Genomic DNA, 115064 nt, shown 5'->3' with positions numbered 1-115064 from the left:
AGATCTGGCAGGCCTTTGTCGCGATCCTGCCGGTCCGCACGGTGGGTGTGATGGGCGACGGTCGCACCTATGACTTCGCCTGCGCGCTGCGCGCGGTGACGAGCGTTGATGGGATGACCGCCGATTATTATCCGTTCAGCCACGAGTTTCTGGGCGAGACCGCAACGCGGATCATCAATGAGGTGAAGGGGATCAACCGGGTCACCTACGACATCACCTCCAAGCCGCCCGGCACGATCGAGTGGGAGTGATCTAGCATCAGGCCAAGGGCTGACACCTGACGGGACATCGCCCGCCTCAGGTGCCAGCCTCGTTGCGCTCCAAAGCAAGAGGATCACTGTCGCTGCGTGAGTGATCTTGCGCAGAAGGCTCTGGGGCCGCGTCGATATAAGCGCGCACGCGGGTCGCGACCTCTGGGCTGGCGGGCGTGTAGACCATCATCGTCAGATCCGGGCGGCTGCGCACCGAGAAGGTCGCGAAGTCCAGCTCGATCAGGCCAAGCCGCGCGTGTTGCAGCCGCTTCACCCCGTCTTCGTGACCGCCAACCTCATTCGCCTGCCAGAGTGCCGCGAATTCGGCACTCGCCTGCGAGAGTTCCGTGACCAGCTGGGTGACTTCGGCGGTTGCACCCGCACGGGCGACATCGGCGCGAAAAGACCCGACCAGAGCGCGCGCGAGGTCACGCCATTCCGGCTGGCGGGCTCGTACCTCTGAATTGGTAAAGATCAGCCGCAACACGTTGCGCCGCTCCTCAGGCAATTGCGCGAAATCAGTCATCAGCAACGCCGCCGCGCGGTTCCACGCCAGAACGTCCCACGTCGCCGAGATGATCATCGCGGGGCTGTAGGGGATCGAGTCGAGCACCGCCTGAAGCCGCGTCGTGATCGCGGCATCCGCACGGTAATGGCTCTCCGGCGGGTGGCCGAAGGTGAGGATATGCAGGTGCTGGCGCTCCGCCTCGGTCAACATCAGCCCGCGCGCGATCCGGTCCAGAACATCGGCCGAGGGCGCGCCACCGCGCCCCTGCTCAAGCCATGTGTACCATGTCGGGCTGATATTGGCGCGCAGTGCCACCTCTTCACGGCGCAGTCCCGGCGTGCGCCGCCGCCCCCCGGCAAAGCCGAAACTCGCCGGATCGAGCTGCGTGCGCCGGTCGCGCAAAAAGGTGCCAAGCGGGTTCTCGGCAGGAACGGTGGTTTTCATGTTATCCATTATACCCCGATAAAGTCACTACTTTAACAGGATAGAAACTGCGCCATCTTCCGCCGCATCGCAACCAAGGAGATGAAAGATGCGTGTATTTCTGACAGGAGCGACCGGCTTCATCGGCGCGCGGATCGTGCCCGAATTGCAGGCGCGTGGGCATCAGGTGATCGGCATGACGCGCTCCGAGACGGGCGCTGCCGCTTTGCGCGCCGCAGGGGCCGAGGTGCATATGGCGACGCTTGAAGACCCGGCGAGCGTCGCGGCAGGCGCTGAGCGGGCCGATGCGGTGATCCACACGGCCTTTGACCATAATTTCGAGAATTTCGTGGCCAATTGCGAAAAGGACGGGCGCGTTTTGCAGGCGCTGGGGGACGCGCTCAAAGGGTCGGACCGACCGCTTCTGATCACCTCCGGAACCGGCATTGGCGATCCTGGCGACGGCACGCCTGCGCGCGAGGACGTCACCGACCTGCACTATCCGATCCCGCGGGTGATATCCGAGGTTGTGGCCAACCGTTTGCTGGACGCGGGCGTGAACGTCGCAGTGATGCGGTTGCCGCAAGTCCATGACACGCAGCGGCAGGGGCTGATCTCGCCCTATATCGAAATCGCGCGTCAGCAAGGCGCGGTGGCGATGCCGGGCGATGGGATGAACCGATGGGCAGCAGCCCATGTCGACGATGTCGCAGCGCTTTACGCGATGGCATTCGACCGTGGCGTCCCCGGCGCACGCTACCACGCCGTCGCTGAGGAAGGCGTGCGCATATGCGATATCGCCGAGGTCATAGCCGAGCGCCTGAACCTGCCGCTCATCAAGCTCGCCCCCGAGGACATCGACGCCCATTTCGGCTGGATGGCTGGCATTGTGGGGATCGACATGCCGGCAAGCTCTGCCCGCACCCGCGCCGAGCTGGGCTGGACCCCGCAGGGGCCGGACCTTTTAAGCGATCTGGCAGCGATGGACTACGGGACCCCTGCGGCACAATAGGAGCATCTCCCCCGTCGCGGCGGAGCGATCCGCTGCGGCTCGGGCGCCCTTATTGGGCGTCGGCCCGCAAAAGCGCTGCTCTCAGCTTAAACCGCCTGCCGTGCCGCCTTTGAGCCGATATTTCAGCCAGAATTTCGCAAGCCGCATCCGCCCCACCCTTTCGCGCGCCATGATCTGGGCCGCAAACGGCGTCATGCGCAGGTATTTCCAATACAGCCACGCCAAAGGGTGCCATTCGCCCGCCTGCCACGGCTTGGCGCTTTCGGTGAAATGCACGATCCGAGGGGCAGCCCCGGCCCCGCTGGCACCGGGCTCATAGGGAAAATCGTCATAGAGGAACTTGCGCTGATAATTCCAGATCGGCGAAAGCGCGGTCCAATTGCCCCAGAGCACAAGGTTCAACGCATCCTGATCGGCGAATTCAAAGTCATGTGCGCCTTCCAAAAGATGTTCGAGCGCGCACGTCAGAAATCCGGTGCGGCGGGCCGCTTCCAGATCGATCAACAGCATGCCCGCGTTGAGATAAGGATGCGCGCCGCTCAACCCAAAGCGCTGCGCGAAGACCGCCGGTTCCATGCCCGGATCGCACACCGCAGCACAGGGCCGCCCCTCAAGATCACTGAGCCACAAAGCGCGCAGGCTGCCCGTCACGATCATGTCGATATCGAGATAGATCACTCGTTTGAGCGCCGGATCAAGGATTTCCTCCATGATCAGGCGCAGATAGGTGGCCCGGCTGATCTGCAACAGCGGTGGTAGCGCAAGTGCGCGATGCTCGGTGATCAGATAGGTCTTGATCTCAAGCCCGGGCGCCGAGGCCACAAGCTGATCGGCCAACGTCTGCTCCACCGTGTCGAGAATGACATGCACCCGCACGCGCTCCGGGCCCTTGGTCTGCTCAATCGACTTGGCGAGTGCCGCAAAATGCGGGGCGTAATTGGCATCGGTGACGCAGATCACGTCGATACAATCGGGATCCGGTGGCGTGCCGCTGTCGGACGGCGTGATCTGCTCGGTCGTGCTCATCAAGCCCCCAGTCAGGCGTGCCCCGTAAGGGCCGCTCAGAAATATCGTGAATTGCGTGTGGGCTGACGGAAATTGGCCCAGAAGAGATCGCGCGCCACGCCGAAATGCAGCCGCGCCCGGTCGGGCCTGCGGCGCAGAGTGGCCAGAATCCCGCGCAAGAACCGCGCGGCGATCCGGTCGGGCATGATCAGGCGGCGATTGACGAAATGACCGATCGCCAGCTCCTCATTGAGCACTTTCGCCATGCTCCAGTTCATCCCATGATTGGGATTGAGGTAGAAAAACTTCGGGCTTTCCACCCGCAACATCGCTTTGCCGACATGCGAGAAATAGTAGCGGCTCCATTCCTGATCTTCGGCGGAGAACACTTCGGGGCGGAAGACGCGCGCGCGCAACAGCTGAGTGGGCACCATGGCCGCGCTGTTGGACAGACCGTTGCCTCCGTTAAAGCGCCGCGTGTCGATCTCGGTTAGGATGGCCTCGGGCTCTGAAAACGGGCGCGGGCCCCAATAGACGATTTCGAGCGCCCGCGCCCGCAGCGCCTCAAACCCGGCCGCGATCATTCCCGGATCATCCAACAGCACATGGCTGCTGATGATGAACGTATAGGGATGGGGATTGGCCGCGACGCCCACATTGATCGCCTTGGAATAGTTGAACGGCTCGTCGGGGTAAAGCACGACCCGCGCGCCGAGCGCTGCAAACTTCGCAGAAGTCTCGGGATTGTTCGAGGAATCCACAATCAGGATCTCGGCGGGCGGATGGGTCTGGCTTTGCAGCTTCTGGATCGCATAGCGCAGGACCGGCGCGCAGTCATAGGCCCGGATCAGCGCCGCATAGCGTGGGAGATCGGAGGTCGATGCCTCCGCGAGCGGCGCAGGCTCTGTGGCATTGGCGGGCGCGTCAGAGAGGGCCATGATGTCATCTCGCTACAGATCGCTACGTCAATGAGCGCCGCTCTCCCCCCAAAGAGCGCCCGGCTTACAGCTCAGGAATCGGGCAATGTGCCGCCTTCACATGCAACGTTACCTGCCCCACGCGATTGCGCAAGCCTGTGTGGGGCCCGTGACGCCGCAGTGCAGCAATTTCTCGCGCATAGGAGCGATTGCGTGCTTGAGTTTACAAATGCCTCTCTCTACGCTCCTCGATTGCGACGGGCCGCCGCCCTCCCCCTGCGGCCAGTTTGGAGACTGTGATGTGACCGATCCCGTCATTCGACTGCACCTTGGTGCCCATAAGACCGCGACGACCTATCTACAGCACCGGCTCAACAGCAATCGCAAACATTTGGCCGATGCCGGGATTGCCTATTGGCCGACAGAGGACGTGCGCCCGGTCTTCAAAGGCGCCTTCGAGCGTCACAAGACCCAACAGTCTCGCTCTGCGCTGCGCCGACTTTTGCGGCAGCGCGAGGGCCGCGATACATTCACCGCTCAGATGGAGGAGTGGTTTGAAATCGACGCGCCGGTGATCCTCTCGGAGGAGAATTTCATCGGCGAGTGCAATGCCTTCATCGAGGGCGGCTTCTACCCGGAGGCGCGCGACCGGCTCAGCGTGCTGGCGGCAACCCTGCCCGACCGACCCGTCGAGATCTTTTTATGCCTGCGCGCCTACCCCGAGTTTCTGGCCTCGATGTATGGCGAGGCTTTGCGGTTCTGGCCCATGCCCTCGCCCGAGGTCTTCATGGCCTGGCACAGCGACCCGGCGGGCAAATGGCCCGGTGTGATCGACGCGATCCGTGCGGTTTTTCCGGACGCCCGGATCACCGTTTGGAGCTATGAGAGCTTTCGCACGACCGAGCCCCAGATCCTCGCGGCACTTTGCGGGAATGCGGCAGAGACCCTCGCGCCGCTTGACGCCCCCGAGGTCCGCGCCAGCGCCTCGGACACCGCGATCCGCAAGATGGCCTCCAGCCCGGTCAATCTGAGCATCGCCGAGCGCGTCTTCCGGATGCAGGCGCTGGAACATGCCCACCCGATGCGCGATCGCGCTGACCGGTTCGCGCCATGGCCCGAGGACGAGCGCGCACGGCTGGCTGCGATCTACCGCGACGATCTCGCGCAGATCGCCGCCCGCGAGGACATCATATTTTTGGGCTGAGGGGCGCCCCCTGCCCAAAGCCACGACAGGACTGCGCGCAATTGAGCAAGGAACAGACCCGATGAGCGAGACCCGGTCGCGGCTTTTGAAAGGGGCGGCATGGATTGCCTTTGGCAGTATCATCGCCAATTCGCTCGGCTTTATCAGCACCATCATCATGGCCCGGCTGTTGATGCCGGAAGATTTCGGCCTCGTGGCAATCTGCGTGGCCTTCATGATGATCCTGACCTCGATTGCCGAAATGCCGCTCTCTGAGGCGCTGGTACAGCATGACGATCCGAGCGAGGCGCATTTCGACACGGTCTGGAGCATGTCTGTGCTGCGCTCGCTTATCCTGGGCGGCTTAATTGCAGCGCTGTCCTATCCGGTGGCGATGTTTTACGGCGATATCCGGCTACAGGATATCTTGCTGGTAATGGCCGCCTCGGTTGCCTTCAGCGGCTTTATCAACCCGAAACTGGCGATTTTCCAGCGTGAGTTGGTCTTCCATCAGGCCTTCCTTCTGAAGGTGGGTGAGAAGGCAGCCGGCTTCATCGTGGCGCTCGTTCTGGCCATCGTGTTTCGCTCCTATTGGGCGCTGGTATTCGGCGCGGTCGTCTCGGATATGGCGCGGGTGGTGATCTCGTTTCTGCTCTATCCCTACCGTCCGCGTGTAACCTTCAGCCGCTGTCGCGAGATCCTCTCATTCTCGATCTGGATCACCTTTGGCACATGGATTCAGGCGATCAACTGGCGCGCCAACCCGCTCGTCTTCGGCGCCGTGCTGCCGACGGGATTGCTGGGACAGTACAGCTTCGGCATTCGCGTGACGGGCGTGGTGATCGGCCAGCTCGCCCAACCGGTCCAAGACACGTTCTTCCCCGCCTTCTCGCGATTCAAAAACAACAAGGATCAGCTCAGATCGGCCTATATCCGCGCGCAGGGCGTGGCCTGTTCGTGGATTTTCCCCTTCGCCTTCGGGCTTGCGGTGGTGGCCCATGACCTTGTCTATCTGGTGCTTGGCGCGAAATGGGAGGCCGCGATCCCGGTTATTCAGCTGCAGGCAATCTCGGTCGCGATGCAGGCCACCGCCGCGATCCAGCCGATTGCCATGGCCACGGGCAACACCAAGGCGCTGTTTTATCGCGACATCCGCGCCTTCGTGATCCGCTGGCCGCTGATGCTGGCGGGGATCTATCTTGGCTCCCAAAGCGCCTATGGCATGCTGATCGGCGGCTTGATCGGCAATGCGCTGGCCACATTCGCCAATGTCGTGCTGAACATGTCGCTGGTCGGAAAGATCACCGATGTGGGGCTCAAGGGGCATCTGAGCTTTGTCATCCGGCCATTGGCAGGCGTGGTGGTGATGGCGCTCATGGTCTTTGGTCTGGGCTTGCTCGTCTCGGTTCAGCCAAATTGGATCGCCGAGACCGCCCGGCTTGTCGGTCTGATCCTGCTCGGCGCGCTTGCCTATATCGCCACGCTCTGGGTGATCTGGCGCCTGCGCGGTCGCAAGGAGGGCGCCGAGACCGAAATCGTCCAGCTTTCCCAGAAGCTTTTGGCCAAACGCCGCAAAGCAGCACCCCCGGCGTGACGCCGAGACAGCCTGAAAAATAAACGAAAAACCCTCAAATGCAAAACGGATGCGCGCACTACCGCGCATCTGCAGCATTTCTTGCCTGCGCAGTCTTGCGCCATTTTGCCCCCGGCCTCATAGTTTTGCAGGTGCCAGCGTCACGCATATCTCCTCGAGGGCCCCGGCAAGACGCTCGGCCCGGACATCGCTTTTGAAGAAAGGGCCGTCATGTCTGTCGTAGGAAAGATCGCCAAGCGGATACCCTTGTTGCGCGGCGCAGAGCCGCGCCCCACCGAGCCCGCGCGGCTTCCCGAGATCGAGTATAACGACGCGCCCGAAATTGATCGGTTGGTCTTTGTCTGCGGGCTGCATCGCAGCGGCACGACCCTGCTTGAGCGGTTGCTGGCGGCGCGCTACGCGCTGAGCTACCTGCGCGCCGATGTGCCCGAAAGCGAAGGCCAGCACATGCAGTCGGTCTTTGAGCCAGCTTGGAGTTTTGGTGGCCCGGGGCGTTTCGCCTTCAGCCAGCCGATGGAAGACGCGCTGAGCGCGCGCACGGATTTCGCCGCTTGCCGCGCGCAATTGCTCGACGAATGGAGCCGGTTCATCGTCGGCGACGCCCCCGTCCTTCTGGAAAAATCCCCGCCCAACCTGACCAAGATCTGGTGGCTGCGGAAGGTCTTTCCCGAGGCCCGTTTCGTGATCATGACCCGCGATCCGCGCGCCGTGTCGGCTGCTACGCAAAAATGGTCGGGCACCTCGCTGCCCGAGCTGATGATGCATTGGAACGTGGCCTATTCCAAAGCGGTAGACGATTTCAGCCCCGAGGATTGCATCCAGATCCGCTACGAGGATCTGACGCAGGACCCCGATGGGGAAATCTCCCGGCTGGGCAGTTTTCTCGATCTCACGCCGCGGGAAAACGGCGGAGAGCTCGAGGCACGCCATCAACAGATGCGCAACTCCAATGACCAGTATTTCGCCCATCACGAGGGCACCCGCTACGGCAGCGGCATCTGGAGCGCGTTTGGCTATGACTTGTGAGCGCGGCGCGGGCGCGGACGCATCTTAACGGAGGCTTAGATGGCCTTGACCCTGACCGGACGATTGATCTGCGCCAATGAGGCCGAGGCCGCAATCGTGCGCGATTACCTGCCCGAACATATCAGGCTCACGCGGCGAGAGCCGGGCTGTCTGCTGTTCGAGGTCACCCCGGCGGACAGCCCTCTCGTCTGGGAGGTGCGCGAGACATTCACCAACCGCCACGCGTTCGATTTGCATCAGGCACGTGTGAAAGGATCGGCTTGGGGCCATGCGACCGCCGGCATCGCGCGGGACTATTCGATCTTGCAAGATGAGGCGGGCTAGGCGCGCTTAGTCTTTTGCCAGAAGCGAGATCACCCGCCGCACCGCCAGCCCATAGCCCTCGATCCCGAACCCGGCAAGCACACCATCCGCGCGCCCCGAGATGAAGGAGTGGTGGCGGAACGCCTCGCGCTTGTAGACATTCGAGATATGCACCTCGAAAACCGGCCCCTCAAACGTGTTGAGCGCATCGAGAATGGCCACCGAAGTATGGGTATAGGCGCCCGCATTGATCACGATCGCGCAGGCCTTCTCACGGGCCTCATGGATCTGATCGACGATTGCGCCCTCGTAATTGGACTGGAACAGCTCGACCTTGAATTTCGCCTCATGCGCGATCTCGGCGCAAAGCGTGCGCACATCATCGAGCGTATCGGTGCCGTAGATCTCGGGCTGGCGCTTGCCCAACAGGTTCAGGTTCGGACCGTTGAGAATATGGATCGTCTTCGACATCAGTGCCTCCCGAGACGGGCGCGGCAGGAACTGCGCGCCGGAATTACCCTGCCTGCTTTACCTGCAAGGCGCGGAAGGACCAAGGAAAAACTAAATGGCGACGGGCGTGGATCGCCTTTAATGCGCGCCCTCCGCCGCCTCGCCCCGGGCCGAGGCAATCAGCGCGCGGATCGTGTCGAGTTTGCCCAGCACATCGGGGCTGAGCACGAAGGGATAAAAGCTCGCATGCCCCATCGCCGCATTCACTGCATTGAGCGCGATCGAGAGATGGATCCAAGGCCCCGACAGCCGCCTCATCGGCACGCCCACAAGGTTTGCCACATCGCCCGGAAGCCCGGAGGGCCCGAGAAGGCTATAGGCGCTTGCGGTTTCCAGACCGTCGAGCAGATGCAGCACATGCGCCCAGCTTTCGGCGAAATCCTCCCAAGGATGCGCGCTGGCATAGGCTGACACATAGCTTGCCGTCCAATTCTGCGGCGGCCCGTTTTTGTAATGGTTTTGCAAGGAGGCCGCGTAATCGGCCCGATCATCGCCAAACACCGCCCGGATCGTCTCAAGCCGCGCGGGATCGCTTTGCACGAGCACCTGCCAGAAGTGATGGGCTACCTCATGGCGCAGATGACCGGGCAGCGAGCGGTAGGGCTCGCCCATTTGCGTGCGAATCCGTTCGCGCTCAGCATCATCGGCCTCGGCGATATTGAGCGTGATCACCCCGTTGGCATGGCCCGTCAGCACACGCGGACGGCTAGGATCTGCGGGATCGGCGCGAAATTCGAACCGAGGGCTCGGCGCGCCATCGGCATCGACAAGCGGGAGGCCCAGATCCGACAGCAGCGCCAGAAGCGCGCGCTTATCGGTCTCGATCCGCGCCCATTTCACATCATTGCCGGGCACCGACAGATCGGGCACGACCGTGGTATGTCGGCACGCAGAGCACAGCGTCTCCCCCGGCGCCGCCTGCCAGTTGCAATGAATGACCGAGCGATTGGCGCAGGGCGGGGTGCTTGCGTCACGGCGCACAAAGGCGGCACGCTCCGACTTCCAGATCAGACCGGTGCCACAATGGAGGCAATTGGTGTTGTGAAACCAGATCTCGCTGGCGCAAGCGGGGCATTGAAAACGCTGCATTCGGGCCTTCCAGACTAGAGGGGCCCCCATCAACGCGACGGCATGCGTTTGGTTTCCTAAAGCCTCAAGCGCGCCCGAGTTTCTTTAGCCGGTTGTCCCGCATCCGCGCGAAATCATCGCCCGCATGGTAGCTCGAACGGGTGAGCGGCGTGGCCGACACCATCAAGAACCCCTTGCCATAGGCCGCTTTTTCGTAAGACGCGAATTCCTCGGGCGTGACAAAGCGCTCCACCGCATGGTGCTTGGGCGTCGGCTGAAGATATTGCCCGATGGTCAGGAAATCGACATCGGCCGAGCGCATGTCGTCCATCACCTGCCGCACTTGCGGCGCTTCTTCGCCCAGGCCCACCATAATGCCAGATTTGGTGAACATCGTGGGGTCGAGTTCCTTGACGCGCTGCAACAGGCGCAGGCTGTGGAAATAGCGCGCACCGGGGCGCACGCCGGGATAGAGCCCCGGCACGGTTTCAAGATTGTGGTTGAACACGTCGGGACGCGCCTCGACGACTTTCTCCAGCGCGGCGGGGGCGCATTTGAGGAAGTCGGGCGTCAGGATCTCGATCGTGGTATTGGGCGCGCGGTGGCGCACGGCGCGGATCGTCTGGGCGAAATGCTCTGCCCCACCATCGTCGAGATCGTCGCGGTCAACGGAGGTGATCACGACGTGGTTCAGCCCGAGCGTCTGCACCGCATGGGCAACCCGGCCCGGCTCGAACTGGTCGAGATCATCGGGACGGCCCGTAGCCACGTTGCAAAACGAACAGCCCCGCGTGCAGATCTCGCCCATGATCATCATGGTGGCGTGACCCTGACTCCAGCACTCGCCGACATTCGGACAGCCCGCCTCTTCGCAGACCGTGACCAGCTTGTTTTCCTTGAGAATATCGCGGGTCTTCTTATAGCCCTCCGAGGTCGGCGCCTTGACGCGAATCCAGTCGGGCTTCTTGGGCTGGGCATTGGTGGCGCGATGCGCCTTTTCAGGGTGGCGTTCGCCGGGCATCTTGAGATCGCGCATCGGAGATCCTTTCCGATTATGGGTTGCCTGTCACATAAGCCCATTGCGCCCGGGATGCAAATTTTTGCGTGCAGGGCAGCTATGCAGCGCGTGATGCGATACCCAAAGGTTAGCCGCCCGAGACGAATTCGTAAAATGCCATCACGATCGGCACCCCCACCCCGATGACGAAGGCCACCTTCAGGTAGCGCGGAGTCCCCTTGGGCGCGCTCAGATTGGTCTGGACCGTCGGACCCTCTTCATCGTTCATCCTTCGCGACACTTCATTGAGAATTCCGATAGCCTCGGCTTTGGTGGCCGCCACATGCATGAGACTAATAATAAGATCGCGCTTGGCAGGATCGCGCGCTTTGGCACGCAGCGTGTATCTTTCACCCAAACCTACGGAAACGAACCCGCCATCGGGGACGTTCAGCCACAAATTTTTATACGAGCGTAAGTCAAATAGCGGCTCCTTTCGAAAAATTCTTCGCGACAGGCGGCGTGTCAAAAGTCCGATATGCACGCGCAGCATATCTCGCTGCAACTGCCAAGTCAGGTATTGAGACCTATCCCCGATTTCGCTAGTTTGGAACCGATCTAAATCCACCCTCCCCAACCGATAGGAGATCCGATGCAACCCGGTTCGAAACTGCCCGAAGTCACCTTCCACACGCGTGTGCGCGACGAAAGCATCGGCGGCGACAATCCGTTCCGCTGGGAAGACAAAACCACCTCGGACTACTTCAAGGGCAAGCGGGTCGTGCTGTTCGCCCTGCCCGGCGCCTTCACGCCGACCTGCTCCACCTACCAGCTGCCCGGCTTCGAAAAGGGCTTTGGCGATTTCGCGGAGCAAGGCGTCGACTCGATCTACTGCCTCTCGGTCAACGATAGCTTCGTGATGAACCAGTGGTCGAAAGCGCAGGGCCTTGAGAACGTTCAGGTCATCCCCGATGGCTCGGGCGAGTTCACCCGCCGCGTGGGCATGCTGGTGCGCAAGGACAATCTGGGCTTTGGTCTGCGCTCGTGGCGCTATGCCGCCATCGTCAATGACGGCGTGATCGAGGCGTGGTTCGAAGAGCCCGGCCTGAGCGACAATCACGGCGAAGACCCCTATGGCGTTTCCTCGCCGGAAACAGTGCTCAACTGGCTGCGCGAGGCCAATCAGGAAGCCGCCGCGTAAATCGGCACAGGCACTTTATTTGAAAGCCGGGGCCGCCTGCGCGCGCGTCCCGGCTTTTTCATATTCTCCGATGGCAGGCCGCAGCCCAACCCGGCTCAGGCAAAGCCGCGCCGCGCCTCGGCCACCAGCGCCTCTCCCGCTTTGCGCAAAAGCCCTACCAGCGGGTCAAACCACATCGCCGCATCGTCGCAATCGCGCAGCCGCACCAGCCGGACATGGCGCGCGGGTTCCTCGGCAAAGCGCATCAGCGAAAGCATCGGCATCGCGCGGGTCTCGGGCGCCGCCGCGATCTCGGGCACCAGCGTCAAGCCCATCCCCTGCCCGGCCAGCGCACATAGGGTCGAGAGCGACGAGGCCCCCAGATCGACCCGCTGGCGCGCCCGCGTCAGGCCGCACAAAGCCAGCGCCTGATCGGCCAGACAATGCCCCTCATCGAGCAACAAAAGCGTGTCGGGATCGATGGCCTGCGGCGCAAGCCCCCGGTTGAGCGCCAGAAAATCGGGCGTCCCCGCCAGCAAGAAGCGATCCTCGAACAGGGGCTCTTCATGGAAGTCCGGCGCGGGTGTTGCGATCACCGCCGCATCGATCGTGCCCTGTGCGAGCGCCTCAAGCAGCTCCTCCGTCTGTGCCTCGCGCAGCCGCAGCGCGGTCTGAACGCGCAGATCGGGCAGGCTCGCGGGCAGCAGATAGGGCGCAATCGTCGGGATCATCCCCAGATTGACCTGCCCCAAGCCGCGCCGCGCCTCAGCCTCAAGCGCGCGTAGCTCTGCCGCCACCCTTTCCGCGGCGAGCAACACCCGCCGCCCGGCCCGCGTCAGACGCACATCGCGCGGACGGCGCTCGACCAGCGGCTGGCCCACTTGGCTCTCCAGTTCGCGGATCTGCACCGAAAGCGCAGGCTGGCTGACATGCACCGCTTGCGCCGCGCTCGAGAATGAGCGCGCCTCGGCCAGCGCACGCAGGTAAGTGAGTTGACGCACTGTAATATTCATAACCCAATCCTATCGTGACACGAAGGATATACAATTTCTCTTTATGGATCGAAAAGCCCATACTGTTCGTTGACACAGACAATGCCAATTGTGCGGAGGATCCCATGGCCAAGACGACGCTGACCACCTCGGGTGGTGCGCCCGTTCCCAGCAACAACACCTCAGAGACCGCGGGCCCGCGCGGTCCCGTCCTGATGCAGGACTACCAACTCCTTGAAAAACTTGCGCATCAGAACCGCGAGCGGATCCCGGAGCGCACGGTGCATGCCAAAGGCTGGGGCTTGCAAGGCAAGTTCACCGTGACCAAAGACATCACGAAATACACCTGCGCCAAGCTGTTCTCGAAGGTCGGCAATAGCTGCGAAGTGCTCTCGCGCTGGTCGACCGTCGCGGGCGAGCAAGGGGCCGCCGATGCCGAGCGCGACGTGCGGGGCTTCAGCCTCAAATTTTACACCGAGGACGGCAACTGGGACATGGTGGGCAACAACACGCCCGTCTTCTTCGTGCGCGATGCCTATAAATTCCCCGACTTCATCCACACCCAGAAGCGCCACCCGAAAACCAACCTGCGCTCCCCCGAGGCGATGTTTGATTTCTGGGCCGCCCAACCCGAGTGCGTCCATCAGGTCACCATTCTGATGTCGGACCGCGGCATCCCGGTGAACCCCGCCCATATGAACGGCTATGGCAGCCACACCTACTCGATGTGGAATGCGCAGGGCGAGCGGGTCTGGGTCAAGTTCCACTTCAAGACCCAGCAAGGCCACAAGCATTACACCAATGCCGAAGCCGAGACGCTGATCGGTAAGACCCGCGAGAGCTATCAGGAAGATCTCGTGAACATGATCGAGACCGGGAACCACCCGAAATGGACCTTCTACATTCAGGTCATGCCCGAGAAAGACGCTGAAACCGCGGGCTTCAACCCGTTCGATCTGACCAAGGTCTGGCCGCATGGCGACTACCCGTTGATCGAGGTGGGCGAGCTGGAAATGAACCAAGTGCCCGAGAATTACTGGAGCCATGTCGAGAACGCGGCCTATAGCCCGTCCAACAAGGTGCCAGGGATCGGCTACAGCCCTGACAAGATGCTGCAAGCCCGCGTCTTCTCCTATGCCGACGCGCATCGCTACCGTCTGGGCACGCATTACGAGGCCCTGCCCGCCAATGCGCCGAAATCGGACGTGCATCACTACCACAAAGACGGCTCGATGCGGTTCTTCCCGCCGCAAACCGGCCATGTCGATGCCTATTACGAGCCCAACCAATACGCTGAGGCCGCCGTGGCCGACCCGAGTGTCGCAGAGCCGCCGCTTGCGATCTCTGGCGATGCGGATCGGTATGTGCAAGAAGATGCGGATGCCGATTACGTCCAGCCCCGCGCGCTCTATGCCGAGGTGATGGATCAGGGCGAGCGCGACCGCCTGCACCATAACATGGCGGCGGCAATGGGCCCATGCTCGGAAAGCGTGACCGAACGCTGGCTGGCCGTGCTCAAGCGCGTCCATCCCGACTATGAGGCGGGCGTGCGCCGCGCACTCAAGGAAGCGGGCGATGTCAACGCGGTCCCCGTGACCGACGAGACGCCCCAGCATGCAAACGAGCCGGCCAAGTAATCCAAGGCCCACGCGTTTAGGCTCAAACACCGATCAGGCGCGAGGGAGCCCCCTCGCGCCTGTTTTCTTATCAGCTTCCTCTTGATCCAAATATCCTAGGCGAGACGCTCAATCCTCAACGGGGTTTGAGCGTTGGGGGCACAGCCCCCTCACCCGATCAGCGGGCTCGCACCGCCATAGGTCTCGTCGTAATGCTGCTTGAGGCGCTGCAACGCGATGCGCAGCACGATCTTGCCCGAGCGCGCAGACCAGCCAAGCCGCTTCTCCGCCGCCTCCAGCCCTTCGAGAAAACAGCAGCAACGCAGCGCCATATCGCCCAGACCCGGCCCCAGATCGCGCAGCGCGAGGGCCACGCGCTCACGGGCGCGCTCCGAGCCGCCGCCACCTTGCGTGAGATCGGGGCGGTATTGCCCGCGCCCCCCTCCGCCGGTGAGAAAGCGCTCCCAGTTTTGCCCGACGCGCGGCCCCATCTGCGCCAGCTCGAAATCCTCGCGCAACCGCTCGCCCGCAGCGACCAGCTCGGCGCTGAGAAACGGCGTGCCATCCCGGTCGCGCCGCCGCGCCAGCGCGCCAAGCGGGCTTTCCGACAGGTTCGCGCGCATCCGCCGCCGCGTGCCCTCGGGATCAGTGCCCGCGCGGGTGCCAAACTCCCGGTGTTGCGCAGCAAACGGTTGCGCCCCGTCCTCGCAGGGACCGCCCGCAGGCTCCTCTTGCTCCAGAATCCGGCGCAGCGCTGCGCGCCCGGCCTGCGTCACCCGGTAGCTTGTCACGCGTCCGGCATGGGCCACCTCGATCCAGTCCTTGAGCGCAAATGCCTGCGCCACCGCGCGATCCAACACTGCCGTGCGCACTGTGCCGCGCAGCACGACCGATTTCTCCATCTCGGTCGAGACGACCAAGAGCGCACCCGGCTCGGTCAGGCGGCGCAGGATCCGTTGGGCCTCGCGCATCAGTTGGGCTTCATCGGCGGGAATATCACAGGGGCGGAACGGGGCAGTCATGGCGGGTTGGTCCTTTTCAAGGACGGTTGCAGGCGGCGCTGAGGGCGCGTTGGCGGGCATTTCCGCCCCCGCACGCCCGAGCCGCTCGAGAGCTTCATCGACCAGCGGATCGTCCCGGCGCGCCTCGATCCGGCGCACGCGGTGCAGAATCGTCGAGGCCGCACAGCCCTCATCACGTGCCAACACACGCAATGGAATGCCCTGCTCGACATGGCGGATGTATAAACGGGCAGGATCAGGCAGCCAGGCGGGAAAGGCCGCCGGCTCAGGTGCAGTCGAATTCATATGCTCCCCCAGATGACACCGGGAGATCCCGGCAGCTCTGTTATCAACAACCGTGGGTTGCTTTTATTACCCCTTCGTTAAGATACGGGGCGTGGGTAAGGATTCCTTAAATTTCCTAAAGATTTCCTTGCCGAGCGCCCGGCGACCCGGGACCGAACGCAACACCCGGGTCAGGCATATCATTCTGGAGCCCCACAACCTGGAGGCTCACATGACCGCCCATTCGCATCCCGACCTGACGCAAATTCTCGCAGAGCTGCGCCGCCCGAAACTGCTGGTGCGCGCGGCGCGCTTTGGGCTGCGCGACTATAACCGGGCGCGTGATCTCAAGCGGCTGATGCGCCGCAATGAGGCGCCGCGCCCGGTCAGCGCTCTGATCGAGCTGATCGCGCAAGAGGCCGAGCTGGAAATGCTGCGCAAAAACGGTGAGGCCGGCTACAGCCTCACCCGCCATATCGAGATCCTGATCGCCGTGATGGCTGAGGCGCGGCTCGTGCGCATCATGGCCGCCACGCCCAAAAGTACCGATCTCAGCGCGACTTGAAAAGCGATCCCAGCACGCCGCGCACCAGTGCCTGTCCCGTCTTGGTGCCAAGCTGGCGTGCCAGCGATTTGCCAAAGGTGGTCATCACCGAATCCGAACGGCCGGAGCGGGCCTGCGTCTTGCGGGCGGTTTTGGTCGCGGGCTGATAGCGGCGCGCATTGTTGAAACCGTCGAAACTGTCTTCCAGCTCGGAACGCGCCGCCGGGGCCTGCGCCTTTGCTTGCGCGTCGGCCTCGGCCTTGGCGGCTTCCTGCGCTGCGGCCTCGGCGCGCTGCGCGAGAATCTCCTGCGCCGACTCGCGATCAATCGGCGTGTCGTATTTCGTGCCAAAGGCCGATTCTGCCATCACCTGCGCTCGCTCCTGCGCGCTCAGCGGACCCAGCCGCGATTGCGGCGGGCGCACCAAAGTGCGCTCAACGATTCCCGGCACGCCCTTGGCTTGCAAGAACGAAGTCACCGCCTCCCCCGTGCCAACCTCCTTGATCGCAAGTTCGGTGTCGAAAGCCGGGTTGGCGCGGTAATTCTCCGCAGCCCGGCGCAAATCGCGCTGATCGCGCGCAGTAAAGGCACGCAGCGCATGCTGCACCCGGTTGCCAAGCTGGCTGAGAATCCCGTCAGGCACATCGGCGGGGTTCTGGGTGATGAAATAGACCCCGACCCCTTTCGAGCGGATCAGCCGGGCCACCTGCTCGACCTTATCCACCAGCGCTTTGGGCGCGTCGTCAAACAACAGATGCGCCTCGTCGAAGAAGAAGACCAGCTTGGGCTTGTCGGGATTGCCGATCTCGGGCAGCTCCTCGAACAGCTCCGAGAGCAGCCAGAGCAGGAAGGTCGCGTAAAGCTGCGGGCTCGACATCAGCTTGTCGGCGGCCAGCAGGTTGATCTGGCCCATGCCGCTTGAATCGGTGCGGATCAGGTCGGAGAGCTCCAGCGCGGGCTCGCCAAAGAACTTGTCGCCGCCCTGATTTTCCAACACCAGAAGCTGACGCTGAATAGCCCCGATCGAGCGGGTATCGACATTGCCATATTCCAGTTCAATCTGATCGGCCTGCTCGCCCACATGGCGCAGCATCGCGCGCAGATCATTGAGATCCAGCAGCGCCAGCCCCTCCTTATCGGCCAGATGGAAAGCGATGTTGATGACCCCCTCCTGCGCCTCTGACAGTCCCATCAGACGGCTCAGAAGAAGCGGCCCCATTTCCGAGACCGTCGTGCGCACCGGATGGCCCTTTTCGCCAAACATGTCCCAAAACACGGTTGGAAAGCTGCGATAGCTCAGATCGAACCCGATTGTGTTTGAGCGCTCGGTGAAGGCGCCATGCAGCTTGCCCGCCTCGGAGCCCGCCGCCGCAATTCCCGACAGATCGCCCTTCACATCGGCCATGAAGACCGGAACGCCCGCGCTCGAGAACCCTTCGGCGAGGATTTGCAGCGTCACCGTCTTGCCCGTCCCTGTGGCCCCGGCAATCAAACCATGGCGATTGCCGTATTTCAGCGCCAGCTCCTGCGGCACGCCGTAATCCGCACCGCCACCGCCCACGAAGACACCGCCATCGGTCAGAACTCCGGTCATGATTGCCCCCAATGCAAAAAATCGTGCGCGCAGAATACTAATTTTACCCTTTTGTGCCAGAGTGTTCATGTCGCGCCTCTCTTCTTTCCTGGGCGCGCGACTTGTCCTCCCTGTCTGACTGGGCCGCGTAGCACTGCGCGGCCTTTTTTTTGGGCCCCACTCGGGAGATGCGGCCTCACAGCAGCTCAATTTTCCCTGTTGACCTGTGAATTCTTCCACAATACCTTTTGCAGCAATGACGAAGTCGGCCAGTCCGACAGGGGGAAATGGGAGGGGTCCGAAAGGGCCCCTTTCCTAATGGGGCCCGCGCAAATTCATCCGCCCCGCCCATTAAGCGGTCACGCGCTTATCCGTGAACTCAGCCCTCGAATTCACCACTGACATGCCCGCAACGGCATGTTAAGCCCATGCGCAATGAGGTTCAGGAGAAGAGTAACCATGTCTCAACTGACGAAACCGCTGGCGCTGGCACTTGTGCTTGGAATGGCTCACGGGGCCTATGCTCAAGACAGCACCGATTCCACCACTGCAACCAGCCCGGCCACCACGGCCGATCAAGGCAGCGCCCCTGTCGCGAGCGGCTCGGATGCGACCACCCCGGCAGCAGATGCCACCACCCCGGCGGCCCCTGCCGACGACAAGGCAGCCCCCGCCGCTCCGGCAGGCAACGCCCCGCAGCAGGCGCCGCAGGACGAAACCTATACCAAAGCGACCTATGGCGATTGGGCACTGCAGTGCATCAAGGCCAAAGACGGCAAGGATCCGTGCCAGATCTATCAGGTCATCAAAGGCCCGGGCGGCGGTAATATCGCTGATATCTCGCTCTTTGGTCTGCCCAAGGGCGGCAAAGCCGAGGCTGGGGCCACGATCATGGTGCCGCTCGACACGCTGTTGACGCAGAACCTGACCGTGCAAGTCGACAAGTCCGATCCGCGCGTCTACCCGTTCACCTTCTGTCAGCCGATGGGGTGCTTTGCCCGGATCGGCCTGACGAGCGCCGAGGTCAACGCCTATAAAAAAGGTGGCAAGGCGACGATTTCCATCGTCCCGCTGGCGGCCCCGGACAAGAAAGTCTCCGCCGATATTTCGCTCAACGGGTTCACCGATGCGTATAACGCGGTGGTGAAGGCCAATGAGGAAAGCGGCGCGCTGAAGTAATCGCGTGAAGATCGCCTCACAAGAGGCTGAAATCAAAGAAAAACGCCGCACATCTTCGTGCGGCGTTTTTTGATGTCTCTGGCCGTCCCACGCTAGATTGCGCGCAGAGCCAGCACCGCATTGGACCCGCCAAAGGCAAAGGCGTTGGAGAGCACCGCGCCCACCGAGACGCCCCGCCGAGCCGTGTTGGGCACATAGTCGAGGTCACATTCGGGATCGGGTGTGCCATAGCCGAGCGTGGGCGCAAGCACCCCCTCGCGCAGCGCCATCAGACAGGCCAAAAGCTCAACCGCGCCGGTCCCGCCAATGCAATGCCCATGCATCGATTTGGTTGCACTGACCGGCACCGCCTCGGCGCGCGCGCCAAAGACCTGCCGGATCGCGGCGGTCTCGATGCGGTCATTGGCCGCCGTCCCCGTGCCATGGGCGTTGATATAGCCCACCTCTTCGGGCGCCATCTCCGCATCGGCCAGCGCCCCCACAATCGCGCGCGCAGCACTGTCTCGATCCGGCATCACGATATCGCCCGCGTCGGAATTCATCGCGAATCCCGCAATCTCGGCCAGCGGCGCGGCACCTCGGGCCAGCGCGCCCTCGAGCGTCTCGATGACAAAGACCCCCGCGCCCTCGCCCTGCACCATCCCATTGCGATCAGCGGAGAACGGACGGCAGCCATCGGGAGACATCACCCGCAGCCCCTCCCAAGCCTTGAGGCCGCCGAAATTCAGCATCGCCTCAGACCCGCCGGTCAGCATGCCATCGGCGAGCCCCGCCCGGACCATCTGAAAGGCCAGCCCAATCGCATGGTTCGAACTGGCACAGGCCGTCGTCACCGAGAAACCCGGCCCCTGCAACCCGTAGCGGATCGACAGATGTGCGGGCGCTGCATTGGCCATCAGCTTGGGCACGGTGAAGGGATGGACGCGGTTCTTGCCATCGGCATAGACCGCGCGATAGGCATCATTGGCCGTCGTATGACCGCCGCCCGCCGTGCCAAGGATCACCCCCCAGCGCGCAGGATCCGGTGCGGCCTCAAGCCCGGCCTGCGCCATCGCCTCATCTGCCGAGACCAGCGCATATTGGGTGAACGCATCATAGAGCGCGAGCTTGGAGAGATCGAAACGGTCCTGCGGTGCAAAGCCGCGGATCTGCGCGCCGATGCGAATATTCAAACGATCCGCATCAGGAAAATTCAGCGGCCCGATCCCACAACGCCCCTCGGCCATCGCGCGATGGGTTGCAGCCACGCCTTCGGCCAGCGCGTTAATCGTGCCCGCGCCAGTAATGACAACACGCCGCATCAAGCGACAGCCGCGGACGGCGTATCCCCGGAGATCAGCTTTTCGACCGCCGCGATGATCGCGCCAACCGAGGAGATATCGAATTGCGCCGCCGCCGGATCATTGGCGTTGAAGGGCACCGAGACGTCGAATGTTTCTTCAATGGCAAAGATGACCTCGACCAGACCCAGACTGTCGAGCCCCAGCTCGTCGAGCGTCATCTCATTGCGCAGATCTTCGGGAGCGCGCAGCGCTTCGCGCGCGATGATGGAGAGAACTTGATTTTGCACGTCGGACCTCATTTTCGGTTACTCCGTGCCACCCTTTTGCGTGAGTCGCGTAACAGTTTCCCGAAGTTCCGCCACTTGTGCAAACAATCTTGGCAAGCGACGCACAGATTTGTTGAGATCGATCTGCTGATCCATCTTCACCGCCGGGCTGCCCCAGATCACCCGGCCCGAGGGCACATTGGTAAAGATCTGGGTGCCACCGCCCGTCACCACGTCATCGCCAATAAAGACATTGTCAGACACGCCAACTTGCCCCGCCAGCACGACGCGGTCACCGATCTTCGACGAACCTGCAACGCCCACGCCCGCACAGAGCAGGCAATCGCGCCCGACCTGCACGTTATGGGCCACATGCACGAGATTATCGAGCTTGGTGCCATGCCCCACCGAGGTCGCGCGCACGCTGCCCCGGTCGATGCAGCTATTGGCACCGATCTCGACATCATCGCCAATCTCGACGCTGCCGAGCGAGTGGATACGCACCCAGCTTTGTTCGTGAATCTCGTTGGTTTTTCCAAGACTTGCGCGGGCTTCTTCAACCGTTGAGGTCTCGGGCGTCACAAAGGAAAACCCATCAGCGCCGATCTTGGCTCCGGGCTGACAGATCAGCCGGTCACCTACGATCACACCCGCCCCGATATGGCTATGGGCCAAGATCAGGGCATCCGCTCCGATCCGTGCGCCCTCGGCAATCGTCACGTGGCTGGCAATCCGCGCATTCGGCCCGACCACCACATCGCGCCCGATCACCGTGAAGGGCCCGATCGCCGCGCCCGGCGCGATCTGGGCCGATGGATCGACGAGGCTTGAGGGGTGAATGCCCGGCGCAATCTCGGGGCCCGGATCGAAGGCCTTCGACAGCCCCGCCATCGCCAGACGCGGGCGGGTCACGAAGATCGCGGCCTCAAGCCCGTATGCCTGCCAATCGGCCCCCTCCCACAGCAAGGCCGCGCGCGCGGATCCTTGGGCGAGGCCTTCGGCATATTTCGAGCTCATCGCAAGCGCGATCTGATCGGCCCCGGCACTGGCGGGCTCGGCTGCACTGGTAACCGAGATCTCAAGATCCCCCACGGCTTGCGCATCAAGCGCTTTGGCGATTTGCGCAATGGTCTGCGACATGGGGCACGTCCTTCGTATCGTTGGGCAACGGTCGGCGGGGCTTAGGTCCCCCCCCTTACCCGTTCGATCTAACCCTTAGATCCGGGCAATTCCACCCCGGCGCGCGCGAGAGCCTCGAAAATCCGTCCGTCACGTCCATAGACGTCGCGGCGATATTCGACATGGCCGGTCGGCGTCGGATAGGCGGTGAAATAGACCAGATGAACCGGCACAGGCTGCTTGAGCGGCACCACGGTCTCGCGCCCCGTATTGAGGATGCGCTGAAACTCTGCCTTGGGATCGGGGCTTTGGGCGCCGAGCAGCACATAGGCCAGATCAAAGGGTTTACCGACGCGCACGCAGCCATGGCTGAAGGCCCGGCTTTCCTTGTTGAACAGCGATTTCGAGGGCGTGTCGTGCAGATAGATATTCCACTTATTGGGAAAGAGGAATTTCACCAGCCCCAGCGCGTTGCGCGTCGAGGGTGGCTGCTTCATCGCGAAGGGGAAGTTGCGCGCGTTATAGGCGGCAAAATTCACCGCCGAGCGCGGCACGACCTGACCGCGGCTGTCGATCAGCTGCAACTGTCCGGCGGCATTCGGGTTGCGCTGCATCTGCGGCAGATATTCCTTGGTGACGATCGAGCGCGGCACATGCCAGGACGGGTTGATCACCATCCGCTCCATCTCATCGGAAAATTCCGGCGTCTGGCGGTCAGCGCTCGACTGGCCCACGACGGTAACCGAGCGGAAGGTGGTCTTGCCATTATCGACGACGCGCACCGAGAAATCGGGGATATTCACCCAGATATAGCGGCCCGAAAAATCGATCCCATTCATCCAGCGCAGCCGCTCAAGCGCAACCAGCACCGATTTCATCCGGTCCTCAGGCGAGGTATTGAGCGCCTCGCGCGTGCTCTCGCCCACGACCCCGTCGGGCGTCAACCCCTGATCGGCCTGATAGCTCTGCACGGCCTTCTGGATATCGCCGTCAAACCGGGCCGTGGCCGAACGGCCCAGATAACCCATCTTCTGCAAGCGATTGCGCAGCGCGATCACCGCAGGCCCCTGTTCTCCGGGCTGCAATTTTCCGGCGGGCAGTTTGTCGCCCCAGCCGCCCTCGGCAATCTGCGCCTGCAGATCGAGCTTATCTTTCAGCAACTGCGCATATTGCGGCATCTGCGGCGCAAGCTCGCGCAGGAACAGGGCCGGATTGCCGCTGGCAGCGAACGCGGTCAGGCGCAGCTGCGGATCGGCGCGCATCGGCTCGCGCTTGATCTCCGAGAGAACCCGGTTCGGATCAAGCACCCCATGCGAGACATCATGGGCATATTCGAGAAAGACCTTGCTGGTCTCGACCTCAAGCAAGCCGCGCTGACGCTCGGATTGCACCGCAGCGAAACGCGCGCGCAAGCCATCCGGGTCATAGTGCCCCTGTGGCAGCCCCTGCTCGCCCGAGCGATCGAGCGCCGAGAACAGCGCAGCCCGGCGCGCCTGATCGTCCTGCGAGGTCCAGATCGGGCGATAATCGCGCGCGGCATAGAACCCCGCCAGCGCCGGATCAGAGGCCGCGGCCTCGGCAATGGCCTGCGTGAATCCGCTCAGCTCGACGCCGCTTACAGGAGACATTGCCCCCTGAGCCGCGATCTGGGCGGTACCCTGTGCGAAGGCCCCGAATGCCAGTGCCGACACGGATGCCGCCAGAGCAATCACGCGAATTCCTGTCGCCATTTCCAAGCCTCGATAATAAAAAGTCTTTTCCGAGATGTTTCAAACTTGGACGAGGCTGTCCAGAAAAGCTTTACCAATTCATGGTTCAATGCCCCTGGGACGGCCCAAAAGATGCAGGCGCGCAACATCGCCAAGCCAAGTGGAACAAGGGCGGAACTGGCAATATTTTGCCGATCGGCGTCGCGGCACCTCGCTGGCTCAAATGGTTTCTTTATCGCTCCTTCGGTCTATGGCATAATTTCGCACGTGTTTGGGGTACGATTTGGTGAGCCGTCCGGCCAACAGGATGGAAACGAAACGACAGGCAAGACAGGACAGTGAGCATGACGACGATTTCCCGCCGCGGGCTTTTGGGTGCCTTTGCTGCAACCATGGTTACAGCCGCGCCCACAATGAGTAGCGCATTCGGCTTCCTCAAAGGCGCAGGCGATATCCGTCGCATCCGAATGTATAACGGGCGGACTGGCGAAAGCCTCGACACGGTCTACTGGATCGAAGGGGAATATATCCCCGACGCGCTCAAGGAAATCACCTATTTCGCGCGCGACTGGCGCACCAACCAGCTCAAGACGATTGACGCCCGCACGATCGATATCGCGGCCGCAGCGCATAATCTGATGGATATCAACGAACCCTATATGCTGCTGTCGGGCTATCGCTCGCCCAAGACCAATGCGATGCTGCGCTCGCGCTCCAAAGGCGTGGCGAAGAACTCGCTCCACATGCAGGGTCAGGCCACCGATCTGCGGCTCAAGTCGCGCTCGGTCAACCAGATGTATCGCGCGGCAGCGGCTTGCCATGCGGGTGGCGTGGGCAAATACTCCCGCTCCAACTTCGTGCATATGGATTGCGGCCCCGTCCGCCATTGGGGTGCCTGAGCCGATCTGCTCCACCAGACGCTGAAACAACGCCGCCTCGCGGCGTTTTTTCTTGTCCAACAGCTAAGAGAGACGCGCTACTTCGCGAGGAATTCCAGCACAGACCGGGCCGCACGCAGGCCCGGCGCCTCGCCGCCCTCGCCCAGACGCTCCATCGTCAGCTCCATCGCGGCGCGCTGCGCCTCGCTTTTGTCGCGCAGCTCCAGCAATTCGAGCATCTCCTGCGCGATGGCCCGCGGCTTGCACTCCGGCCCCAGAAATTCCGGCACCGCGCGCGTGTCAGACACAAGATTGACCAGCGTCACGGTATCGATGCGCAGCAAGCGCCAGATCAGATGCCATGTCACGAAATTCGCATCATAAGCGATCACCATCGGCACCCGACTGGCCGCCAACTCAAGGCTCACCGTGCCCGACGCCGCCAGCGCAATATCGGCGGCGGCAAAGGCCGCGCGCTTGTCCTCGGGTTGCTCGACCACAATCGGCGGCACCGGCCAGCGCGCGGTCATCTCGCGCACCATTCCCGCCACCCCGCGCACCGTGGGCAGCACCACGCGCAGCCCCGGCTCACGATCCCGCAACTGCATCAGCGCCTCATCGAAGCGCTTGCCCAAGCGCTTGACCTCGCCCGTGCGCGAGCCGGGAAGGCAGAGCGCCAGCGGTTGATCGGCCCCGATCATATGGGTCTCGCGGAAGGCCTCTGCCTCGGCACGGGTGGCGCGCGGCTCGGCCACGACCGGATGCCCCACGAAATCACAGCTCATGCCCGCGGCCTCCATCAGCGGCGGCTCAAAGGGCAGCAAGGCCAGCACGTGATCGACCACTTTGGCCATCTTGGCCGCCCGGCCCGGACGCCATGCCCAGACCGAAGGCGCCACGTAATGGATCACCTTGAGATCAGGCCGCTGGGCGCGCGCAAGGCGCGCCACACGCAGGCAGAAATCCGGGCTGTCGATGGTGATGAGGGCTGCGGGATTTGCCGCGATCACCGCCTCGGCGGTCTGAGCGATCCGCGCCTTGAGCTGGCGGTATTTCGGCAAAACCTCCATCAGCCCCATGACCGACAGCTCTTCCATCGCAAAGATGCTCTCAAGCCCTTGCGCGGCCATTTCCGGCCCGCCGACGCCCGCCCAGTCGATCCCGGGGGAAAGCTCGGACAGCCCCGCCATCAGAGCCGCCCCCAGCTTGTCGCCAGAGGCCTCGCCCGCGATGACGAACAGCTTCATGACGCGCGCGCCCAAAGAAACAGACCCGCCTCGCGCGCGGCCTCAATCACGGCGTCACGCTCGATGATCATCACACCACCGGCCTCAAACGCGATACCAAGAAGGCCCGCTTCAGCGGCGTGTCTCACCGTGGCAACACCAATGGTCGGCAGATCGGCGCGGCGGTCCTGACCGGGCTTGGGGGCTTTGTAAAACACCCCGGAGCGCGCCGGAAGATCGGCGCGCAAAGCCCTGTGATGTTTGACAAATTCAAGCATCGCATCGGTTCCCGGAAGGGTCTCGACCGCGACGCATAAACCGTTTGAAACCACGGCACCCTGACCGATATCGGCACGTCCCAGATCCGCGACAATCGCGGCTGCCCGCTCGACATCCGCGCGCTCAGACGCACTCGGATCGCCCAGCAACAGCCCCGCCTCGGGCACCAGATCGCGCGCGATGTCATGCGCGCCAATCACTTCGAAATCGAAATCCTCGAAGATCTCGATCACCGCGCGCAGCGTCGCGTCGTCACCCGTCTGCATCGCCACGGCAAGCTGCGGCACAAGCTGGGCCGAGCGCGGATCGATCATCTCGACATCCACACGCGGGCGCTGGATCGCACCGGCAAAGACCACCCGCTTGATCCCACGATCCGTGAGCGAGTCGAGAAACGGCACAAGCCGCTCAATGCGGAAGCGCAAGGTCTCGGGCGTGCCGATCTCACTGGGCGTGCCCTCCATCTCGCAAACCAAAAGCCCCGGTGCGGCCTCGGCCACAAGCCCGGGCAGCCCCCCTTGCCCCGCGATCAGGGCGATGTCGGATTGTGCACTCATTTCTGCGGCGTCAGGAAGCTGCGGTCGGACGGACCAAGGATGAAATCAAGCATCTCGCGGACATGTTCCCCCTCAATCGGGCCCTCTGCCATCTGGCGCGCAGATTCGCGGAAATTGCCGCCGGACAGCTCGGAAAAGGCAGAGCGCAGCGCCGCGATCTCGGCCCGCGAGACCCCGCGCCGTTTCAGCCCGACGAGGTTGAGCCCCTCAAGCCCGGCCCGTGGCCCGGCCACAAGCCCATTGGGGATCACATCGGCGGTGACCATCGAAAGCGCCCCAATGATCGCGCCACGCCCGATGCGCACCCATTGGTGGATGCCAGAAACGCCGCCGACGATGACGTCATCCTCAAGCGTACAATGCCCGGCCAGCGCCACCGAGTTCACCAAGATCACCCGGTCACCGATCTTGCAATCATGCCCGACATGGCACGATGACATGAACAGCCCGTCATCGCCGATCTGGGTCAGCCCACCACCGCCTTCGGTGCCGGTATTCATCGTCACATATTCGCGGATCCGGTTGTGCGCACCGATCTTGAGCCGCGTCTTCTCGCCCTTGAATTTCAGATCCTGCGGGATCTGACCAATCGAGGCGAAGGGAAAGATCTGGGTCTGCGCGCCGATCTCGGTCGCGCCCTGAATGACGACATGCGATTGCAGCACGACGCCGCGATCCAGAACCACGTCCGGGCCGATCACGCAAAACGGGCCGATCTCGCAGTCGGGCCCGATCACGGCGCCCGGTTCGATCACCGCCGAGGCGTGTATCTGCGCGCTGGGATCGATGCTCATGCGCCTACCCCTTGAGATCCATCATCGCGGTGAACTCGGCCTGCGCCGCCAACTCGCCATTCACCGTGGCCCGGCCTTCGAATTTCCACACCTTGCCGCCACCGCGCAACACGTTGACATGCATCTCAAGCACGTCGCCCGGCACCACTTTGCGACGGAACTTGCACTTGTCGATTGCCATGAAATAGGTGCCCAGCTCCTTGTCGATCGAATTGGTGGAGATCCCCACCACGACCGCCGAAGTCTGCGCCATCGCCTCGACGATGGTCACGCCGGGCATCACCGGCTCGTCCGGGAAATGGCCCTGAAAATGCGGCTCGTTGGCCGTGACATTCTTGATGCCAACCGCGCCTTTGTTCGGAACGATGTCGCGCACCTTGTCGATCAGCAGGAACGGGTAGCGATGCGGGATGATCCGCTTGATGAGGGCCAGATCGGCAAAATCATAAGGGGCAGGTTCGGTCATGGGGAATGGCTCCTTCGGATCAGGCAGCAAGGAACGCAGCCCGCTTCTTTCGGATTGTTGCTAACAATCGAATGCACGGTTGGCAAGCTTACGAAACCGGTCTCAGTTCTGGGGATCTGGCATGGGCAGACCGAGCGGCGGCGAGGCTTTCGGCGCGCTGCCGCCTTCCAGTGCGGGATCCGCGCCAGTCTGCGGCTTGAGATTGGGACTATCATCGACGAAAACGCCGCCCTGATCGGTCGTGCCCGTATCCGAGGTGCCGTCGCTGGGCAGCGCATCGGCGGGCGAAGGGCTGGCGCTATTGCTGCTGCCGGGCTCGGGCACAGAGGCCGGCACGCGCCCTGCCCCATCTCCCACTTCACGGTCGATCCGCTTGCCAAGCTGCTCGGTCACATCCGCGGAGGACAGGCCCCGAATGATCACCCGGGAATCAAGCACGACCTCGGCCCCGCGCGCGCGCAGCACCTCATCGAGCTTGGGCATCACCGCTTGGACAAAGCCCTGACGTTCATCATTGAGCTGGCGCTGCACCGCATCCGCCTTGGCCTTCTGGGCCGCGCGGATCTCGGTGGCTCGCTTGTCGAAAGCATCGGCGGCTTTCTGGAAATCGGCGGGCGCCATCTTGGGACGCCGCTCCGTCAGATCGCGCTCTTCCGCCTCAAGCTGGCTGGCGATGCGGTTATTCTCGGTGCGCAGATCCGACGAGGCCTTGTCGATCTCGCGCGCCACCCGCTTGCCCCAGAGCGAATTGTTGTAAAGCTGCTCCCAATCGAGGGTCAGCACCGGGGTTTGAGACGTGGCCGCAGGCGCAGAGCCGTCCGCTGCCTCCTGCGCCCAGCCCGGTGCGGCGAAGCCCGACAACACCAAAGCCAGAGCGTATACGCCTTTCATCCCGGTCACCCGATCAGAATTGCGTCGAAAGCGTCAGATCGAAAGGCTGCGTCTTGTCATAGCTTTCTTTCTTGATCGCCTTGGCGAAGTTCAGGCGCAGCGGGCCGATACCCGAGTTCCAGAAGATCGACACACCGACCGACGAGCGCACATGCATGGAATCGTCGACCTCAGCGCCACCAACACCCAGCGTGTCGTTCAGCCCCCAGACGGAACCTGCATCCCAGAACACACCGCCGGTGATCCCATATTCCTCGGGCAGACCGATCGGGAATTGCGCCTCGACCTTGCTGGCCCAGTAGTAATTCCCGCCAAGCGCGTCCTGATTGCCCGCACTGAGGTCGCGCGGACCGATGCCGTAGCTTTCAAAGCCACGCACCTGGCTGCCATTGTAGCGTTGCAGGATCGTTGTGCCGCCCGCCGTGTGAACGGCACCGGCTTCAAGCGAGGCTCGCAGCGTGACCTCTTCGTTCATGATCTTGCGTTCGCCTTGGATCTTGGCCGAGGTGATGCCGCCATCGACATCGCCGCCCAGACCCCAGAAGTCCTGCGAGAACGAGAGCTTCATGTTGTAGCGCGGATCGATCTGATCAATCGACGTGTCGTAGGTGTAGGTATATCCCGGGCCCGAATAGGTCTGTTTGCCGAGAGTGTCCTCTTCGCGCTGCAGGATCGGCGAGGAACCCGCATCAACATTGCTGATCTCGTCCTGACCGACCTTATAGCGCACTTCAAGGCGCCCACGCTCGGAGACCGGGAATTCGAATGCCGGAGAAATCGACAGCCGCTTGGTGTCGAAATTGGTATTCGAGGCGTCGCTCGAGGTGTTGTAGATCCCGCTGAACGAGAATTTCACGTTCCGACCCAAGAAGCGCGGCTCAACGAACTTGATGCCCGAGGTCTTGTTGTCCGACGTGGTGCCGAGCGACAGGCCAAGAAACTGACCCCGACCCAGGAAGTTGCTTTCCTGAAGCGAAGCATTCAGACCAATCCCGTCGGTTTTCGAGAAAGATGCGCCGAAACCAAGCGAGCCGGTAGGCTGCTCTTCGACATTGACGTCGATCACGCGCTGATCGGGCGAGGAACCCTCTTTGGTCGAGACATCAACGTTTTTGAAGAAACCGGTGGCGCGAATGCGGTCGGCGGCGTTCGCGATCTCACGCGGGTTGTAGGGGTCGCCTTCAACCGTGCGGAACTCGCGGCGCACAACGCGGTCAAGCGTCGAGGTGTTGCCCTCGATATCGATGCGCTGCACGAAGACGCGCGGGCCACGAACCAGCGCGAAGGTCACATTGACCGACTGGGTGCGCGGATCTTCGGTGATGCGGGGATCGACGCGGACAAACTGCGCGCCATCCTTGATCGCCTGCTGCTCCATCCGGGTGACGGCCAGATCAATCGCCTGCGGCGAGTAGGTCTGACCGTTACCAATGCGGGCCAGCTTGTCATAGGCCGCAGCATCCAGCCCCGGAATCTCGGAGACGGTGGAGACGTTGTTGAAGTGGTATTTCTGCCCTTCGATCACGTTGAAGGTCATAAAGAACGCATCGCGCTGGCGCGTCATCTGCGAGGACACGCCCGTCACCTGAACGTTCTTAAAGCCGCGCGCCTGATAGAACTGGGTCAGCTTTTGCTGATCCAGCGGCACGCGATTGGGATTGAACGTGTCGTTCTTGACGAAGGTGCGGAAGATCCCCGCCTGTTTCGTCGCGAGCACCTGACGCAGACGACGATCGGAATAGGAACGGTTGCCCGTGAAGGTAATCCGCTCGACCGAGGTCACTTTGCCCTCTTTGATCTCAAAGGCGATATCGACGCGGTTATTGTCGCGGCGGATCACCTTGGGGGTCACGCGCGCCGCCATCCGGCCATCTTGCGCATAGGCCTGCGACAGACGCTGGGCATCGGCCTCAACTTCGGCCGGGTTATAGACGCGGTTCGGGCGCGACTGAATAATCTGCCCCAGCGCCGCGTCCTTGATAATCTTGTTGCCCTCGAAATTGATCACGCTGACGGTGGGATATTCCTGCACCTTGATGACCAGAGTGCTGCCCTCAGGCGTCAACGAGACCGCTTCAAACAGCCCCGAGCCCGAAATCCGCTGATAGGCAGCGTTCAGATCGGCGGCGGAAACCGGCTTATTGCGGGCGATTCTCGCATAGTTCAGAATCGTCGCAGGCTCGATGCGCGTATTGCCTTCGACCTTGACCGAGGAGAAGCTGTATTGCTGCGCTTGGGCTATCTGTGGCATCGCCATCCAAGCCATTGCTACCGCAGGAAAAACCGCTCCACTCCGTAGGAGGGACCGCGTGGCGCAGATTTTGCGCATTTTCTGAAAGCTGTTCGACATCGCCCTCTCCCGCCGGAAATTCACTTTTCTTTGGAGAGTGAGTACCGAAGCGGGTCGATCTTGTCAAAGCGTGCGGGGGGGCTTTGGCGCAAGAATTTGCGGTTGGTTACGCAGGGGCCACAAGTGATCGAAAGATTTACAGGCGCTCAAATGCGATAGAAATACTCGCCATGGATTCCGAGCATCTGCGAGAGTTGCAGTCCGATGATGGCGGCACCGACCAGCGCCACCAAAATCGCCACTGGCACAAGAAGCCGGTCGAGCATCAAGCCCATGAGCACACCAAATCCACGGTAGCTCTCAGAGATTACAGCATCCATTCCAGACCCTTCCCTTGCACATGCGGCAGATGGGTCTTGGTCTAGCGCGGGAAAATGGCGCAAACTCGGGGCAAAAGTGGCAAAATCAAGGCATTGGCCCCGACCGACAGGCGCGCTCAGCAGGTGAGATCGTTCCACAAGCCAAACAGCATCAACGTGGCCACCAGCGCCAGCCCCACCGACATGAACAGGTTCATCAACCGGTCCGAGGGCGGCTTGCCCCTGACGGCCTCATAGGCGTGAAACACCAGATGGCCGCCATCGAGCACCGGGATCGGGAAGAGATTGAGAAACCCAACCGCTGTCGAGAGCACCGCGATGAACCAGATGAAGCTGGACGGGCCCGACTTGGCCGCCGCCGCCGAAGTCTCGGCGATCCGCAGAGCGCCCGAGAGGTTGCACGAAGAAATTTGCTGCTCGATCATCGCTTTGATGCCTGAGATCGACTGTGCGATGATGCCGTAGGTCGATTGCACGCCCCCCTTGAGCGCCTGCCACGGCCCCACCGGCATCGTCACCGGCGTGAACATGTAGCTGCCCGTGGCCCCGATCAGAAACCGGGTCTCAAAGCCGCCCGCCGGCCCCGGCAGATCGGTCTTGCGCGGCACCAGCGTGACGTTGAACTGCTTGCCTTGGCCGCCCGCCTCGGGACGCCAGATCGACAGAGCGATCGGCGCGCCCTTGCCCGTCTTGACCGCCTCTTGCAGCGCCGAGAAACGCCAGACCGGCGTGCCGTCAATTGCGGTGATCACATCGCCCGGCGCGAGCCCCGCATCATAGGCGGCAGAGTTGGGCGCGATTCCGTCAAAGCGCGCAGGCACCAATTGCGGGCCGCTCACCTGCTGTTGCTGACCATCGCGCTCGACCGTGTAGGTCAGATCGGGGCCTGCGGGCAGATCGCCGCCCGCCTGATCGAGCGCCGCGTAATCGGGCGTCTTGATCCCGTTCACAGCAATAATGCGGTCGCCATGTTGCAAGCCGCCCGCGCCCTGCGGCAAAGCGACCACCGCGTCGATATCGGGCGTGTCGGTCGCCTGCCCGGTCCACATCGACAGGCCCGTGATAATGATGATCGACAAGATGAAGTTGAAAACCGGCCCCGCCACAACGGTCGCCGCCCGCGCCCACAGGGGGGCACCATGCATCGTGTGGCGTCGCTCTTCGGGGGTGAGCTGCGCCATCTCGGCATCGTCGGCCCCTGCTGATGCAGCATTCGCATCGCCCAGAAACTTGACGTACCCACCCAGCGGGATCGCCGCGATCTGCCAGCGCGTACCATGCTTGTCGACCCGCGAGATCAGCTTAGGGCCAAAGCCAAGGCTGAACACCTCAGCTTTGATCCCAGACCAGCGCCCGACGATGTAATGGCCATATTCATGCACCGCCACGATGATCGACAAGGCGACGACGAAGGCCACGATGGTGTAAAGCAGATTGCCAAACTGGGGCAGGAGATCCAAAGGTTACGTCCTTCCTTGATCGCAAATCGCGAAAGCCAGACGCCGGGCCTCGGCATCGGTGGCCAACACGTTATCGAGGCTAATTGCGGCAGTTCCAAGCCCCTGACGTGCCGACATCTCGGACAAAACCTGTTCAACCAAACGTGCCATGTCGAGAAATCCGATCCGCCCCGCAATGAAGAGATCGAGCGCAGCTTCCTTGGCGGCGTTGAACGCAGCCCCCGCCAGCCCGCCGATCTCCATCACCTCGCGCGCAAGACGCAGCGCGGGATAGCGGGCGGGATCGGGGGCGCGGAAATCCAACTGCCCGATTGCTGCGAGATCGAGGCGCGCCACGGGGAGTTCGCGCCGCGCGGGCCAGTTGAGAGCATAGCCGATGGCGTGGCGCATATCGGGCACGCCCATATGCGCCATCAACCCGCCATCGCGAAAGCCGACCAGCGCATGGACGATGGATTGCGGATGCACCACGACCTCGATCTGATCGGGCGTTACGGCAAAGAACTCTTTTGCCTCAATAACTTCCAGCGCCTTGTTAAACATAGAGGCACTGTCGATAGTGATCCGCTGACCCATGTCCCAATTGGGATGGCTCGAGGCCTGAGCCACGCTCGCCTGCGCCAGCTTTTCCATCGGCCAATCGCGAAACGCGCCGCCAGAGGCTGTGATGATGATGCGCTCGACATCGGCGATATCCTCGCCCACGAGCCCCTGGAAAATCGCCGAATGCTCGCTGTCCACCGGAAGGATCGTGGCCCCATGCGCGCGCGCCTCGGCCAAGAGAAGCGGCCCCGCCGTCACCAGCGATTCCTTATTGGCCAAAGCCAGCGTGCGTCCCTGCGAGAGCGCCGCAAAGCCGGGCGCGAGCCCCGCCGAGCCCACAATCGCCGACATCACCCAATCGGCAGGACGGTGCGCGGCCTCGACCAGCGCCTGCGCGCCGGATGCCACGGCAATCTTATGGCCCGACAGCGCCGCCTTGAGCGTATCATAGCATTCGTCATGCGCGGTCACCGCGATCTCGGCGCGCAGCGCGATGGCCATCTCGGCCAGCCGCGCGACATTGCGCCCGCCGGTCAAAGCGACCGTGTGAAACGCCTCCGGCCCGCCCTGCCGCATCAGCAGATCGAACGTGCTTTCGCCAATGGAGCCGGTCGCTCCGAAAATCGAAATCTTGCGCATCCGCTCAAAGCCCCGACAAAGGCAGGGGCATAAACTGGCTCAGCACGATCAGCACGATCACAGCGCCCGTCAGCGCATCGAAGCGATCCAGCACGCCGCCATGGCCGGGGATCAGCGTCGAGCTGTCCTTCACGCCCGCTGCCCGCTTGAGCGCGCTTTCCGCGATATCGCCCAGCTGGCCCGCGAAGGCCAGAAGCGGCGAGATCCAGAGCATCTGCCAACTGGCACCGATCTCTACGAAAACCAGCCCCACGAGCACCGCACCGACCCAGCCGGCAACGGTTCCCGACCATGTTTTCTTGGGCGAGATCCGCGGCCAGAATTTTGGCCCACCCACGAGGCGACCGATGAAATATCCTGAAATATCAGAGACAACGACGATTGCGACGATCCATGTGATCGCCCCCACGCCCGCACCCTCGCGCAGCGCGACCAGCCCGTAGCCGGTGAGCATCAGCGCCAGAGAATAGCCCGCCCCGACCATGCGCCGCCCCGTTGCGATCACCGCCGTCATGATCGGAACGATCAGCAGATAGACCAGTCCCATCGGCTCATGCAGCACGAAGACCAGCGTCAGAAGGGCGGCAGCCACCAGCCCCATGCCTATAGCCTTGCCGGGACGCTCGGGGCGCAGCATCACGATCAGCTCCCAGACCATCACGCCACAGACCAGCACGGCCAGCGCGGCAAAGATCGCCCCGCCCCACCAGATCGCAGCGACCCCCACGAGGATCATCACGAGGCTCGAGCTGAGCCGGGGCACGAGATCGCCCCATTTGCCCGAAAGCCGCTGCGTGCTCACGTCTTGACCCCACCATAGCGCCGGTCCCGATTGCCAAAGCGCGACAGGATCTCGGTCAATTCTTCGACCGTGAAATCGGGCCAGAGCGTCTCGGTGAACTCATATTCCGCATAGGCCGCCTGCCATGAGAGGAAATTCGAGATCCGGGTCTCGCCAGAGGTGCGGATCACCAGATCCGGGTCGGGCATGCCTGCGGTGTCGAGCCGTGCGGCCAGTGCGGCATCATCCAGCTCATCGGCGCCGATCTTGCCCGACGCATGATCGATCGCCAGTTGGGCCGCAGCCCGGCGCAGCTCATCGCGGCCACCATAATTGATCGCAACCGCCAAGGTCAGGCGGGTATTGCCGCGCGTGCGGTCCTCGATCTGGTCCATCGTCTCGCGCAGCGCCGGATCAAGCCGCGAGCGGTCCCCGATGAAGCGCAGATGCACCCCTTCGGCGGCCAGCGCATCGGCCTCCCGACGGATCATGAAGCGAAACATCTTCATCAGACCCAGAACCTCGATCAGCGAGCGTTTCCAGTTCTCGGTCGAGAAGGCGTAGATCGTCATGTAGCGGATGCCCAGATCGGGCGCCTCACGCACGATCTTCTTGATCTGCTCGGCCCCCTTGCGATGACCCGCCAGACGCGGCCAGCCGCGCTTCTTGGCCCAACGCCCGTTGCCATCCATAATGATGGCAACATGAGGCACACCGTAATCGGTGATCTCGGATGTCGCGACCTTACGATCCGTCTTGTCTTTGCGAAGCGCCATGGCTTAGGGGCCCTTTCGCCTCAGACTTGCATGATTTCGGCTTGTTTTTCCTCAAGCGCCTTGTCGACATGCCCGGTATGGGTGTCGGTCAGCTCCTGCACGCTCTGCTCCCAGAACTTCACGTCATCTTCCGACATCCCAGCGGCCTTGGCCTTCTTGATCTGATCCATGCCATCGCGGCGCACATTGCGGATCGCGACGCGGGCATGCTCGGCATATTGGGCAGCGACCTTGGTCAGCTCGCGGCGGCGCTCTTCGTTCAGCTCGGGGATCGGCAGCATGATGATCGTGCCGTTGGTCTGCGGGTTGATCCCCAGACCGCTCTCCCGGATCGCCTTCTCAACCTTGTTGACCAAGCCTTTGTCCCAGACATTGACCGTGACCATCCGCGGCTCGGGCACGTTGACCGTGCCCACTTGGTTGATCGGCGTCATCGCCCCATAGGCATCGACCATTACCGGCTCGACCATCGAGGCCGAGGCGCGCCCGGTACGCAGGGACGCGAATTCGTGCTTGAGCGCGGTCATGGCGCCCTTCATGCGATGTTCAAGGTCGTCGGTGTCGATCTCAATCTCGTCGGACATTGTTGTTTTTTCCGTCTTTGGTTGCGGCCTCGGGGCTTGGTTTAGCGCAGAGCCGAGGCGAAAGATAGCATTTGCGTGCGCGCGTCTTGCCCGCGCTTAGCCCTTAACAAGCGTGTAAGTGCCCTGCCCTGCAAGGATTCCGCGAAAGCCGCCCGGCTCGTCAAGCGAGAAGACCACGATCGGCTTGTTGTTGTCGCGCGCCAGCGCAATCGCCGAGGCATCCATCACGCCCAGATTTTTCTGCAAGACCTCGTCATAGCTTACGGTGTCATAGCGAGTCGCATCGTCGAATTTCATCGGGTCCTTGTCATAGACCCCATCCACCTTGGTGCCCTTGAAGATCGCCTCGCAATTCATCTCATTGGCGCGCAGCGTCGCCGCCGTATCGGTGGTGAAATACGGGTTCCCCGTGCCCGCCGCGAAGATGCAGATCCGCTTTTTCTCGAGGTGGCGCACGGCGCGGCGGCGGATATAGGGCTCGCAGACCTCATCCATCGGAATCGCCGAGATCACCCGCGTATGGAGCCCCAGCGCTTCAAGCTGGGCCTGCATGCCAAGCGCGTTCATCACCGTGGCGAGCATCCCCATGTAATCGGCGGTCGTGCGCTCCATCCCCTGCGCCGAGCCCGCAAGCCCGCGAAAGATGTTGCCGCCGCCGATGACCATGCAGATCTCGACGCCCATTTCTTGCACCGACTTGACCTCTTGGGCGATGCGCGCAACGGTCGGCGGGTGCAGCCCGTAGCCCTGATTGCCCATCAGCGCCTCGCCCGAAATCTTGAGCAGGACACGCTTATATTTGGGTTGCGGGTGAGTCTCGTCGCTCATGGTGGTGTCCCCTCGGCTCGGACGGTTGTCATCGCGGGGCAAAATGTCGCAAATGGGGGCCGGGTTCAACCTCTCGCGCGCGGCGATATGACAGTTGCGCGCAGACATCCGCAGAACGAGACCAAATGTTGCAATCCCTGCCTGAAATCGAGCCACACACCCCGATCCTGATCGCAGGCCCGACCGCGAGCGGAAAATCCGCGCTGGCGCTTGAGATCGCGCAGACGCAAGGCGGCGTCGTGGTGAATGCCGATGCGCTTCAGGTCTGGTCATGCTGGCGGCTGCTCTCGGCGCGCCCCTCTCTGGGTGAAGAGGCCCGCGCCCCGCATCTGCTCTACGGCCACAAGGCGCCGGGCGAGGCGTATTCCGTGGGCGCGTGGCTGCGTGAGATCGCCGCGCTTCTCGATCAGGGGCCGCGCCCGATCATTGTCGGCGGCACGGGGCTCTATTTCACGGCGCTTACCGAAGGGCTGGCCCAGATCCCCGCCACGCCGCCCGCGATCCGCGCCGAGGCCGATGCGTTGCGCACGCGTGACGGCACAGCGCCCATGCTGGCCGCGCTCGATCCCGACACACGGGCGCGGATAGATGTGCAAAACCCGATGCGCGTGCAGCGCGCTTGGGAGGTGCAGCGCACGACGGGAGACGGGCTGGCCGCGTGGCAAGACCGCACGCCCGCGCCGCTCTTGCCGCTGGCGCGCTGCGCGCCGCTGGTGCTGGAGGCCGAGCGCGACTGGCTGGCCCGACGCATCGACCGACGTTTCGATCAGATGCTCGCGCAGGGCACGCTCGACGAGGTGCGCGCGGTCGAATCGATCTGGGACGCGGATGCGCTCTGGGCGAAGGCCATCGGGGCGCCGGAATTGATCGCCCATCTGCGCGGAGACCTCTCGCTTGACGAGGCCCGCAGCCGCGCACAGGCGGCTTCCCGCCAATATGCCAAGCGGCAACGCACTTGGTTTCGTAGTCGGATGAAGGCATGGCACAAGATCGCGTGCGCGTGACCCGCGCGCCACAGGGCCGCAGGCGAATGGTTGAAAATTTGTTGGTTTGAAAGGGCGACAGGCGTAGTCTCCGGGACCGAAGCTCATCGGATAGGTCGTATAAGTGAAACTTTTCTCCACTCCGCCGCTGTCGCAATTCCAGACCCCCTCGCCCCGCAAGGCGCAGGCGATGGCGACCGCGCCACAGACGACCGAGCCTCAACTGCCCAACCTCACCAAACCCCGCGTGACCGCGTTCAACCGGCTGGCCAAGGCCGGGCGCTGGCGGGTCGAGGCGATGCGCGCGCTCTCGGAGCCCTGCCTTTTGTGGTTCACCCGCGGTCAGGGCCGGGTCACGCTGGGCGGGGTCACACGCGGCTACGGCCCCAATAATCTGATCTTCATTCCGCCGGGCGTCATGCATTCCTATGAGCTGGGATCGCAACCGCAGGGTCAAGTCGTCTTCTTCGGGCGCGACACCGAAATCGAGCTGCCCCATGCCGCTCATCACCTGCGGGTGCGCGATGCGGTGGCGCAGGGCGAGATCGGCTCGATCCTCGAAGCGGTCAGCCGCGAGATCGACAGCGACCGCCCCGCCGCGGACCGCGCGCTGCACCATCAGCTGGGCCTCGTGAGCGTCTGGCTCGAGCGCCAGATCGCCAGCAACGAGACGGCCGCGATCAAGCCCTCGGCTGCGCGCCGTCTGGTGTCGCGCTATTCGGCTTTGGTCGAGCGGGACTTCCGCGCGCATACAGGCGTGGCGGAGCTGGCCGGAGAGCTGGGCGTCACCGTCACCCATCTCACCCGCGCCTGCCGCGAGAGCTGCGGCAAAGGTGCCTCCGAGATGCTGCAGGAGCGCCGTCTCTACGAGGCGCGCGAATTGCTGCGCGACACCCGGATTCCGGTCAAGGACATCGCAGCCCGGCTGGGCTATACCAGCCCCGCCTATTTCACCCGCGCCTTCCACGCCAAGACCGGCAAGACACCCGTCGATTTTCGCCGCAACGGCTAAGGCGGCTCAGGGCCGCTCGCAGATCTCCGAGCGGGTCAGAAAGCGCATATCGCGCCCGTTATCGAGGCTGAACTGCCCGCCCATCAGACCGGGAATCGCGTCGATGATCAGATCGGTATGTTTCCACGCCTCATATTGCGGCCCGGAAATATAGACCGGCATTCCGCCGATATCGCCCAAGTGGACATCGCCTGCCCCCAGATGAAACTCGCCCTGCGGATAGCACATCGGAGCGGAGCCATCGCAACACCCGCCCGATTGGTGAAACAGGACCGGCCCGTGATCGGCCACGATCTCTTCGATCAACTTCAACGCGCTCGGGGTCGCTGACACTGTGGTCATTGCCGCGCTCCTTCTTTGCAAAATGCCAAAAGGGGGCCGCACCTGATAGGTGCAGCCCCGCTCCGGGGAGGGTACGGATCAGAAGAAGCCAAGCTTGTTGGGGTTGTAGCTCACAAGCATGTTCTTCGTTTGCTGGTAGTGGTCGAGCATCATCTTGTGGTTTTCACGCCCGATACCCGATTGCTTATAGCCGCCAAAGGCCGCATGCGCCGGGTAGGCGTGGTAGTTGTTCACCCAGACGCGACCCGCTTGGATCTTGCGACCGAAGCGATAGCAGGTATTGGCATCGCGCGACCACACACCCGCGCCCAGACCGTAGAGCGTGTCATTGGCGATCTCGAGCGCCTCGTTCTGATCCTTGAACGTGGTGACCGAGACGACCGGCCCGAAGATCTCTTCTTGGAAGACCCGCATCTTGTTGTGGCCTTTGAAGATCGTGGGCTTGATGTAATAGCCGTTCGACAGTTCGCCGCCCAGATCGGCCGCCTCGCCGCCCGTCAGGATCTCGGCGCCTTCCTTGCGACCGATATCCATATAGGACAGGATTTTTTCCTGCTGCTCGGCCGAGGCTTGCGCGCCGATCATGGTGGCGCCATCGCGCGGATCGCCCTGGATGATCGCCTGGGTGCGCTGTAGCGCGCGTTCCATGAATTCGTCATAGATGTCTTCTTGGATCAGCGCGCGGCTCGGACAGGTGCAGACCTCGCCCTGATTGAGCGCAAAGAGCACAAACCCCTCGATCGCCTTGTCGAAGAACGCATCATCCTCGCGGCAGACATCCGAGAAGAAGATGTTGGGGCTTTTGCCGCCCAGCTCCAGCGTGACCGGGATCAGGTTTTCGGTCGCGTATTGCATGATCAGGCGGCCCGTCGTGGTCTCGCCGGTAAAGGCGATCTTCGAGATCCGCGGCGATTGCGCGAGCGGCTTGCCCGCCTCAAGACCAAACCCGTTGATCACGTTGAGCACGCCATCGGGCAGCAGATCCGCGATCATCTCGGCAAAGACGAGGATCGTGGCGGGCGTCTGCTCGGCGGGTTTGAGCACCACGCAGTTGCCAGCCGCGAGCGCAGGCGCAAGCTTCCACGCCGCCATCAGAAGCGGGAAGTTCCACGGGATGATCTGACCGACCACGCCCAGCGGCTCATGGAAGTGATAGGCCACCGTGTCGCCGTCGATCTCGGACATCGTGCCTTCCTGCCCGCGCAGGACGCTCGCGAAATAGCGGAAATGATCGATGGCGAGCGGGATATCGGCGGCGCGCGTCTCGCGGATCGGCTTGCCGTTATCCCAAGTCTCGCAGACCGCCAGCAGCTCTGCATTCTGCTCCATCCGGTCGGCGATCTTGAGCAGCGCATTGGCCCGCTCGGTCGCCGACATCTGATGGCCCCATTTCTCCTTGGCGGCATGGGCTGCATCCAGCGCAAGCTCCACATCCTCGTGGTTGGACCGCGCGATCTCACAGATCTTGGTGCCGGTGAGCGGGGTGGTATTGTCGAAATACTTGCCCGATTTCGGCTCGACGAATTTGCCGCCGATGAAATTGCCATAACGCTCGCGGAACGGCGAGGTCATTATGCCCTTGAATTCAGATGCCATATCATTGGCCATGGTGTCTCCTCCCAGAGTGTTTCCCGCAGATGAGGGGTGCGGGCCATGCTCTGAGTGTGTACGCAGCTAAGCCCTGAGACTAGAGGGGCAAAGCGGCCTCGACCGCTTGTCTGTCTCAGCGCTGAGACAGGTGCGCGCGCAGAATACAGGCCGACGCCCTCCCGACCGCGTGCGCGCCTCCAAAACCGCGCGCAAAACGACGCAGGGCCGGGGAATGCCCCCGGCCCTGCCTTCCAGCCCTAGACAGGCTGCGTTATTTCTCGACCGTGGCTTTCACGATGTAATCGGGGTCCTGAACGGCGCCGTTCTGCGCGGAATCGCCCTTCTTGATCTTGTCGACCACATCCATGCCCGAGATCACGTGACCCACGACGGTATATTGCCCGTCCAGATGGGGCGCGGAGGCGAACATGATGAAGAACTGCGAATTGCCCGAGTTCGGATCGGAGGAGCGCGCCATGCCGACCGTGCCGCGCACGAAGGGCTTGTTCGAAAACTCAGCGGGCAGATCGGGCAGGCTCGAGCCGCCCATCCCCGCCATCGACGTGTCGCCACCCCGTTTGCCGAACTGAACATCGCCGGTCTGCGCCATGAAGCCGTCGATCACGCGGTGGAAGACCACCCCGTCATACTTGCCCTCAGTGGCCAGCTTCTCTAGGCGCTCTGCGGATTTCGGCGCATCGGCCGTGTCGAGATCGATCACGACCTTGCCGGTGACCGAACCACCGATCTCAAGCACGAGATTGGGGCCGGGACCATCCTTGGCGGCGTCCTGCGCAAAGGCTGCGGGGGCCGCGAGTGCGAAAGCGGCGGCGAAAACGGTACGACGGGAAATTTTACGCATCGGCGGCCACCTTCACCGACACCATGCGGTCGGGGCTTTTCGGCGGCTCGCCGCGCGCGATCTTGTCGACATGCTCCATCCCTTCGATCACGCGGCCATAGACCGTGTACTGACCGTTGAGGAAATGGTTGTCGCCGAAATTGATGAAGAACTGCGAATTGGCAGAGTTCGGGTTGGCCGAGCGCGCAGCGCCAAGCGTCCCGCGATCATGCGGCAGTTTGGAGAATTCCGCAGGCAGGTCAGGATATTTCGAACCGCCCGTTCCGGCGCGCCCCGGATTGTAGTCTTTTTCCATATTGGCATTAGCCACATCGCCGGTCTGGGCCATGAAGCCATCGATCACCCGGTGAAAGGCCACGTTGTCATAGGCGCCGTCACGGGCAAGCTGCTTCATGCGCTCGGCATGTTTAGGCGCAACATCTGCGAGCAGTTCGATGACCACCCGGCCATCCTTCAGCTCGATGATAATGGTGTTTTCCGGATCTTTAATCTCGGCCATGAGTAACCTCCTTTGGCATTCGGCTGGACCATAGAAGGGCACAAGGGTCACTCGCAAGAGCAAAGCGCCCACGACAGGCCACGAGCCGTTGACCTTACCCCGCCATATCGGCAAGTTCGGGGCGACCGTAGGCCGGTTCGTGCCGAATGCAGCGGACCAAACGGCACAGGGAGATTACGTATATGGCTTGGAAAACCCTCGACGAGGTCGATCTTGCGGGCAAGGTCGTTTTGGTGCGCGTCGATATCAACGTGCCGGTGGAAAATGGCGAAGTGACGGATGACACGCGCATCCGCAAAATCGTCCCCACGATCCACGATATTCTTGAAAAAGGCGGCAAGCCCGTCCTGCTGGCCCATTTTGGCCGCCCCAAGGGCGAGGTCGTCCCCGAGATGAGCCTCAAGCCGCTGGTCCCCGCCCTGCAAGCGGCGCTCGGCGTGCCGGTGAAATTCGCGGAAGACACGGTCGGCGGTCCTGCCAAGCGCGCGGTGGCGGCGCTCGGCGACGGCGAAGTTCTGCTGATGGAGAACACCCGCTTCCATCCGGGCGAAGAAACCAATGACGCGCAGTTTGCAGCCTCGATGGGCGCGCTGGGTCAGATCTATGTCAATGACGCCTTCTCAGCTGCGCACCGCGCGCATGCCTCGACCGAGGCGATCACCCATGTGCTGCCCTCGGTGGCCGGGCGCCTGATGGAGGCCGAACTCAAGGCGCTGGAGGCCGCCCTTGGCGATCCGCAGCGCCCCGTGGTGGCGATTGTGGGCGGGGCCAAGGTCTCGACCAAGCTCGATCTGCTGGGCAATCTTGTGAGCAAGGTCGATCATCTGGTGATCGGCGGCGGCATGGCCAATACCTTCCTTGTGGCCAAAGGTGTGGATGTCGGCAAATCGCTGGCCGAGCATGACATGGCCGAGACCGCCCGCGAGATCATTGAAAAGGCGAAATCAGCGGGCTGCGAGATCCACCTGCCCATCGACGTGGTCTGCGCGCGCGAGTTCAAAGCCGGTGCCGAGAATGAAACCGTGCCCGCCGACGCCTGCCCGTCCGATGCGATGATCCTTGATGCCGGGCCCGATACGGTCGCCGCAATCGCAAAGGTCTTCGAGGACAGCCGCACGCTGATCTGGAACGGACCGCTGGGCGCCTTCGAGATCGCGCCCTTCGATGCGGCCACCAATGCGGCAGCGGCGAAGGCGGCTGAACTCACCCGCGCGGGATCGCTGATCTCGGTGGCGGGCGGCGGCGATACCGTGTCGGCGCTCAACAAGGCGGATGCGGCGAAAGACTTCACCTATATCTCCACCGCAGGCGGTGCCTTCCTCGAATGGATGGAAGGCAAGGAACTTCCGGGCGTGGCCGCACTCAATCAGGGCTAAGCCCGCCCACGGGGCCTGACATCAACGGCTCAGGCCCCGTGCAGACAGTGCCTCACTGAGCGAAATTCCGAGCATTGCGTGACCCGGAAGGAGCGAAAATCCATCGATTTTCATCTGTTAGCGCCACCAGCGTTGCATTGCAGCATTGCGCTCCATATCCAGTTCCTGACGGAATATTTCGCAAAAGGATATGCGCCATGTCGAATGCCCAGCAAACCGAGAAAATGCGTGAAGGGGATGGTTTTATCGCAGCGCTCGACCAGTCGGGCGGCTCGACCCCGAAAGCGCTGCGGCTGTATGGAATCGAGGAGGACGCCTACGGATCCGAGAGCGAAATGTTCGATCTGATTCACGAGATGCGCAGCCGGATCATCAAGGCACCGGCCTTCTCGAGCGGCAAGGTTGTGGGCGCGATCCTGTTCGAGCAGACGATGGACCGCGCGATCGATGGCACCCCCACCGCCACCTATCTTTGGGAAACCTGCGGTGTGGTGCCCTTCCTCAAGATCGACAAGGGCCTAGAGGCCGAAGAGCATGGCGTGCAGATGCTCAAGCCGATCCCGGGCCTCGACGATCTGCTCTCGCGCGCGGCGAAGGCGGGGATTTTTGGCACCAAAGAGCGCTCGGTGATCTCGGCGGCCAATCCCGGCGGCATCAAGGCCATCGTGGCCCAGCAATTCGAACTTGGCGCGCAGGTTCTCGATCACGGCTTGATGCCGATCCTTGAGCCCGAGGTGACGATCTCAATCTCGGATAAGGCCGAGGCCGAAGAGATGCTGCTGGCCGAGATCCTGAGCCATCTCGACAGCCTGCCCGAAGACCGTCAGGTCATGCTGAAGCTGACGCTGCCCGAAACCGCGAACCACTATAAGCCGCTGGTCGATCACCCGCGCGTCCTCAAGGTCGTGGCGCTCTCGGGTGGCTATTCGCGCGACGAGGCCAATGCGCGGCTTGCGCAGAATACCGGCATGATCGCCTCTTTCTCGCGCGCGCTGACCGAAGGGCTGAGCGCACAGCAGTCGGACGACGACTTCAACGCGAAAATCGGTGAGGCGATCACCGAAATCCACGCGGCCTCTGTCGCGGGCTGAAATCACGAGAGATGAAAAAGGCGCGCAGCCAATGGCTTGCGCGCCTTTTTTTATGCCCGAGCCCCGCGAAGGTTACAGCCGGTAAATCGCTTCGAACTTCTCGGTCAGATAGGCCAGAAGCGGCGCTTCGCTGGGCGTAAAGCCACAGGCATAGGTGATGGTCTCACGCGGCGGGCGCAGGCCGCCGAACTGCCGGACATGGCTGTCGAGCCAGCCCTTCGCCGCGCTCGCATCGCCTTGCGCAAGCCCCGCATCAATACCCGGCGTGGCCGCGCGCATCGCCTGATTGAGACAACCCGCATAGACATTGCCAAGCGCATAGGTCGGAAAATAGCCAAACAGGCCCAGCGACCAGTGCACGTCTTGCAAGAAGCCTTGGCTGGGCTTGCTGACTTTCACGCCGAAATCCTGCTCAAAGCGTGTGTTCCACGCCTCTTCCAGATCTGCCACTTCCAGCTTGCCCGAGATCAGATCCCGCTCCAGATCGAAGCGCAGCATGATGTGGAGATTGTAGTTCAGCTCGTCGCTCTCGGTGCGGATGAAACCCATCTCGACCCGGTTCACCAAGGCGTGGAAGGCAACCTCATCAATGCCAAGATCGCCATAGGCGTCGGTCATGCGACCATGTAGCCAGCCGGTGAAAGGGGCCGAGCGGCCAAGCTGGTTCTCGCAGATCCGGCTTTGGCTTTCATGCACGCCCATCGAGACGCCACGCCCCAGCGGGGTGAAGCGGTAGGCCGGATCAATCGCCTGCTCGTAGGTCGCGTGGCCGACCTCGTGGATCGTGGAATAGATATTGCCGAAGGGCTCGCTCTCCGAAATCCGGGTCGTGATCCGGGCGTCATCTCCGCCACCCGAGGAGAACGGATGCACCGACATATCCAGCCGCCCGCGCGTCCAGTCATAGCCAAAGGCGCTCGCGCAGATCCGCGCCAGCCGCAGCTGGGCATTTTCGGGAAACACCATATCGAGCGGCTCGGGGCGCACATCCGAGCCCAGAACCCGGTCGCGCAGGGCCACCAGCGGTCCGCGCATCCGATCAAACATCGCGCCCAGCTCCTTGGCGGTAGCGCCTGCCTCATAGTCATCGAGCAGCGCGTCATAGAGGTTGCCCTCGGACACCGCCGCCGCCTCTTCGCGCTTGAGCCGCACGACCTCCTCGAGCGTGGGCAGGAAGGCGGTCGCATCCTCATTGGCGCGCGCCTCGGCCCAGATCCCCTGGCTCAGCGAGGTGAGCCGCGCAAGCTCGGTGGCCAGCCGCGCCGGGATGCGGGTGCTGCGGTTGTAGCTATGCGCGATCAGATCGAGCATCCGCCCGCCCGCCTCATCGCGCGCCTCCGCGCGCGCCAGCCAGTCCGCAATGCGCGGATCGGTGCGGCGCGCATGCAGCACGCTTTCAATCGCTGCCATCTCCTCAGAGCGCTGATCGGCCGCCCCGCGCGGCATCATCACTTCCTGATCCCAGCTCAGAAGGCCCGCGATATTTCCCAGCGCCTCGGTTTCGCGCTGATGCGCAACCAGTTCGTCAAACGCGCTCATGCTCGTCCCTCCCGAATGGACCGGACCATCGGGAAACGCGCCATGTGACGGGCGCGGATCACCAAGACCCAGGTTACAACGGCGCCCAGCTGGTGGATCGAGCCGAGCCACCAGTAATGCACCAGATCAAGTGCGGTGGTGATGCCCAGCAACAGCTGCACCACGATCATTGCCCCCATCATCGCAAAGGCCTGACGAGTCGATTGATGCGCAGAGCTGCGCGCCCGCCATGCCGAATAAAGTCCGATGAAGAACACCAGATAGGCCACCATACGGTGGTTGAACTGCACCAGCGCAGGGTTTTCAAAGAAGTTGCGCCATAGAGGCGTGAAATCGAAACTCTCAGAGGGCAGGAACTGCCCGTTCATTGAGGGCCATGTCGGGAAGGCGAGCCCGGCATCGATCCCGGCGGTCAGCGCGCCCAAGAGGATCTGCACGAAGACCAGCCCGATCATCACTGTGCCCAGATGCGTGAGGCGCTTCTCCGACAGCCTACGCGCCTGTAACAGCTGTGCCTGCGGTCGGCCAAGCTGGAAGGCGAACCACGCGATCAAACCGAGGATGATAAAGGCGAGCCCCAGATGAGTCGCCAGCCGATAAGAGGCGACCGAGGTCATCCGCCCGGTCAGGCCCGATGCGACCATCCACCAGCCAATCGCCCCTTGCAGCCCACCAAGAATGCCAAGGCTGAACAGCCGCCCCCACCAGCCCGGCGGGATCTTTTTGGTGAGCCAGAAGAAGACAAAGCCCACGAACCACACGAGACCGATCGTGCGCCCCAGTTGGCGGTGGCCCCATTCCCACCAGAAGATCCCCTTGAACTCGCTCAAGGTCATGTTCGGATTGAGATATTCGAATTGCGGGCTTTGCTTGTAATTGGCAAATTCTCGCTCAAGGTCATGTTCGGATTGAGATATTCGAATTGCGGGCTTTGCTTGTAATTGGCAAATTCCCCCTGCCAATCCGCCATGTTCATCGGCGGGATCGCCCCGGAGATCGGCTTCCATTCGGTGATCGACAGACCGCTATCGGTCAGACGCGTGGCACCGCCCACCGCGATCATCGCCACGACCAGCGCGAAGAGGATAAAGAGCCAGATCCGAATGCTGCGACGCGCCCCGCGCGGCTTGGCGTCGATCATCCCGCCCTGCGCCGCGGCGCGGGTGCTGGCGCTCGTCTCTCCGACCTCTTCGAAAATGTTGCGTTTTTGGCTCATAGCGGTCTCCGGGCGGCTGTGATTGGCGGCAAACTAGGCCGCGCCCGGCTTGGGGGCAAGAGCCTGACCGGCCCCTGCCCCCGCTGCGCGATGAGAATGCGCCTAGAGGAAGGCGTCGGGCACGGCGGCCTTCTTCTGCGCGACATAGGCGTCGAGCGCCTCGGCGGTGCTTGGATCGAGCGCGGGCGCTTGGTAATCCCCCAAGAGCTTGGCCACGCGCTTTTCGGCGAGCGCCATCGTGTCGGGCGCGCCCTGCTCGTCCCAGGTCTCGAAGGGGCGATAGTCCAACAGATTGGTGCGCCAGAAGGCCTCGAGGTAGTTGTTCTGCGTATGGGCGCAGCCAAGGTAATGCCCGCCCGGACCCACTTCGCGGATCGCCTCCATCGCCTGCGCGTTCTCATCCATCGCGATACCGGCGGCAAGCTTGTGAATATATCCAAGCTGATCGGCATCCATCACGAATTTCTCGTAGGACGAAACCAGACCCCCCTCCAGCCAGCCGCAGGAATGCAGCATGAAGTTCACGCCTGCGAGCAGGCCCGTGTTGAGCGTGTTGGCGCTTTCATAGGCCGCCTGCGCATCGGGCAGTTTCGAGCCGGTGAAGCCACCGGCCGAGCGATAGGGCAACCCCAGACGCCGGGCCAGCTGGCCTGCGCCGAGGGTGATCTGCGCGGCCTCCGGCGTGCCAAAGGTCGGCGCGCCAGAATTCATGTCGATCGAAGTCACGAAAGCGCCGAAGATCACCGGCGCGCCGGGCCGCACGAGCTGGGAATAGGCCACGCCCGCAAGCACCTCGGCCAGCACCTGCGTGAGCGTGCCCGCCACCGTGACCGGCGCCATCGCCCCGCCCACAATGAAGGGCGAGATGATGCAGGCCTGACCTGCGCGCGCATAGATCTCAAGCGCGCCCATCATCGTGCCGTCAAAGGTCAAAGGCGAGTTGATATTGATCAGCGAGGTCATCACCGTATTCTCATCAACGAACTGATCGCCAAAGAGAATTTTCGACATCTCGACGGAGTCAGCCGCGCGCGACGGCTCGGTCACAGAGCCCATATAGGGCTTGTCCGACAAAGTCATATGCGCGTGGAGCATGTCGAGATGGCGCTTGTTGACGGCCACATCTGTCGGCTCGCAAACGGTGCCGCCCGAATGATGCAGCCATTTCGACATCTGCCCCAGCTTCACGAAATTCCGGAAATCGGAGATCGTGGCATAGCGGCGGCCATTGGCGCTGTCGCGCACGAAGGGAGGGCCATAGACCGGGGCCAGCACCAGATTGCGCCCGCCGATCTCAACATTGCGCTCGGGGTTGCGCGCGACCTGCGTGAACTGGCTGGGCGCTGTGGCACAGAGCTTGCGCGCCAGCCCGCGCGGGATCCGCACACGCTCGCCATCAATCTCTGCCCCCGCCTCGCGCCACAGCTCCAGCGCCTCCGGGTTCTCGACGAAATTGACGCCGATCTCGGCCAATACCGTCTCGGCATTGGTCTCGATGATCTGGAGCGCCTCTTCGTTGAGGATCTCAAGATTGGGAATATTGCGCTCGATATAGCGCGCAAATTCGAAGCGCACGGCGGTGCGCTCGGCGCGCCGAGCCGCCCCGCCGCCACCGCGTGCACGCCGCGTCACCCGTTCGCCCAGTTCCGAATCGGCCATGATCGCCTCCGCCATTGCATTGGTCTGACCCTAGCCGCCACGCGCACATGCGCATCGCCCGCTTGCGACATCAGCGGTAAAGAAGCGACCGACCGTCGGCAAAGAGATGAATCTTGTCGGGGTCAGCGGAGAGCGTGACGCTTGTGCCACGCAGCCCGTTATGAACGCCCGGCAGCTTCGCAATCACCGCCTCGCGCCCGCCTTGCGGCTCGAAATACAACAGCGTGACTTCGCCCAGCTTCTCGGTGATCGCGACCTTGCCGGTAAAGCAGCTATCCGCGGCCCCAGCCGGTTTGAAATCCTCGGGCCGCACGCCGATATTCACCTTGCGCCCCAGATCCTCATCGCGAGTGGGCACGCTGGAATGGGCCTTCACGCCATTTTCCAGCGTCACCTCGCTCAGCGCGCCGGTTGCGGTAATCTCACCGGGGATCAGGTTCATCGCCGGGCTACCGATGAACTGCGCCACAAACTCGTTCTCGGGCCGCTCATACAGATCGAGCGGCGTGCCGACCTGCGCGATGCCTTTATTGGCCAGCACGACAATACGCGAGGCCAGCGTCATCGCCTCGACCTGATCGTGGGTGACATAGATCATCGTGCGATCGGGCATGCTCTCCTTGAGCTGGGCGATTTCAATCCGGGTCGCGACGCGCAAAGCCGCGTCCAAGTTCGAGAGCGGCTCGTCGAAGAGAAAGACCTTGGGATCGCGCACGATCGCGCGCCCGATGGCCACCCGCTGGCGTTGCCCGCCAGAGAGCGCCTTGGGCAGACGGTCGAGATATTCGGTCAGCTGCAGCATCTTGGCGGCCTTCTCGACCGCCGCGTTGATCTCGTCCTTGCTCTGCTTGGCGATCTTGAGCGCAAACGCCATGTTGTCGCGCACCGTCATATGCGGGTAGAGCGCATAGGATTGGAACACCATCGCGATCCCGCGGTTCGCGGGCGGCACGTCATTCACGCGCACCCCGTCGATCTCAAGATCGCCCCCGGTGATCTTTTCCAGCCCTGCGATCATCCGCAAAAGCGTGGATTTGCCACAGCCCGACGGGCCGACAAAGACGATCAGCTCGCCCGCTTTAATGTCGAGATCAATGTCCTTGAGAACATTCACCTCGCCATAGGATTTCGCGATATCGCGCAGTTTCAGATCGGCCATACTTCCTCCCCTCTGCCTCTCATTCGTCGAGATGCAGGATACTTGGTTGCCACGGGCCCAGATGCAGCGTGTGGTCGGACATGGGCCGGATCGAGCCCAGCTCGCCCCCGATCGTGACCCAGTTGCCCGGCGGCACAGCGGCATTCACCGGCTGGTCGGACAGGTTGAAATAGCACAGGATCGTCTCATCGGCGTCCTTGCGTGTGAACACCAGCAGGCTGCCCGACTGGTACATATCCGTCATCTCGCCGCCGCGCAGCACCTTGTGATTGCGCCGGAACGCAATGGCGCGGCGATAGTGATGAAGCAGCGATGCGGGATCGTGCTCGGCCTGATCGGCGGCGAGGTTGTGATGTTGCGAGGGCACCGGCAACCACGGGCGCGCCCCGGAAAAGCCCGCATAGGCCGCGTCGCGCTCCCAGACCATCGGTGTGCGGCACCCATCGCGGCCCTTGAATTCCGGCCAGAACTCCTTGCCGTAAGGGTCTTGCAGGTCCTCAAAGCTCAGCTCGGCCTCGGGCAGCCCCAGCTCCTCGCCCTGATAGAGGCAGATCGAGCCCCGGATGCACATCATCAGCGTCGTATAAAGACGCGCGGCCGCCGGGGTCAGCCCCCAGCGGCTGATATGGCGCTCCACGTCATGGTTCGAATAGGCCCAGCAGATCCAGCCCTCGGTCACGGCGCTCGCGACCTTGGTGAAGACCTCATGGATGAAGGCGGCACTCAGCGGCTCATGGCCCGAGAGCAGCTCAAACGCGTAAGACATCTGGATCTTATCGACACCGGAAGTGTACTCGCCCAAGATCTCAAGCCCGCGCTGGCTGTCGCCCACCTCGCCCACAGCGGCTGCGTTGTAATTGTTCATCAAGGTGCGCAGGCGGCGCAGGAACCGCAGGTTCTCGGGGTTATTCTTGTCGTAGATGTGGTTTTGGTGATTGTAGGGGTTCACCTTGGGCGCGGTCTGGTCGTTGCGCTCTTCGGGCGGCAACGGAGGATTGTCGCGCAACTGCTCGTCATGCATGTAGAAATTGACGGTATCGAGGCGGAAGCCATCGACGCCGCGCTCCAGCCAGAACTGCGCCACGTTGAGCAATTCCTGCGTCACTTCCGGGTTGTGGAAGTTCAGATCGGGCTGCGAGACGAGGAAATTATGCATGTAATACTGCTCGCGCCGGGCATCCCAGTGCCAGCCCGACCCGCCAAAGATCGACAGCCAGTTATTGGGCGGCGTGCCATCGGGCTTGGGATCGGCCCAGACATACCAATCGGCCTTGGGATTGTCGCGGCTCGTGCGGCTCTCACGGAACCACGGATGCTGATCTGACGTGTGGCTCAGAACGAGGTCGATCATCACCTTGAGCCCCAGCGCATGGGCCGTGGCAATCACCTGATCGAAATCTGCGAGATTGCCGAACATCGGATCGACATCGCAGTAATCGCTCACATCATAGCCGAAATCCTTCATCGGCGAGGTGAAGAAGGGCGAGATCCAGACCGCATCCGCGCCAAGGCTTGCGACATGCGGCAGGCGTCGCACGATGCCCAGAAGATCGCCCACCCCATCGCCATTGCTGTCTTGGAAGCTGCGCGGATAGATCTGGTAGATCACCGCACCGCGCCACCAGTCTTCCTGTTTCGTCAAAGTCTTCATCATCCGCCTTTCACCGAGCCTGCCAGCAGGCCCCGAACGAGATATCGTTGCATCGAGAAGAACACCAAGAGCGGCACGGCAATCGACACGAAGGCGGCGGCGGCCAGAATGCCCCAATCCCCCCCGCGTGAGCCCAGCAGGTCATCGGCGATCTTCACGGTCATCACCTTGGAGCCGTCATTGGCAGGCAAGAACACCTTGGCCACCAAAAGATCGTTCCACACCCAGAGAAACTGGAAGATTGCAAAAGAAGCGAGCGCCGGGAATGACAAAGGCAGCACGATCTTCATGAAAATCTGGAAATCGGTGGCCCCATCGACCTTCGCGCTTTCGATGATGTCGCGCGGCAGGCCGACCATGTAATTGCGCAAAAGGTAAATCGCGAGCGGCAGGCCAAAGCCGGTATGCGCGAGCCAGATCCCAAGGAAGCTCTGCCCGATCCCGATCTCCAGATGCAGCCGCAATAGCGGCACCAGCGCCAGTTGCAACGGCACGACCAGCAGCCCCACCACAGCGGCGATCAGCAAGCCCCGCCCCGGGAATTGCATCCATGCCAGCGCATAGGCCGCGAATGCCGCAACAAGGATCGGAATGATCGTGGCCGGGATCGTCACGGTGAGCGTGTTGAGAAAAGCCTGTCCCATCCCGTCCGAGAACAGCACCTCGCGGTAATTGGCCAGCGTGAAGGCAGGCGGCAGCTCGGCCTCGAAATAGACCCGGGGGCCAGAGCCGTCGAAGCTTGTCGGGCTGGATGCAGTATAAGTGCCGTCGGAATTGATCGTCAGTGTCCCGCCGTCGCCCAGATCGGCGCTTGTACCAGCCTTATAGGCGCCCGGCTTGATCCCCGAGGTGCCAAAAGCCTTGATCTTGGTGCCCGGTTTGAGATCGGCTGCGTTCTGACCATTGGTCAGCAGATCGCCGCTCAGGACATAGAGCCCGTTGCTCTGGGTCTCACCATCCGCGCTGACGCGGTCGCGAAAGGCCTTTTCCACCGGGAAGGCCGCGTCCCACCAGCCCGACTGGCTGATCTGATCGGTGGTGCGGAAAGACGAGACCAAGAGCCCCACCGTCGGCACCAGCCACGCCACAACAAGCAGCACGACCGAGATATTGACCGCCCATGTCAGGCGCGATTTCTGTCCAGCAATGGCCGACATCAGCGCACCTCCTTGCGAGCCTGAATGATATTCCAGATCATCACCGGCAACACGATGATCATGATGACAAAGGCCACAGCCGTCGCGCGCCCGTCATCGCGGAACATGTATTGCATCATGTAGCTGGGCAGGATCTGGGTACCGAAATTGCCCCCTGTCGTGGCATAGACGATATCGAACACTTTGAGCACGAGAATGGTGATTGTCGTCCAGACCACCACAATGGTGGACATGATCTGCGGCACCTTGATCTTGAAAAAGAGCTGCCACGGATTGGCGCCATCAAGCACCGCCGCCTCCACCGTCTCTTCGGGGATGCCGCGCAGCGCGCCCGACAGGATCACCATCGCAAAGCCGGTCTGGATCCAGATCAGGATCACCATCAGGAAGAAGTTGTTCCAAAACGGGATTTGCAGCGGATCAACCGGGTTGAGGCTGAAATAGGCGCGCACTGCATTGATCAACCCGATCGTGGGGTTGTTGGCATAGACGAATTTCCAGATCAGCGAGGCGCCCACAAAGCTGATCGCCATCGGCATGAAGATCAGCGATTTCGCGAGGTTACCCCATTTGAGGCGGTCGGTCAGCTGCGCGGCCAGCAGCCCGAAGAACGTGGCCAGCGCGGGCACGACGAGCACCCAAAGGAAGTTGTTGAACACCGCCTGACGGAATTGCGGATCGGCCGCCAGCCGTTCGTAATTGCCCAGACCGATGAAGTCGTCGCCCGAGCGGTTGAACAACGAGCGCCAGAACGAGCCGACCACCGGATAGGCCAGATAGAGGCCGAGCGCGAAGATCGCGGGAAACAGGAACAGCCACGGGCGCACCATATTGGCGCGGTTGATATTGCGCCCCGGATTGCTGCCCTTGGGCGGAAAGATCACTTTATCGAGGATCAGGTTCGAGGCGTAGAAATAGGTAATACATCCGCCCACGCCGAGGACGATCGTAAACAAACCTTGCAAGATCGGTGACATCAGGCCCCTCCCCTAGGCGTCGCGGAAAAACGCCCCCGAAGCATGCTCCGGAGGCGTCTGCTGTCTTACTTCTCGATGCTGTCCCAGCGCTTTTGCACCGCATCTGCGGCTTGCTGCGCGGTCTCGTCACCGGTCGTGTAGGCAACCATGGCTTTCCAGAACGCATCGGTCCCAATCTCGCCGGGCATCTGGTCAGAGCCGTCGAAGCGGAACGTCGTCGCATCCAGCAAGATCTTGTTCATGTGGCGCTGCGTGTCATTGGCAAAGGCCGCTGGGTTGGCGTTTTTATTGGGCGTCAGGAAGCCCGACTGCGCCATCCACACCTCAGACGCGATCGGCGTCTCGAGGAACTTGATGAAGGTCTCAGCCGCTTTGCTGTCCTTGGTGATGCCGAACATCGTGCCCGCACCCAGCACCGGCTTGCCAAGATCCTTGCTGGCATAAGCCGGGAAGTAGAAGAAGTTCACATCCGTACCCACCTTGGTCCCCTCGGGGAAGAAGGTCGGGATGAAGCTCGCCTGCTTATGCATGTAGCATTTGGGCGGGAAGTCGAAGAGACCCTTGGGGCTGTCACGGAAATCGGTCGTAGCCACAGCCTGCGGCCCGCCCTCGACGAATTTCGGATTGGTGGCAAACCAACCGTAATCCTTGATCGCCGCGACCACTTTGGGATCGTTGAACTTCAGCTTGTTGGTGACCCAGTCGTCATAATCCTGCGGCGATTGGGTGCGCAGCATAAAGTCTTCGACCCAGTCGGTCGCAGGCCAGCCGGTCGCAGCCCCTGATCCCAGCCCGATGCACCACGGCGTGCCGCCATCCTTGACGATCTGCTCGGTGAGCGCCTTGAGCTCTTCCATGGTCTGGGGCACTTTATAGCCCGCTTCCTTGAAGTTTTCAGGCACATACCAGACCAGCGATTTCAGGTCGGCCTTGAACGGGAACGTATAGGTGTGATCCTTGCCGTCCTTACCCTTGTAGGTCGACAGGTCTTCCCAGCTCTGGCCCGCGGAGTAGTTATCCTTGATCCAGGCGCCGGTCCCTTCGGGCATCGGCGTCAAATAGCCCTGACGCGCCATATCGGCGGCAAGACCGGGCTGCGGAAAGACCGCGATATTGGGCGGCGTGCCGCCTTTCGCGGCGATCACGATGTCATTTTCAAAGCTCTCGGAGCCCGAATAATTCACCTTCGCGCCAGTCGCCTTTTCAAAATAGGCCAGCACGCTTTCGAACAGTTTCTTGTCGTCGCCCGTCCACGGGCCCGTGATCGTGAGCGTCTGGCCGCTCAGATCGTTATCCTTGGCGAATTGGTCATAGCTGCTCCAGTCGAAGCGATTGCTCTCCTCGCCCGGCTTGAACTTGAGATCCTGCGCCGAGGCCATACCCGCTGAAACTGCGAGCGCCGCGATGCCGAGCATCAAATATTTGGTCATGAATTCCTCCCGGTGTGTCGCGCCCCGTTCTTCAGGCGACTCGCCGCCTCCCCAAAGCGCTTTGGACAAGTCAGAACTGTCAGATCGATCCAAGCTTGTCAATCAGCGCGACGGAACGATGCCTCAACTTTACTTTATTTGCTGCGACTTACAAGCGCGTCGCTGCCGCATCGCAGCATTTGAATTGCCGCGAGCGCAGCATTGACGGGTTGAGCGGCGCAACATAACCTCCTCAAAATCCAAAGCGGTTTGAAACAATGAATCTCAAGACACTGGCACAAGAACTGGGGTTGTCCCCCACCACGGTCAGCCGTGCGCTCAATGGCTATCCGGAAGTGTCGGAGGCGACGCGGCAACGCGTTCTCTCAGCCGCCGCCGCAGCCAACTACCAACCCAACACGCAGGCCAAGCGCCTGGCCACCGGACGGGCCATGGCGATCGGTCATATTATCCCGATTTCCGACCGCCACGAAATTGTGAACCCGGTTTTTGCCGATTTCATCGCAGGCGCCGGCGAGATCTATGCGAATGCGGGATATGACATGGTGATCACCATCGTGCCCGATAACCTTGAGGCCCGCGCCTATGGAGAGCTGTCCTCGAAGGGCAATGTCGACGGGGTTTTGGTCCATGCGCCAAGGCTCAACGATCATCGGATCGCGCTGCTGGATGATCTGTCGCTTCCTTACGTGATGCACGGGCGGGTCAACGGCACGCGCAAGCCCTATAGCTGGGTCGATGTGAACAACACCCGCGCGTTTGAGCGCGCGACAAACTTCCTGCTCGATCTCGGGCATCGCCGGATCGCGCTGATCAACGGCATCAGCGATATGGATTTCGCCCGCAGGCGCAAACTTGGCTATGAGCGCGCTTTGTCGGCACGCGGCATCACGCCCGACCCGGCGCTGCTGACCGAAGGCGAGATGACCGAGGCGCAGGGCCATGACAGTGCCCGCAGCATGCTCGCCCTGCCCGATCCGCCGACCGCCTTTCTGACCGCCTCGCTGCTCTCGGCCATGGGGGTGCGGCGCGGCATTGAAGAGAACGGGCTCACGATGGGCCGCGATGTCTCGATCGTGACCCATGATGACGAGCTGGGCTATTTGCGCAACGGCACTGCGCAAGAGCCGATTTTTACCGCCACACGCTCTTCGGTGCGCGAGGCCGGGCGGCGTTGCGCCCAGATGCTGATCTCCCATATCGAAAGAGGCGACACACAGCCCCGGTCGGATCTGATGGAGGCCGTGCTCGTGCTCGGCCAATCCACAGGCCCCGCCCCGAAACGCTAAGAAAAAGGTTCAATATGCTACCGAAACGTTCTGAATTCCCTGAAGATTTCCTCTTCGGGGTCGCAACGTCCTCGTACCAGATCGAGGGCCATGCCAAGGGCGGCGCCGGGCCGACCCATTGGGACAGCTTTGCCGCAACGCCGGGCAATGTGGTGCGCGCCGAGAATGGCGATCTGGCCTGCGATCACTACACCCGATGGGCCGAGGATCTCGATCTGATCGCAAATGCGGGTTTCGATATCTACCGCTTCTCGACCTCATGGGCGCGGGTGATGCCCGAGGGGCGTGGCGCGGTGAATGCGGAGGGGCTCGATTTCTATGACCGGCTGGTCGATGGCATGCTCGAGCGGGGGATCAAGCCTGCGCTCACGCTCTATCACTGGGAGCTACCCGCCGCATTGGCCGATCTGGGCGGCTGGCGCAACCGCGACATTGCCGGGTGGTTTGGCGATTTCACCCAAGTGATTGCCGATCGTCTGGGCGATCGGATCTGGTCGGCCGCCCCCATCAACGAGCCGTGGTGCGTGGGCTGGCTCAGCCATTTTCTTGGCCATCACGCGCCCGGTCTGCGCGACATTCGCGCCACCGCCCATGCAATGCATCACGTGCTTCTGGCCCATGGCACGGCAACGCAGGTGATGCGCGCCTCGGGGATGACCAATCTGGGCGCGGTGTGCAATTTCGAATATCCCCTGCCCGCCGATGACAGCCCGGAGACGGCCGCCGCGACCCGGCTGTATGACGCCTATTACAACCGCTTCTTCGCCGAGGGTCTGTTCCTTGGGCGCTATCCCGACGAGGTGATGGAGGGGTTCGCGCCGCATATGCCCAAGGGTTGGCAGGACGATTTTTCCACGATTCAGGCCCCGCTCGACTGGTTCGGGCTCAATTACTACACCTGCAAGCGGATCGCGCCCGATGGCTCGGCCTGGCCCTCGCATACCGAGGTGGCAGGCCCGCTGCCCAAGACCGAGATGGGCTGGGAGATCTATCCCGAGGGGCTGTCCTCCTTCCTGACCCGGATCGCGCGGGACTATACCGGCGATCTGCCGCTCTTTGTGACCGAAAACGGCATGGCATCGGCCGATACGGTGATTGGCGGCAAGGTCACGGATGCCGCCCGCATCGCCTATTACAGCGCGCATCTGGCAGAGGTGCAAAAAGTGATCGCCGAGGGCGTGCCGGTGAAAGGCTATATCGGCTGGTCACTTCTCGACAATTACGAATGGGCGCTTGGCTATGAGAAGCGCTTCGGCCTTGTCCATGTCGACTTCGACACCTTGCAGCGCACCCCAAAAGCATCCTATCTCGAGTGGAAAGATGCATTGGGGGATCGTGGATGAGCGTTGTGGATCGCTACACCTTGCTGGCCGATATCGGTGGCACCAACACCCGCGTGGCACTGGCGCAGGGTCGCCAGATGCTGCCCGGCACCATCCGGCGCTATGCCAATAAAGGGCGCGATTCGCTCGAAGAGATCCTCTCCGACTACATTGCCGAGGAAAGCGTGCGCGATCTCGCGGGGGCCTGTGTGGCCGCAGCAGGTCCAGTGCGCGACGAGATCGCCACAATGACCAACCTCTCCTGGGTCATCGAGGCGCGCAACCTCAAGAGCGTGACCGGGGCCGAGCAGGTCTTCGTACTCAACGATCTGCAGGCGCAGGGCCATGCGCTGGGACATCTGGCCGCCGACGCGGTGCGCGAGATCCTGCCCGGCCAGCCCGCGCGCGCCGATGCCGCGCGGCTGGTGGTGGGCGTGGGCACCGGCTTTAACGCAGCCCCCGTCCACGAGGCTCCCGGCGGGCGGCTGGTCCCGCCCTCGGAGGCCGGTCACATCACGCTGCCCTGCCAGACTGAAGAGGAATTTTCGCTCAAGCGCTATCTTGAGGCCAAGCACGAATTTGCCTCTGTGGAGCATGTCGTCTCGGGGCGCGGGTTGGAGCGGCTTTATGCCTATCTCGCAGGCCATGAAGACGCGACCGTCACCGGCCAGCAGATCCTTGAAGAGATCAAGCGCAACGATCCCACCGCCCGCGCGGCAGGCGAGATGTTCGTGCGCTTCATGGGCCGGGTGCTGGGCGATCTGGCGCTGACCCACCTGCCCTTCGGCGGCATCTACCTGATCGGGGGCGCGGCGCGCGGCGTGGTGCCGTGGCTGTCGGAATTCGGCTTTGCCCCGGCGATGCACGCCAAGGGCCGGTTCTCTGACTTCCTCAAGGCCTTTCCGGTCTCGGTGATCGAGGATGACTACGCCGCGCTGCACGGATGTGCGGCATTCTGTGCCGCGCGGGTCGCTGTGGAATAAAGCGACACGCGTCAAGCCTATCTTAACTGCTGAGCGCTATCCCTCTTTCATGATCTGATGAAAGGGGATGCCCGTGTACCACGACTCCGCAGACATTCCAGGGGCCCGCCCATGAGCGCGCTGCCCCTGCCGGCCAAGATCGACCTATCCACGGTCGGCCAACTGGCTGATGACATCCGCGCCCGCAGCGGCGCCGATCTTGTTCTCGATGCCGGAGAGGTCTCCGTGCTCGGCGGCCTCGGCCTGCAAATTCTGGCCGCAGCGGCGCAAAGCTGGCGCAGCTCGGGCCACAGCCTCACTATCCATCCCCGGTCCGACGCGTTCGACACTGCCCTGGTGCATCTGGGGACAACGCTCGAGACTCTGCAAACCTCGGAGGCCGCATGAGCCTGAAAGTTCTCGCGGTCGATGACAGCCGCACGATTCGTGACATGCTCAAACTCGCGCTCGGCAGTGCCGGCATCGAGCTGCATCTGGCCGAAGACGGTATGCATGGGCTCGAGGTGCTCGACGGGCTGGAGCCTGACGCGATCATTTCAGATATCAACATGCCGCGGCTCGACGGGTTCGGCTTTATCGAGGCTGTGCGCGGTCAGGACAAGCACCGCGCGACCCCGATCCTCGTGCTCACGACCGAATCCGCCCCCGAACTGAAGGCGCGCGCCCGCGCCGCCGGGGCCACCGGCTGGATCGTCAAACCCTTCGATCCGGGCAAGCTGGTCAAAGCACTCAACATGGTTGCCGGCTGAGGAGAACGCGATGTCCGACCCAATGGCAGAAATCAAGGCGTCCTTCTTCATCGAATGCGATGAGCTGCTCGAAAGCCTGCAAGACGCGCTCAGCGATATGGATGAGGGCGCCCATGACAGCGAGACGATCAATGTCGTCTTCCGGGCCGTGCATTCCATCAAGGGCGGCGCGGGGGCGTTCGGCCTCGATGCGCTCGTGGCCTTCGCCCATCGCTATGAGACCGTGATGGATGAGGTGCGCTCAGGCCGCCTCGAAATTACCCCCGAGGCCATCAAACATTTCTTCCAGACTGCCGATCTTCTAGCCGATCAGGTCAGTGCCGCGCGGGACGGTGCCCCCGAACCCGAAGGCTCGGAGGCCTGCCTGCGCGAGCTGGAAAGCCTGATGGGCGATAATGCCCCCGTGCCCGGTGCGGAGGAAGATGAGATCGACGACTTCCAGCCGATGGGGCTGAGCCTTGATCTGGACTTCTCCGACGAGGCATTCGGCGATCTCGGGTCGCCCGATACAACCGGTGCCGAATGGGTGCTCACCTTCACGCCGCAAACCGCGCTTTACGCCTCCGGCAACGATCCGGTCCATCTGTTGCGCACCGTGCACGGGCTTGATGCAAGCGTCGAGATCACCTGTGATATGTCACGGCTCCCCGATCTTGCGGCGCTTGATCCGCGAGAATCCTATCTTTCGTGGCAGGCAACGCTGTCCGGCGATCTCGAAGAGGCCGATCTGCGCGAGGTCTTCGATTTCGTTGAGGATGTAGCCGAGATCACGATTGCCACGCCAGAAGATGCCACCGCACCCGAAACTGAGACCGAGCCCGCCGAAACCGCCATGCCAGACCCCATCGCGCCTCCTGAGGCACCTGCGCAGAACGTCGCTGAGCCTCCGCCGGCCCCGACCCCGCAACCGCAAGCTGAGACCCGTCCGGACGCCGAGCCTGCGAAAGCCGCACCAACGGCGGAGCCCGGCGCGACCGTGCGCGTCGACCTTGAACGGATCGACCGACTGGTGAACCTCGTGGGCGAGCTGGTCATCAATCAGGCGATGCTCGCACAATCCGTAGCCGAGGCAGGTCTGCCGCCCAATTCGCCCGTGATGACAGGTCTCGAAGCCTTCATGATGCTCACCCGCGACATCCAGGATAGCGTGATGATGATCCGCGCACAGCCCGTCAAACCGCTCTTCCAGCGGATGGCACGGATCGTGCGCGAGGCCTCCGCCGCCATCGAAAAAGAGGTACGCCTGCGTACCGAGGGCGAGACGACTGAGGTCGACAAAACGGTGATCGAACGGCTCGCCGATCCGCTCACACATATGATCCGCAACGCGGTCGATCACGGCTTGGAGGCACCGCATATCCGCGAAGCCGCCGGCAAGTCGCGCGAAGGGGTGATTACCCTTTCCGCGCAGCACCGCTCGGGCCGTGTGGTCATCGAAGTCTCCGATGACGGCGCGGGTATCAATCGCGAAAAGGTTCTGGCCAAGGCGATCTCCAAGGGGCTCGTCGCCCCCGAGGCGCAATTGTCCGAGAGCGAGATCGACAACCTCCTGTTCCTGCCCGGTTTCTCGACTGCAGATCAGATCTCTGCCCTCTCAGGCCGAGGCGTGGGCATGGATGTCGTGCGCAGCGCAATCCAAGCCCTCGGGGGGCGGATTTCGATCACGTCGGTCGCGGGAGAAGGCACGCGTTTCTCGATCTCGCTGCCACTCACACTGGCCGTGCTCGACGGGATGGTGATTTCTGTGGCCGATGAGACATTGGTGGTGCCTCTGTCGTCAATCATCGAGACCGCGACGCTGATGGGGGACGACATTCGCACGCTCGGGCCAGAGACCAACGTGATCCATGTGCGCGGCGACTTTGTTCCACTTTACGATCTGGGGGCCGAGCTTGGCTACCGCGCCCCCAAAGCCAATTACGAGGGCGGGATCGTTTTGCTCACAGCTCAGGAAAATGGCGAAAGATCCGCGCTCGTGGTCGACGCCATCATGGAGCAGCGGCAGGTGGTCATCAAAGGCTTGCAACAATCCTATGGCCACATCCCCGGCGTCGCCGCCGCGACAATTCTGGGCGATGGCCAAATCGCGCTGATCCTCGATCCCGCCGACCTCGTTCACAATGCCTCTGGCCGCACCCGTGGCCGCGATATCGCTCTTGCAGGGTAAAATCATGACAGAAGATAGCAAAAAGCAGAACAATTCGTCGGAACTCGAACTCCTCTCGTTCCGCTTGGGCGAGGAAGAGTACAGCGTCGATATCATGTCCGTGCGCGAGATCCGCGGCTGGACGCGCGCAACCCCGCTGCCTCATGCGCCAGCCTATGTGCGCGGCGTAATCAACCTGCGGGGCACGGTCCTCCCCGTGGTTGATCTGTCGGTGAGACTGGGCATGGCGCCGGTCAAAGGCGATGCGCGCAACGTGATCATCGTGGTTCAGCTGGGCAGCCAAAGCGCGGGGCTTCTTGTCGATGCGGTCTCCGACATTCTCAACCTGCCCCGCTCCGAGCTGCAACCGCCGCCCGATCTCGCCGCCGATGCGACCCAAAGCTATATCTCAGAGCTCACCATCGTCGAGGGTCGGATGATCCGGGTGCTGGATCTCGCCTCTGTGCTGCCAGAAAACGCAATCGAGGCAGCATGACCGCGCGCCCCGCTTCCGCACCTGCCATCGACCCAGCCGCGCTCAGCGCGGCAGAGCTTGGCGCGATCACTCAAATCCTGCAGGACGCCGCAGGAATCGTCATCGCACCGGGCAAGGCATCAATGGTCCAATCGCGGCTTGCCAAACGGTTGCGCGCCCTGCATCTGCCTGATTACGCAAGCTACATTTCACTCGTGCGCTCCCCGGAAGGACAGGCGGAGCGCCGAGAAATGATCTCGGCGCTGACCACGAATGTGACCCATTTTTTCCGGGAGAAACACCACTTCGACACACTTCGCACAGAGGTGCTGCCGCCGCTGATCGAGCGAGCGCGCGCGGGCGGACGCGTGCGCATCTGGTCTGCCGGTAGCTCCAATGGGCAAGAGGTCTACACCATCGCGATGGTTCTGGCCGAACTGGTCCCCGATTTCGACACGCTCGATATCAGGCTGCTCGCCTCCGATATCGATCCAAGAATGATCGAACGCGGGCGCGCAGGATGCTACCCAGAAGCGGTTGTCGAGCCGATCCCCGAAGCGTTGAAAAAGAAATACTTCGTGGCCAAAAATGGATCTTACGAGATCTCAGCCGGGCTACGCAAACTCGTCTCGTTCCGTGAGCTGAATCTGCATGACCCCTGGCCGATGAGGGGGCGTTTCGACGTCATCTTCTGCCGCAATGTCGTAATTTACTTCGCGCCCGAGGCACAAGCCCTGCTCTGGCAGCGTTTCGAAGCCCAGCTTGCGCCCGGAGGCTGGATGTTTGTCGGCCATTCCGAGCGCATCGCAACGGGCAACAACAGCCAACTGCTCTCTGCGGGCGTGACCACATATAGATTGCCCGATCCGAGCCCTAAAACCGGAGACCCGACATGGCCTTGAGAGATCAGATCAAGATGATGGTTGTCGACGATATGTCGACGAGCCGCGGCCTCATCACGCAGGCGCTCGACGCGATGGGCGTGCGTCAGGTCGGCACGGCCTCCGACGGCCCAGGCGCGCTGGAAATGCTGCAGAAATCCCCGGCACATCTGGTGATTTCCGACTACAACATGCCGAATATGGACGGGTTGCAGTTTCTGCACGCCCTTCGCAGCAATCCAAAGACGAAATCGGTCGGGTTTATTCTAATCACCGGGCGCGCCGATCGTGAAATCATTGAGGCAGGTCGCAAACTCGGGATGAACAACTTCCTGAAAAAGCCGTTCCAGCCGCAAGATCTCAAAGCTTGCATCGAAACTGTCGTGGGGCGCCTATGATGAAGCACGTATTGGCCTCTCCCTCGATCGAACGCCGGCACCTCGCGCTCGACGCTTTGGCTGGGCGCGTCGGCGAAGAGCTCGAGACGCTCGCACGCGTCTCGACCGAAATTCAGCGCGCCATCTCGATATGTAAATTCGCCGATGCAACGGATCCCAATGCGATCCGTGGGCTGCAGGGCATCGATCGCGTCACCCAGGCGCTTGAAGATCTGGGGCGCCTGATGGCCGCAGTCTCAAGCGAGATGCCAAGAGGCATCCAGTTGCGGGCGCTCCCAATTCTGTCGCATCTGCGATTGCACGAATTGGTCGCAAATCTCGATCCGGAGCAGGAAAAAGTCCTACTTCGCCATGAAGATGATGGCGAGGTGATGTGGCTTTGAGCTGAACCTGACCGCGACAAAAACGCAGCGCCGCGCTCTTTCGAGTGCGGCGCTGTTGCCTATCCAGCCCGACGAACACCTCGGGCTGATGTCATCCTCCAACACATCTCGTATCGAGCGGCCACATGTCAGAAGTCTTCTAGTGTCATTGAAGAAGCTTCTGATGGACCAGCGGTATCAGGCGCGTAGCCAGTAGATGGCGGTTGCGGCAAGAACAATGGCGGAAAATAAGGCCGTGGCCCGAAGCAGCGGAACCAGGTCGCCAGAGCGCAGATAGACCGATACGGGGCCATCTCGCGCGATGTGCTATCGCGCAAGATGTCTCAATCCCCTTAGAACAGCTCCACATCGCTGGCCACTTCCGGTGGCGGCGCAAGAACTTCGAAGATCTGCGCCTCTCCAAGAAGTTTTTGGCGCGCCCGGCCGCTATCGGGCCAGAACTCGATCCGGCGCGCCTGTGTGCCGCCCAGGCTTTGACCGGTGCATTCAATGCCCTCACAGCGCAGAAACTCGAGCACGAATACGCCGTTTTTCTGCCCTACATCCGATAGACCCGCAACCATACGCGCGCCGCCGAAGACTTTCGCCTTCAATCTATCGCGTCGGGCGCCGAGCTTTATCATGTCGTTGATCAACAGCTCCATCGCGTTCACACCAAAACTTGCAGCCTGAACCGATGCCGTACTGCTCTCGGGTAAGAGAAAGTGGTTCATACCCCCAACCATTGCCTTAGGATCATAGAGGCAGGTCGCAACGCAGGACCCCAGAATCGTCGTGATCGAGCGCCCCCCTTTCCCGGCAGATGCGTATTCGCCTTGCGATATATGTTGAGGACGCGATACGGCACTCATGTTCTCACCCCTCGGCTTATTTTTCCAACCGGACGTGCCGGGACCGCGCACAGCGCCAGGACCTCGCCCGCAATCTCCCCCAAAGCGACCGCGCGCTCTGCCCCACCATTCTCAAGGGCCGCGCGGGGCATTCCGAAGACGACGGAACTTGCTTCGTTTTGCGCAAGACATCGCGCGCCGGCCCGTCGAAGGCGAAGCATTCCATCGGCGCCATCGCGTCCCATACCTGTCAACAGGACCGAGACGATCTCGGACCCGAAACTAACGGCTGATTCAAAGAGAATGTCCACGGAGGGGCGATGCCCGCTGCGCTTCGCACCGGACACCAGATGGCAGCGATACTCGGCCCCCTTCCGGATGATTCCGAGGTGATGGTCGCCGCCGGGCGCAAGATACACATGGCCAGCCATGAGCGGCGCCCCTTCACGGGCAAGGGAAAGTTCAGGTACGATCTGGCGGTTCAAGCGCGTGGCGAAGCTGGACAGGAAGGCCTCGGGCATATGCTGCGTGATCAAGGTTGGTGGACATGTCTCGGAGAATTCCGACAAAACGGTTTCAAGCGCATCCACGCCCCCGGTCGACGACCCGATCAAGACCATTTTGCCATTCCAGTCGAACCCGGCGCTCGGTGCACGGCGCTCTCGCGGCCCGGCCTTGCGCAGCCGTGCCGAGGAGGCAGCCACAAGGAGATCCGGCAAATGCCAAAACGCCTCGGCCATCATGTTCACGCGCGGCTTGCCGATGCACTCGACCGCACCGAGCGACAGCGCCTCGAGCGCGGCGGCCGACCCTTTATGTGTCTCGGAGGAGACCATGACGACAGGCATCGGGCGCAAGCGCATCAGTTTCTCGAGGAATTCCAAACCGTTCATCCGAGGCATCTCGACATCAAGCGTGAGAACGTCAGGATTGAGCTGTTTAATTTTCTCGCGCGCCTGGTAGGGGTCAGACGCCTCACCCACGACTTTTAGCCGCGGATCATCCGCGATGGCTGCACGGATAAGCTGACGTATTGTCGCTGAGTCATCAACAATCAGAACTTTATGCATGCAACACGCGGCCTCTTTCTGGTTTGGTTAAGCATCATGGTCGGCTTCGATCAAAAATCTTCCCAATCCTCACTGCTTGGCGCGATTTCCAAGGCGACGTTGCCCACGACCTTGGGCGGGGCTGGCTGCGCTTTGAGGCTGGGCGGCACTGCCCGAGCCGGTTTGGCTCCGGGAATGTGGAATTGCCCCATCGCCTTGCGCAACTCACTGGCGCCCCGGGTCAGTCCAAGGCTCGCAGCGGTCGTTTGCTCGAACATCGCGGCGTTTTTCTGGGTCGCCTGATCGAGCTGGTTCATCGCTGTGTTGATCTCAACAAGACCGGTGGCCTGCTCGCGCGCATTTTGCGAGATCTGCGAGACCCGTTCGGCGACATCGAGGACGGAAGACAAAATCCCCTCAAGCGCACGTCCGGTTTCTCCGACGAGCCCGACGCCACTCGCCACATGTTCCGAGGACGCGCTGATCAGCGTATCGATTTCGCGCGCGGCCTCTGATGACCGTTGGGCCAATGCGCGCACCTCGGAGGCGACGACTGCAAAACCACGCCCCGCCTCTCCAGCCCGCGCAGCCTCAACACCCGCATTCAGGGCCAGAAGATTGGTCTGGAAAGCAATCTCGTCAATCACGCCGATAATCTTGGAGATCTGCTGAGAGCTGGTCTCGATCGCGCTCATCGCATCGACCGCTTGTTTGACCACGACACCGGAATCCTCGGCACTGCGCCGGGCTTCGGCAACCACCTGATCGGCCTCCGCCACACCTTGCGCCGAGGCGCTGACCGACCGGCTCAACTCGTCAAGCGCGGCTGCGGTCTGCTCGAGCGTAGCGGCTTGTTGTTCGGTCCGGCGCGACAGATCTTCGGAGGCGCGTGAGATCTCGCCTGCCTCGCCATCGATATTGGAGGCATTCTCGTTGACCACCTGCATTGCGCGCCCGAGTGTCTCGATGGCCGCGTTGAAATCGGCACGCAGTGGTTCGTATTGCGGCTCGAATTCCTGCGTGATCCCCTGCTCCAGATGGCCTTGTGACAGGGCCCGAAGGCCGAGACGAAGCGCATCAACCACGGTCTGTTGCGCGGCCACGATCTGGGCATGGCTCGCTTGGGCAGCCTCAAGCGCCGCATTGGCCTGCGTCACATCGGTGCCGATCAAAACGATCTTCATAATCCGGCCCGCCTGATCCGCGACCGGATTGATCGAGCCATCGATCAGATAGCTGCCCCGCTGCCCATCGGTCAGCCGGAAACGCCCCTGCAACGAGGACAGGCCCGCGACCCGCTTCCAGCCATCGCCATCGCCTTCAACCGTCAGATGGCGGCGCAAATCAGCGCCCATCAAAGCGTCGGCTGCGTGGCCCAAAACATCCCGACACGTTTTGTTCAGGCGAGTGACGCAATAGTTGGGATCGAGTTCACAAACGACCTGATTGGCGTCGATCGCATCAAGCAGGGCATTGCGCGCCCGCAGCTCCGTCACATCGCGCCATTCCGCGACGAGAGCTGCGACTCCGCCGTCCTTGTCGACAATTTCCGAGACCTCGACGCCGAAACGCCCACCTCCGACCTTGATCTCAACCTGGAGCGGCATTCGAGACCGATCACTCAGAAGCGCGCGGGCTTTCTCGGGCAGGGCATGAAAATCATCCATGGACCGCCCCACAAGCGCATTCGCGTCCAGATCCGGCGTGACCTTTCGGAACTCCTCGATCCGGCTGTCGATAAGCGTTCTGGCTGCAGTATTCACATGGGTGATCGTGAAATCGGGATCCACCATCATCAGCGAGGCCGAGGCATTTCCGAAGGCTGTGCCTTGGAGATGGGCGTCGCGCTGCGCGGCATCGGCCAAACGCAGATCTGCCTGCAACCCGTCGAGCGCCTTGGCGATCACGCCGACCTCGTCGCGCCGTGCGGTGCCCGGGACGTCTTCGTTGCGCGCGCCGGTGGCAATCGTTCGGATCGTCTGCCCCAGCGACTGCAGCGGGCGGGAGATCGAACGGCCCATGATGGCGGAAATCACGGCCAGAGCGAGCGTCAGCCAACTCGCCTGAAACAGCATCGAGCGGGCGAGTTCGGCCGCGGGCGCGTATAGCTCGGCGTGGTCCTGCTCGAGCAGCGCACCATAGCGTCGTCCAAAGAGCGTGAACGGGGTAAAGGCCGCGCTGACCGCCTGCCCCGACAAGCCGATCTCGTCGATCAGCCCAGTCTCGCCCGCGTCCAGATGAGACATCGCTTCGGTCTGAATGGGGGAGCCGGGCACCAGCCCCTCGACCGGGTGATGCAAGGGCCCCAGCAAACGACCCGCAGTGGTCACGAAAAAGCCCTGCGCGGTCTTGCCCAAGCCCCGCTCAGTCGCGCTCATCCCGGCAAACAGGTTTGCGTCGACCCGGGCCACAAGCGTGCCAAGCCGCTTTTGCGAGGTCGAGAACACCGGGAGGGCTGCGAAAAACTCCGGGACACCGTCTGCGACGATATGCATCTCACTGGTCGCGAACGCCGCCGATTGCGCCGCCTCCAAAGACGACACGAGCCCCGCAAAGGGGATGTCACTGCCCGCAAGCTCCGCCCCGAACAAGCTGTCCTTCATCACCGAATAGACGATTTTTCCTTCAGGATTAACAAGATAGAGGTCGCTATAGCCCCGATCACGCAGGATCGCGCGCAGCCCCGCATGATAGCGGCGATGCTGGATCGAGTAATCGCTCGCATCCTCGGCATAGTCGAGATCAGCGCGTTGCCCTGCGGGATTGGGATTGTCCGAGACATAGGCCCGCGTCAAATCCCCTGCCGCTTGCGAATCGAGCGTTTTCCAGCCCTGATCAAAGTCATAGAGCGCCCGCGCGGTCAGGGCGTTGTTGGCCAGTGCGCGCAAATTCCCTTCAAGCTGTGCGCCCCATCCTTCAATGGCCGACACCTGGGCTGCCAGCGTTCGCTCCAAACGCTCAGCGCTGGCGCGCGTCAGCAATGCGCGCCCGTCCCGATAGGCCGAAACCCCCATGATCGTGAGCGCGATCATCGCGATACTCACCAGCATAAGCGGAATCTTGACACCGAATTTCAGGTCATTGAACAGTCGCATGCAGCACTCCCGACGGGCATGAAAGATCGAGACAAGTCCGGGAACCAGCGCCCGCACGTCCCGAACATCACGCCGAGAGCTAAAGATTTGCTAAATTTCGAAACGCCGCAGAGCCACGAGATCGATACAATTAGAACGATCTCGCCAAGAGTCTGAAAACAGGGTTAAATTCCGAAGAACCCAGCGCGCAGCAAGCCGGCGCGGCGCGAAAACTCCGACGGCTCAAGCCCGCCTTCGAGAACCCGCTCGGGCCGCTCGAGCACGCGTGAAAGCTGTCCGCGCGCCTGCCAGCCGGGCAAAAGCGCCAATCGCGCCGTCCCCGCCAGCGCCCCTTTGCGCCGCCCCGCGGCTAACCGGGCCAACCCCTCGCGCGCGAGCTCTCGCAACAGCTCTGGCGCAGGATCATGCATCGGCGCGCGCGCCCGGGCCACCAGTTCTGGCCACGCGCGCAGCAAGGCCGCAAGCCCCGCGCCTGCGCCAAAGCTGCGGGTGGCGGGCTCGGCTTCGGGCGGGGCGCCAAGCGCCTCGGCCGCCGCCCAATACAGCCCGCCAGAGGTCTGATCGAGATAGGCCCAAAGGGCCGCTGGCCCCTCAAACGGATCGGGCCAGCAATCGGCCCGGCGCGCCTCGGCCACGCTGACAAGATGGCGCGCGGGACCGGCCAGAGGCATCAGTGCAGCGCCGATCTCATGCGGCGGCACCCGGCCTTCGCCCACCCCCTCAAGCGCATCGATCCACCATTGCAGGCGCATCTCGGCCACCATCGGCTCGGAGGAGGCCCAAGGCGCGCGTGCGATCTCCAGATTGGCGGCATAAAGCGGCCACAGCCGGTCGCGCAGATCAGCGGGCGTGGCCATGGTCGCGGCAAAGCGATCCGGATCTCCCTGCTCAACGGCGCGGGCCGCCGCATGCAGTGCCGTAGCCAGATCGCTCATGCCGGCTGCGCCCCGTCGCGCACCAGCTTCCACTGCATCGCATCCAGCAGCGCCTCGAAACTCGCATCGACTATGTTGGGCGAGACCCCGACGGTTGACCAACGCCGCCCCGTCCCGTCTTCGCTGTCGATGATCACACGGGTCACGGCCTCGACACCGCCCTGCGTGATCCGCACCCGGAAATCGACGAGTTTCATGTCGTCGATATAGGCCTGATAGGGGCCCAGATCCTTCCCGAGCGCCTTGGAGAGCGCATTCACCGGACCCCGATCATGGCCCGCCTCCTCCATGCTTTCCGAGACCGACAGCATCTTCTGACCGCCCACCTTGACGACCACCACCGCCTCCGAGATCGAGACCATCTGATCATAGCGGTTCTTACGCCGCTCGACGGTGACCTTGTAGCGCTTGACCTCGAAGAAATCGGGCAGAAGGCCCAACTCCCGGCGCGCCAGCAGCTCGAAGCTCGCCTGCGCGCCGTCATAGGCATAGCCCTGATCTTCGCGCTCCTTGATCTGATCGAGGATGCGGGCAAGCGCGGGCGTGTCGCGCGGCACCTCGATCCCCATCCCCTCAAGCCGGGCGCGCAGGTTCGACTGCCCCGCCTGATTGGACATCGGGATCAGCCGCGAATTGCCGACGATGGCGGGGTCGATATGCTCATAGGTGTCGGGGTTCTTGAGGATCGCACTGGCATGCAGCCCCGCCTTATGGGTGAAGGCTGAGGCGCCGACGTAAGGCGCGCTGCGCAGTGGCACCCGGTTCAAAATATCGTCGAGCTTGCGCGACAGCTTGGTGATCTGCGCAAGGTTGTCATGGCTGATCCCGGTCTCAAGCTGGCTCGCGAACGGCTCCTTCAGCAGCAGCGTCGGGATCAGTGAGATCAGGTTGGCATTGCCGCAGCGCTCGCCCAGACCATTGAGCGTGCCCTGCACCTGCCGCACACCGGCCTCGATCGCGGCAAGACTGCCTGCCACCGCATTGCCAGTGTCGTCATGGGTATGGATGCCCAGATGATCGCCCGGAAGCCCCGCCGCGATCACCTCCGCCACGATCCGCGCAATCTCGCCCGGCAATGTGCCGCCATTGGTGTCGCAGAGCACGATCCAGCGCGCGCCCGCCTCAAAGGCTGCGCGACAACAGGCCAGCGCATAATCGGGATTGGCCTTGTAGCCGTCGAAGAAATGCTCGGCGTCGAACAAAGCCTCGCGGCCTTGCGCGACCATATGGGCGACGCTGGCGCGGATATTCTCAAGGTTCTCGTCAAGCGTGATCCCGAGGGCCGCTGTGACGTGATAATCATGCGTCTTGCCCACGAGGCAGACCGCAGGCGTGCGCGCATTCATGACGCCTGCGAGCACCTCGTCGTTCTCAGCCGAGCGCCCGGCCCGCTTGGTCATCCCGAAAGCGGTGAACGTGGCGCAGGTCTTCGGGCGCGCCTCGAAGAAATCGCTGTCGGTCGGGTTCGCGCCCGGCCAGCCGCCCTCGATATAATCGATCCCGATGGCATCAAGCGCCTCCGCAATCGCGATTTTCTCGGGCACCGAGAACTGCACGCCCGCAGACTGTTGACCGTCGCGCAAAGTGGTGTCGTAGAGATAGAGGCGGGCTTTGGTCATTGGAGGCCTCCGCTGAGGTTACGTCCCGCGCGGCGGCCCTTGTTTCTGCATTTGCGCGCCATCACAGCCCCTCCAACTTGGTGGGGTCGAAATCCGGACCGGGCAACAATTCCACCCCGGCCTTCGACATCCGCACCTCGACGCCTGCGGCGAGAAGAGCCTGTTTCATCGCGTCCACAGGCGCGAAATCCTTGGTTTGCATGGCATTGGCGCGCAGAGTTCCGAGCTTGTCGCCGAGGTCTTTCAAGTCATCAGTCTTTGAGCGAAGCTGCTGGACGCGGTGCTCCATCTCTTCAAGAGGGATCAACCCTAGAAAATCGAGACCAACAGCCATGTCGGTTACAAGATCAGATTGCCCCGCGAATTTGTCGATAGCGACCAGAGCGGCGTGGGTATTCAAATCATCACCGAGCGCGTCGAGAATGGCTTGGTGTGGGACCCGGTTCTTTGCTTCATCGAAATCGCAATATTGATCAGCCATACGCACGAAATCATCGAGTTTTGCCGAAGCACCCGCTGCCTTCTCCGCCGTCCAGTCCATCGGCTTCGAATAATGCGTCTGGAGGAACACAAACCGGATCACCTCGCCCGGAATGCCCTTCTCGCCGTCATGGCCATCGAGCAAATCGCGCACGGTGAAGAAGTTGCCCAAGCTCTTGGACATTTTCTTGCCCTCGACCTGCAACATCTCGTTATGAACCCAGAAATTCGCAAACGACCCCTCGGGATGGGCGCAGCAGCTTTGCGCGATCTCGTTCTCGTGGTGGGGGAATTGCAGATCAATCCCGCCGCCATGGATATCGAAACTCGCGCCAAGCAATTCGTAAGACATGGCCGAGCACTCGATATGCCAGCCCGGACGGCCCCGGCCCCAGGGGCTCGCCCAGCCCGGCTCGCTCTCATCCGAGGGCTTCCAGAGCACGAAATCCATCGGGTCTTCTTTATAGGGTGCGACCTCGACCCGCGCGCCCGCGATCATGTCATCGACGGTGCGGCCCGAGAGCTTGCCGTAGCCCTGATAGGAGCGCACGCGGAACAGCACATGCCCCTCTGCCGCATAGGCATGGCCCTGCGCCACCAGCCCCTCGATCATCGCGATCATCGCGCCGATATACTCGGTCGCGCGCGGCTCATGATCAGGACGCAGCGCGCCTAGCGCATCCATATCGGCGTGATACCAGCCGATGGTCTCTTCGGTGCGCGCGTGGATCAGCTCTTCGAGACTGCCCTCCGCCCCCGCCTCTTTGCGCGCCAAGGCCGTCGCGTTGATCTTGTCATCCACATCGGTGAAGTTGCGCACATAGGTGACGTGCTCCGCCCCATAGAGTTGCCGCAGCAAACGGTAGAGCACATCGAACACCACAACGGGCCGCGCATTGCCCAGATGCGCGCGGTCATAGACCGTCGGCCCGCAGAGATACATCCGCACGTTTTGCGCGTCGATCGGCGTGAAATCCTCGACCTTTCGCGACAGGGAATTGCGCAGGCGGATCTGGGTCATAATGTCCTCGCGGGCGGCATGGGCGAACCTGCGGCGGGCATACTAGGTCACATCGATTTTGGAAAGAGACGACCGGCCCGCGCAACGAAGTCAGCGGGTAATGCAGCAAATGATGATGGTTGCGGTCGTCATGGCCCGGACCCTAGCCGCGCGCCCGCCCCGCGTCCAGAAGTTTTCTCGCGCCCCCGAAGGATCGGCTCGACGTGGGCAACTGGGGCCCGTTCCGGCTCGGGCAGGACAGATCACATCAGCGAGATCATTGAGATGCCATCTGTTTACGTCTAAGTTTTTCTTCATGGACGAACGTCTCAATCCTCCCATCCGCTCTTTCGATGCGGTTCGAACCCTCGCAGAGGCTCAGGGTGGCTTCGTCCACGACCTCGATGCGCATGTGCTCGCCTATCTGCCGGGACAAGGGGAGGCTGCCGGGACGCTTGTGATCACCTTTGGCAATCTCTCGACCTCACGGGAAGCGGGCGAGCGGTTTCCTTGGGCACATGCCTTGGTTGCCAAACAGGGGTGGTCAATTCTAGGCGTGATCAACAACACGAATGACTGGTTTCGGGCCGGGAACCTGCATCGGGCTTTGGAGCGCCTGTCGGCGCAAGGGTTCTTTGCCGGATTCGACCGGATCTGTGTCTATGGATCCTCGATGGGCGGGTTTGGCGCGCTCACTTTCGCGCCGCTCTTTCCAAAGAGCCATGCGGTGGTCTTCGCGCCGCAATCGACGCTGGATCGACGTCGCGCCTCATTCGAGACACGTTATAGATTTGCACGGCGGAACAATGACTGGCTCGGACAATGGTCAGATGCCGCTGAAGGCGTGCGCGCGCTGCGCTCGGGATATCTCATCTATGATCCTTTCGAGCCGCTCGATGCCGCCCATGTCGATCGCCTTAAAACCCCAGCACTGACTCCGGTCAAGCTGCGCCATTTCGGCCATATCATACCACCTCGCTTACGGGTGATGGGCCTTCTCAAACCGCTCGCACTCGGAGCCCTTCGCGGCGAGCTGGAGTCAAAAGACGTGCGGAGGCTCCTCTCCGAACGAAAGGACTCTGTCCTATACGTGTCGCGTATGCTCGATACGGCTCTTCAACGCGGGCATTACAGAACTGGCATGCGCGCCGCCGACAAGGCCCTGCAAACCAATACAAATTGGAAAATCAAAGCGGCACGCAGAAACTTTCGCGACGCCTTGAAAGCGGATCGTACCTAGTCGGCGACGCGCTCACCGGCCCGGCGTGAAAGGCTCCACCGTCACGCGCTTGCCCTCAAATATGCAAAACGACCCGGGCGGGATCTCATGCCAATCCTGCTCATCGACCTCCAGCGGCTCAGAGACCACGGCCCGGCCCCGGCGCGTGTCGGACCAGCGGTGATAGAGGCTCGGCGCCTGATCGTCACTGGCATAGCGCACCGCAAAAAGCCGAACCCCATCCGAGAACGCAGCCGTCAGCCGCATATGCGGGGCACCGCCGCGCTCCCGCGAGAGCGTCTCGAACCGTGCCGTGGCACGCTCCAGCGCCGCTTTCGGATCGGCTGCCATCCCCTCGGCCATCGCCACAAGAAACAACGCCTCGCTATCGGTGGCCCCGCGCCGCTCCGGGTAAAGGCTGTCAGGGATCATCATCTCGCCCGCGCGGCGAAACCCCTCATAGCCCCCCACCTGCCCGTTATGCATGAACGACCAGCGCCCATGCCGAAACGGATGGCAATTGTTGCGCGAGGTGGCCGAGCCGGTCGAGGCGCGCACATGCGCCAGAAACAGCCCCGACTTCACCGTCTCCGTAAGCGAACGCAGGTTCGGATCGGACCATGCAGGCATCACATCGCGATAGAGCCCCGGCTCGGGCCGCTCGCCATACCACGCAACGCCAAAGCCATCGGCGTTGATCGCGGTGTGACACATCGTGGCGAACTGGCTTTGATGGATCAGGGAGTGATTGGGTCGGCTGACAATATCTTCAAGAAAGATCGGCTCTCCGACATAGGCGGCCCAACGGCACATTTCCCTTTTCCTTCAAATCATTGAATGGCGAACTTAAACGTCGTCGCTGGCTTCGAGAATCATCAGATCGCGCTCAGCAGCACCTTTGGCATGGGCCAGCGCGGCCTGATATTCATCCGAATGATAGCACTGCTCGGCCGCCTCAAGACTGGGAAACCACGCGAGCACATTGCGCGCCCGGTCGGTCCCTTCAAGCTGAACATAGCGCGTGCTGCGGGCAAGAAACTTGCCGCCATGCTTGGCGATCGCAGGCCCCGCACCTTCGGCATATTTGCCATAGGCCTCGGGGTCGGTGACCGTCACATGCGCGATCCAATAAGCTCCGGCCATTACAATCCCTCCAGATAGGTTTTCACCGCTTCAACCGCCTCAGGCGCCTTGGACGGATCCGCGCCGCCCGCCTGTGCCATGTCGGGGCGGCCACCGCCGCCCTTACCACCAAGCGCTGTGGCGGCAGCCTTGACGAGATCCACGGCGCTCACGCGCTCGGTCAGATCCGATGTGACGCCAGCAGCCACGGCAGCCTTGCCGCCCGCATCGGCCACAACAAGGATCGCCCCCGATCCGATCTGCGCCTTGAGCGCATCCACGATGCCCGGCAACTCCTTGCCCGACACACCCGACACCACTTGAGGAACGAAGGATATCCCATTGATCACAAACGACTCTGCGGCATTGCCGCCAGAACCGCCCATGGCGAGATCCCGGCGCAGCTGCGCCACCTCATTGTTGAGCGCCTTGCGCTCATCAAGCAGCGATTGCAACCGCGCAACAGCATCTGCCTCCGAGACTTTGAGCAACGCTTCCATCTCGCCCAGCAGCAGATCACGGCGGCGCAACTCGGCCATCGCGGCCTCACCCGTCAGCGCCTCGATCCGGCGCACACCCGCCGAAGAGGCCGTCTCGCCGGTCAGAATGAAGCTGCCAATATCGCCCGTCCGCGTCACATGGGTGCCGCCGCACAGCTCCAGCGAATAGACATCCCCGCGCACGCCCTTACCCGAGCCTTCCAGCGTGCCCATCGACACGACGCGCACCTCATCGCCGTATTTCTCGCCAAACAGCGCCTGCGCCCCAAGGCCTCGGGCATCGTCGGGCGTCATGATACGCGTATCAACGGCGGTGTTTTGACGAATGAATTCATTCACTTCGCGCTCGACCTGCGCCACTTCCTCAGCGCTGAGCGCTTTCGAATGCGAGAAATCGAACCGCAGGCGCTCTGCGGCATTGAGCGAGCCGCGCTGTGCGACGTGATCGCCAAGCGCACGACGCAGCGCCTCATGCAGCAAATGCGTAGCCGAGTGATTGGCCCGGATCGCAGAGCGACGGGCGTGATCAACCACCAGCCGGGCGCCCTGCCCAACCGTGATCTCCCCTTCGCTCACCTCGGCGAAATGAATGAAAACTCCGGCCACTTTGCGCGTATCCGTGACGCGCGCAACGCCGGTCTCGGTCGTGATCACACCCTGATCGCCGACCTGACCGCCGCTTTCCGCGTAGAATGGGGTCTGGTTCGTGACGATCTGAACGCTCCCCTGCGCGGCATCGACCCGCACCCCGTCCGAGACAAGCGCCACGACCTGCCCCTCGGCGGTTTCGGTGTCGTAGCCGAGGAATTCGGTCACGCCGGTCTTTTCTGCAATATCGAACCAGATCGAGGCATCCGCCGCCTCGCCCGAGCCGGACCAGCTTGCGCGGGCCTTGGCCTTTTGCTCGGCCATCGCGCTGTCAAACCCATCCGTGTCGACCTCGCGGGCCTTCTCGCGCAGCGCATCCTGCGTCAGATCGAGCGGGAACCCATAGGTGTCATAGAGCTTGAACGCCGTCTCGCCGGGCAGCTTATCGCCCTCGGGCAGATCGATCAGCGCCTCGTCGAGCAATTTGAGACCGCGATCCAGCGTCGTCTTGAACCGCGTCTCCTCGGAGCGCAGGGTCTCTTCGATCAGCGCCTGTGCACGGCCCAATTCGGGATAGGCCGCGCCCATTTCACGGATCAGAGCGGGCACAAGGCGATACATCACCGGATCCTTTGCGCCCAGCAAATGCGCATGACGCATCGCGCGGCGCATGATCCGGCGCAGCACATAGCCCCGCCCATCCGAGGACGGCATCACGCCATCGGCAATCAGGAATGAGGTCGAGCGCAGGTGATCGGCGATCACTCGATGATGGACATTGCCCGGACCGTCGGGATCGCTCGAGGTGGCATGGGCCGAGGCCTCGATCAGGTTGCGCATCAGATCAGTGTCGTAATTGTCATGCTTGCCCTGCAACAGTGCGCCGATCCGCTCCAGCCCCATGCCGGTATCGATCGACTGCATGTCGAGCGCGCGCATCGAGCCATCTTCAAACTGCTCGTTTTGCATGAAAACGAGGTTCCAGATCTCGATGAAGCGGTCCCCGTCTTCCTCGGCACTGCCGGGCGGGCCGCCCCAGATCTTGTCGCCATGATCAAAGAAGATCTCAGTGCACGGGCCACAGGGACCGGTCGGCCCCATCTGCCAGAAATTGTCGGAGGTCGGAATGCGAATGATCCGCTCGTCGGAAAGGCCCGCGACCTTCTTCCACATCTCGGCCGCCTCGTCATCGGTGTGATAGACGGTGACAAGAAGCCGGTCCTTCGGAATGTCGAAATCCTTGGTTAACAACTCCCACGCGAAGGGGATTGCCCCTTCCTTGAAGTAATCGCCAAACGAGAAATTTCCCAGCATTTCGAAAAACGTATGGTGGCGCGCGGTGTAGCCGACATTGTCGAGATCGTTGTGCTTGCCACCCGCGCGCACGCATTTCTGCGCGGTGGTCGCGCGCTGGTAGTCACGCTTTTCAACGCCGGTGAAACAGTTCTTGAACTGCACCATCCCCGAATTGGTAAACATCAGGGTCGGGTCGTTGCGCGGCACAAGCGGAGAGCTGTCGACAACGCGATGGCCATTGCGTTCGAAATAGCCAAGGAATGTAGAGCGGATATCGTTAAGACTGGGCATGTTTTTTCTCGCCTTATCGGGCTGGTCAGATCCCGTTTAACGCGGCCCCTACCCCCTGTCCAGCAACTGAAAACAGCCGGGCACATGACCCGGCTGTTCCGCAGCGAATATTTTCGCCCGATTACTCTTCGGTCAGCGCGTCATCCGCGCTCAGCTCACCGAAATCGAGACCGTGGCTGGCCCGGATCTTGTCCTCGATCTCATAGGCGAGATCGGGGTGCTCGCGCAGGAAGGTCTTGGCGTTCTCCCGCCCCTGACCGATCCGCTCATCCCCGTAGGAATACCATGCACCCGATTTGTCTACGACCCCGGCCTTCACGCCCAGATCGACAAGCTCGCCCATCTTCGAGATGCCCTCGCCATACATGATGTCGAACTCAACCTGCTTGAAGGGCGGCGCCACCTTGTTCTTGACGACTTTCACGCGGGTCTGGTTGCCCACGACCTCATCGCGATCCTTGATCGACCCGATCCTGCGGATGTCGAGACGCACCGAGGCGTAGAACTTCAGCGCGTTGCCACCCGAGGTCGTCTCTGGCGAGCCGAACATCACACCGATCTTCATACGGATCTGGTTGATGAAAACCACCATGCAGTTGGACCGCCCGATCGAAGCGGTCAGCTTGCGCATCGCCTGGCTCATCAAGCGGGCCTGGGCGCCGACGGTGTGATCGCCCATATCGCCCTCGATCTCGGCCTTGGGCGTCAAAGCGGCAACGGAGTCGACCACGACCATGCTCACCGCGCCCGAGCGCACAAGCGTATCGACAATCTCGAGCGCCTGCTCACCCGTGTCGGGCTGCGAGATCAACAACTCTTCCAGATCCACGCCGAGTTTACGCGCATATCCGGGATCGAGCGCGTGTTCCGCGTCGACAAAGGCGCATACGCCACCCTTTTTCTGCTCTTCCGCGATCGCGTGCAGCGTAAGCGTGGTCTTACCCGAGCTTTCGGGACCATAAATCTCAACGATCCGCCCTTTCGGCAAGCCGCCGATACCGAGCGCGATATCGAGCCCGAGCGAGCCGGTGGAAGTCGATTCAATCTCGCGCGCCGGGGTATCACCGCCCAGCTTCATGATCGATCCCTTGCCGAACTGCCGCTCAATCTGCGCCAGCGCGGAGTCGAGCGCCTTTTGTTTGTCAGCCTTGGAATGTTTGTCCATATCGAGAATTTTCGCTACTGCCATTGTCCCGTCCCTTATTCCACAGAGCCGCCGGATCAGCAATCGATCCGTTGATGCCCGTTCTCTAGATGTTCTCCTATCGTTATGGGTACAAAATGCGAACATTTCAATAAAATTCCGCGCAAACAGCGAGATTTCTGGGTGTGCATTCTAGGTTTACCAGCGGGTTCAGGACCGATATGCAAGGCAGCGTGCTTTAGGAACGGACCGCAAGATGCTGATATTCTGGGAACAAAGGCTTGTTTTTCTGGCCACACCAAAGGCTGGATCCTCGGCGATCGAGGCCGCGCTGGAGCCGCTGGCAGAGGTCGCAATCAAGCGCCCAGCCCCTCTCAAACATATGACAGGTTCGGAATTTCAAGCCCAGCTCGCGCCTTTCCTACAACAGAAATCCGGCGCTGCGTTTACCACTGTGGCCCTGATGCGCTCGCCGATCGAATGGTTGCGCTCATGGTATCGGTTTCGGTTGCGCGACGATGAGGACGATCCCGATCATCCGATGGTTGGCCGCTCTTTCGAGCAGTTTGCGCAAGATTACATGGCCTACGAACGACCGCCCCATGCAGACCTGCTGAGCCAATCCGAGTTTCTATGCGACGCGCATGGCACACCCTGCGTCGACAAGGTCTTTCGCTACGAGCAGATCACCGATTTCGTGCATTTTCTCGAAGATCAGCTCGATTTTGCGATCACCCTGCCACGGGTAAACGTGCCCCCGGCCGTGGATGTCGGCCTTTCGGCCCAGACTGAAGCGGCACTCAGGGATCGCATGGAGCGCGATTTTGCGCTTTATGATCAGCTCGGGTGATGCCGGGCAAACCCCAAAGCGTCACCGATTAGCCGAGTTGATTTTGTACAGTCGCCGTCAGTTCGCTGAGCGAGAAGGGTTTGGGCAGGAAGACCGAATTGTCGATGGGTGAATCGCCGTTCTTAAAGACATCCTCGGCATAGCCCGACATGAAGATGGTCTTGATCCCAGGCCGGGACTCGCGCGCCTGCGCGACCCAGCTTGGTCCGTCGAGCCCTGGCATGATGACATCGGTCACAAAAATATCGACCGCAAGATCAGGTGCTTCGAGCATGGCGAGGGCCTCTTCGGCATTCTCCGCCTCGAGCACGTTGAACCCTTGAAGCTTGAGCGCGCGCGATGCGAAAGCGCGGACTGGCGCCTCATCCTCGACCAGCAAGACAGTCGCCGGCTTGCTGCTGGCCTCTCGCGTCACTGGCAGCTCCCTTGCCGGTTCTGGTTCATCAGCATCAACATCTATCACGCGATCAAAGGCAGGCAGGTAGATCGTGAAACATGTTCCCGATCCTACGACGGAATCGCAGAAAATATAGCCCCCCGTCTGCTTGATGATGCCATAGGCTGTCGACAGGCCGAGCCCCGTTCCCTCACCCGTGCGTTTCGTGGTGAAGAAGGGCTCGAAAATCTTGCGTGTCACTTCGGGAGCAATGCCCGTTCCCTGATCCGACACCTGAATCGCGACATAATCTCCCTTTGGGACCGTCACGCGATCGCGCGGAATATCCTGCACCAGATGAAGATTTTCAGTCGTGATCGTGATTTCTCCGCCGCCCGGCATCGCATCGCGCGCATTCACCACGAGGTTCATCAACACTTGTTCGAGCTGCCGCTTGTCGGCGCGGATCGGACGCAGCTCGGGGTCATGAGAGAGCGTGAGACTGACTTTTTCGCCCACGAGCCGATTGAGCAGATGGGTCATCTCCGAAACCGTGTCTCGCAGATCGATCATCTGCGGTTTGAGCGTCTGCTTTCGCGAAAACGCCAGCAACTGGCCGACAAGCGAGGCGGCGCGGTTCGTGTTCTGGCTGATCTGGTCGAGATCCGCGAAATCGGGGTCGCCCTTATCGTGGCGCAGCATCAATAGGTCACAATGTCCGGCAATGGCGGTCAGCAAATTGTTGAAGTCATGCGCGACACCGCCTGCAAGCTGGCCAATCGCCTGCATTTTCTGGCTTTGGACAAATTGCGCCTCGAGAGTTTTGAGCTGCGTCGCATCCGACAGCACTGCCAGCAAACCCGCCCGCCCCTCCTCGAAGATGCGCGCAAGCGTCACCTGCAAGAACACCTCCTTGTCGCCACGGCGCGCGCGGAGGACTTCGGGACGGCGATCGGCCCGACCATCAAGCGCATCGGCCACCCAATCACTGACCGGTCGGCCCAGTCCCTCGAGCAGATCCGACAGATGCGCCCCTTCGGTGGTCTTACCCATCAGCCCGCGGGCGGCACGGTTGACGGCGGCGACCCGTCCCTGCGTGTCGAGCTTCATAAGTGCGATCGGCAGGATCTCAAAGCTGCCAACCTGCGGCTGCGCCTGTTCGGCCGAGATCGGCAGCAGATAGATCTCAGAGCGCCCTCCCGGCCCCTCGATTTGCGCGATGGTCGCGCGCACGGGCCCTGCAGGGGTCGCAACCTCGTGCATCTCGCCCGAGCGCAGCGGCAGGTCACGAAACACCCGATCCAGCGTGCGCACCCGCTCTCCGATCAGGCGGCGCATCGCCTCGTTGAGAAACAGGATCGTGCCGCTTTCCGAAACCGTGAGCATCGGCAGGCTGATCGTCTCCGCCCCATGCCCGCCGATGGCCCGCTCCGCCATATCCTCAAGCCGCCAGAGATAGCCTTCGGCGCCGACCTGATGCACTGAGAGGCGGACATGGCCGCGCCGCGTGACAAGATCTTCGCGCGCAGCCCCGAGCGCCTGCGCCTTGAGCTGCAAGCGGCGCAGGACGGCGGCAGGATCGGCAAATAGCTCACTGAGCGCACGGGAGAGGACCTGCCCGCCACGTGAGCCAAACCGCTCAACCGCGGCACGGTTCTGAAAGCCGATCTCGCCGTCGCTATCGGTCGTAAAGGACGGAGACGCATCCTGCGCGATAAACTGCGAGATCAGATCATGCAGGCGCGTTCTGCGCGTTCGATGATAGGCAAAGGCAAACCAAGTGGCGGCGGCCACGACCAAAAGCGTCCCCGAGGCCGAAAACAACGCCCACATCAACACCCGATCCGGCACGAGGATCGCGATCCCCGCGGCAAGCACCCCCGCAAAGGCAAGATAGATCGCCCCCGGCGCGAGCCACGCCATCGTGCGGGTCATAGGTTGCAATGTCAGCTCGATCTGGGCCAAAGCGCGAATCCTCCCAAAATCCTTTCCCTATAAGCGGGGCAAAAGGATTAAGGCCCGATTAACGTCAGTCGGATTGCCCGCAGGGCAGCGGGTTTTCGCGCGATGCCTCGGAGCGCTCAGCGATGAAGCAGCGCAACGTAGAAACCGTCCGCACCCTCAAGCGGCGAGAACCGGCGCTCGGTTTGGCACGCCCATCCCCGCGCTTCGAGGTCGCGCAGCTGCGCTGCGGTCTCAACCTCTAGAAACGAGCAGTTCATATAGGCCAGAACGCCACCATCTGCGACCAGATCTGCTGCTTTTTCAAGGATTTCGGCCTGAAGGGCGACCAGCTCGGAGAGGCGCGCGGGATCAAGGCGCCACTTGGCCTCGGGCGTGCGCCGCCATGTCCCTGAGCCGCTGCACGGCGCGTCGACCACGACCAGATCATAGCCCGTCCCGGGCGCGCCCGGCGGGCAAAGCGCAATCTCCGCCCCCGCGCGCGCGGCCCGCACGGGCAGATCACGCAACCGGGCTGGATCGGCGTCATGAGCATGAATTACAGCCTCTGGACAGGCCGCCGCCAGTGCCAGAGCTTTACCGCCACCGCCTGCACAATAATCGAGCACACGCATCCCCGGCGCGAGCGGCACCAGCGCCGTGGCGGCCTGCGAGGCGGCGTCCTGCAGCTCGACCAGACCGTTCATATAGGCCGCGCTGCGATGCACTTTGCGCGCACCCTCGATCACCTCGAGCGCGGTTGCGACCAGCGGATGGGGCTGCGTCACGATCCCCTCGGCAGCAAGCATCTCTGCTGCCTTCTTGGGATCGGTGCGCGCAATATTGACCCGCAAAATCACCGGCGCGCGGGCCCGCATCGCCTCTGAGATCGCTCCGTAGCCTGCGCCCAGATCGGCGCGCAAGGCGGGACGCAACCATTCGGGCCAGTCGAGCTCGGCCAGATCCTCTGGCACCGGCGCCTCCAGCGCGGCTTGCTCGGCCGCACTCAGCGGCTCGGGACCATAGCCTTCGCCGGTAAAGATCGTTTGCGGATCAATCCCTTGCGCACGCAACAGTCCCAACATCAGCGCCCGGCCATCCTCGCCGCCGCCAAGCTGCGCGAACGAGCCCCGGCAGCGCAGCGCATCATAGACGTGATCGCGGATCGCGGCCCGGTCCTTGGAGCCTGCGAACCGGTGCCCCCGCGCCCAATTGGTCAACGCACGCTCGGCCGGTTCTCCCGGCAAAATCGTATCGAGAAGCGAGATCGCGGCGGCAATCCGGGCGGCAGGCGTCATCGGGCGTTCCTTGCAAGACGGTATCGCGCCGTTCTAGAGGGCCATCCGGCGCGACGCAATCGCCCAGCAACCGCACGCACGCGCAATGTCAAAAGGCCCCGCCTTGCGCGGAGCCTCGTGATCCTTGGTATCGAAGCGCGCGCTTACGCGCCGTAGGGCACCCAGATGTTCTTGACCTGCGTGGCGCGTTCGAGGAACAGCCGCCCCTGACCGGGTTTCGCGCTCCAATCGCGCGCATCGTCGCATTCGGTCCAAGTCTGCTTGAGATTGCCCGCGCTTTCGCGGTCGACCATCTGCCCGCCTGCGGCACTGCCGAAATACCACATTGCATCGACACCATCATGCGCGGCCAACACCTTGGCCAGCTCATCGCGCGGCCCGGTCACGATATTGACCACCCCGCCCGGCAGATCGGAGGTGTCAAACACCTGATAGAGATCGGTCGCGGCCAGCGGATGGGCCTGGCTGGGCACCAGCACCACCCGGTTGCCCATCGCAATCGCGGGCAGCACCAGCGAGATCGCCCCGAGCAGCGGATGCGCGCTCGGCGCTACCAGCCCCATCACGCCAAGCGGCTCGTTCATTGCCAGCGTCACGAAATCGGACTTGGTGGCATGGACCGCGCCGTCGAACTTATCGGCCTGGGCGGCATACCAGAAGCACCGCGCGATCGCGGTATCGACCTCGGCCTGCGCCGATTTGCGACCCGCGCCGAAACTCTCGAGCCGGGTGGCAAATTCGGCGGCACGCGCAGAGAGGTTCTCGCCGATGTAATAGAGCACCTGCGCGCGGTTATGCCCCGTCGCACGGCCCCAGCCCCCGGCCTTGGAGGCAGTCTCCACCGCGTTGCGGATATCCTTGCGATTGCCCAGACCGGCAAGCCCCACGACCGCCTTGCCGCCGCGCACCTGATAGCTGTAGCCGCTATCGGGCCGCGCCTGTTTGCCACCGATATAGAGCTTGGCCGTGCGGTCGATCTCGGCGCCCTTGATCTGGGGAGCGGGACCGGTCTGCAGCTCTGCGGGCTCCGAGCCCTTGGCCTTGCCCGATGCAGCATCTGAGGGGCGCAGATAGGCCCGCATCCCCTCACGCCCGCCTTCGCGACCAAACCCGCTTTCGCGATAGCCGCCAAAGCCCGCACCCGCATCGAAGATATTGGTGCAGTTGATCCAGACAATCCCGGCCTTCACCTGTGCCCCGATATCGAGGCATAGGTTGATGTTTTCCGACCAGAGGCTCGCGGCCAGCCCGTAGCGGGTGTTATTGGCCAGCGCCACCGCATCGGAGGGCGTGCGGAAAGTGGTGAGCGTCACCACGGGGCCGAAGATCTCCTCGGTGGACAGGATGCTTGCGGGCGCGACATCGGTGGCCAAAGTCGGCGGGAAGAAACAGCCCTGCGGCGCCTCGCCCTGATGCAGCGTTGCCCCCTGCGCCGCCCCGCGCGCCACAAGGTCGCGGATCCGCGCAAGCTGCGAAGGGTGCACGATCGCGCCAATATCGGTGCTTTTGTCCATCGGATCGCCGGTGCGCAGGGTCGTCATCCGGGCGCGCAGCAGCGTCTCGAAGCGCGCGGCCACGGATTCGGCCACCAGAATGCGCGAGCCCGCACAACAGACCTGCCCCTGATTGAACCAGATCGCATCGACCACACCTTCGACCGCCGCATCAAGATCGGCATCGTCAAAGACGATGAAGGGCGATTTGCCGCCCAGCTCAAGGGTCAGAGCCTTGCCCGAGCCAGCGGTGCGCTCGCGGATCAGCCGCCCGACCTCGGTCGAGCCGGTAAAGGCCAGCTTGTCGATGCCCTCATGGCCGACAATCGCGCCTCCCGTCTCGCCATCGCCGGTGACGATATTGAGCACGCCCTTGGGCAGGCCGCATTCAGCCGCGATCTCGGCGAAAGCCAGCGCGGTGAGCGGCGTGTATTCGGCGGGTTTGAGCACGACCGTATTGCCCGCCGCCAGCGCCGGGGCCACTTTCCACGCCAGCATCAGAAGGGGAAAGTTCCACGGAATGATCTGACCGCAGACGCCCTGCGGGCCCTGCCCGGGCAGTTCATCCTCCAAGATCTCGGCCCAGCCCGCATGATGGTAGAAATGGCGCGCGACCAGCGGAATGTCGATATCGCGGCTCTCGCGGATCGGCTTGCCGCTATCGAGCGTTTCCAACACCGCCAAGAGGCGGGCATGTTGCTGCACATGACGGGCCAACGCGTAAAGATGCTTGGCGCGCTGATGGCCTGACAGCTTCGCCCAATCGGGCTGGGCCTTGCGCGCGGCGGCAACGGCGGCATCCACATCGGCCGTCTGGCCTTGGCTGACACGGGCCAGAACTGTGTCACGAGCCGGGTCGCGCACTTCGAACAGATGCGCGGGGCGCGTCATCTCGCCATTGATGAAATGACCAAAGCCATCCTTATGCGCGTCAAGCCAAGCGCGTGCGTGGCTGTCATCTTCAGGGGCCACGCCGTACTCCATCGTCTCGAGGATCGTCTGAATGCTCATTTTGGTCTCTCCTCAGGCAAGCGCATGGCGGCTGGAATCGGCGTAGCGCCCGGTCACGTAATGTTCGAGCTGGCGTTCGATATCGCCCAGCATCGAGCTTGCGCCAAAGCGGAACAGATCGGGATTGAGCCAGTCGCGGCCTAATTCTTCTTTCATCAGGATCTGCCAGGCGAGCGCCTCTTTGGCCTGCTTCATCCCGCCTGCGGGCTTGAAGCCGATCCGGTGCCCCGTGCTCATGCCGTAATCGCGCAGCGCCCGCAGCATCGTAAGGCTCACGGGGAGCGTGGCATTGACGCTTTCCTTGCCGGTCGAGGTCTTGATGAAATCCGCCCCCGCCTGCATCGCAACCATCGAGGCCGCATAGACCGTGTTGAGCGTTTCCAGCTCTCCGGTCGCAAGGATCGCCTTCATATGGGCCTCGCCACAGGCCTCGCGCATCGCGGCGATCTCGTCATGCAAGCCCTGCCAGTTATGCGTCAGCGCCAGCTCGCGGCTGATCACGATATCGATCTCGCCCGCGCCTTGGGCCACCGCCCAGCGGATCTCCTCTAGGCGCAGATGCAGCGGCATCAGACCGGCCGGAAAGCCCGTCGCGACCGAGGCCACGGGAATCCCAGTGCCCTCCAGCGCGCGCACGGCATGCGGCACCATCGTGGGATAGACGCAGACCGCGCCGACCCGAAGCCCCTCCGGGTCGAGCCCCAGACCTTGCACGATATGCGGCGCGATCGGCTGGCGCGCCTTGGCGCAGAGCCGCTGCACCCGCGCGCCCGTATCATCGCCCGCAAGCGTCGTCAGATCGACGCAGCGCACCGCGTTGACCAGCCACGCCGCCTGATGCGCCTTCTTCACGCTGCGCCGGGACGTCAGCGTCGCACAGCGGCGCTCGGCGGCGGACCGGTTCACCCGGTGGCCTTCGAACATCGCCACATCAAGCGACATGCCGGGATTGCGCCCGGCCTCCGCGTGACCTGCGGCTGTGGGCACAAGCGCGCCTTCGGAAGTCTGAACATCGGTCTGCGTCTTCATCGCCTATCTCCTTGGTCGGCGCGCGGGCCTCGGGGAGCGTGTCGGGCGCTATGTCCCGATGCCGCCCCGATCCGGCGCTCAAACAGTCTCAATCGAGCGCGTGCTCGGACAGAAACTCTGCAAATTCCGGCGCGGTTGCGTAGCTGGTCTGCGTCCCCCTGCGGGTGATCGACAGCGCGGCATAGCGGGCAGCACGGGTCAGCGCCTCCGTCGGGGCGTGCCCGGCCCCAAGATAATGGGCGAAGGCGCCGATGAACGCATCGCCCGCCCCGGTGGTATCGACCGGGGTCACGGCGACCGGCGCGATCTCCTCGACATGATCGGCAGTGATGCGCCGCGCGCCACGCCCGCCCAAAGTGACCACCACATTGCGAATGCCGCGCGCGATCAGGTGACGCGCGGCGGCGGTAACGTCCGCCTCGGTGTCGGTGGGCAGCCCGGTCAGCAGTGCCAGCTCGCTCTCATTGGGGCAAAACCAGTCGAGCCCGTCGAGCTGCGCGATATCGAGATCACGATGCGCCGGCGCGGGGTTGAGGATCGTGGTGATGCCCTCGCGCGCCCCGAATGCGACCGCGTGATAGACGGTGGCCAGATCGACCTCGAGCTGAAGCAAGATCGCCGAGGCCCCGCGCAGCATCTCTGCGGCCCCATCCACATCGGACGGTGCCAACGCCGCATTGGCGCCCTTCACGATCAGGATCGCGTTCTCGCCATCGGGCTCGACAAAGATCGGAGCAACGCCCGAGGCGCTGCCCTCGACCGTGCGCACATGGGTCGTGTCGATCCCGTTGCTCTCAAGATTGGCGCGCACCTGCGCCCCAAAACCATCATCACCGACGCAAGTCACCATCGCGACCTTTGATCCCAGCCGCGCCGCGGCAACCGCCTGATTGGCCCCCTTGCCGCCAAATCCCATCGCGAAATCGGGCGCGGCAAGCGTTTCGCCGCGTGCGGGCATCCGCTCGATATAGGTGACCAGATCCATCATGTTCGAGCCAACCACGGCGATTGTGTCAGACATGTTCGCTCTCCGTCATCTCAAGAAACATCGCGGTCGGCGCGCATCTCGGTTCATCGCAACCCGCGCGCTTGATCATAATGTTTCAATCCTAACATTACTCGCCCTACATCTCGCGCGGCGACAGCTGTGTCAACCGATTTCTCATCTGCGCCCCGCTCCACAGGCCGGTTTCGCTCACCACACCATCGACCGCGTCCAGCGTGGCGAAGGGCACCGGTTTGCGCGTGCCGAGCTTGCTGTCATCCAGCACGACATAGCTCTGGGCCGAGCTCGCAATCGCGGCCTGTTTGAGCGCGGCCTCGTAAGGATATGAGCAGCTGATCACGCCCGCCGCATCGATCCCGCCCGCCGAGAGAAACGCCACATCGATTCCAAGATCGGCAAGGCGCTCCTGCGGGTTTTCGGCGTGGCAGGAGCGGGTCGTCAACTTGATCTCACCGCCCAGAAACTCCACCGGCACATTGGCGCGGCCCTGCAAGACCTCAGCGGTGGTGAAGCAATGAGTGATGATGCGCCGCACCCCGCCCTGTGCCAGCAGCCGCGCGAGATGAGGCAGCGTGGTGCCGGCATCGAGAAACACCACCGCCTGATCGGGCACAAGATCCTGCGCGATCTGTGCCGCCGCGCGCTTGGCCTCGATCGCGCGCGTCATCTGCGCGTCGAAATCGTAATACTCCGTGGTGCGGCTCGCGACGAGATAGCCGCCCCGGCAGGCAAATCGCCCGCCCGCCTGCGCCGCATCGCGCCGCAGCGTCATCTCGGTGACCCCCATCTGTGCGGCAAGATCGCGCAGCCGCAAGGCAGGCGAAACATCGAGCATCGCGGTGATTTGGGTGATCCGCTCTTGCTGGCGGCTGGGTCGGGTCACGAACAAGACCTCCGCTGGGCGGGTGCGATGACGGATTTCAGCCACACCATGAGGCAGTTGTCCAAAACCGCGCGGCCAAACGCAAGGGGCATTTGCGCGGGTACGCCAAGACCCCTGCCCGCTATCCGCGACAGGTCTCGACGATGACCTCGCGCAGCCAGCGATGGACCGCCGAGGCGTTCTTATGCGCGGTCCAGACGACAGACAGGTCAAAATGCCCCTGAAACGGACAGGGATTGAGCACAAGCCCATCCATCGTCTTGCCCAGCCGAATGGGCATCGTCGCCACGAGATTGGAGCCCGAGAGAAGCGAGGCGAGACCTGCAGGGCTTGGCACGGCGATCGTTGGCCGCAATGTGTGGCCTGCCGCTTCAAGCTCGGTCACATAGGCCGATTTCCAGCTCCCGCCGTAATTGATATAGAGATGGTTGAGCTGGAGATAGCGCTCGACATCCAGCGCTCGGCCCGCCATCGGGTGGCCGGGATCCATGAAACAGGCATAGTGCTCGGTATAAAGACGGCGCGAGTGAAAGCCCGATTGGCTGCGCGCAAACGGTCCGATCAACACATCGGCCTCGCGGCGCAACAGCCGCAAATGCCCGTCTCCCAGCGCGTTCACCACCTCCACCTCAAGCCCCGGCGCCTGACGGCGCAACTCCGAGACAATCTTGGGGATCATCAGGATCCGCTCGTAGTAATTGCAGGCGATGGTGACCTTGGAGCGCGATTGCGCGGGATCGAATTTTTCCGGCTGCGCGACATCGTCAAGCTTTTGTAAGATCTCGGTGACCTGTTGAAGGATATGCTCGCAGCGCTCGGTCGCAACCTGTTGCCCGCCCTCGCGCACAAAGAGCGGATCCTGAAAATAGCTGCGCAGTTTCGCGATTGTGTAGCTTACCGCCGATTGGTTGACGTCGAGCTTTTCGGCCGCCGCCGTGAAAGAGCCCAAAGCATGCACGAGCCGCAATGTCTCGAGCGCGGCGATATCGATCCTGCCGCTTGGCGAGGGTGTTTGAGACATGGCAATCCCATCAAATTATTTGATGTGATATACAAAATTCATCTCATTGTTACAAGGCATGCGCTGCGTTAGCCCGGATCTCGGAGGAGAATTCGGGAGGACACAATGGCGCTCGCACCGCTTGACGATACAATTACGCTTGCGCAACTGACGACGGATCCCTACCCGATCTATCGCAGATTGCGCGCCCAAAGCCCGGTCTTGCGGGTCGCCTCTGCCCAGCGCACCTTTCTGACCACGGCCGAGCTGACCAAGCAGGTCAAGGACGCCCCCGATCTGTTCAGCAGCAACGATCCCAACACGCCGATGAAGCCCGCCTTTCGCGCCCATACCCTGATGCGCAAGGATGGCGAGGAACATATGCGCGAGCGCAAGGCGATGATGCCCGCACTCACGCCGAAGAAAATCAACACGGATTGGGGGCCGCTCTATCAAGAGCTGGCAGAGGAGTATGTCGGGCGGCTGCCGCGCGGCGAGACGGTCGATCTGTTCACCGATCTCTGCGGCCCGCTGGCCGCCCGGATCCTCGCCAATGTGCTGGGCATCCCCGAGGCCAGCGATGCCGAGATGCAGCGCTGGTCGCAGCACCTGATCGACGGGGCGGGAAATTTCGGCTGGAAGCCCGAGCCGTTCGCGATCTCGGACAAGGCCAATGACGAGATGGACGCGCTTTTTGCTGAGCTGCGCGAGAAGCGCATCGCTCAGCCCGACGGCTCGGCCTATTCGGTGATGCTCACAGCCGAAGATCCGATCCCGATGAGCCAGATCTGGGCCAATATCAAGATCGCGATCGGCGGCGGGATCAACGAGCCGCGCGATGCGCTGGCAACGATCCTCTACGGCCTGCTGACCAATCCCGATCAACTGGCGCAGGTGCGCGCTCAAGAGGCTTGGGGCAAGGCTTTTGAAGAGGGCGTGCGCTGGGTGGCCCCGATCCAGGCCAGCTCGCGGCTCGTCACCGAAGATACCGAGCTGGGCGGCTTCGAGATCCCCAAGGGCGACACCGTGATGACGATCCAGGCCTCCGCCAATCGCGACGAGAGCCTTTATGAGAATGGCGAGGACTATATCGTCTTTCGCGACAAGAACCCCCATCAGGCTTTCGGCAATGGCCCCCATCACTGCGCAGGCGCCCATATCGCGCGGCGCACCGTGGGCAAGATCATCCTGCCGCTGCTGTTCGACCGTTTCCCCGATATGCGCCTGCCCGACCCCTCGCAGGTTCTGTGGCGCGGCTTTGGGTTTCGCGGGCCGATCAACCTGCCGGTGACACTGAACTGACCCGCCCGCGCGGATCGGACATGAAGGAGGAGGAATTTCAATGGTGAAGGTGACCTATATCGCCCATGACGGCTCGCAGACCGACATTGACGCCGATGAGGGCGACACCGTGATGCATGCGGCGGTCTCGCAGGATGTGGACGGGATCGTGGGCGAATGCGGCGGCGCGATGATGTGCGCGACCTGTCATTGCTATGTCGATGCGGCATGGGCCGATCGGGTCGGGACGCGCGACAGGAGCGAAGAGGATATGCTGGACGGGGCTGCCTCCGAGGTCACCGAGCGCTCGCGCTTGTCATGCCAGATCAAGCTGACCTCTGATCTCGACGGGCTCGTGGTCCATCTGCCCGAGGAACAGTTTTGACCCCTGAGACCGTCCTCATCATCGGTGCCGGACAGGGCGGGCTGCAAGCGGCGATCAGCCTGCGCCAGAGCGGCTTTGCCGGGACAATCACGCTGATCGGCGGTGAGCCCGGCCTGCCCTATCAGCGCCCGCCGCTCTCCAAGGCCTATCTTCGCGACGGCAAGGCCGAGGCGCTGTATCTCCGCCCCGAGAGCTTCTTCGACGCCAAGCAGATCGACTACCGGCCCGACACGTGGGTGGAGGCGATTGATCGCACCGCCCAGCGCGTCACCGTGACCGGGCAGAGCGGCGCGCATGCCCTGCCCTATGACCATCTCGTCCTCGCGACCGGCACGCGCAATCTGCGCCCCCCGATCGAAGGGATCGGGCTGGCCTGCGATCTGCGCACGTTGCGCGACGCTCAGACCCTGCGCGACAGGCTTTCGCAGCCGACTCGGATCGCGGTGATCGGCGGCGGCTTCATTGGCTTGGAATTCGCAGCCGTGGCCCGCGCGCTCGGCCATGAGGTCGCGATCATCGAGGCCGCACCGCGTCTGATGGCACGTGCGGTCTCGGCCAAGATGTCGGCGCATTTCGCGGAGCTGCACCGCGACTGGGGCAACCGCCTGCATCTGGGCCAAGCCGCCATCGCGGTGGAGCCCTCGGGCGTGACGCTGGCCGATGGCACGAAGATCGCATCCGATTTCGTGCTGCTCGCGGCGGGCGTGCGTCCCAATACCGAGCTGGCCGAGGCGGCGGGGCTTGCCTGCGACAACGGCGTTCGGACCGATGCGCGGCTTTTGACTTCGGACCCGGCGATTTCGGCCTTGGGCGATTGCGCGAGCTTTCCCGATCCCCGCAGCGGCGCGCAGATCCGGCTCGAAAGCGTACAGGCCGCGACCGACCACGCGCGCCTCATCGCCAAGCGGATCGCCAAAGGCGACGCCGCGCCTTACAGCGCGCAGCCCTGGTTCTGGTCGGATCAAGGCCCCTGCAAGTTGCAGATCGCGGGCTTTGCCACTCCCGATGCGGCGGAGGAGGAGATCGCCGCAGGGATTATCGGGCGGTTCGACGCAAGCGGGCTTTCCGCCATCGAGACGCTCGACAACGCGCGCGCCCATATGCGGGCGCGTAAGCTCATCGCATCGCCCGTGCCGATCACGCGCGCAGAACTGGAGGAGATAGCGGCCTGAGGGCTGCATGGGAGTATCTAAAGGCCCTCACATGAGGGGTTTAACGGTCCATTGGGAGGAGAGACCATGAAACACACGAGTTTGAGCATCGCGACAGTGATCGCGCTTGGCGCAACCCTGAGCAGCGCCAGCGCACAGGAGCTGAAATACGCAAACTGGGCGCCGCCCACCCATACAATCAACGCAGCCCAGATAGAGCCGCTGGCCAAAGCGCTTTCTGAGGGCACGGACGGGGCCGTCACGCTGCGCGGCTATCACGGCGGCGAGCTGGGCGCAGGCCCGGCGGATCAATATGTGCGCGTGCTGCAAGGCACAGCCGATATGGGCTGGGGCGTTCAGGGATACACCTCGTCGCAATTCCCCAAGACCCTGATCGCCGAGCTGCCCGGCGCCCTGCCGCTGGATGCACCGGGCTACAAGGCGCTCTGGCAGGGCTTTGATCAGATCAAGGGCGAATACCCGCAGACCGAAGTGATCGCGCTATGGGGCTCAGAGCCCAACATCCTGATGATGCACGACAAAGAGGTGCGCACGCCTGCCGATCTCAAGGGGCTCAAGATCCGCGTGGCAGGCTCGATCTCGGCTGCCGCGATGGAGGCGCTCGGCGCAACCCCGGTGCAGATCCCGATGACACAGGTCTATAACGGACTGCAAACCGGTTTGATCGACGGCGTGGTCAGCGGCGCGTCGATCCTGTCGGATTTCAAGCTCAACGAGGTCGTGGGCAGCGTCACGACAGGACCGAACCTTGGCCGCCTCACCTTCTATACGGTGATGAACAAGCCCGCCTATGACGGGCTGCCGCCCAAGGCCAAGGCGGCGCTCGATGCGGTGAAGGGCGAGAAGATCTCGAAGATGACCGAAGAGGCATGGATCGCGACCGCAGCGGCGGCGCTCGATGCGGCACGGGCCTCAGACAGCACCACGGTGATCGATCTGGACGCTGCGGGCGCGCAACCCTTCAATGACGCGCTGGCCGATGTGACCGACACCTATGTGAGCAAGGTGGGCGGCGCGGCCACACTGGCGGCGATGCGGGGCGAGTGATGCTCGCACAGATGCAAAAGCTTGTGGACAGGCTGATCAGCCTGTCCGCGATCATCGGCACGAGCGGGTTGATCTTCGTCGTGCTGGTGATCGTGATCGATGTGATCGGGCGCAATTTCGGCATGCCGCTTTACGGCGCGCAGGATCTGGTCACCATGACGATGGTGCTGATCGTCTTTGGCGGAATGGCGCTGTGCGACCGCAGGGGCGGCCATATCGTCGTCGATATCTTCGAAACCACGTTTCCCGCAGCGCTCAACCGCACCATCGACATTTTCTCGGCGCTGCTGGGCGTGGCGATCTTCGTGCTGATCGCGGTTACGGTCTATCAAAGCGCAAAGCTGAGCGTGATGCTCCATCTCTCGACCAATCTCTTGAACCTGCCCAATGCGTGGTTCCAATACGCGCTTTGCGTGCTCTCGCTGGTCGGCGCGCTCACGATGGGCCTGCGCGCATTGCGGCTAATCTGGCGCGATGACCCTCAGCCGACCGGCGAAAAGGAGCCGCTATGACCCCTGCAATCGTGGGCTCGGCTGGCCTGACGCTGCTGCTGGCTTTGCTGCTGATCCGGGTGCCTGTGGCCTTTGCGATGTTCGCAGTGGGCTTTGTCGGGATCTGGATTCTGAACGGGCTACAGGCGGCCACCGGGCTTTTGGCCTCCGAGACCTTCTCACTGGCCTCGAATTCCGAATTGATCGTGGTGCCGCTGTTCATCCTGATGGGCAATGTGGCGAGCGTCACCGGGATGAGCCGCAAGCTCTATGATGCGGCTTTCGCGACGATCGGTCAGATGCGCGGCGGGCTTGCGCTGGCAACCGTGGTGGGCTGCGGCGGGTTTGCAGCCCTCTCGGGTTCCTCGGTCGCCTCGGCACTGACGATGGGGCGCACCGCGCTGGCCGAGATGGACCGCTACGCCTATAGCCCGCGCCTGTCGACCGGGGTTGTGGCCGCGGGCGGGACGCTGGGGATCCTGATCCCGCCCTCAACCGGCTTTGTCATCTACGCAATCCTGACGCAGCAAAGCATCGGGCGGCTCTTCATGGCGGGCATCTTGCCGGGGATATTGCTGCTGAGCGCCTTCATCCTGACGATCATGATCCTGTGCACCCTGCGCGCCGAGATCGGACCGAAAGGCCCGGCTACGAGCGCCGCCGAAAAGGGTCGCGCCTTCCTCGGCGCAATCCCGATTCTCATCGTCATCGTGCTCACCATTGGCGGCATCTATTCGGGGTTTTTCTCGCCCACCGAGGCCGCCGGGGTTGGCGCGGCCTTCGTCATTATCTACGGGGCATGTGAGCGCAGCTTGACCCTGCGAAGCTTCTGGCGCGCCGCGCAAGACAGTATCGTCACCACAGCCTCGGTCATGCTGATCCTGATCGCGGCGCATCTGATCAACCCGTTCGTGGCGCTCAGCCACCTGCCCGCCGAAATCAGCCAGATGCTCGTGGCGCTCGATCTTGGCCGGATCGGCACGCTGCTTGTGATCCTCGTGATCTACATGGTGCTGGGGTGTTTCCTCGAAGGTCTGGCCATGCTGGTACTGACGCTGCCGATCTTTTTGCCGGTGATCCTCGATCTCGGCATCGATCCGATCTGGTTTGGCGTGCTGGTCGTGCTCACGCTCGAGATGGGGCTGATCTCTCCCCCCGTCGGCATCAACGTCTTCATCGTGAAATCCGTGGCCAAGGACGTGCCCTTGATCGAGATTTTCCGAGGCGTCATGCCGTTCTGGGTGGCGATGTTCGCAACGCTCGCAATTCTGGTCGCGGTGCCGCAGATCTCGCTCTGGTTGCCCGGCATGATGTAGCCCGCGCCGCGCGCCGGACGCGCCCCCTCAAAAGCAATGTGCCGCACGTCACATGGGACGCGCGGCACAGGCAAAACTCTCTTGGCGCGCATGCGCCGGGGCGTCGCTTACCCGATACGGTAGTTTGGGCTTTCGCGGGTGATCTGCACGTCATGGACATGGCTCTCTTTGAGGCCCGCGCCGGTGATCTTGACGAAATTGCACCCACCCCGCATCGCCGCGACCGTCGGCGAGCCGGTATAGCCCATCGCCGCACGCAGACCGCCCACAAGCTGATGCACGACCGCGCCCGCGGGGCCCTTGTAAGGCACCTGCCCCTCGATACCTTCGGGGACCAGCTTGTCAGAGGCCGCATCTTTCTGGAAATAGCGATCCGCCGAGCCCCGCGCCATCGCGCCGAGCGAGCCCATACCGCGATAGGATTTATACGACCGGCCCTGATAGAGCACGACCTCGCCGGGGCTCTCATCGGTCCCTGCAATCGCAGAGCCCACCATCGCACACCATGCGCCCGCAGCGATCGCCTTGGCGAAATCGCCCGAGAACTTAATCCCGCCATCGGCGATGATCGGGGTGTCGCCCGCAGCCCCGGCGCAATCCATGATCGCGGTAAGCTGGGGCACGCCCACGCCCGCCACGATACGCGTGGTGCAGATCGAGCCCGGGCCGATCCCGACCTTGACCGCATCCGCGCCCGCGCCGATCAGCGCGCGGGTGGCCTCGGCAGTTGCGACATTGCCCGCAACGACCTGAACATTGGAGTTATAGGCCTTCACCCGCGCCACGGCCTTGGCGACGCCCTCGGAATGGCCGTGCGCCGTGTCGATCACGATCAGGTCACAGCCCGCCTCGATCAGCGCGCAAGAGCGCTCATAGCCCTCATCGCCCACGGTCGAGGCCGCAGCCACGCGCAGCCGCCCCTTGTCATCCTTGCAGGCCAGCGGATGCAGAACGGCCTTCTCGGTATCCTTGAGCGTGAGCAGCCCAGTCAACTTGCCTGCCCCATCGGTGACCAGCAGCTTCTCGATCCGGCGCTCTTTCATCAAGGCGCGGGCCCGATCGCGATCCGCCGGTTCGGTCAGGATCGCCAGCCCATCCTTTGTCATCATCGCCGAGACCGGGGTCTTGTCGTCCGAGGCAAAACGCATGTCGCGATTGGTCACGATGCCTACGACGCGCTTATCCGCATCGACCACGGGGAACCCGGTCACATTATAGCGCTCCATCAAGGCCTTGGCATCGGCCATGGTCTGCTCGGGGCGCAGCGTAATCGGGTTGTAGACGATCCCGCTCTCGAACCGTTTGACGCGGCTGACCTCGGCGGCCTGCTGCTCTAGGGTGAGGTTGCGGTGGATCACGCCCATGCCGCCCGCCTGCGCCATCGCAATGGCCATGCGCGACTCGGTCACAGTGTCCATGGCCGAGGACAGAAGCGGAATATTGAGGTGGATCGACCGGGTCACCTGGGTCGCGACATCCGCCGTGCTCGGCAACACAGACGAGGCTGCGGGAACAAGAAGGACATCATCAAAGGTGAGTGCCTCGCGAATCTGCATGGGGGATCTCCGGGTCCAGATGCGTTTGGCAGTTTCCTGTTTCACGCCCGCGCGCCGATGGCAACCCCCAAGGCGCCGTGCAGCCCGTCCTGCACGCGCGCCTTCAGGCACGCGCGCCGTGTCAGGCAATGGCCGCGTTGGTCTTGAGCGCCAGATCGCCCTTGCTCCAGCCCTTCATCAGACGCGCCGAGAGCGGCACGATCACAAGGGTCGCCACGATCAGCAACACCGCGCCGGGGCGCGCCCAGTACCCGCCGACCGCGAGCCAGCACCCGGCGGTCGCGGCCAGCGGAAAGCACAGCGCGCCCCAAAGCGGGCTCTCACCTGCCGCCAGAAGCCAGCGCAGGCGCACTACCAGCAGCACCAGAAATCCGCCCGAGATCAGCGCCATGACCTGCGCGATTGCAGCGGCATGAAAGCCTGCCGCCACCATGCCCAAGATCGCCGCGGGCACCAAATGGCAGGCCAGAAGCGGGCGCAGGGGCGCGGGCACCGTCTCACGCGAGAATTTCTGCATCGAGAGGACCCAGATCGGCACCGCCACCAACAGCGCAATCCAAAACAGCGCAACACCGAGCATTCCCAGCCCAAGCGCCTGCGCCACCAGTGCCGCGACGCCAAAACCTGCAAAGCTGAGCTGAGAGACCGGGGTAACACGCCGTTGTTCGGTGGGGCCTGTGAAAAACGCCCAGATGATCAGCGCGATCAACCCCAGATGGGCGATCAAAGCGGCCCAGAACAGGGCCTGCGCGCCCATTCCGTAAGGCGCAAGTGCAGCCGCCAGCAGATAGCTCGCCAGAACGAGCGCGGCGATGCCCGCCCGGCCCGGCAAGACGCGCAGATCCTCGAAAATAGCACGCGGGCGCCGCAGAAGTTTGACCCCATAGGCAATGAGGCAAAATACGACGAGCAGGCTGACGGCGCCCACTGCGATCTCGGCCAGCGCCTGCGGCAACGCGAACTGCACTATCCCCCGGCGCCAGACAAGCACCAGCCCGATCAGCCCGAGGACCGGCAGGAAGGCTGCAGGCGGTGTGCGGCGAAACAGGCCTTGGGGCGTCGGCTGTCTGGGCGCAAGTGTCATCAGGCGGACCTTTCTCGTCATTTGGCGCGGGTGCGAGAGCGCGTACCCTCTGCTCTGGGCTGCGGCTTGCACCGCGATCTTTCAGGAAAACTAATCGTGATCTGGGGCAAAAGTGAGGCGATAACGGATCAAATCGGCAGCGCCAAGAGGCTCGCGCCCAGCGACACCGCCCGCGCGCCCGTGCCCAGCTTGAAATGGAGCCGCCCGGCCCCCGCCTCGCCATCCACACAGCCCAGATCAAACTGCACGACGCCTTGGGCGCGCAGCATCAAGGCTGTCTGCCACAGCGCCAGATTATGGGCCCCGCTGGCCCGGCCCTGCGCCCCGCCCCAGCCAATATGATAGCTTGCCCCCGCCCCATGGCGCAGCACGATCACGCCAGCGATGCGCGCGCCCGTCGCGTCTTCGATCCGCAAGGCGATCAGATCCTCGGGCGCCTGTGCAGCCCAGTCACGGGTGAAATCGGCGGGCAAGGCGCGGTAGCCGCGCGCGCGTTGCTGCGCCTGATCAGCGCGCAAGATCCAGTCGAACTCGGGCTCGGGGCAGACCCGCAGCCCGGCGCGCTCTGCCGCCACAAGCCGATTGCGCCATTTGCCCGCGAGCCCCTTGCGCAGCGCAGACGGATCGGCCCTGAGCGACCAGATCGCATGATGGCGCGCTGTGATCAGCGGGATCAACCCCGGCCCCGCCACGGCTGCGGCAGGCGTGGCCAGCACAAGGCCGGGCCTGCGCGCCAGATGGCACAGCGCGCGGCGTTGCAACCCCTCTGCGCAGCCCGGCACAAAGACCGGCCCGCGCGAGATCAACCACATACCGCGCCGCCCGATCATCTGCACAAGCCCGATCCGCACCCCGTCCGCACGGATCTCAAACCGCGCGACACGCCGCCCGCGCGCGCCCAGCACCGCCCCATAGCTTTGCGATTGCTGCATCGCACAGGCGCCGCCGAGGGCGATCGCGTCCAGCGCCTGCTGCCATGCCGCCCCTGGAAACGGCGCGATCTCCAATGCCGAGCCCGTCACATAGTCTCCACTGCAATTTCGCTCAGCGCAGTTAAGACCCGCTTTACCTAAGACGGGGTAAATATCTCACCAGAGTTTCCCGCAACGAAGGCACGAGATGGCCCGACACCCCCCGATCCCCGCCCCGCGTCTGACCCTTTGGGTCCCGATCTTGCTTGCCTGCGCCCTGTGCACGCTTTGGTTGATCGCGCTCGCCTTAGGGCGATTCTCGGGGATTTTCTGAACCCAACGGTTTGAAAGCTGACCTTAACGTTAGAAAGCGTGACACCCACGCCACAAGTGAGCCCTCGCAATGGGTTGGAGACGTAGCGTCAGAGTTCAACACGAATTGATCTATAAAGGCGCGGTGATAACGTCATTTTCAGGGAACCGACAGACACACGTCACGGGGAGAGGATCATTATGAAACAGATTTTGACAACAGCAGCCGTCGTCGCTTTGAGCACCGGCATGGCGCAGGCAGGCGGCGTCGAACGTTCGACGCAATCGGTCGGCATTCTGTTCGAGCAAGGCAATTACGCTGAATTCAACATCGGCGGCTTCAACCCAGATGTCTCGGGCACCGTCGCAGGCGGCGCAATTTCGTCGGGCGATATGGCGACCGGCTACGGCAGCTTCAGCCTTGGCTACAAGCAGGCGCTGAACGACAATATCGACCTTGCGATCATTCTCGACCAGCCGCTGGGCGCAAATGTGCACTATCCGCTGGCCAACCAGCCCTACCCGTTCGCAGGCTCGACCGCGTCAATCTCGTCGCATGCGGTGACCGGCCTGATGCGCTACAAGTTCCCGCAGAACATCTCGGTCTATGGCGGTGTGCGCATCCAGCAAGCCTCCGGCAAGGCCGATCTGAAGGTGTTCTCAACCACAGCCGGCGCCTACCTTCCCTATAAACTCGACGCTCCGAACGAGACAGATTTCGGCTATGTGGTGGGTGTCGCTTGGGAAAAACCCGAGATCGCAGCCCGTGTCGCGCTGACCTATAACTCGAAGATCACGCATGATTTCGACGGTACGGAAACGCTGTTCAACGGCGCGACGATCGACTCGACCTTCGAAACCGTCTCGCCGGAATCGGTCAACCTCGAATTCCAGACCGGGATCGCAAAAGACACGCTCCTGCTGGGCTCGGTCCGCTGGGTGCACTGGTCGCAATTCGAGATCGCGCCGGATGGCTACCGGGCGACGCTGGGCGGCGGTCAGCCGGGCAGCGCTGGCGCACTCGTGGCGTTCAAGAACAACACCACGACCTTCAATATCGGTGTGGGTCGCCGCTTCACCGACCAATGGTCGGGCGCTGTGATGTTCGGCTATGAAAAGCATGACGGCGACACCGTGGGCAACCTCGGGCCGACCGATGGTTTCAAGTCGATCTCGCTGGCGGCCAGCTATCAGGCAACCGACCAGATCAAGATCACTGGCGGTCTGCGCTATGTCGATATCGGCGATGCCACGACCAACGCCCCCACGCTGGCCGATTTCTCGGGCAACAAGGGCTGGGGCGCGGGCCTGCGCGTGGGCATGAGCTTCTGATCCACGTCCCCTTCGGATGACGTGAAAGCCCCGCCCGATTGGCGGGGCTTTTTCTTGCGCATGTTTCGGGTGGCGCAGACGCATGATTAACCCTATCGCAAAAGCCATGACGCACCGTATCGCCCCCACCGCCCCGCTCTCGCTCTCCCCGCTCGTCTGGGCGCTTCTGGGCGGGCTTGCGCTGATCTGGGGCTCATCGTTCCTGTCGAACCGGGCGGCGCTTGATGGCGCGGGCGTCTTTACGGTTGTGTTCATCCGTGTCGCGCTTGGCGCGGTTTTGCTTTGGATCTGGGTTCTCGCGCGCGGCATCCCAATTCCGCGCCGCCCCGTATTGCTGGTGCATTTCGTAGTGATGGGGCTTCTGAACAACGCGATCCCCTTCTCGCTCATCGTCTGGGGCCAGCAACATATCGAGTCCGGGCTGGCCTCGATCCTGAACGCCTCCACCGCGATTTTCGGTGCCTTGATCGCAGCGCTGGTCTTCTCGGACGAGCGGCTGAGCGCGCGCAAGTCTCTGGGCATCGCCTTGGGCTTTTGCGGCGTCGTCGTGGCCATCGGCCCCGAGGCTTTGCGCGGCTTCAACCCCGCCTCTGCCGGCCAGATCGCGATCCTCGGCGCCGCGATGAGCTACGGTGTGGCAGGCGCCTATGCGCGCCGGGCCGTGCGCGGCATCGCGCCGGAACTGTCGGCCGCAGGGATGCTCACCGGCGGTACGCTCTGGATTTTGCCACTGATGCTGTGGCTTGAGGGCATGCCCCGGCTCGATTATGCGCCTTCAGTCTGGACCGCGATGCTCTGGCTTGGTTTTGGCTGCTCGGCGCTGGCCTATCTGCTCTATTACCGTATCCTGTCGCTGGCAGGGGCGGCCAATCTCGCGCTGGTGACGCTGTTGATCCCGCCGGTGGCCATCGTGGCAGGCTGGGCAGTCTATGGCGAGCGCTTGGGCCTCAGCGAGATCGGAGGCTTTGCACTCCTCGCAGTGGGCCTCGCGATCCTCAATGCAAAGCCCGCGCAACGCCCGCCCGCACCCGCGCCCAAAACCCCGTGACGTGCGCGCCCGCGCGCGCTAGAGAGGGGCAAAGCAGATGCAGACGAGGCCGGGCATGATTTATTCCAACCGCACCGACTGGCTTGAGGCCAGCGACAAGCGGGTCTTGTTGTTTGGCATGTCGGGTCTGGGCAAGACTTGGGCTGCCAATCTGTTGCGCGACGAGGGCTGGTTCCACTACTCGGTCGATTACCGGATCGGCACGCGCTACATGGGCGAAAATATCGCCGACAACTTCAAGCGCGAGGCGATGAAGAACCCGTTTCTCGCCGAGCTGTTGTTGAGCGACTCCGTCTATATCGCCTCCAACATCACCTTCGACAATCTGGCGCCGCTCTCGACCTATCTGGGCAAGCCGGGCGATCCGGCCAAGGGCGGCCTGCCCTTTGACGACTATATGCGCCGTCAGGAACAGCACCGCCGTGCCGAGATGGCAGCCCTGCTCGACACCATCCCCTTCATCGAGCGCGCCCGCGCGATCTACGGGATCGAGCAATTCCTATGCGATTCCGGCGGCTCGATCTGCGAGGTGGTCGATCCCGACGACCCGCAAGATCCGATCCTGAGCGCCTTGTCTGCCCATCACCTGATGGTCTGGATCGAAGGATCCGAGGCCCATACCGAGGCGCTGGTCGAGCGTTTCGCCCGCGCCCCCAAACCGATGTATTACCAGCCCGAATTCCTCATCCGTAAATGGGAGGAATATCGCGATCTCAAGGGCCAAAGCGAAGCCGAGGTCGACCCCGACGCCTTCGTGCGCTGGACCTATGCGCAAGCGCTCGCCCACAGGCAGCCGCGCTATAAGGCGATGGCGCGCAACTGGGGGATCAGCATCCGCGCAGAGGATCTTTATCTTGTGCGCGATGCGAAAGGGTTTACATCGCTTATCGCAGAGGCGTTGCCGGCGTGACAGCCGACCCAGCGAAATCACATCAAAAACGAACCATAAGAGACTGAAATCAAATGCCTATCACGCTACCCGAGAACCTTCCGGCCTTCGACATTCTGTCGCAGGAAGGCGTGATGGTCATGTCGCCCAGCCGCGCCCAGTCGCAAGAAATCCGGCCCATCCGCATCGCGCTTCTAAATCTGATGCCGAAAAAAATCCAGACCGAGAACCAGTTCGCGCGGCTGATCGGAGCGACGCCGCTTCAGATCGATTTCCAACTGATCCGCATGTCCGATCACGTGACCCGCAACACGGCCGCCGAGCATATGGAGGAGTTCTACCGCCCCTTCAGCGAGGTTCTGGCCTCGGGCGAGAAATTCGACGGGCTGATCATCACCGGCGCGCCGATCGAGCAAATTGACTTTGAAACAGTGGATTACTGGGACGAGCTCACGCAAGTGTTCGACTGGACCCAGAGCCATGTCTTCTCGACCTTCGGTGTGTGCTGGGGCGGAATGGCGATGGCCTATTACTTCCACGGTACGCCCAAACATCTGCTCGACCACAAGGCGTTCGGCTGTTTCCGGCATCGCAACGAGGCACCCGCCTCGCCCTATCTGCGCGGCTTCTCGGATGATCTGCTGATCCCGGTCAGCCGCTGGACAGAGATGAAACGGCCAGAGCTGGAGGCGGCAGGCATGACCACGCTGATCCATTCGGATGAAACCGGCCCCTGTCTGGTCGAAGATCGGGCGCGCCGCGCGCTCTATATCTTCAACCATCTCGAATATGACAGCGGCACGCTTAAGGAAGAATACGACCGTGACGTTGCGTCAGGGAAACCAATCAACGTGCCCGCGAATTACTACCCTGAAGACGACCCGCGCCAAATGCCCCTGAACCGGTGGAAAAGCCACGCCCACCTGCTCTATGGCAACTGGATCAATGAGATTTATCAGGGGACTCCCTATGACATGGCTGAGATTGGCCGCTAGCGTCGTTGTCCTTGCCCTCATCTTGGGCGGTGCGACCTGGGGGCTTGATATCTGGAGGGCGCGCCAAGCCGAAGCCCGCTATCCGCCCGATGGTGTGTTCGTCGATATCGATGGACAGCGTGTCCATGTCGTCACGATGGGCGATCACGGACCGGCGGTGGTGCTGATTCACGGCGCTTCGGGATCGGCGCGCGATCTGACCTTCGATCTCGCCCCGGAACTTGCCAAACGCTACCGCGTCTTCGTGCCGGACAGACCGGGTTTTGGCTATTCCGATCCGCTGCCCGCCGGTCAGGACACGATCTTCAATCAGGCGAAGCTGCTGCAAAAAGCCACGCTCGAAGTGGGCGCGCGCAATCCGATCGTTCTTGGGCATTCCTATGGCGGCGCGGTGGCGATCGCTTGGGCCGTGACGCTGCCCGACACGCTCAAGGGGCTGGTGCCTGTCTCGGCCCCCTCCGAGATGTGGGACAGCGGCCTGCCCCTGCTCTACAAGCTGACCGCCCCGCCGCTTGGCCAAGCCCTTCTGGTGCCGCTGATCTCGGCCTGGACGCCCCCGGCGGTGATCGCCGCTGAAGTGCGCGACGTGTTCAAACCGCAGCAAATGCCCAAGGGCTATATTCGCTGGTTCGGTCCCGGCATGACGCTGCGGGTGACCACGATGCGGGTGAATGCGCGCGAACGGGCCAGCCTGAAAAGCCAGATCGCGCAGATGATCCCGAAATATCCGCAGCTCGATCTGCCGGTGGTCTCTGTCCATGGCACGGCCGATACGATTGTAAGCGAGAAGATCCACGCGATCCCCTTCACCAAGACGGTCCCCGGGGCCACGCTGATCTCGCTCAAGGGGATTGGCCATATGACACCCCATGTCGCGACGAAACAGGTCGTGGAGGCGGTCAACGAGGTCGCCAAGCGCGCAGGGCTGAACTAACGCGCCTGCGGCTTGCACCGCCTTCACGCGCAGCTCATACTGGCGCAAACTTGGGGAGGCCCGGATGGCACAGGACAGGCAAGAGACGCGCGACGACATTCCCTTCGTGGGCGATATCACGCGCTATCTCGAAACCGAGGCCCCGAAGGCGATCCGGGACGCGATCCAGCATTCCGACAAGGATGATATCCTTGCCAAGTCATACCCTTACGACGAGATGTTGAAGCGCAAGAAATACGATCGGCAGATGGAGAAACTGCAGGTCGAGCTGGTCAAGATGTTGTGGGACATGAAAGAGACCGGCAAACGGCTGGTCGTGCTGTTCGAAGGCCGCGATGCGGCTGGCAAGGGCGGCACGATCGGGCGGATGCGCGAGAATCTCAACCCGCGCTCGGCCTATGTCGTGGCGCTGCCCAAACCCTCCGAGACCGAGGCCAGCCAATGGTATTTCCAGCGCTATGTCGACTGGCTGCCCGCTGCCGGAGAGATCGCGATGTTCGACCGCTCGTGGTACAATCGCGGCGTGGTTGAGCATGTGTTTGACTTCTGCACCCCGCAGCAACGCGAGCACTTCTTCACCCAACTCCCTGATTTCGAGAAGATGCTGGTCGATGACGGGATCACGCTGGTGAAGCTGTGGCTCAATGTCGACCGGGCCGAGCAGTTGCGGCGGTTCATCGCACGCGAAACCGATCCTCTCAAACAATGGAAACTGAGCTGGATCGATGTCGAGGGGCTCAAACGCTGGGACGCCTATTCGGCGGCGATCGAGGACACGCTGGAGCGCAGCAACACCGATTTCGCGCCTTGGACGGTGATCCGCTCGGATGACAAGAAACGCGCCCGGATTGCCGCGATCCAGACCGTTCTAAGCGCGGTCGATTACGCAAAGAAAGACCGAGAAGCCATTGGATCTATTGACACATCCATCTGCGGCGGCATCGACATCCTGAATGTCTAAGCAAGGCTATCATCACGGCAATCTGCGCCAGGCGCTGGTCACCTCGACCCTTGCGCTGATCGAAGAGAAAGGGCCCACGGGGTTTACGCTCTCCGAGGCGGCCAAGCGCGCAGGCGTCACCCCGGCGGCAGTCTATCGCCATTTTGCAGGGCGTGAGGATCTGATCGCGGAATGTGCCCGTCAGGGCTACCTGATCTTCGGCGATCTGATGGAACATGCGTGGAATGGCGGCAAGCCCACGGCCTTGGCGGCCTTCTCGGCGACGGGCCGCGCCTATCTTGCCTTTGCGCGGAAATATCCCGGTCACTACATGGCGATGTTCGAAAGCGGCATCTCGTCCAATCGCTCACCCGAACTCTCCAATGTGGCCAGCCGCGCGACCGGCGCGATCGAGCAGGCCACAGCCGCATTGATGGATCACGTCCCCCCCGAGCGCAGACCGCCCGTCGCAATGGTCTCGGCCCATATCTGGGCGCTCAGCCACGGCGTGGTAGAGCTCTACGCGCGCGAGGGAAACCGCGCGCCCTACGCTCCCGAGGATCTGCTGGAAAGCGGCATCGGCGTCTATCTCCGCGGGCTGGGCCTGATCGGGCCGGACCGCCCCTGACCCTTCCGCGACAAGACGCGCCGCGCGCCATGATCCGCGTATGAAAAAGGCGGGCACACAGGCCCGCCTTTCCCGAAATATCCGGAACCGGATCAGAACTTGAACGAGGTGGTCAGGTTCAGGGTCGTCGCGTTGACGTCCGAGTCCGTGCCATCGAAGTTATGGCCGTCACGGTAGTCCAGCTCGCCGCCGACGGTCCACTGGTCGGTGACCGCGTATTTCATGCCGATACCAACCATCGGGGAGGTGTCGCTGTGGTCCTGGCCAGCCAGATCGGCTTTCATGTACGATGCACCAAGGGCCCCGTAGAACAGCGAGCGGTTGTAGGGCACACCACCGATCAGTTTCAGGTCGGTCATGTTTTTCAGCTTGCCATTATCGCCATCGTCGACGTTAGCAGCATTGTAGGCCAGCTCACCGCCGCCCACGAAGCCACCGAAATCTTTCAGATAACCTGCATGGACACCGCCGACTGCGCCGTTGGCATCAAGGTCGCCATTGGTTTTGCCGTAGCCGACTTGAGCACCAGCGTAAGCACCGGTCCAGTCGAATGCGACGGGTGCTGCGACCATCGGTGCCGGGGTCACGACGGGTGCGGCTGCCGGAGCGGTGTAACCGCCGGCGAATGCTGCGCCACCAACCATGGCAAGGATGCTCGAGCTCACAAGAATACGTTTCATTTTTCTCTCTCCTGTATGGGGGTTCATCCCCCGATTGAGACTTCGGATCAGGTCCGTTCGCTGGACCTACGCCCCTCCAATGCATCGTCAATGTGTTTGGTTCCAAGCGTCGGCGGCGATTTGCCGGAACGTGATCCGAGCAGCTTATGCTGCAACTGCGAAAAATCGAACGAGCGTAAAGACTAAGGGGCAATTTACCCTCTCGCTCACGCCCTGCCCGTTCCAGCACTGATCACGTCGAGTTGAACGCACCCCGCATCCGCGCACCGCCGCGCGCCCCAAGACGACGCCTTCGAGCGCGCTCTTCGCGCGCGCAGCGTCCAGCCGCCAGCGCGATTCCAATGCCCCTCTCGACAGGCTCAGCGCGCGCAATCAGGGCACCGTCCTCACCGCGCCCAAGCCCCCCGGCACCGCCGAAAATCCCCTGTGCAAAATTTTCCGCCGTCCCGGTAAAAAATCTTGAGAAACCGGTTGCAAGCCCGCGCACGGAACGATAAATCCCGCTCTCACGACGACCCATGACGCGGAGAGGTGGCAGAGTGGTCGAATGCGGCGGTCTCGAAAACCGTTGTCGGTGAGAGCCGACCCAGGGTTCGAATCCCTGTCTCTCCGCCACTTTCCTTGGATATTCACAGGGAAATTTACTGCCAAACCAATGCCTTAAGAAGGATCCCCCTCTAGGCAATTGGCATTTACGTAGTGTTTTGCACCACAAAATGATACACGTTTTGCACCACAGCGAACGGTGCGCCCCATGACAATCTCGAAACGCGGCAAGACTTGGCACCTCAGAAGGCGCGTGCCTACGGCCTATGCTTCGGTCGAAGCGCGTCGGGAAATTGTATTGTAATTGAAGACCGATTCCGAGGCCATCGCACGGCAGAAGGCTGCAACCGTTTGGCAAAGTAAGATCGAAGCCTGGGAGGCGAAACTCGCTGGCGACAGCGCCGATGCGGAGAAACGCTTCGAAGCAGCCAAACGGCTCGCCAGCGCACGCGGCTTCCGCTTCCTGGAGGCACCTCAAGTTGCAGACCTTCCCTTGGCCGAAATTGTCGACCGCGTGGAAGCCGCCCCGGAGACTGCAGGACAATTCGACCAGGAAGAAGCGCGCGCCGTGCTTGGCGGAGCCGCCGCACCTGCCATTACGGTGACGCGCGCTCTGGATCTCTTCTGGGAGCTGGAGCGTGACCGTGTTCTTGGCAAGAGCCGCGACCAGAAGCGGCGCTGGGAAAATCCGCGACGAAAAGCCGTCGCGAACTTCATCGCCGTAATCGGCGACAAGCCGATGCAGGAGATCACCCGCGACGACATGCTGGAATTTCGCGATTGGTGGATGGCGCGCCTTGAAACTGAAGGGCTGACCGCGAACAGCGCCAACAAGGATCTCACCCACCTCGGCGACATTCTCAAAAGCGTGAATGCGAAGAAAAAGCTTAAGTTGGATCTTCCGCTTTCCGATCTGAAATTCAAGCAGGGCAAAGCGGGAGAGCGCCCTCCATTCTCAGATAGCTGGATCCGGGAAAGACTTCTGGCCGAGGGCGCCTTAAACGGTCTCAACGATGAAGCGCGAGCAATTTTTCTGGGCATGGTAAACACTGGGATGCGCCCGAGTGAACTCGCCGCCCTTCACCCGGAAGAGATCGTGCTGTCGGCTGACATCCCGCATCTGAACCTGCAACCGCTCGGCCGTGCGCTGAAATCGAACAATGCCCAGCGGATCATCCCGCTGCTCGGCGTCTCGCTTGAGGCCATGAAGGAGTTTCCTGACGGGTTTCCGCGCTATCGTGGCGGCTCGGCTTCGCTTAGCGCGACCGTCAACAAGTTCCTGCGTGAAAACGATCTTTTGGAGACCCCCAGGCACACACTTTATTCGCTTCTGCACAATTTCGAGGATCGGATGCTCGAAGCCGGGATCGACGAGCGGATCCGGCGCGACATCATGGGCCATGCACTTGGGCGACAGCGCTATGGCGAGGGCGGTCGGTTGCTGACGATCGCACGACTACTGTCCCCGATCGCCTTCTGAGCAACGATCGCCCTCGCCCTCTCCAGCGGGTCCCCGGATTGACGCGCGCGTTCGAGAGCGACTTCCCGATCCAGCCTGGCAAAGATCGGCGCGTAGACAGGATCCTCTGCAACCATCAACGCGACCTTGTCGCGCGCCGCGACCAGCCGCGCAAGCCAGCGCGCGGCATCGCTCTGCGAGCGACGGATCGGACTGGGTATGTGTCGCGAGGTGGGCACTAGGGAACAGTTCTCGGTGCCGCGCGAGCGCGAGCTCGGCGGAGGATGGGTTTTGCGGCCCGATTGGGTTCGCGGCTGATGATGCCAAGTATAGGGAGCGTGACGCCGCAACTCACGGCAAACCGCGCCGTAATCCACAGAAAACTTAGGCCGGATGCGCTCTAACCGACTATAATTGCGCAATTTTGTCCGGTTCCGAACGAGAGCGACTAACATCCTGCGATAAGTCAGGCTTTTTTGAAGCCGGCGGCCTGATGGTTCACGCCACCCAACGGGATGTTCCGAAAGCTCGATCGTTACCAACAAAGCTGTGAACAAATCATTCGCTGGATCGTTTGCAGGCGCGAATTTGGTCCGCCCCTCAGGTCTGGCCATTCAGTACGAAGGCTCGCGCGCAGACGCCCGATGAGTTCACGGCCCGTCGGGGAGAATATCGTCGTTCTTCTCGGACACGACGATCTCTGCCGGCTCGAGCGCGTCTTCGATCTGTTCGTCCCCACCGCGCTGAGATACCCCGAGGCGGGCAAGCAGCGCTTTGATCCTCTCGTCCAGCTCATTCAACTCGAGCGTTTCAGGCGCTCGTGAACCAACGCCATCAGATCGATGATTTCCTGCTCTCGCGCATCGCGTTTCTGCGCGTCCTTTTGAAACGATTCGATCGCGTCGCCCATCACACTCGCGGCTTTCGCGATCTGCTGCGAGATCGCGCCGAGATCCTCGATCATCTGGTCCAGTCGCTCGACCACCCCACGGTCTTTTTCGATGGCCAAGAGGGCTTGGAGAGACGGGATCAACTCCACCACCCGCTTGTTGGACTCGATCAGATCCAGGATGTCCTTGCTCAGATTCCGGGTTGTGGTTTTTTGCGTATCGGGCATTCAGGGCCTCCAGTTTTTTGCGGGGTTCGGCAAAGATGTTCTTGGGCAGTGCGGTGACGAGACGCGCGACGAGCCCGCGCATCAGCTGCTGCGTCACGAGACGATGGAGCAGACCGACAATCGGCCTCAGCCCATGCGTCTTTCGGCGAAAAACCGTAGGTCGAGGCCTTGGCATCGCCTCGAGAAACTCGGAGAGTTCATAGAATTTCTCGGGCGCCTCGAAGCCGTGGCGAGCTGGCATTTCTCGGGCAACAGACAGCCAAAGCTCTTCCAGTTTGTCAGGCGCCTTCGCCAGCTGGATTTTCCGCTCTCGTCCGTTGCTGTTAAAGCGCTGGAAAAGTTGGTCGAACTGATCTGTCATCAGGGGGCCACGAATCGTGACGCTGCGTTGAGTTTCACCATTCCGGAACCGGAAAGTCGTGCCGTTAGCGGTGGCGGTCTCAAAAGTCAAATCATGTTGTTCTGCCAAGGGGCGCAAGCCCTCGAGCAAAACATCTCGCTTTGGAATGCCGGGCTTTGCGAGCAAAATACCCGCACGGACCTCCGCAGCCTGCACGAACGCCGCCAGAGGCTCGAAACGGGACAACTGATTGTTCCTCCGTGCCTCTGCGATCTCCTTAAGAACTGCGTCCGGCAATTTGATCAGACGCATCCGTTCAAGAGCGCCCGGGTCATCGAACCCGTAGTTCATGTTGATCGTATCGACGAAGGCCCGCCAAAGTTCGGTCGCGCGCCTGCCAGGTGGGCTTGGATTAAAAGCGCGAACCGATCCATCAGGCCGGATCACGCATCGCGGAATTGCGAAGTTCAGCTCCAGCCTGCTCGTGTGAGTGTGGGTCGAGACAAGAATAGCGGGCCTCTTCTCAATCGGCACACCTGGAAAAGCGACCGCGAGCGCGAGATCGAGGATTCGATGCACCTTCTCGCGCGCTTCAGAGTCGCCGGCATTGAAGTCGCGGATCGAGATATCCGCCTCGGTGAAGGTGAGTGTGAAGGCGCTTAACCGGTGCCGCTGCTCAAGGTTCTCGATCGTTCGAATGATACGCGCCGGGCGTCCCAACAGAACTTCCGGCGCGGGGTATCTGCGCACCGAAATGTATTTCCCGTTTACCAGTTTAGGAACCTTTTCGGCAACGAAGTAGTCCACGATCTTCTCGTAGTCGGCCATCTTCTGGTTCTTGAAACGCGTCCAGCCGAGGATCATTTTTCACCCTCTCCGAACAGTGCGCCATGCATCCGGTCGAGCTTGGCTTCGATTGTCGCAATCATGCGCAGATGACTCGGAGAAACCGTTCCCTGCCAGACCACTTCCATCGCCATCACCCCGCAAGCTTTTCTCAATCAGATCGAAGGAGGAAAGGACCTGCACCGCGGCATCTTCCTTCCTGGTCGATCCATCTGACAGATCCAGACGAAAGGCGCAGCGGCGGACAAACTCGGAAGTTGACACGCCCACCTTGCCAGCCGCCGATTTGATCACCTGCCACTCAGCGTCGGTTGCCTGAATTTCTCGCCGTTTTCTCCGGTTGGCTTTCGTCTTCCTTGCCATTCTGATCCGCTCCTCTCCGCGCGTTTGCGGGACTTTGGGTAGACTTGATGGGAGGAGTATGGAAACCGGACCTGAAAAAACGCGCAGCCAAAAATCGGCAGCCTGGAAAATATTTATGCTACGCCCCGAAAATGCACGTCCCGAGGGCGCTACCCGCGAACCTTCGTCGAAGGCCGCGCCAATGGCGGCTGGATAGCCCCCTTACAGCATGTCATGCACTTTTCTGCAGCTTGGCTTTGCCGTCGCAGTCTGGGAAGCGGACACAACTCAGAAATGCTCCATAGCGACCGCGCCGTTCTACAAGCCATCCTGCGTCGCAACTCGGACAAGCCGGCTGGCTTTGCCCGCAATCTCCGCAAACCAGTTCTCCATGGGTCCGAGAACGGACTGGGAGGCCAACACCGCAAGCCGGACACGCGGGCATTCTACTGCCGCACAGCTTAACATGCTCGCAGCGATACCAGTCGCGCCCGTCCTTTCCAGCCATGTGAAGCAGACGCCCGCCGCAACCCGGACAGGTTTGGGTGTGTTTCTGGGCCCCCGGGGGCACGACCACGCCGAACTCGGGCTCTTTCATCAGTTCCTCGACGAAGACCGAGGGGCGCGCTTCGGACGCCAGGATGGTCACTGTCCGCCGGGCCCGGGTTACGGCGACATACATGACGCGCCGCTCTTCGGCATTCGGATAGGGCTCGGCTTCGGGCGATACGAGGCTAAGCAAAGGGTCGTCCACGATCATTGACGGGAAGCCCATCTTGGCGTTGTCGGCACCGAGGATGATCACGTGATCCGCCTCCAGACCCTTCGAGGCATGAATGGTCTTGAAGGTGATCATCGCCCTTGGGTTCTGGCGCTGAAGCCGCCCGACATCGGGCCTCAGGAACCGATATCGACCGAGGATCAGAATGGACGGTTTCCCGCCCCCCTTCCCTTCTGTGGCGGCAAGAGCGGCCACGGCGTCGTTCAAGACCGTCTCCCCAGTGTCACGGCGCGTCCAGGCGATCCTGATTGACGGCTCGTCCGCCTCGCCTGCGGGGATCACCGTCTTGGTGATCTGTGCTGGGTTGCGCAGAACGAAGCGCCGGGCGGCCAAAGCGATCCTGTCCACAGATCGAAAAGTCCGACCGAGATCGACGGTCCGATGGACACCGGCGACCCCTGCATAGGTGCCTCCAAATTCCGCGCCGAAGTTGCGCATAATATGAATGTCCGAGCCGGCGAAGCGATAGATCGACTGCCAATCGTCGCCGACGGCAAACACCTTGGCATCTGAGTGTTGGCGTTTGAGGGCTTGGATCAGCTTCGCCCGTCCAGTCGAGATGTCCTGGAATTCGTCGACGAGAACGTGCCGGAACGGGCTCTGGTAGTGTCCTTTTTCGACAAGAGCCGTGGCGCGGTTCACCATGTCCTCGAAGTCGATCCGATCACCCAGACGGGATTGATACTCACGAAAGACAGCGCCGAAGATCTTCAGGAATGCTTCGGCACGTTTGCCCATCTTCAGAGTTTGCGCCTTGTCTGAACAGTCCTCAACCCGGTAGCCGCCGTTCTTGAAGTGACGCAGGAACGTGCCCATCAACGAGGTGAAGCTGTCCACCATCCCGACCTCGGCCACGCGATCATATATCTCGATGTCCGGGATCGGACGGAGCGTGACGTGCGGCTCGAGCTTTTCGGCGAGCCCATCGAGCAGCCGGCCTTCTTCACGCTCCCAGCTATATGTTTCGACCAGCACCGTCTCGTGCTCGGCATGGACTTGCCGTTTCCAGTTCATGCCCTCGAGGTAGTCTTCGCGATCGATGTAAGGCGCCGTGGTCAGCTCCTCCTTGCCGTCCCTGCCCTGTTTCTTGCGCACACCGAAATGTTCGATGTAGATGCCGCTCTCTGTCAGCCGGAAATCGGGCGTGTAGACGCGGCGCCCGGTCTTCTGGAGCTTGTGCTCGTAGCTGGGCTCGTATTCGTAGGCAATGCCGTTCCGGAACAGCCAGTTGGCGATCAGAAGTTCTTCGAAACTGTTCACCGTCTCGCCTTGCAGCGTCCGCAGGTTGCGGCTTTCGATCTGCGCATACCATTCGTGCTTCGTCTTGAAATCCCATTCTGTCGGGAAGTCGTCGAAGAAACCGGCGAACCAACCAATCACGGTCTGCGCGACATCACTGGCGCTCGCCACGACGTGCCTCAGGATCTCCTTCATCAGGGATGAGAACGCCTTGTCGTCTGTCGCGGTCGGCGCCAAGGATGGCTTTTCACCTTCCACCTCACCGATGATCTCGTAGGCCAATGCGTGGAAAGTGCGGGCCGCCACGGGGACGCCACACCGCGCCTCGATCCGCTCCGACATCTCGGTCGCTGCGTCTTTCGCAAAGGCCAGCAGCAGGAGCTCGCTCGGCTTCCGTATCTCCGCCTTCACCAGGTATGCGGCCTTGGCGGTGATCACGCTTGTCTTGCCGGAGCCCGCCCCGGCCAGAACCAGCGTCGCATCTTCGTCGACGACCACCGACAGGCGCTGCTCCGGCGTCAGTGGCATAGTCTCGACCGTGTCGAAGAAATCCTTCCAGCGGAGGAGCTGATCCTCCACAAACATCTCGATAGATGCGTCACGGACGGCATTCGGATCGGATGCGAACGCAACGATCGGGGCAATTCGGGACATGACTTCGTCGCCGACGGCCTCCGCATTCAGCTTAGAAAGCACCCGGCGGTTCAGATCGGCAGCATCGCGCTCCAGCGGCGCGACTTGGCATGCTGCGGGATAAGCGTCCGGCACCTTGAGTGCATCGAGCGCGTGGAGGATGCGCAGAACCACGGTCTCCTCCTTTTGCAACTCCGCCCGGTTGAAATCCGTCCAGGCGGTGGTAGCGGCATCTGCAAAGTTTCTTGCTGCAGACGCGTCCACGGCCGGCAAGGTCAGATTCCGGCCGCCCCCGAGATCGAGCGACAGAGACGAAGAGAGGAGGCCCTTCCGCATTGAAGGGCGCGTCGCGATTGCGTCAAACCCTATCCATGGCGAACCCGCCCCACGCGCGGCAATGCCCCTGTCTTGCAGGGTCAGGGACCGTGGATGTCGGCCGAGAGGGTCAACCAAGAACCCCAGGAAAGATTTTGAGACGAGATTCATGTGCGCCGAAGTGTCAGTCATTTCCGAGGTGTAGCAAACATTGGAAAGCGGGTAACCTCAAGCGACGTATTACCGGCGCGAAGGGCGGATCTCGACGGTCCGACAGGGCGTTGTTGCAGAAGTCGTCTTCGAGA

105 protein-coding genes and 1 tRNA gene (1 of these 106 running past the window's edge) are annotated in these 115064 nt (G+C 62.4%); 42 read left to right on the top strand and 64 right to left on the bottom strand.

Going from position 1 to position 115064, the window contains the following annotated elements:
* Nucleotides 1-251 carry the end of a glutamine-hydrolyzing GMP synthase gene (gene guaA / locus DL1_RS08990; RefSeq protein ID WP_038065104.1) on the top strand. Its footprint begins 1315 nt before the window's first position, so the window shows 251 of its 1566 coding nt (coding positions 1316-1566); its start codon lies beyond the left edge, outside the window; its stop codon occupies nt 249-251.
* 46 nt (nt 252-297) lie between these two features.
* Here the strand turns inward: guaA and DL1_RS08985 are convergent, their stop codons facing one another.
* Nucleotides 298-1203, bottom strand: coding sequence for a helix-turn-helix transcriptional regulator (locus tag DL1_RS08985; protein ID WP_074854959.1), 906 nt, complete (start codon nt 1201-1203; stop codon nt 298-300).
* 88 nt (nt 1204-1291) lie between these two features.
* Here DL1_RS08985 and DL1_RS08980 point away from each other — a divergent pair, with 88 nt between their 5' ends.
* A complete protein-coding gene (locus tag DL1_RS08980) occupies nt 1292-2194 on the top strand; it encodes an SDR family oxidoreductase (RefSeq protein ID WP_038065103.1) in 903 nt (300 codons plus the stop codon).
* An 81-nt stretch (nt 2195-2275) separates the two neighbouring features.
* Here the strand turns inward: DL1_RS08980 and DL1_RS08975 are convergent, their stop codons facing one another.
* Both DL1_RS08975 and DL1_RS08970 read right to left on the bottom strand, forming a co-directional pair.
* Nucleotides 2276-3220 (bottom strand): glycosyltransferase family 8 protein, encoded by a 945-nt coding sequence (locus DL1_RS08975; protein WP_038065102.1) that lies wholly within the window; start codon nt 3218-3220, stop codon nt 2276-2278.
* A 35-nt stretch (nt 3221-3255) separates the two neighbouring features.
* A complete protein-coding gene (locus DL1_RS08970) occupies nt 3256-4137 on the bottom strand; it encodes a glycosyltransferase family 2 protein (protein WP_038065101.1) in 882 nt (293 codons plus the stop codon).
* 280 nt (nt 4138-4417) lie between these two features.
* Here DL1_RS08970 and DL1_RS21815 point away from each other — a divergent pair, with 280 nt between their 5' ends.
* The 4 genes from DL1_RS21815 (at nt 4418) to DL1_RS08950 (ending at nt 8243) form a co-directional block, all read left to right on the top strand.
* Complete coding sequence (locus DL1_RS21815; protein WP_038065099.1) at nt 4418-5320, top strand: hypothetical protein; 903 nt, start codon at nt 4418-4420, stop codon at nt 5318-5320.
* A gap of 61 nt (nt 5321-5381) precedes the next feature.
* On the top strand, nt 5382-6893 hold the full coding sequence (locus tag DL1_RS08960) for a lipopolysaccharide biosynthesis protein (RefSeq protein ID WP_038065097.1): 1512 nt from the start codon (nt 5382-5384) through the stop codon (nt 6891-6893).
* A 210-nt stretch (nt 6894-7103) separates the two neighbouring features.
* On the top strand, nt 7104-7919 hold the full coding sequence (locus tag DL1_RS08955) for a sulfotransferase family protein (RefSeq protein WP_038065095.1): 816 nt from the start codon (nt 7104-7106) through the stop codon (nt 7917-7919).
* A gap of 39 nt (nt 7920-7958) precedes the next feature.
* Entirely contained in the window at nt 7959-8243 is a 285-nt protein-coding gene (locus DL1_RS08950) for a putative quinol monooxygenase (protein WP_038065094.1), read from the top strand.
* 6 nt (nt 8244-8249) lie between these two features.
* Here DL1_RS08950 and aroQ read toward each other — a convergent pair whose 3' ends face one another.
* From aroQ to DL1_RS08930, 4 genes are all read right to left on the bottom strand, one after another.
* Nucleotides 8250-8693: a type II 3-dehydroquinate dehydratase gene (aroQ, locus tag DL1_RS08945; RefSeq protein WP_038065092.1), complete on the bottom strand. Its 444-nt coding sequence runs from the start codon at nt 8691-8693 to the stop codon at nt 8250-8252.
* Between the two features lie 117 nt (nt 8694-8810).
* Nucleotides 8811-9821, bottom strand: coding sequence for a zinc-binding metallopeptidase family protein (locus DL1_RS08940; RefSeq protein WP_038065089.1), 1011 nt, complete (start codon nt 9819-9821; stop codon nt 8811-8813).
* 64 nt (nt 9822-9885) lie between these two features.
* Nucleotides 9886-10836 (bottom strand): lipoyl synthase, encoded by a 951-nt coding sequence (gene lipA / locus DL1_RS08935; RefSeq protein ID WP_038065087.1) that lies wholly within the window; start codon nt 10834-10836, stop codon nt 9886-9888.
* A gap of 109 nt (nt 10837-10945) precedes the next feature.
* Nucleotides 10946-11350 (bottom strand): hypothetical protein, encoded by a 405-nt coding sequence (locus DL1_RS08930; RefSeq protein ID WP_143081718.1) that lies wholly within the window; start codon nt 11348-11350, stop codon nt 10946-10948.
* 99 nt (nt 11351-11449) lie between these two features.
* Between DL1_RS08930 and DL1_RS08925 the strand changes: the two genes are divergently transcribed.
* Complete coding sequence (locus DL1_RS08925; protein ID WP_038065081.1) at nt 11450-11998, top strand: peroxiredoxin; 549 nt, start codon at nt 11450-11452, stop codon at nt 11996-11998.
* Nucleotides 11999-12093: 95 nt separating this feature from the next.
* Here the strand turns inward: DL1_RS08925 and DL1_RS08920 are convergent, their stop codons facing one another.
* The gene (locus tag DL1_RS08920) at nt 12094-12990 is read right to left on the bottom strand and encodes a hydrogen peroxide-inducible genes activator (protein WP_038065078.1); all 897 of its coding nucleotides are present in this window, start codon (nt 12988-12990) and stop codon (nt 12094-12096) included.
* A gap of 104 nt (nt 12991-13094) precedes the next feature.
* On the opposite strand from DL1_RS08920, the gene DL1_RS08915 reads away from it, so the two are divergent.
* Complete coding sequence (locus tag DL1_RS08915; RefSeq protein ID WP_038065075.1) at nt 13095-14606, top strand: catalase; 1512 nt, start codon at nt 13095-13097, stop codon at nt 14604-14606.
* A gap of 149 nt (nt 14607-14755) precedes the next feature.
* On the opposite strand, the gene DL1_RS08910 is transcribed toward DL1_RS08915, so the two are convergent.
* The gene (locus tag DL1_RS08910) at nt 14756-15892 is read right to left on the bottom strand and encodes a DUF6456 domain-containing protein (protein ID WP_038065071.1); all 1137 of its coding nucleotides are present in this window, start codon (nt 15890-15892) and stop codon (nt 14756-14758) included.
* 211 nt (nt 15893-16103) lie between these two features.
* Between DL1_RS08910 and DL1_RS08905 the strand changes: the two genes are divergently transcribed.
* Nucleotides 16104-16436, top strand: a complete 333-nt coding sequence (locus DL1_RS08905; RefSeq protein WP_038065068.1) for a DUF6477 family protein — start codon at nt 16104-16106, stop codon at nt 16434-16436.
* On the opposite strand, the gene DL1_RS08900 is transcribed toward DL1_RS08905, so the two are convergent.
* On the bottom strand, nt 16423-18009 hold the full coding sequence (locus DL1_RS08900; RefSeq protein ID WP_038065187.1) for a helicase HerA-like domain-containing protein: 1587 nt from the start codon (nt 18007-18009) through the stop codon (nt 16423-16425). The two genes, DL1_RS08905 and DL1_RS08900, sit on opposite strands and share 14 nt — an antisense overlap.
* A 438-nt stretch (nt 18010-18447) precedes the next feature.
* Here DL1_RS08900 and DL1_RS08895 point away from each other — a divergent pair, with 438 nt between their 5' ends.
* The gene (locus DL1_RS08895) at nt 18448-19167 is read left to right on the top strand and encodes an invasion associated locus B family protein (protein WP_074854960.1); all 720 of its coding nucleotides are present in this window, start codon (nt 18448-18450) and stop codon (nt 19165-19167) included.
* 92 nt (nt 19168-19259) lie between these two features.
* Here DL1_RS08895 and DL1_RS08890 read toward each other — a convergent pair whose 3' ends face one another.
* The 4 genes from DL1_RS08890 to DL1_RS08875 form a co-directional block, all read right to left on the bottom strand.
* On the bottom strand, nt 19260-20468 hold the full coding sequence (locus DL1_RS08890; RefSeq protein ID WP_038065065.1) for a beta-ketoacyl-[acyl-carrier-protein] synthase family protein: 1209 nt from the start codon (nt 20466-20468) through the stop codon (nt 19260-19262).
* Complete coding sequence (locus DL1_RS08885; protein WP_038065062.1) at nt 20468-20749, bottom strand: acyl carrier protein; 282 nt, start codon at nt 20747-20749, stop codon at nt 20468-20470. The genes DL1_RS08890 and DL1_RS08885 overlap by 1 nt, the downstream gene beginning before the upstream one ends.
* 6 nt (nt 20750-20755) lie before the next feature.
* Nucleotides 20756-21856: a UDP-3-O-(3-hydroxymyristoyl)glucosamine N-acyltransferase gene (gene lpxD, locus DL1_RS08880; RefSeq protein ID WP_038065059.1), complete on the bottom strand. Its 1101-nt coding sequence runs from the start codon at nt 21854-21856 to the stop codon at nt 20756-20758.
* A 68-nt stretch (nt 21857-21924) separates the two neighbouring features.
* Nucleotides 21925-23565 (bottom strand): L,D-transpeptidase family protein, encoded by a 1641-nt coding sequence (locus tag DL1_RS08875; protein WP_081856296.1) that lies wholly within the window; start codon nt 23563-23565, stop codon nt 21925-21927.
* Between the two features lie 323 nt (nt 23566-23888).
* On the opposite strand from DL1_RS08875, the gene mepK reads away from it, so the two are divergent.
* Complete coding sequence (mepK, locus tag DL1_RS08870; protein ID WP_038065056.1) at nt 23889-24443, top strand: peptidoglycan L,D-endopeptidase MepK; 555 nt, start codon at nt 23889-23891, stop codon at nt 24441-24443.
* 77 nt (nt 24444-24520) lie between these two features.
* On the opposite strand, the gene lpxB is transcribed toward mepK, so the two are convergent.
* From lpxB to pyrH, 13 genes are all read right to left on the bottom strand, one after another.
* Complete coding sequence (gene lpxB / locus DL1_RS08865) at nt 24521-25669, bottom strand: lipid-A-disaccharide synthase (RefSeq protein WP_038065181.1); 1149 nt, start codon at nt 25667-25669, stop codon at nt 24521-24523.
* Nucleotides 25666-26484 (bottom strand): LpxI family protein, encoded by an 819-nt coding sequence (locus tag DL1_RS08860; protein ID WP_038065053.1) that lies wholly within the window; start codon nt 26482-26484, stop codon nt 25666-25668. Before DL1_RS08860 ends, lpxB begins: the two co-directional genes overlap by 4 nt.
* Nucleotides 26481-27278 (bottom strand): acyl-ACP--UDP-N-acetylglucosamine O-acyltransferase, encoded by a 798-nt coding sequence (gene lpxA / locus DL1_RS08855; protein WP_038065050.1) that lies wholly within the window; start codon nt 27276-27278, stop codon nt 26481-26483. The genes DL1_RS08860 and lpxA overlap by 4 nt, the downstream gene beginning before the upstream one ends.
* A 4-nt stretch (nt 27279-27282) precedes the next feature.
* A complete protein-coding gene (gene fabZ / locus DL1_RS08850; protein WP_038065048.1) occupies nt 27283-27744 on the bottom strand; it encodes a 3-hydroxyacyl-ACP dehydratase FabZ in 462 nt (153 codons plus the stop codon).
* Between the two features lie 102 nt (nt 27745-27846).
* Nucleotides 27847-28635 carry an OmpH/Skp family outer membrane protein gene (locus DL1_RS08845; protein WP_081856295.1) on the bottom strand — a complete coding sequence of 263 codons (789 nt, stop codon included), beginning with the start codon at nt 28633-28635 and terminating at the stop codon, nt 27847-27849.
* A 13-nt stretch (nt 28636-28648) separates the two neighbouring features.
* Nucleotides 28649-30886 carry an outer membrane protein assembly factor BamA gene (gene bamA / locus DL1_RS08840; protein ID WP_245739634.1) on the bottom strand — a complete coding sequence of 746 codons (2238 nt, stop codon included), beginning with the start codon at nt 30884-30886 and terminating at the stop codon, nt 28649-28651.
* 245 nt (nt 30887-31131) lie between these two features.
* Entirely contained in the window at nt 31132-31305 is a 174-nt protein-coding gene (locus DL1_RS21560) for a hypothetical protein (RefSeq protein ID WP_156022726.1), read from the bottom strand.
* A 116-nt stretch (nt 31306-31421) separates the two neighbouring features.
* Nucleotides 31422-32765: an RIP metalloprotease RseP gene (gene rseP, locus DL1_RS08835; RefSeq protein ID WP_038065043.1), complete on the bottom strand. Its 1344-nt coding sequence runs from the start codon at nt 32763-32765 to the stop codon at nt 31422-31424.
* Between the two features lie 3 nt (nt 32766-32768).
* A complete protein-coding gene (dxr, locus tag DL1_RS08830) occupies nt 32769-33947 on the bottom strand; it encodes a 1-deoxy-D-xylulose-5-phosphate reductoisomerase (protein ID WP_038065040.1) in 1179 nt (392 codons plus the stop codon).
* A gap of 4 nt (nt 33948-33951) precedes the next feature.
* Nucleotides 33952-34749, bottom strand: a complete 798-nt coding sequence (locus DL1_RS08825) for a phosphatidate cytidylyltransferase (protein ID WP_038065038.1) — start codon at nt 34747-34749, stop codon at nt 33952-33954.
* Complete coding sequence (gene uppS, locus DL1_RS08820; RefSeq protein WP_081856294.1) at nt 34746-35504, bottom strand: polyprenyl diphosphate synthase; 759 nt, start codon at nt 35502-35504, stop codon at nt 34746-34748. Before uppS ends, DL1_RS08825 begins: the two co-directional genes overlap by 4 nt.
* A 20-nt stretch (nt 35505-35524) precedes the next feature.
* A complete protein-coding gene (gene frr / locus DL1_RS08815; protein WP_038065035.1) occupies nt 35525-36088 on the bottom strand; it encodes a ribosome recycling factor in 564 nt (187 codons plus the stop codon).
* Nucleotides 36089-36184: 96 nt separating this feature from the next.
* Nucleotides 36185-36916, bottom strand: coding sequence for a UMP kinase (gene pyrH, locus DL1_RS08810; protein WP_038065033.1), 732 nt, complete (start codon nt 36914-36916; stop codon nt 36185-36187).
* 125 nt (nt 36917-37041) lie between these two features.
* Here pyrH and miaA point away from each other — a divergent pair, with 125 nt between their 5' ends.
* Nucleotides 37042-37920 carry a tRNA (adenosine(37)-N6)-dimethylallyltransferase MiaA gene (gene miaA, locus DL1_RS08805; RefSeq protein WP_038065031.1) on the top strand — a complete coding sequence of 293 codons (879 nt, stop codon included), beginning with the start codon at nt 37042-37044 and terminating at the stop codon, nt 37918-37920.
* A gap of 103 nt (nt 37921-38023) precedes the next feature.
* Nucleotides 38024-38911: an AraC family transcriptional regulator gene (locus DL1_RS08800; RefSeq protein WP_245739635.1), complete on the top strand. Its 888-nt coding sequence runs from the start codon at nt 38024-38026 to the stop codon at nt 38909-38911.
* Between the two features lie 6 nt (nt 38912-38917).
* Here DL1_RS08800 and DL1_RS08795 read toward each other — a convergent pair whose 3' ends face one another.
* The 4 genes from DL1_RS08795 to DL1_RS08780 form a co-directional block, all read right to left on the bottom strand.
* A complete protein-coding gene (locus DL1_RS08795) occupies nt 38918-39253 on the bottom strand; it encodes a DUF779 domain-containing protein (RefSeq protein ID WP_081856293.1) in 336 nt (111 codons plus the stop codon).
* A gap of 78 nt (nt 39254-39331) precedes the next feature.
* Complete coding sequence (adh, locus tag DL1_RS08790) at nt 39332-40861, bottom strand: aldehyde dehydrogenase (RefSeq protein ID WP_038065028.1); 1530 nt, start codon at nt 40859-40861, stop codon at nt 39332-39334.
* 253 nt (nt 40862-41114) lie between these two features.
* Nucleotides 41115-41705, bottom strand: a complete 591-nt coding sequence (locus tag DL1_RS08785) for a peptidylprolyl isomerase (RefSeq protein WP_038065026.1) — start codon at nt 41703-41705, stop codon at nt 41115-41117.
* A complete protein-coding gene (locus tag DL1_RS08780; RefSeq protein WP_038065024.1) occupies nt 41698-42204 on the bottom strand; it encodes a peptidylprolyl isomerase in 507 nt (168 codons plus the stop codon). The genes DL1_RS08785 and DL1_RS08780 overlap by 8 nt, the downstream gene beginning before the upstream one ends.
* Before the next feature lie 182 nt (nt 42205-42386).
* On the opposite strand from DL1_RS08780, the gene DL1_RS08775 reads away from it, so the two are divergent.
* Together DL1_RS08775 and DL1_RS08770 are read left to right on the top strand one after the other, a co-directional pair.
* Nucleotides 42387-43580, top strand: coding sequence for a phosphoglycerate kinase (locus DL1_RS08775; protein ID WP_038065022.1), 1194 nt, complete (start codon nt 42387-42389; stop codon nt 43578-43580).
* A gap of 197 nt (nt 43581-43777) precedes the next feature.
* Nucleotides 43778-44671 carry a fructose bisphosphate aldolase gene (locus DL1_RS08770; protein WP_038065020.1) on the top strand — a complete coding sequence of 298 codons (894 nt, stop codon included), beginning with the start codon at nt 43778-43780 and terminating at the stop codon, nt 44669-44671.
* Between the two features lie 72 nt (nt 44672-44743).
* Here the strand turns inward: DL1_RS08770 and DL1_RS08765 are convergent, their stop codons facing one another.
* The 9 genes from DL1_RS08765 to DL1_RS08730 form a co-directional block, all read right to left on the bottom strand.
* On the bottom strand, nt 44744-46210 hold the full coding sequence (locus DL1_RS08765; protein ID WP_038065017.1) for a carboxypeptidase M32: 1467 nt from the start codon (nt 46208-46210) through the stop codon (nt 44744-44746).
* Nucleotides 46207-47127: a COX15/CtaA family protein gene (locus DL1_RS08760; protein ID WP_428837386.1), complete on the bottom strand. Its 921-nt coding sequence runs from the start codon at nt 47125-47127 to the stop codon at nt 46207-46209. The genes DL1_RS08765 and DL1_RS08760 overlap by 4 nt, the downstream gene beginning before the upstream one ends.
* Nucleotides 47043-47426: a COX15/CtaA family protein gene (locus DL1_RS22350; protein WP_428837385.1), complete on the bottom strand. Its 384-nt coding sequence runs from the start codon at nt 47424-47426 to the stop codon at nt 47043-47045. Before DL1_RS22350 ends, DL1_RS08760 begins: the two co-directional genes overlap by 85 nt.
* A gap of 102 nt (nt 47427-47528) precedes the next feature.
* The gene (locus tag DL1_RS08755; RefSeq protein WP_038065170.1) at nt 47529-49085 is read right to left on the bottom strand and encodes a trimethylamine methyltransferase family protein; all 1557 of its coding nucleotides are present in this window, start codon (nt 49083-49085) and stop codon (nt 47529-47531) included.
* A 70-nt stretch (nt 49086-49155) separates the two neighbouring features.
* Nucleotides 49156-50244: an ABC transporter ATP-binding protein gene (locus DL1_RS08750; protein ID WP_038065015.1), complete on the bottom strand. Its 1089-nt coding sequence runs from the start codon at nt 50242-50244 to the stop codon at nt 49156-49158.
* 19 nt (nt 50245-50263) lie between these two features.
* On the bottom strand, nt 50264-51895 hold the full coding sequence (locus DL1_RS08745) for an alpha-glucosidase (RefSeq protein WP_038065167.1): 1632 nt from the start codon (nt 51893-51895) through the stop codon (nt 50264-50266).
* Nucleotides 51895-53052, bottom strand: coding sequence for a carbohydrate ABC transporter permease (locus DL1_RS08740; RefSeq protein ID WP_038065013.1), 1158 nt, complete (start codon nt 53050-53052; stop codon nt 51895-51897). The genes DL1_RS08745 and DL1_RS08740 overlap by 1 nt, the downstream gene beginning before the upstream one ends.
* Nucleotides 53052-54029: a carbohydrate ABC transporter permease gene (locus DL1_RS08735; RefSeq protein ID WP_038065010.1), complete on the bottom strand. Its 978-nt coding sequence runs from the start codon at nt 54027-54029 to the stop codon at nt 53052-53054. The genes DL1_RS08740 and DL1_RS08735 overlap by 1 nt, the downstream gene beginning before the upstream one ends.
* Nucleotides 54030-54094: 65 nt before the next feature.
* Nucleotides 54095-55459 carry an ABC transporter substrate-binding protein gene (locus tag DL1_RS08730; RefSeq protein ID WP_038065007.1) on the bottom strand — a complete coding sequence of 455 codons (1365 nt, stop codon included), beginning with the start codon at nt 55457-55459 and terminating at the stop codon, nt 54095-54097.
* Between the two features lie 257 nt (nt 55460-55716).
* Here DL1_RS08730 and DL1_RS08725 point away from each other — a divergent pair, with 257 nt between their 5' ends.
* From DL1_RS08725 to DL1_RS08680, 10 genes are all read left to right on the top strand, one after another.
* Entirely contained in the window at nt 55717-56748 is a 1032-nt protein-coding gene (locus DL1_RS08725) for a LacI family DNA-binding transcriptional regulator (RefSeq protein WP_038065004.1), read from the top strand.
* Between the two features lie 14 nt (nt 56749-56762).
* Nucleotides 56763-58091, top strand: a complete 1329-nt coding sequence (locus DL1_RS08720) for a GH1 family beta-glucosidase (RefSeq protein ID WP_038065002.1) — start codon at nt 56763-56765, stop codon at nt 58089-58091.
* Nucleotides 58088-59053, top strand: coding sequence for a glucokinase (locus tag DL1_RS08715; RefSeq protein WP_038065000.1), 966 nt, complete (start codon nt 58088-58090; stop codon nt 59051-59053). The genes DL1_RS08720 and DL1_RS08715 overlap by 4 nt, the downstream gene beginning before the upstream one ends.
* A gap of 111 nt (nt 59054-59164) precedes the next feature.
* Complete coding sequence (locus DL1_RS08710) at nt 59165-59440, top strand: STAS domain-containing protein (RefSeq protein WP_038064997.1); 276 nt, start codon at nt 59165-59167, stop codon at nt 59438-59440.
* Nucleotides 59437-59802 carry a response regulator gene (locus tag DL1_RS08705; protein WP_038064995.1) on the top strand — a complete coding sequence of 122 codons (366 nt, stop codon included), beginning with the start codon at nt 59437-59439 and terminating at the stop codon, nt 59800-59802. Before DL1_RS08710 ends, DL1_RS08705 begins: the two co-directional genes overlap by 4 nt.
* Before the next feature lie 10 nt (nt 59803-59812).
* Entirely contained in the window at nt 59813-61969 is a 2157-nt protein-coding gene (locus tag DL1_RS08700) for a chemotaxis protein CheA (protein ID WP_038064992.1), read from the top strand.
* Nucleotides 61970-61973: 4 nt separating this feature from the next.
* The gene (locus tag DL1_RS08695) at nt 61974-62444 is read left to right on the top strand and encodes a chemotaxis protein CheW (protein ID WP_038064989.1); all 471 of its coding nucleotides are present in this window, start codon (nt 61974-61976) and stop codon (nt 62442-62444) included.
* Nucleotides 62441-63325, top strand: a complete 885-nt coding sequence (locus tag DL1_RS08690; RefSeq protein WP_051693435.1) for a CheR family methyltransferase — start codon at nt 62441-62443, stop codon at nt 63323-63325. The genes DL1_RS08695 and DL1_RS08690 overlap by 4 nt, the downstream gene beginning before the upstream one ends.
* A complete protein-coding gene (locus DL1_RS08685; protein ID WP_038064986.1) occupies nt 63316-63702 on the top strand; it encodes a response regulator in 387 nt (128 codons plus the stop codon). The genes DL1_RS08690 and DL1_RS08685 overlap by 10 nt, the downstream gene beginning before the upstream one ends.
* Nucleotides 63702-64085 (top strand): hypothetical protein, encoded by a 384-nt coding sequence (locus DL1_RS08680; protein ID WP_038064983.1) that lies wholly within the window; start codon nt 63702-63704, stop codon nt 64083-64085. Before DL1_RS08685 ends, DL1_RS08680 begins: the two co-directional genes overlap by 1 nt.
* A gap of 332 nt (nt 64086-64417) precedes the next feature.
* Here DL1_RS08680 and DL1_RS08675 read toward each other — a convergent pair whose 3' ends face one another.
* From DL1_RS08675 to cysS, 6 genes are all read right to left on the bottom strand, one after another.
* Entirely contained in the window at nt 64418-64936 is a 519-nt protein-coding gene (locus tag DL1_RS08675) for a chemotaxis protein CheD (protein WP_038064980.1), read from the bottom strand.
* The gene (locus tag DL1_RS08670; RefSeq protein WP_038064977.1) at nt 64933-65985 is read right to left on the bottom strand and encodes a protein-glutamate methylesterase/protein-glutamine glutaminase; all 1053 of its coding nucleotides are present in this window, start codon (nt 65983-65985) and stop codon (nt 64933-64935) included. Before DL1_RS08670 ends, DL1_RS08675 begins: the two co-directional genes overlap by 4 nt.
* A 50-nt stretch (nt 65986-66035) precedes the next feature.
* Nucleotides 66036-69059 (bottom strand): methyl-accepting chemotaxis protein, encoded by a 3024-nt coding sequence (locus DL1_RS20840; protein WP_051693434.1) that lies wholly within the window; start codon nt 69057-69059, stop codon nt 66036-66038.
* Nucleotides 69060-69223: 164 nt separating this feature from the next.
* Entirely contained in the window at nt 69224-69994 is a 771-nt protein-coding gene (locus DL1_RS08660) for a squalene/phytoene synthase family protein (RefSeq protein WP_038064974.1), read from the bottom strand.
* Nucleotides 69991-71613 (bottom strand): citramalate synthase, encoded by a 1623-nt coding sequence (cimA, locus tag DL1_RS08655; protein WP_038064972.1) that lies wholly within the window; start codon nt 71611-71613, stop codon nt 69991-69993. Before cimA ends, DL1_RS08660 begins: the two co-directional genes overlap by 4 nt.
* Nucleotides 71614-71674: 61 nt before the next feature.
* Nucleotides 71675-73114 (bottom strand): cysteine--tRNA ligase, encoded by a 1440-nt coding sequence (gene cysS, locus DL1_RS08650; RefSeq protein WP_038064970.1) that lies wholly within the window; start codon nt 73112-73114, stop codon nt 71675-71677.
* Between the two features lie 295 nt (nt 73115-73409).
* On the opposite strand from cysS, the gene DL1_RS08645 reads away from it, so the two are divergent.
* Nucleotides 73410-74333 carry an alpha/beta hydrolase family protein gene (locus tag DL1_RS08645; RefSeq protein WP_038064968.1) on the top strand — a complete coding sequence of 308 codons (924 nt, stop codon included), beginning with the start codon at nt 73410-73412 and terminating at the stop codon, nt 74331-74333.
* 12 nt (nt 74334-74345) lie between these two features.
* Here DL1_RS08645 and DL1_RS08640 read toward each other — a convergent pair whose 3' ends face one another.
* From DL1_RS08640 to recA, 4 genes are all read right to left on the bottom strand, one after another.
* Nucleotides 74346-75125 (bottom strand): class II glutamine amidotransferase, encoded by a 780-nt coding sequence (locus DL1_RS08640; protein WP_038064966.1) that lies wholly within the window; start codon nt 75123-75125, stop codon nt 74346-74348.
* A 33-nt stretch (nt 75126-75158) separates the two neighbouring features.
* Entirely contained in the window at nt 75159-75455 is a 297-nt protein-coding gene (locus tag DL1_RS08635) for a DUF1330 domain-containing protein (protein ID WP_038064964.1), read from the bottom strand.
* The gene (gene alaS, locus DL1_RS08630; protein ID WP_038064962.1) at nt 75455-78109 is read right to left on the bottom strand and encodes an alanine--tRNA ligase; all 2655 of its coding nucleotides are present in this window, start codon (nt 78107-78109) and stop codon (nt 75455-75457) included. Before alaS ends, DL1_RS08635 begins: the two co-directional genes overlap by 1 nt.
* A gap of 121 nt (nt 78110-78230) precedes the next feature.
* Nucleotides 78231-79298 (bottom strand): recombinase RecA, encoded by a 1068-nt coding sequence (gene recA / locus DL1_RS08625; RefSeq protein WP_038064959.1) that lies wholly within the window; start codon nt 79296-79298, stop codon nt 78231-78233.
* A 211-nt stretch (nt 79299-79509) separates the two neighbouring features.
* Between recA and DL1_RS08620 the strand changes: the two genes are divergently transcribed.
* A complete protein-coding gene (locus tag DL1_RS08620; protein WP_038064956.1) occupies nt 79510-80103 on the top strand; it encodes a hypothetical protein in 594 nt (197 codons plus the stop codon).
* Between the two features lie 28 nt (nt 80104-80131).
* Here the strand turns inward: DL1_RS08620 and DL1_RS08615 are convergent, their stop codons facing one another.
* The 7 genes from DL1_RS08615 to DL1_RS08585 all read right to left on the bottom strand — a co-directional run bounded on the left by DL1_RS08615 (nt 80132) and on the right by DL1_RS08585 (nt 90161).
* The gene (locus DL1_RS08615; RefSeq protein WP_177195342.1) at nt 80132-82402 is read right to left on the bottom strand and encodes an ATP-binding protein; all 2271 of its coding nucleotides are present in this window, start codon (nt 82400-82402) and stop codon (nt 80132-80134) included.
* 158 nt (nt 82403-82560) lie between these two features.
* The gene (locus tag DL1_RS08610) at nt 82561-83718 is read right to left on the bottom strand and encodes an RsmB/NOP family class I SAM-dependent RNA methyltransferase (RefSeq protein ID WP_038064954.1); all 1158 of its coding nucleotides are present in this window, start codon (nt 83716-83718) and stop codon (nt 82561-82563) included.
* A gap of 143 nt (nt 83719-83861) precedes the next feature.
* The gene (locus DL1_RS08605) at nt 83862-86222 is read right to left on the bottom strand and encodes an aldehyde dehydrogenase family protein (protein WP_038064951.1); all 2361 of its coding nucleotides are present in this window, start codon (nt 86220-86222) and stop codon (nt 83862-83864) included.
* A gap of 12 nt (nt 86223-86234) precedes the next feature.
* Complete coding sequence (gene deoC, locus DL1_RS08600; RefSeq protein ID WP_038065159.1) at nt 86235-87164, bottom strand: deoxyribose-phosphate aldolase; 930 nt, start codon at nt 87162-87164, stop codon at nt 86235-86237.
* Nucleotides 87165-87339: 175 nt separating this feature from the next.
* Entirely contained in the window at nt 87340-88272 is a 933-nt protein-coding gene (gene rbsK / locus DL1_RS08595; RefSeq protein ID WP_038064948.1) for a ribokinase, read from the bottom strand.
* A 103-nt stretch (nt 88273-88375) separates the two neighbouring features.
* On the bottom strand, nt 88376-89140 hold the full coding sequence (locus DL1_RS08590) for a DeoR/GlpR family DNA-binding transcription regulator (protein ID WP_143081721.1): 765 nt from the start codon (nt 89138-89140) through the stop codon (nt 88376-88378).
* 121 nt (nt 89141-89261) lie between these two features.
* Nucleotides 89262-90161 carry a LysR family transcriptional regulator gene (locus DL1_RS08585; RefSeq protein WP_038064944.1) on the bottom strand — a complete coding sequence of 300 codons (900 nt, stop codon included), beginning with the start codon at nt 90159-90161 and terminating at the stop codon, nt 89262-89264.
* 105 nt (nt 90162-90266) lie between these two features.
* Here DL1_RS08585 and DL1_RS08580 point away from each other — a divergent pair, with 105 nt between their 5' ends.
* The 6 genes from DL1_RS08580 to DL1_RS08555 all read left to right on the top strand — a co-directional run bounded on the left by DL1_RS08580 (nt 90267) and on the right by DL1_RS08555 (nt 95832).
* Nucleotides 90267-91442 carry a cytochrome P450 gene (locus DL1_RS08580; RefSeq protein ID WP_038064942.1) on the top strand — a complete coding sequence of 392 codons (1176 nt, stop codon included), beginning with the start codon at nt 90267-90269 and terminating at the stop codon, nt 91440-91442.
* A gap of 40 nt (nt 91443-91482) precedes the next feature.
* On the top strand, nt 91483-91806 hold the full coding sequence (locus DL1_RS08575; RefSeq protein WP_038064939.1) for a 2Fe-2S iron-sulfur cluster-binding protein: 324 nt from the start codon (nt 91483-91485) through the stop codon (nt 91804-91806).
* Nucleotides 91803-92978, top strand: a complete 1176-nt coding sequence (locus DL1_RS08570; protein ID WP_038064937.1) for an NAD(P)/FAD-dependent oxidoreductase — start codon at nt 91803-91805, stop codon at nt 92976-92978. Before DL1_RS08575 ends, DL1_RS08570 begins: the two co-directional genes overlap by 4 nt.
* Before the next feature lie 66 nt (nt 92979-93044).
* The gene (locus tag DL1_RS08565; RefSeq protein ID WP_038064934.1) at nt 93045-94025 is read left to right on the top strand and encodes a TRAP transporter substrate-binding protein; all 981 of its coding nucleotides are present in this window, start codon (nt 93045-93047) and stop codon (nt 94023-94025) included.
* On the top strand, nt 94025-94537 hold the full coding sequence (locus DL1_RS08560; protein ID WP_038064932.1) for a TRAP transporter small permease: 513 nt from the start codon (nt 94025-94027) through the stop codon (nt 94535-94537). The genes DL1_RS08565 and DL1_RS08560 overlap by 1 nt, the downstream gene beginning before the upstream one ends.
* Nucleotides 94534-95832, top strand: coding sequence for a TRAP transporter large permease (locus tag DL1_RS08555; RefSeq protein WP_038064929.1), 1299 nt, complete (start codon nt 94534-94536; stop codon nt 95830-95832). Before DL1_RS08560 ends, DL1_RS08555 begins: the two co-directional genes overlap by 4 nt.
* Nucleotides 95833-95939: 107 nt before the next feature.
* On the opposite strand, the gene guaB is transcribed toward DL1_RS08555, so the two are convergent.
* The 3 genes from guaB to DL1_RS08540 form a co-directional block, all read right to left on the bottom strand.
* Complete coding sequence (gene guaB, locus DL1_RS08550; RefSeq protein ID WP_038064927.1) at nt 95940-97388, bottom strand: IMP dehydrogenase; 1449 nt, start codon at nt 97386-97388, stop codon at nt 95940-95942.
* Nucleotides 97389-97509: 121 nt separating this feature from the next.
* Nucleotides 97510-98472 carry a TDT family transporter gene (locus DL1_RS08545; RefSeq protein ID WP_038064925.1) on the bottom strand — a complete coding sequence of 321 codons (963 nt, stop codon included), beginning with the start codon at nt 98470-98472 and terminating at the stop codon, nt 97510-97512.
* A 128-nt stretch (nt 98473-98600) separates the two neighbouring features.
* A complete protein-coding gene (locus DL1_RS08540; protein ID WP_051693433.1) occupies nt 98601-99494 on the bottom strand; it encodes a GNAT family N-acetyltransferase in 894 nt (297 codons plus the stop codon).
* A gap of 402 nt (nt 99495-99896) precedes the next feature.
* On the opposite strand from DL1_RS08540, the gene DL1_RS08535 reads away from it, so the two are divergent.
* From DL1_RS08535 to DL1_RS08505, 7 genes are all read left to right on the top strand, one after another.
* On the top strand, nt 99897-101027 hold the full coding sequence (locus DL1_RS08535) for an OmpP1/FadL family transporter (protein ID WP_038064924.1): 1131 nt from the start codon (nt 99897-99899) through the stop codon (nt 101025-101027).
* A gap of 106 nt (nt 101028-101133) precedes the next feature.
* Nucleotides 101134-102075: a DMT family transporter gene (locus tag DL1_RS08530; RefSeq protein WP_038064922.1), complete on the top strand. Its 942-nt coding sequence runs from the start codon at nt 101134-101136 to the stop codon at nt 102073-102075.
* A gap of 55 nt (nt 102076-102130) precedes the next feature.
* Entirely contained in the window at nt 102131-102985 is an 855-nt protein-coding gene (locus tag DL1_RS08525; protein WP_038064919.1) for a hypothetical protein, read from the top strand.
* Between the two features lie 53 nt (nt 102986-103038).
* Nucleotides 103039-103959: a homoserine O-succinyltransferase gene (locus tag DL1_RS08520; protein WP_038064917.1), complete on the top strand. Its 921-nt coding sequence runs from the start codon at nt 103039-103041 to the stop codon at nt 103957-103959.
* On the top strand, nt 103934-104893 hold the full coding sequence (locus tag DL1_RS08515; protein WP_038064916.1) for an alpha/beta fold hydrolase: 960 nt from the start codon (nt 103934-103936) through the stop codon (nt 104891-104893). Before DL1_RS08520 ends, DL1_RS08515 begins: the two co-directional genes overlap by 26 nt.
* A gap of 64 nt (nt 104894-104957) precedes the next feature.
* Nucleotides 104958-105854, top strand: a complete 897-nt coding sequence (gene ppk2 / locus DL1_RS08510; protein ID WP_038064913.1) for a polyphosphate kinase 2 — start codon at nt 104958-104960, stop codon at nt 105852-105854.
* Nucleotides 105847-106461 (top strand): TetR/AcrR family transcriptional regulator, encoded by a 615-nt coding sequence (locus tag DL1_RS08505; RefSeq protein ID WP_038064911.1) that lies wholly within the window; start codon nt 105847-105849, stop codon nt 106459-106461. The genes ppk2 and DL1_RS08505 overlap by 8 nt, the downstream gene beginning before the upstream one ends.
* 92 nt (nt 106462-106553) lie before the next feature.
* On the opposite strand, the gene DL1_RS08500 is transcribed toward DL1_RS08505, so the two are convergent.
* Entirely contained in the window at nt 106554-107141 is a 588-nt protein-coding gene (locus tag DL1_RS08500) for a porin family protein (RefSeq protein ID WP_038064909.1), read from the bottom strand.
* Between the two features lie 525 nt (nt 107142-107666).
* Here DL1_RS08500 and DL1_RS08490 point away from each other — a divergent pair.
* Both DL1_RS08490 and DL1_RS08485 read left to right on the top strand, forming a co-directional pair.
* Nucleotides 107667-107756, top strand: a tRNA-Ser gene (locus DL1_RS08490).
* A 235-nt stretch (nt 107757-107991) separates the two neighbouring features.
* The gene (locus tag DL1_RS08485; RefSeq protein WP_342727150.1) at nt 107992-109167 is read left to right on the top strand and encodes a site-specific integrase; all 1176 of its coding nucleotides are present in this window, start codon (nt 107992-107994) and stop codon (nt 109165-109167) included.
* A 629-nt stretch (nt 109168-109796) separates the two neighbouring features.
* On the opposite strand, the gene DL1_RS21555 is transcribed toward DL1_RS08485, so the two are convergent.
* The 3 genes from DL1_RS21555 to DL1_RS08470 form a co-directional block, all read right to left on the bottom strand.
* Nucleotides 109797-111467: an mTERF domain-containing protein gene (locus DL1_RS21555; protein ID WP_143081722.1), complete on the bottom strand. Its 1671-nt coding sequence runs from the start codon at nt 111465-111467 to the stop codon at nt 109797-109799.
* A gap of 3 nt (nt 111468-111470) precedes the next feature.
* Nucleotides 111471-111812, bottom strand: coding sequence for a plasmid mobilization protein (locus DL1_RS21810; RefSeq protein WP_162178739.1), 342 nt, complete (start codon nt 111810-111812; stop codon nt 111471-111473).
* Nucleotides 111813-112023: 211 nt separating this feature from the next.
* Entirely contained in the window at nt 112024-114780 is a 2757-nt protein-coding gene (locus tag DL1_RS08470) for a UvrD-helicase domain-containing protein (RefSeq protein ID WP_038064899.1), read from the bottom strand.
* Nucleotides 114781-115064 lie beyond the last annotated feature (284 nt).

Source organism: Thioclava dalianensis, assembly GCF_000715505.1.
GTDB classification, from domain to species: domain Bacteria; phylum Pseudomonadota; class Alphaproteobacteria; order Rhodobacterales; family Rhodobacteraceae; genus Thioclava; species Thioclava dalianensis.
The sequence above is the reverse complement of the archived record's forward strand: the minus strand, read 5'-3'. Positions and strand labels throughout refer to the sequence as shown.

Coding starts and splice junctions, on each gene's coding strand:
- dxr (WP_038065040.1), bottom strand. CDS start 33,947: ATGCGCAAGATTTCGATTTTCGGAGCGACCGGCTCCATTGGCGAAAGC.
- DL1_RS08955 (WP_038065095.1), top strand. CDS start 7,104: ATGTCTGTCGTAGGAAAGATCGCCAAGCGGATACCCTTGTTGCGCGGC.
- DL1_RS08745 (WP_038065167.1), bottom strand. CDS start 51,895: ATGAAGACTTTGACGAAACAGGAAGACTGGTGGCGCGGTGCGGTGATC.
- DL1_RS08565 (WP_038064934.1), top strand. CDS start 93,045: ATGAAACACACGAGTTTGAGCATCGCGACAGTGATCGCGCTTGGCGCA.
- DL1_RS08680 (WP_038064983.1), top strand. CDS start 63,702: ATGAAGCACGTATTGGCCTCTCCCTCGATCGAACGCCGGCACCTCGCG.
- DL1_RS08560 (WP_038064932.1), top strand. CDS start 94,025: ATGCTCGCACAGATGCAAAAGCTTGTGGACAGGCTGATCAGCCTGTCC.
- DL1_RS08765 (WP_038065017.1), bottom strand. CDS start 46,210: ATGAGCGCGTTTGACGAACTGGTTGCGCATCAGCGCGAAACCGAGGCG.
- DL1_RS08500 (WP_038064909.1), bottom strand. CDS start 107,141: ATGAAACGTATTCTTGTGAGCTCGAGCATCCTTGCCATGGTTGGTGGC.
- DL1_RS08660 (WP_038064974.1), bottom strand. CDS start 69,994: ATGAGCGATCTGGCTACGGCACTGCATGCGGCGGCCCGCGCCGTTGAG.
- DL1_RS08685 (WP_038064986.1), top strand. CDS start 63,316: ATGGCCTTGAGAGATCAGATCAAGATGATGGTTGTCGACGATATGTCG.
- DL1_RS08775 (WP_038065022.1), top strand. CDS start 42,387: ATGGCTTGGAAAACCCTCGACGAGGTCGATCTTGCGGGCAAGGTCGTT.
- DL1_RS08615 (WP_177195342.1), bottom strand. CDS start 82,402: ATGGCGTGGCTCGCGCCGGGGGCGATCTATCTTGCCTTTGCGGGGGTG.
- DL1_RS21810 (WP_162178739.1), bottom strand. CDS start 111,812: ATGGCAAGGAAGACGAAAGCCAACCGGAGAAAACGGCGAGAAATTCAG.
- DL1_RS08520 (WP_038064917.1), top strand. CDS start 103,039: ATGCCTATCACGCTACCCGAGAACCTTCCGGCCTTCGACATTCTGTCG.
- DL1_RS08620 (WP_038064956.1), top strand. CDS start 79,510: ATGCTGATATTCTGGGAACAAAGGCTTGTTTTTCTGGCCACACCAAAG.
- DL1_RS08675 (WP_038064980.1), bottom strand. CDS start 64,936: ATGAGTGCCGTATCGCGTCCTCAACATATATCGCAAGGCGAATACGCA.
- fabZ (WP_038065048.1), bottom strand. CDS start 27,744: ATGACCGAACCTGCCCCTTATGATTTTGCCGATCTGGCCCTCATCAAG.
- lpxB (WP_038065181.1), bottom strand. CDS start 25,669: ATGAAGCTGTTCGTCATCGCGGGCGAGGCCTCTGGCGACAAGCTGGGG.
- DL1_RS08645 (WP_038064968.1), top strand. CDS start 73,410: ATGGACGAACGTCTCAATCCTCCCATCCGCTCTTTCGATGCGGTTCGA.
- DL1_RS08575 (WP_038064939.1), top strand. CDS start 91,483: ATGGTGAAGGTGACCTATATCGCCCATGACGGCTCGCAGACCGACATT.
- DL1_RS08610 (WP_038064954.1), bottom strand. CDS start 83,718: ATGACGCCTGCCGCCCGGATTGCCGCCGCGATCTCGCTTCTCGATACG.
- adh (WP_038065028.1), bottom strand. CDS start 40,861: ATGGCCAATGATATGGCATCTGAATTCAAGGGCATAATGACCTCGCCG.
- DL1_RS21555 (WP_143081722.1), bottom strand. CDS start 111,467: ATGATCCTCGGCTGGACGCGTTTCAAGAACCAGAAGATGGCCGACTAC.
- DL1_RS08515 (WP_038064916.1), top strand. CDS start 103,934: ATGACATGGCTGAGATTGGCCGCTAGCGTCGTTGTCCTTGCCCTCATC.
- DL1_RS08980 (WP_038065103.1), top strand. CDS start 1,292: ATGCGTGTATTTCTGACAGGAGCGACCGGCTTCATCGGCGCGCGGATC.
- DL1_RS08985 (WP_074854959.1), bottom strand. CDS start 1,203: ATGAAAACCACCGTTCCTGCCGAGAACCCGCTTGGCACCTTTTTGCGC.
- DL1_RS08725 (WP_038065004.1), top strand. CDS start 55,717: ATGAATCTCAAGACACTGGCACAAGAACTGGGGTTGTCCCCCACCACG.
- DL1_RS08970 (WP_038065101.1), bottom strand. CDS start 4,137: ATGGCCCTCTCTGACGCGCCCGCCAATGCCACAGAGCCTGCGCCGCTC.
- DL1_RS20840 (WP_051693434.1), bottom strand. CDS start 69,059: ATGCGACTGTTCAATGACCTGAAATTCGGTGTCAAGATTCCGCTTATG.
- DL1_RS08845 (WP_081856295.1), bottom strand. CDS start 28,635: ATGAAAGGCGTATACGCTCTGGCTTTGGTGTTGTCGGGCTTCGCCGCA.
- DL1_RS08690 (WP_051693435.1), top strand. CDS start 62,441: ATGACCGCGCGCCCCGCTTCCGCACCTGCCATCGACCCAGCCGCGCTC.
- DL1_RS08730 (WP_038065007.1), bottom strand. CDS start 55,459: ATGACCAAATATTTGATGCTCGGCATCGCGGCGCTCGCAGTTTCAGCG.
- mepK (WP_038065056.1), top strand. CDS start 23,889: ATGACGACGATTTCCCGCCGCGGGCTTTTGGGTGCCTTTGCTGCAACC.
- miaA (WP_038065031.1), top strand. CDS start 37,042: ATGTTGCAATCCCTGCCTGAAATCGAGCCACACACCCCGATCCTGATC.
- frr (WP_038065035.1), bottom strand. CDS start 36,088: ATGTCCGACGAGATTGAGATCGACACCGACGACCTTGAACATCGCATG.
- DL1_RS08505 (WP_038064911.1), top strand. CDS start 105,847: ATGTCTAAGCAAGGCTATCATCACGGCAATCTGCGCCAGGCGCTGGTC.
- DL1_RS08960 (WP_038065097.1), top strand. CDS start 5,382: ATGAGCGAGACCCGGTCGCGGCTTTTGAAAGGGGCGGCATGGATTGCC.
- DL1_RS08920 (WP_038065078.1), bottom strand. CDS start 12,990: ATGAATATTACAGTGCGTCAACTCACTTACCTGCGTGCGCTGGCCGAG.
- cysS (WP_038064970.1), bottom strand. CDS start 73,114: ATGACCCAGATCCGCCTGCGCAATTCCCTGTCGCGAAAGGTCGAGGAT.
- guaB (WP_038064927.1), bottom strand. CDS start 97,388: ATGCAGATTCGCGAGGCACTCACCTTTGATGATGTCCTTCTTGTTCCC.
- DL1_RS08735 (WP_038065010.1), bottom strand. CDS start 54,029: ATGTCACCGATCTTGCAAGGTTTGTTTACGATCGTCCTCGGCGTGGGC.
- DL1_RS08940 (WP_038065089.1), bottom strand. CDS start 9,821: ATGCAGCGTTTTCAATGCCCCGCTTGCGCCAGCGAGATCTGGTTTCAC.
- DL1_RS08895 (WP_074854960.1), top strand. CDS start 18,448: ATGTCTCAACTGACGAAACCGCTGGCGCTGGCACTTGTGCTTGGAATG.
- DL1_RS08900 (WP_038065187.1), bottom strand. CDS start 18,009: ATGACCGGAGTTCTGACCGATGGCGGTGTCTTCGTGGGCGGTGGCGGT.
- DL1_RS08700 (WP_038064992.1), top strand. CDS start 59,813: ATGTCCGACCCAATGGCAGAAATCAAGGCGTCCTTCTTCATCGAATGC.
- DL1_RS08525 (WP_038064919.1), top strand. CDS start 102,131: ATGATTTATTCCAACCGCACCGACTGGCTTGAGGCCAGCGACAAGCGG.
- DL1_RS08545 (WP_038064925.1), bottom strand. CDS start 98,472: ATGACACTTGCGCCCAGACAGCCGACGCCCCAAGGCCTGTTTCGCCGC.
- DL1_RS08535 (WP_038064924.1), top strand. CDS start 99,897: ATGAAACAGATTTTGACAACAGCAGCCGTCGTCGCTTTGAGCACCGGC.
- DL1_RS08795 (WP_081856293.1), bottom strand. CDS start 39,253: ATGACCACAGTGTCAGCGACCCCGAGCGCGTTGAAGTTGATCGAAGAG.
- DL1_RS08710 (WP_038064997.1), top strand. CDS start 59,165: ATGAGCGCGCTGCCCCTGCCGGCCAAGATCGACCTATCCACGGTCGGC.
- DL1_RS08670 (WP_038064977.1), bottom strand. CDS start 65,985: ATGCATAAAGTTCTGATTGTTGATGACTCAGCGACAATACGTCAGCTT.
- DL1_RS08950 (WP_038065094.1), top strand. CDS start 7,959: ATGGCCTTGACCCTGACCGGACGATTGATCTGCGCCAATGAGGCCGAG.
- ppk2 (WP_038064913.1), top strand. CDS start 104,958: ATGGCACAGGACAGGCAAGAGACGCGCGACGACATTCCCTTCGTGGGC.
- DL1_RS08860 (WP_038065053.1), bottom strand. CDS start 26,484: ATGAGTGCACAATCCGACATCGCCCTGATCGCGGGGCAAGGGGGGCTG.
- DL1_RS08770 (WP_038065020.1), top strand. CDS start 43,778: ATGTCGAATGCCCAGCAAACCGAGAAAATGCGTGAAGGGGATGGTTTT.
- uppS (WP_081856294.1), bottom strand. CDS start 35,504: ATGGCGCTTCGCAAAGACAAGACGGATCGTAAGGTCGCGACATCCGAG.
- DL1_RS08915 (WP_038065075.1), top strand. CDS start 13,095: ATGGCCAAGACGACGCTGACCACCTCGGGTGGTGCGCCCGTTCCCAGC.
- DL1_RS08890 (WP_038065065.1), bottom strand. CDS start 20,468: ATGCGGCGTGTTGTCATTACTGGCGCGGGCACGATTAACGCGCTGGCC.
- DL1_RS08750 (WP_038065015.1), bottom strand. CDS start 50,244: ATGGCCGATCTGAAACTGCGCGATATCGCGAAATCCTATGGCGAGGTG.
- cimA (WP_038064972.1), bottom strand. CDS start 71,613: ATGACCAAAGCCCGCCTCTATCTCTACGACACCACTTTGCGCGACGGT.
- alaS (WP_038064962.1), bottom strand. CDS start 78,109: ATGCCCAGTCTTAACGATATCCGCTCTACATTCCTTGGCTATTTCGAA.
- DL1_RS21560 (WP_156022726.1), bottom strand. CDS start 31,305: ATGGATGCTGTAATCTCTGAGAGCTACCGTGGATTTGGTGTGCTCATG.
- DL1_RS08780 (WP_038065024.1), bottom strand. CDS start 42,204: ATGGCCGAGATTAAAGATCCGGAAAACACCATTATCATCGAGCTGAAG.
- pyrH (WP_038065033.1), bottom strand. CDS start 36,916: ATGAGCGACGAGACTCACCCGCAACCCAAATATAAGCGTGTCCTGCTC.
- rbsK (WP_038064948.1), bottom strand. CDS start 88,272: ATGTCTGACACAATCGCCGTGGTTGGCTCGAACATGATGGATCTGGTC.
- DL1_RS08640 (WP_038064966.1), bottom strand. CDS start 75,125: ATGTGCCGTTGGGCCGCCTATGTCGGAGAGCCGATCTTTCTTGAAGAT.
- DL1_RS08930 (WP_143081718.1), bottom strand. CDS start 11,350: ATGCTGCGCGTGCATATCGGACTTTTGACACGCCGCCTGTCGCGAAGA.
- DL1_RS08705 (WP_038064995.1), top strand. CDS start 59,437: ATGAGCCTGAAAGTTCTCGCGGTCGATGACAGCCGCACGATTCGTGAC.
- DL1_RS08530 (WP_038064922.1), top strand. CDS start 101,134: ATGACGCACCGTATCGCCCCCACCGCCCCGCTCTCGCTCTCCCCGCTC.
- lpxA (WP_038065050.1), bottom strand. CDS start 27,278: ATGAGCATCGATCCCAGCGCGCAGATACACGCCTCGGCGGTGATCGAA.
- lipA (WP_038065087.1), bottom strand. CDS start 10,836: ATGCGCGATCTCAAGATGCCCGGCGAACGCCACCCTGAAAAGGCGCAT.
- DL1_RS22350 (WP_428837385.1), bottom strand. CDS start 47,426: ATGAGCCAAAAACGCAACATTTTCGAAGAGGTCGGAGAGACGAGCGCC.
- DL1_RS08555 (WP_038064929.1), top strand. CDS start 94,534: ATGACCCCTGCAATCGTGGGCTCGGCTGGCCTGACGCTGCTGCTGGCT.
- DL1_RS08785 (WP_038065026.1), bottom strand. CDS start 41,705: ATGCGTAAAATTTCCCGTCGTACCGTTTTCGCCGCCGCTTTCGCACTC.
- DL1_RS08925 (WP_038065081.1), top strand. CDS start 11,450: ATGCAACCCGGTTCGAAACTGCCCGAAGTCACCTTCCACACGCGTGTG.
- DL1_RS08755 (WP_038065170.1), bottom strand. CDS start 49,085: ATGGCCGATTCGGAACTGGGCGAACGGGTGACGCGGCGTGCACGCGGT.
- DL1_RS08910 (WP_038065071.1), bottom strand. CDS start 15,892: ATGAATTCGACTGCACCTGAGCCGGCGGCCTTTCCCGCCTGGCTGCCT.
- DL1_RS08605 (WP_038064951.1), bottom strand. CDS start 86,222: ATGAGCATTCAGACGATCCTCGAGACGATGGAGTACGGCGTGGCCCCT.
- DL1_RS08635 (WP_038064964.1), bottom strand. CDS start 75,455: ATGGCCGGAGCTTATTGGATCGCGCATGTGACGGTCACCGACCCCGAG.
- DL1_RS08720 (WP_038065002.1), top strand. CDS start 56,763: ATGCTACCGAAACGTTCTGAATTCCCTGAAGATTTCCTCTTCGGGGTC.
- DL1_RS08715 (WP_038065000.1), top strand. CDS start 58,088: ATGAGCGTTGTGGATCGCTACACCTTGCTGGCCGATATCGGTGGCACC.
- DL1_RS08885 (WP_038065062.1), bottom strand. CDS start 20,749: ATGAGGTCCGACGTGCAAAATCAAGTTCTCTCCATCATCGCGCGCGAA.
- bamA (WP_245739634.1), bottom strand. CDS start 30,886: ATGCCACAGATAGCCCAAGCGCAGCAATACAGCTTCTCCTCGGTCAAG.
- deoC (WP_038065159.1), bottom strand. CDS start 87,164: ATGTCGCTTGATGTGGCGATGTTCGAAGGCCACCGGGTGAACCGGTCC.
- DL1_RS08695 (WP_038064989.1), top strand. CDS start 61,974: ATGACAGAAGATAGCAAAAAGCAGAACAATTCGTCGGAACTCGAACTC.
- DL1_RS08585 (WP_038064944.1), bottom strand. CDS start 90,161: ATGTCTCAAACACCCTCGCCAAGCGGCAGGATCGATATCGCCGCGCTC.
- lpxD (WP_038065059.1), bottom strand. CDS start 21,856: ATGTCGCAGACCATTGCGCAAATCGCCAAAGCGCTTGATGCGCAAGCC.
- DL1_RS08470 (WP_038064899.1), bottom strand. CDS start 114,780: ATGCGGAAGGGCCTCCTCTCTTCGTCTCTGTCGCTCGATCTCGGGGGC.
- DL1_RS08905 (WP_038065068.1), top strand. CDS start 16,104: ATGACCGCCCATTCGCATCCCGACCTGACGCAAATTCTCGCAGAGCTG.
- DL1_RS08580 (WP_038064942.1), top strand. CDS start 90,267: ATGGCGCTCGCACCGCTTGACGATACAATTACGCTTGCGCAACTGACG.
- DL1_RS08875 (WP_081856296.1), bottom strand. CDS start 23,565: ATGGCGACAGGAATTCGCGTGATTGCTCTGGCGGCATCCGTGTCGGCA.
- DL1_RS08740 (WP_038065013.1), bottom strand. CDS start 53,052: ATGTCGGCCATTGCTGGACAGAAATCGCGCCTGACATGGGCGGTCAAT.
- recA (WP_038064959.1), bottom strand. CDS start 79,298: ATGGCAGTAGCGAAAATTCTCGATATGGACAAACATTCCAAGGCTGAC.
- aroQ (WP_038065092.1), bottom strand. CDS start 8,693: ATGTCGAAGACGATCCATATTCTCAACGGTCCGAACCTGAACCTGTTG.
- DL1_RS08975 (WP_038065102.1), bottom strand. CDS start 3,220: ATGAGCACGACCGAGCAGATCACGCCGTCCGACAGCGGCACGCCACCG.